This is a genomic window from Borrelia turcica IST7, assembly GCF_003606285.1.
In the GTDB taxonomy this organism is placed as follows: domain Bacteria; phylum Spirochaetota; class Spirochaetia; order Borreliales; family Borreliaceae; genus Borrelia; species Borrelia turcica.
This window is the reverse complement of the sequence record NZ_CP028884.1, coordinates 403,700-519,042: the sequence shown is the minus strand read 5'-3', so window position 1 is coordinate 519,042 and position 115,343 is coordinate 403,700. Positions and strand designations below refer to the sequence as shown.

106 protein-coding genes, 8 tRNA genes, 3 rRNA genes and 1 other RNA gene (2 of these 118 running past the window's edge) are annotated in these 115,343 nt (G+C 30.8%); 53 read left to right on the top strand and 65 right to left on the bottom strand.

Annotation, left to right across the window (positions count from 1 at the left end):
- The 7 genes in view from rpsS to tuf are tightly spaced (at most 47 nt apart) and all read right to left on the bottom strand, a layout consistent with a single transcriptional unit that may run on beyond the window.
- Nucleotides 1–278 carry the 5' portion of a 30S ribosomal protein S19 gene (gene rpsS / locus DB313_RS02530; RefSeq protein ID WP_120104273.1) on the bottom strand. The gene continues 1 nt to the left of window position 1, outside the view, so the window shows 278 of its 279 coding nt (coding positions 1–278); its start codon is at nucleotides 276–278; its stop codon straddles the left edge of the window (only 2 of its three bases are visible, at nucleotides 1–2).
- Nucleotides 279–287: 9 nt separating this feature from the next.
- Complete coding sequence (gene rplB, locus DB313_RS02525; RefSeq protein WP_120104272.1) at nucleotides 288–1,121, bottom strand: 50S ribosomal protein L2; 834 nt, start codon at nucleotides 1,119–1,121, stop codon at nucleotides 288–290.
- 21 nt (nucleotides 1,122–1,142) lie between these two features.
- Nucleotides 1,143–1,439: a 50S ribosomal protein L23 gene (gene rplW, locus DB313_RS02520; RefSeq protein WP_120104271.1), complete on the bottom strand. Its 297-nt coding sequence runs from the start codon at nucleotides 1,437–1,439 to the stop codon at nucleotides 1,143–1,145.
- Nucleotides 1,440–1,460: 21 nt separating this feature from the next.
- Nucleotides 1,461–2,090 (bottom strand): 50S ribosomal protein L4, encoded by a 630-nt coding sequence (gene rplD / locus DB313_RS02515; protein WP_120104270.1) that lies wholly within the window; start codon nucleotides 2,088–2,090, stop codon nucleotides 1,461–1,463.
- A 1-nt stretch (nucleotide 2,091) separates the two neighbouring features.
- On the bottom strand, nucleotides 2,092–2,721 hold the full coding sequence (rplC, locus tag DB313_RS02510) for a 50S ribosomal protein L3 (protein WP_120104269.1): 630 nt from the start codon (nucleotides 2,719–2,721) through the stop codon (nucleotides 2,092–2,094).
- A 38-nt stretch (nucleotides 2,722–2,759) separates the two neighbouring features.
- Entirely contained in the window at nucleotides 2,760–3,068 is a 309-nt protein-coding gene (gene rpsJ / locus DB313_RS02505; RefSeq protein WP_120104268.1) for a 30S ribosomal protein S10, read from the bottom strand.
- A gap of 47 nt (nucleotides 3,069–3,115) precedes the next feature.
- Nucleotides 3,116–4,300: an elongation factor Tu gene (gene tuf, locus DB313_RS02500; RefSeq protein WP_120104267.1), complete on the bottom strand. Its 1,185-nt coding sequence runs from the start codon at nucleotides 4,298–4,300 to the stop codon at nucleotides 3,116–3,118.
- Nucleotides 4,301–4,853: 553 nt separating this feature from the next.
- Here tuf and DB313_RS02495 point away from each other — a divergent pair.
- Entirely contained in the window at nucleotides 4,854–5,183 is a 330-nt protein-coding gene (locus tag DB313_RS02495; RefSeq protein WP_238614515.1) for a hypothetical protein, read from the top strand.
- An 86-nt stretch (nucleotides 5,184–5,269) separates the two neighbouring features.
- Here DB313_RS02495 and DB313_RS02490 read toward each other — a convergent pair whose 3' ends face one another.
- From DB313_RS02490 to DB313_RS02405, 17 genes are all read right to left on the bottom strand, one after another.
- A complete protein-coding gene (locus tag DB313_RS02490) occupies nucleotides 5,270–6,631 on the bottom strand; it encodes an MATE family efflux transporter (RefSeq protein ID WP_120104663.1) in 1,362 nt (453 codons plus the stop codon).
- A gap of 104 nt (nucleotides 6,632–6,735) precedes the next feature.
- Nucleotides 6,736–8,085, bottom strand: a complete 1,350-nt coding sequence (locus DB313_RS02485; protein WP_238614514.1) for an MATE family efflux transporter — start codon at nucleotides 8,083–8,085, stop codon at nucleotides 6,736–6,738.
- A gap of 24 nt (nucleotides 8,086–8,109) precedes the next feature.
- A complete protein-coding gene (gene murA / locus DB313_RS02480) occupies nucleotides 8,110–9,393 on the bottom strand; it encodes a UDP-N-acetylglucosamine 1-carboxyvinyltransferase (RefSeq protein WP_120104265.1) in 1,284 nt (427 codons plus the stop codon).
- Between the two features lie 35 nt (nucleotides 9,394–9,428).
- Nucleotides 9,429–10,250, bottom strand: a complete 822-nt coding sequence (locus DB313_RS02475; RefSeq protein ID WP_120104264.1) for a YmdB family metallophosphoesterase — start codon at nucleotides 10,248–10,250, stop codon at nucleotides 9,429–9,431.
- Nucleotides 10,251–10,496: 246 nt separating this feature from the next.
- The gene (gene lspA / locus DB313_RS02465; protein ID WP_120104262.1) at nucleotides 10,497–11,003 is read right to left on the bottom strand and encodes a signal peptidase II; all 507 of its coding nucleotides are present in this window, start codon (nucleotides 11,001–11,003) and stop codon (nucleotides 10,497–10,499) included.
- A 9-nt stretch (nucleotides 11,004–11,012) separates the two neighbouring features.
- Nucleotides 11,013–11,759: a Nif3-like dinuclear metal center hexameric protein gene (locus DB313_RS02460; protein ID WP_120104662.1), complete on the bottom strand. Its 747-nt coding sequence runs from the start codon at nucleotides 11,757–11,759 to the stop codon at nucleotides 11,013–11,015.
- A 1-nt stretch (nucleotide 11,760) separates the two neighbouring features.
- A complete protein-coding gene (gene pgeF, locus DB313_RS02455; protein ID WP_120104261.1) occupies nucleotides 11,761–12,450 on the bottom strand; it encodes a peptidoglycan editing factor PgeF in 690 nt (229 codons plus the stop codon).
- Nucleotides 12,447–13,238, bottom strand: coding sequence for an LPS export ABC transporter ATP-binding protein (gene lptB / locus DB313_RS02450; protein ID WP_120104260.1), 792 nt, complete (start codon nucleotides 13,236–13,238; stop codon nucleotides 12,447–12,449). Before lptB ends, pgeF begins: the two co-directional genes overlap by 4 nt.
- Nucleotides 13,216–13,905, bottom strand: a complete 690-nt coding sequence (locus DB313_RS02445; RefSeq protein ID WP_120104259.1) for a hypothetical protein — start codon at nucleotides 13,903–13,905, stop codon at nucleotides 13,216–13,218. The genes lptB and DB313_RS02445 overlap by 23 nt, the downstream gene beginning before the upstream one ends.
- Entirely contained in the window at nucleotides 13,902–14,438 is a 537-nt protein-coding gene (locus DB313_RS02440) for a hypothetical protein (protein WP_120104258.1), read from the bottom strand. Before DB313_RS02440 ends, DB313_RS02445 begins: the two co-directional genes overlap by 4 nt.
- Before the next feature lie 479 nt (nucleotides 14,439–14,917).
- Complete coding sequence (locus DB313_RS02435) at nucleotides 14,918–15,427, bottom strand: nucleoside-diphosphate kinase (RefSeq protein WP_120104257.1); 510 nt, start codon at nucleotides 15,425–15,427, stop codon at nucleotides 14,918–14,920.
- Between the two features lie 301 nt (nucleotides 15,428–15,728).
- A complete protein-coding gene (recR, locus tag DB313_RS02430; RefSeq protein WP_120104256.1) occupies nucleotides 15,729–16,313 on the bottom strand; it encodes a recombination mediator RecR in 585 nt (194 codons plus the stop codon).
- A 3-nt stretch (nucleotides 16,314–16,316) separates the two neighbouring features.
- Nucleotides 16,317–16,616: a YbaB/EbfC family nucleoid-associated protein gene (locus DB313_RS02425; protein WP_120104255.1), complete on the bottom strand. Its 300-nt coding sequence runs from the start codon at nucleotides 16,614–16,616 to the stop codon at nucleotides 16,317–16,319.
- Nucleotides 16,617–16,619: 3 nt separating this feature from the next.
- On the bottom strand, nucleotides 16,620–18,245 hold the full coding sequence (gene dnaX / locus DB313_RS02420) for a DNA polymerase III subunit gamma/tau (protein WP_120104254.1): 1,626 nt from the start codon (nucleotides 18,243–18,245) through the stop codon (nucleotides 16,620–16,622).
- A gap of 153 nt (nucleotides 18,246–18,398) precedes the next feature.
- Nucleotides 18,399–18,496, bottom strand: an RNA gene (gene ffs / locus DB313_RS02415) — signal recognition particle sRNA small type.
- A gap of 2 nt (nucleotides 18,497–18,498) precedes the next feature.
- Nucleotides 18,499–18,585: transfer RNA gene (locus DB313_RS02410), tRNA-Ser, on the bottom strand.
- 15 nt (nucleotides 18,586–18,600) lie between these two features.
- Nucleotides 18,601–18,674 (bottom strand) — tRNA-Arg (locus tag DB313_RS02405).
- Between the two features lie 133 nt (nucleotides 18,675–18,807).
- Here DB313_RS02405 and DB313_RS02400 point away from each other — a divergent pair.
- Nucleotides 18,808–19,494, top strand: coding sequence for a DUF3298 domain-containing protein (locus DB313_RS02400; RefSeq protein ID WP_120104253.1), 687 nt, complete (start codon nucleotides 18,808–18,810; stop codon nucleotides 19,492–19,494).
- 34 nt (nucleotides 19,495–19,528) lie between these two features.
- Here the strand turns inward: DB313_RS02400 and DB313_RS02395 are convergent.
- The 4 genes from DB313_RS02395 to DB313_RS02380 form a co-directional block, all read right to left on the bottom strand.
- Nucleotides 19,529–19,615 (bottom strand) — tRNA-Ser (locus DB313_RS02395).
- Between the two features lie 66 nt (nucleotides 19,616–19,681).
- Nucleotides 19,682–19,770 (bottom strand) — tRNA-Ser (locus DB313_RS02390).
- 66 nt (nucleotides 19,771–19,836) lie between these two features.
- Nucleotides 19,837–21,144, bottom strand: coding sequence for a tetratricopeptide repeat protein (locus DB313_RS02385; RefSeq protein ID WP_120104252.1), 1,308 nt, complete (start codon nucleotides 21,142–21,144; stop codon nucleotides 19,837–19,839).
- A complete protein-coding gene (locus DB313_RS02380) occupies nucleotides 21,137–22,654 on the bottom strand; it encodes a fibronectin type III domain-containing protein (protein ID WP_120104251.1) in 1,518 nt (505 codons plus the stop codon). Before DB313_RS02380 ends, DB313_RS02385 begins: the two co-directional genes overlap by 8 nt.
- Before the next feature lie 118 nt (nucleotides 22,655–22,772).
- On the opposite strand from DB313_RS02380, the gene uvrC reads away from it, so the two are divergent.
- A complete protein-coding gene (uvrC, locus tag DB313_RS02375) occupies nucleotides 22,773–24,572 on the top strand; it encodes an excinuclease ABC subunit UvrC (RefSeq protein ID WP_120104250.1) in 1,800 nt (599 codons plus the stop codon).
- A 60-nt stretch (nucleotides 24,573–24,632) separates the two neighbouring features.
- Here the strand turns inward: uvrC and DB313_RS02370 are convergent, their stop codons facing one another.
- Both DB313_RS02370 and holA read right to left on the bottom strand, forming a co-directional pair.
- The gene (locus tag DB313_RS02370; RefSeq protein WP_420808990.1) at nucleotides 24,633–25,253 is read right to left on the bottom strand and encodes a hypothetical protein; all 621 of its coding nucleotides are present in this window, start codon (nucleotides 25,251–25,253) and stop codon (nucleotides 24,633–24,635) included.
- Nucleotides 25,254–25,346: 93 nt separating this feature from the next.
- Nucleotides 25,347–26,324: a DNA polymerase III subunit delta gene (holA, locus tag DB313_RS02365; protein ID WP_120104249.1), complete on the bottom strand. Its 978-nt coding sequence runs from the start codon at nucleotides 26,322–26,324 to the stop codon at nucleotides 25,347–25,349.
- A gap of 61 nt (nucleotides 26,325–26,385) precedes the next feature.
- On the opposite strand from holA, the gene DB313_RS02360 reads away from it, so the two are divergent.
- Nucleotides 26,386–27,546 carry a glycosyltransferase gene (locus DB313_RS02360; protein WP_120104248.1) on the top strand — a complete coding sequence of 387 codons (1,161 nt, stop codon included), beginning with the start codon at nucleotides 26,386–26,388 and terminating at the stop codon, nucleotides 27,544–27,546.
- On the opposite strand, the gene DB313_RS02355 is transcribed toward DB313_RS02360, so the two are convergent.
- Nucleotides 27,533–28,399, bottom strand: a complete 867-nt coding sequence (locus tag DB313_RS02355; protein WP_120104247.1) for a mechanosensitive ion channel family protein — start codon at nucleotides 28,397–28,399, stop codon at nucleotides 27,533–27,535. The genes DB313_RS02360 and DB313_RS02355 overlap by 14 nt on opposite strands.
- Nucleotides 28,400–28,539: 140 nt before the next feature.
- On the opposite strand from DB313_RS02355, the gene DB313_RS02350 reads away from it, so the two are divergent.
- Genes DB313_RS02350 through aspS form a run of 7 tightly spaced genes read left to right on the top strand, consistent with a single transcriptional unit; the run spans nucleotide 28,540 to nucleotide 35,365 of the window.
- Entirely contained in the window at nucleotides 28,540–29,124 is a 585-nt protein-coding gene (locus DB313_RS02350) for a chromate transporter (RefSeq protein ID WP_120104246.1), read from the top strand.
- Nucleotides 29,121–29,654 carry a chromate transporter gene (locus tag DB313_RS02345; RefSeq protein ID WP_120104245.1) on the top strand — a complete coding sequence of 178 codons (534 nt, stop codon included), beginning with the start codon at nucleotides 29,121–29,123 and terminating at the stop codon, nucleotides 29,652–29,654. Before DB313_RS02350 ends, DB313_RS02345 begins: the two co-directional genes overlap by 4 nt.
- A 2-nt stretch (nucleotides 29,655–29,656) precedes the next feature.
- Nucleotides 29,657–30,913, top strand: coding sequence for an RNA polymerase factor sigma-54 (gene rpoN, locus DB313_RS02340; RefSeq protein WP_120104244.1), 1,257 nt, complete (start codon nucleotides 29,657–29,659; stop codon nucleotides 30,911–30,913).
- On the top strand, nucleotides 30,903–31,199 hold the full coding sequence (locus DB313_RS02335) for an HPF/RaiA family ribosome-associated protein (protein WP_174220844.1): 297 nt from the start codon (nucleotides 30,903–30,905) through the stop codon (nucleotides 31,197–31,199). Before rpoN ends, DB313_RS02335 begins: the two co-directional genes overlap by 11 nt.
- A 6-nt stretch (nucleotides 31,200–31,205) precedes the next feature.
- Nucleotides 31,206–31,484, top strand: a complete 279-nt coding sequence (locus DB313_RS02330) for an HPr family phosphocarrier protein (RefSeq protein WP_120104242.1) — start codon at nucleotides 31,206–31,208, stop codon at nucleotides 31,482–31,484.
- 44 nt (nucleotides 31,485–31,528) lie between these two features.
- Entirely contained in the window at nucleotides 31,529–33,604 is a 2,076-nt protein-coding gene (locus DB313_RS02325) for a cation:proton antiporter domain-containing protein (RefSeq protein WP_420808989.1), read from the top strand.
- 3 nt (nucleotides 33,605–33,607) lie between these two features.
- Complete coding sequence (gene aspS, locus DB313_RS02320) at nucleotides 33,608–35,365, top strand: aspartate--tRNA ligase (RefSeq protein WP_120104240.1); 1,758 nt, start codon at nucleotides 33,608–33,610, stop codon at nucleotides 35,363–35,365.
- 26 nt (nucleotides 35,366–35,391) lie between these two features.
- Here the strand turns inward: aspS and DB313_RS02315 are convergent, their stop codons facing one another.
- The 12 genes from DB313_RS02315 to DB313_RS06405 all read right to left on the bottom strand — a co-directional run bounded on the left by DB313_RS02315 (nucleotide 35,392) and on the right by DB313_RS06405 (nucleotide 45,723).
- The gene (locus DB313_RS02315) at nucleotides 35,392–35,802 is read right to left on the bottom strand and encodes an Hsp20/alpha crystallin family protein (protein WP_120104239.1); all 411 of its coding nucleotides are present in this window, start codon (nucleotides 35,800–35,802) and stop codon (nucleotides 35,392–35,394) included.
- Nucleotides 35,803–36,014: 212 nt separating this feature from the next.
- Nucleotides 36,015–37,094 carry a class II fructose-bisphosphate aldolase gene (gene fbaA / locus DB313_RS02310; RefSeq protein ID WP_120104238.1) on the bottom strand — a complete coding sequence of 360 codons (1,080 nt, stop codon included), beginning with the start codon at nucleotides 37,092–37,094 and terminating at the stop codon, nucleotides 36,015–36,017.
- Between the two features lie 129 nt (nucleotides 37,095–37,223).
- Entirely contained in the window at nucleotides 37,224–38,279 is a 1,056-nt protein-coding gene (locus DB313_RS02305; protein WP_120104237.1) for an NAD-dependent epimerase, read from the bottom strand.
- Between the two features lie 167 nt (nucleotides 38,280–38,446).
- Entirely contained in the window at nucleotides 38,447–39,157 is a 711-nt protein-coding gene (jag, locus tag DB313_RS02300) for an RNA-binding cell elongation regulator Jag/EloR (RefSeq protein ID WP_120104236.1), read from the bottom strand.
- 10 nt (nucleotides 39,158–39,167) lie between these two features.
- On the bottom strand, nucleotides 39,168–40,790 hold the full coding sequence (gene yidC / locus DB313_RS02295) for a membrane protein insertase YidC (protein WP_120104235.1): 1,623 nt from the start codon (nucleotides 40,788–40,790) through the stop codon (nucleotides 39,168–39,170).
- On the bottom strand, nucleotides 40,787–41,131 hold the full coding sequence (gene rnpA, locus DB313_RS02290; protein ID WP_120104234.1) for a ribonuclease P protein component: 345 nt from the start codon (nucleotides 41,129–41,131) through the stop codon (nucleotides 40,787–40,789). Before rnpA ends, yidC begins: the two co-directional genes overlap by 4 nt.
- A complete protein-coding gene (gene rpmH / locus DB313_RS02285) occupies nucleotides 41,112–41,267 on the bottom strand; it encodes a 50S ribosomal protein L34 (protein WP_120104233.1) in 156 nt (51 codons plus the stop codon). Before rpmH ends, rnpA begins: the two co-directional genes overlap by 20 nt.
- A gap of 90 nt (nucleotides 41,268–41,357) precedes the next feature.
- A complete protein-coding gene (locus tag DB313_RS02280) occupies nucleotides 41,358–41,657 on the bottom strand; it encodes a DciA family protein (protein WP_120104232.1) in 300 nt (99 codons plus the stop codon).
- Nucleotides 41,638–42,705, bottom strand: coding sequence for a DNA replication/repair protein RecF (recF, locus tag DB313_RS02275; protein WP_120104231.1), 1,068 nt, complete (start codon nucleotides 42,703–42,705; stop codon nucleotides 41,638–41,640). Before recF ends, DB313_RS02280 begins: the two co-directional genes overlap by 20 nt.
- 16 nt (nucleotides 42,706–42,721) lie before the next feature.
- The gene (gene dnaN, locus DB313_RS02270) at nucleotides 42,722–43,882 is read right to left on the bottom strand and encodes a DNA polymerase III subunit beta (RefSeq protein WP_120104230.1); all 1,161 of its coding nucleotides are present in this window, start codon (nucleotides 43,880–43,882) and stop codon (nucleotides 42,722–42,724) included.
- Between the two features lie 252 nt (nucleotides 43,883–44,134).
- Nucleotides 44,135–45,589 (bottom strand): chromosomal replication initiator protein DnaA, encoded by a 1,455-nt coding sequence (gene dnaA, locus DB313_RS02265; RefSeq protein WP_120104229.1) that lies wholly within the window; start codon nucleotides 45,587–45,589, stop codon nucleotides 44,135–44,137.
- Nucleotides 45,559–45,723 (bottom strand): hypothetical protein, encoded by a 165-nt coding sequence (locus DB313_RS06405; protein ID WP_161555012.1) that lies wholly within the window; start codon nucleotides 45,721–45,723, stop codon nucleotides 45,559–45,561. The genes dnaA and DB313_RS06405 overlap by 31 nt, the downstream gene beginning before the upstream one ends.
- A gap of 102 nt (nucleotides 45,724–45,825) precedes the next feature.
- On the opposite strand from DB313_RS06405, the gene gyrB reads away from it, so the two are divergent.
- A complete protein-coding gene (gene gyrB / locus DB313_RS02260; RefSeq protein WP_120104228.1) occupies nucleotides 45,826–47,730 on the top strand; it encodes a DNA topoisomerase (ATP-hydrolyzing) subunit B in 1,905 nt (634 codons plus the stop codon).
- 11 nt (nucleotides 47,731–47,741) lie between these two features.
- Nucleotides 47,742–50,174, top strand: a complete 2,433-nt coding sequence (gene gyrA / locus DB313_RS02255) for a DNA topoisomerase (ATP-hydrolyzing) subunit A (RefSeq protein ID WP_120104227.1) — start codon at nucleotides 47,742–47,744, stop codon at nucleotides 50,172–50,174.
- Between the two features lie 206 nt (nucleotides 50,175–50,380).
- Here the strand turns inward: gyrA and DB313_RS02250 are convergent, their stop codons facing one another.
- From DB313_RS02250 to DB313_RS02240, 3 genes are all read right to left on the bottom strand, one after another.
- Nucleotides 50,381–51,079 carry a hypothetical protein gene (locus tag DB313_RS02250; protein ID WP_120104226.1) on the bottom strand — a complete coding sequence of 233 codons (699 nt, stop codon included), beginning with the start codon at nucleotides 51,077–51,079 and terminating at the stop codon, nucleotides 50,381–50,383.
- Between the two features lie 2 nt (nucleotides 51,080–51,081).
- Nucleotides 51,082–51,840 carry a ParA family protein gene (locus tag DB313_RS02245; protein WP_120104225.1) on the bottom strand — a complete coding sequence of 253 codons (759 nt, stop codon included), beginning with the start codon at nucleotides 51,838–51,840 and terminating at the stop codon, nucleotides 51,082–51,084.
- 119 nt (nucleotides 51,841–51,959) lie between these two features.
- On the bottom strand, nucleotides 51,960–52,538 hold the full coding sequence (locus DB313_RS02240; protein ID WP_120104224.1) for a YigZ family protein: 579 nt from the start codon (nucleotides 52,536–52,538) through the stop codon (nucleotides 51,960–51,962).
- A gap of 111 nt (nucleotides 52,539–52,649) precedes the next feature.
- Between DB313_RS02240 and DB313_RS02235 the strand changes: the two genes are divergently transcribed.
- A complete protein-coding gene (locus DB313_RS02235) occupies nucleotides 52,650–53,039 on the top strand; it encodes a DUF1893 domain-containing protein (protein WP_120104223.1) in 390 nt (129 codons plus the stop codon).
- A gap of 7 nt (nucleotides 53,040–53,046) precedes the next feature.
- On the opposite strand, the gene DB313_RS02230 is transcribed toward DB313_RS02235, so the two are convergent.
- On the bottom strand, nucleotides 53,047–53,367 hold the full coding sequence (locus DB313_RS02230; protein WP_120104222.1) for a hypothetical protein: 321 nt from the start codon (nucleotides 53,365–53,367) through the stop codon (nucleotides 53,047–53,049).
- A 273-nt stretch (nucleotides 53,368–53,640) separates the two neighbouring features.
- Between DB313_RS02230 and rsmI the strand changes: the two genes are divergently transcribed.
- The 6 genes from rsmI (at nucleotide 53,641) to DB313_RS02200 (ending at nucleotide 60,785) form a co-directional block, all read left to right on the top strand.
- Nucleotides 53,641–54,315: a 16S rRNA (cytidine(1402)-2'-O)-methyltransferase gene (gene rsmI / locus DB313_RS02225; protein WP_120104221.1), complete on the top strand. Its 675-nt coding sequence runs from the start codon at nucleotides 53,641–53,643 to the stop codon at nucleotides 54,313–54,315.
- A 34-nt stretch (nucleotides 54,316–54,349) separates the two neighbouring features.
- Nucleotides 54,350–55,750 carry a DNA repair protein RadA gene (gene radA / locus DB313_RS02220; RefSeq protein ID WP_120104220.1) on the top strand — a complete coding sequence of 467 codons (1,401 nt, stop codon included), beginning with the start codon at nucleotides 54,350–54,352 and terminating at the stop codon, nucleotides 55,748–55,750.
- A gap of 145 nt (nucleotides 55,751–55,895) precedes the next feature.
- Nucleotides 55,896–57,432 (top strand): 16S ribosomal RNA (locus DB313_RS02215).
- Nucleotides 57,433–57,507: 75 nt separating this feature from the next.
- Nucleotides 57,508–57,581 (top strand) — tRNA-Ala (locus DB313_RS02210).
- Nucleotides 57,582–57,912: 331 nt separating this feature from the next.
- Nucleotides 57,913–59,454 carry an alpha-glucoside-specific PTS transporter subunit IIBC gene (locus DB313_RS02205; protein ID WP_120104219.1) on the top strand — a complete coding sequence of 514 codons (1,542 nt, stop codon included), beginning with the start codon at nucleotides 57,913–57,915 and terminating at the stop codon, nucleotides 59,452–59,454.
- Nucleotides 59,451–60,785 carry a 6-phospho-alpha-glucosidase gene (locus DB313_RS02200; RefSeq protein ID WP_120104218.1) on the top strand — a complete coding sequence of 445 codons (1,335 nt, stop codon included), beginning with the start codon at nucleotides 59,451–59,453 and terminating at the stop codon, nucleotides 60,783–60,785. The genes DB313_RS02205 and DB313_RS02200 overlap by 4 nt, the downstream gene beginning before the upstream one ends.
- A gap of 46 nt (nucleotides 60,786–60,831) precedes the next feature.
- On the opposite strand, the gene DB313_RS02195 is transcribed toward DB313_RS02200, so the two are convergent.
- Nucleotides 60,832–60,905, bottom strand: a tRNA-Ile gene (locus tag DB313_RS02195).
- A gap of 152 nt (nucleotides 60,906–61,057) precedes the next feature.
- Between DB313_RS02195 and DB313_RS02190 the strand changes: the two genes are divergently transcribed.
- A complete protein-coding gene (locus DB313_RS02190) occupies nucleotides 61,058–61,618 on the top strand; it encodes a DNA-3-methyladenine glycosylase (protein ID WP_120104660.1) in 561 nt (186 codons plus the stop codon).
- 6 nt (nucleotides 61,619–61,624) lie between these two features.
- Here DB313_RS02190 and purB read toward each other — a convergent pair whose 3' ends face one another.
- From purB to hpt, 3 genes are read right to left on the bottom strand one after another with little or no spacing between them, the layout of a single operon-like run.
- Nucleotides 61,625–63,019 carry an adenylosuccinate lyase gene (gene purB / locus DB313_RS02185; protein ID WP_120104659.1) on the bottom strand — a complete coding sequence of 465 codons (1,395 nt, stop codon included), beginning with the start codon at nucleotides 63,017–63,019 and terminating at the stop codon, nucleotides 61,625–61,627.
- Nucleotides 63,004–64,287 (bottom strand): adenylosuccinate synthase, encoded by a 1,284-nt coding sequence (locus DB313_RS02180; RefSeq protein ID WP_120104217.1) that lies wholly within the window; start codon nucleotides 64,285–64,287, stop codon nucleotides 63,004–63,006. The genes purB and DB313_RS02180 overlap by 16 nt, the downstream gene beginning before the upstream one ends.
- A 9-nt stretch (nucleotides 64,288–64,296) precedes the next feature.
- Nucleotides 64,297–64,821, bottom strand: a complete 525-nt coding sequence (hpt, locus tag DB313_RS02175; RefSeq protein WP_120104216.1) for a hypoxanthine phosphoribosyltransferase — start codon at nucleotides 64,819–64,821, stop codon at nucleotides 64,297–64,299.
- 134 nt (nucleotides 64,822–64,955) lie between these two features.
- Here hpt and DB313_RS02170 point away from each other — a divergent pair, with 134 nt between their 5' ends.
- Complete coding sequence (locus DB313_RS02170; RefSeq protein ID WP_120104215.1) at nucleotides 64,956–65,798, top strand: Cof-type HAD-IIB family hydrolase; 843 nt, start codon at nucleotides 64,956–64,958, stop codon at nucleotides 65,796–65,798.
- Between the two features lie 50 nt (nucleotides 65,799–65,848).
- On the opposite strand, the gene DB313_RS02165 is transcribed toward DB313_RS02170, so the two are convergent.
- A complete protein-coding gene (locus DB313_RS02165) occupies nucleotides 65,849–66,331 on the bottom strand; it encodes a hypothetical protein (RefSeq protein WP_120104214.1) in 483 nt (160 codons plus the stop codon).
- Between the two features lie 205 nt (nucleotides 66,332–66,536).
- On the opposite strand from DB313_RS02165, the gene DB313_RS02155 reads away from it, so the two are divergent.
- The 4 genes from DB313_RS02155 (at nucleotide 66,537) to DB313_RS02140 (ending at nucleotide 75,035) form a co-directional block, all read left to right on the top strand.
- A 23S ribosomal RNA gene (locus DB313_RS02155) occupies nucleotides 66,537–69,472 on the top strand.
- A gap of 23 nt (nucleotides 69,473–69,495) precedes the next feature.
- Nucleotides 69,496–69,606 (top strand): 5S ribosomal RNA (gene rrf / locus DB313_RS02150).
- Nucleotides 69,607–69,726: 120 nt separating this feature from the next.
- Complete coding sequence (locus DB313_RS02145) at nucleotides 69,727–74,106, top strand: response regulator (RefSeq protein ID WP_238614513.1); 4,380 nt, start codon at nucleotides 69,727–69,729, stop codon at nucleotides 74,104–74,106.
- A complete protein-coding gene (locus tag DB313_RS02140) occupies nucleotides 74,103–75,035 on the top strand; it encodes a GGDEF domain-containing response regulator (protein ID WP_120104211.1) in 933 nt (310 codons plus the stop codon). The genes DB313_RS02145 and DB313_RS02140 overlap by 4 nt, the downstream gene beginning before the upstream one ends.
- A 2-nt stretch (nucleotides 75,036–75,037) precedes the next feature.
- Here DB313_RS02140 and DB313_RS02135 read toward each other — a convergent pair whose 3' ends face one another.
- The 5 genes from DB313_RS02135 to DB313_RS02110 all read right to left on the bottom strand — a co-directional run bounded on the left by DB313_RS02135 (nucleotide 75,038) and on the right by DB313_RS02110 (nucleotide 80,136).
- A complete protein-coding gene (locus tag DB313_RS02135; protein ID WP_120104210.1) occupies nucleotides 75,038–76,078 on the bottom strand; it encodes a hypothetical protein in 1,041 nt (346 codons plus the stop codon).
- 109 nt (nucleotides 76,079–76,187) lie between these two features.
- Entirely contained in the window at nucleotides 76,188–76,814 is a 627-nt protein-coding gene (locus DB313_RS02125; RefSeq protein ID WP_120104209.1) for an adenylate kinase, read from the bottom strand.
- 33 nt (nucleotides 76,815–76,847) lie between these two features.
- The gene (locus DB313_RS02120) at nucleotides 76,848–78,056 is read right to left on the bottom strand and encodes a TraB/GumN family protein (RefSeq protein ID WP_120104208.1); all 1,209 of its coding nucleotides are present in this window, start codon (nucleotides 78,054–78,056) and stop codon (nucleotides 76,848–76,850) included.
- A 23-nt stretch (nucleotides 78,057–78,079) separates the two neighbouring features.
- On the bottom strand, nucleotides 78,080–79,240 hold the full coding sequence (locus DB313_RS02115) for a chemotaxis protein CheB (protein WP_120104207.1): 1,161 nt from the start codon (nucleotides 79,238–79,240) through the stop codon (nucleotides 78,080–78,082).
- Between the two features lie 35 nt (nucleotides 79,241–79,275).
- The gene (locus tag DB313_RS02110; RefSeq protein WP_120104206.1) at nucleotides 79,276–80,136 is read right to left on the bottom strand and encodes a CheR family methyltransferase; all 861 of its coding nucleotides are present in this window, start codon (nucleotides 80,134–80,136) and stop codon (nucleotides 79,276–79,278) included.
- Nucleotides 80,137–80,284: 148 nt separating this feature from the next.
- Between DB313_RS02110 and DB313_RS02105 the strand changes: the two genes are divergently transcribed.
- Nucleotides 80,285–81,304, top strand: a complete 1,020-nt coding sequence (locus DB313_RS02105) for a peptidylprolyl isomerase (protein ID WP_120104205.1) — start codon at nucleotides 80,285–80,287, stop codon at nucleotides 81,302–81,304.
- Complete coding sequence (locus tag DB313_RS02100; protein WP_120104204.1) at nucleotides 81,301–81,897, top strand: diacylglycerol/polyprenol kinase family protein; 597 nt, start codon at nucleotides 81,301–81,303, stop codon at nucleotides 81,895–81,897. The genes DB313_RS02105 and DB313_RS02100 overlap by 4 nt, the downstream gene beginning before the upstream one ends.
- A 9-nt stretch (nucleotides 81,898–81,906) precedes the next feature.
- On the opposite strand, the gene DB313_RS06590 is transcribed toward DB313_RS02100, so the two are convergent.
- From DB313_RS06590 to DB313_RS02085, 3 genes are read right to left on the bottom strand one after another with little or no spacing between them, the layout of a single operon-like run.
- Complete coding sequence (locus tag DB313_RS06590) at nucleotides 81,907–82,677, bottom strand: hypothetical protein (RefSeq protein ID WP_120104203.1); 771 nt, start codon at nucleotides 82,675–82,677, stop codon at nucleotides 81,907–81,909.
- Entirely contained in the window at nucleotides 82,674–83,555 is an 882-nt protein-coding gene (locus DB313_RS02090) for a DNA/RNA non-specific endonuclease (protein WP_120104202.1), read from the bottom strand. Before DB313_RS02090 ends, DB313_RS06590 begins: the two co-directional genes overlap by 4 nt.
- The gene (locus tag DB313_RS02085) at nucleotides 83,552–84,193 is read right to left on the bottom strand and encodes a hypothetical protein (protein ID WP_120104201.1); all 642 of its coding nucleotides are present in this window, start codon (nucleotides 84,191–84,193) and stop codon (nucleotides 83,552–83,554) included. The genes DB313_RS02090 and DB313_RS02085 overlap by 4 nt, the downstream gene beginning before the upstream one ends.
- Before the next feature lie 190 nt (nucleotides 84,194–84,383).
- Here DB313_RS02085 and DB313_RS02080 point away from each other — a divergent pair, with 190 nt between their 5' ends.
- Both DB313_RS02080 and manA read left to right on the top strand, forming a co-directional pair.
- Nucleotides 84,384–86,255, top strand: coding sequence for a fructose-specific PTS transporter subunit EIIC (locus tag DB313_RS02080; RefSeq protein WP_120104200.1), 1,872 nt, complete (start codon nucleotides 84,384–84,386; stop codon nucleotides 86,253–86,255).
- The gene (manA, locus tag DB313_RS02075; protein ID WP_120104199.1) at nucleotides 86,252–87,367 is read left to right on the top strand and encodes a mannose-6-phosphate isomerase, class I; all 1,116 of its coding nucleotides are present in this window, start codon (nucleotides 86,252–86,254) and stop codon (nucleotides 87,365–87,367) included. The genes DB313_RS02080 and manA overlap by 4 nt, the downstream gene beginning before the upstream one ends.
- A gap of 35 nt (nucleotides 87,368–87,402) precedes the next feature.
- On the opposite strand, the gene DB313_RS02070 is transcribed toward manA, so the two are convergent.
- Together DB313_RS02070 and DB313_RS02065 are read right to left on the bottom strand one after the other, a co-directional pair.
- Nucleotides 87,403–88,110, bottom strand: coding sequence for a DUF3996 domain-containing protein (locus DB313_RS02070; protein WP_120104658.1), 708 nt, complete (start codon nucleotides 88,108–88,110; stop codon nucleotides 87,403–87,405).
- A 10-nt stretch (nucleotides 88,111–88,120) separates the two neighbouring features.
- The gene (locus DB313_RS02065) at nucleotides 88,121–88,744 is read right to left on the bottom strand and encodes a DUF3996 domain-containing protein (protein ID WP_120104198.1); all 624 of its coding nucleotides are present in this window, start codon (nucleotides 88,742–88,744) and stop codon (nucleotides 88,121–88,123) included.
- Nucleotides 88,745–89,165: 421 nt separating this feature from the next.
- Between DB313_RS02065 and DB313_RS02060 the strand changes: the two genes are divergently transcribed.
- Together DB313_RS02060 and proS are read left to right on the top strand one after the other, a co-directional pair.
- Entirely contained in the window at nucleotides 89,166–89,843 is a 678-nt protein-coding gene (locus DB313_RS02060) for a DUF2259 domain-containing protein (RefSeq protein ID WP_174220843.1), read from the top strand.
- Between the two features lie 49 nt (nucleotides 89,844–89,892).
- The gene (gene proS / locus DB313_RS02055) at nucleotides 89,893–91,359 is read left to right on the top strand and encodes a proline--tRNA ligase (protein WP_120104197.1); all 1,467 of its coding nucleotides are present in this window, start codon (nucleotides 89,893–89,895) and stop codon (nucleotides 91,357–91,359) included.
- 24 nt (nucleotides 91,360–91,383) lie between these two features.
- Here proS and DB313_RS02050 read toward each other — a convergent pair whose 3' ends face one another.
- Nucleotides 91,384–92,574, bottom strand: coding sequence for a dicarboxylate/amino acid:cation symporter (locus tag DB313_RS02050; RefSeq protein ID WP_120104196.1), 1,191 nt, complete (start codon nucleotides 92,572–92,574; stop codon nucleotides 91,384–91,386).
- 137 nt (nucleotides 92,575–92,711) lie between these two features.
- On the opposite strand from DB313_RS02050, the gene DB313_RS02045 reads away from it, so the two are divergent.
- Complete coding sequence (locus DB313_RS02045; protein ID WP_120104195.1) at nucleotides 92,712–94,235, top strand: hypothetical protein; 1,524 nt, start codon at nucleotides 92,712–92,714, stop codon at nucleotides 94,233–94,235.
- 5 nt (nucleotides 94,236–94,240) lie between these two features.
- Here the strand turns inward: DB313_RS02045 and DB313_RS02040 are convergent, their stop codons facing one another.
- Both DB313_RS02040 and DB313_RS02035 read right to left on the bottom strand, forming a co-directional pair.
- Nucleotides 94,241–94,894 carry an ankyrin repeat domain-containing protein gene (locus DB313_RS02040; RefSeq protein ID WP_120104194.1) on the bottom strand — a complete coding sequence of 218 codons (654 nt, stop codon included), beginning with the start codon at nucleotides 94,892–94,894 and terminating at the stop codon, nucleotides 94,241–94,243.
- 44 nt (nucleotides 94,895–94,938) lie between these two features.
- Nucleotides 94,939–96,207 carry an SH3 domain-containing protein gene (locus DB313_RS02035; RefSeq protein WP_238614512.1) on the bottom strand — a complete coding sequence of 423 codons (1,269 nt, stop codon included), beginning with the start codon at nucleotides 96,205–96,207 and terminating at the stop codon, nucleotides 94,939–94,941.
- Between the two features lie 75 nt (nucleotides 96,208–96,282).
- Here DB313_RS02035 and DB313_RS02030 point away from each other — a divergent pair, with 75 nt between their 5' ends.
- The 20 genes from DB313_RS02030 to DB313_RS01935 all read left to right on the top strand — a co-directional run.
- Nucleotides 96,283–97,305 carry a tetratricopeptide repeat protein gene (locus tag DB313_RS02030; protein ID WP_120104656.1) on the top strand — a complete coding sequence of 341 codons (1,023 nt, stop codon included), beginning with the start codon at nucleotides 96,283–96,285 and terminating at the stop codon, nucleotides 97,303–97,305.
- Nucleotides 97,306–97,314: 9 nt separating this feature from the next.
- On the top strand, nucleotides 97,315–98,160 hold the full coding sequence (locus tag DB313_RS02025) for a hypothetical protein (protein ID WP_120104192.1): 846 nt from the start codon (nucleotides 97,315–97,317) through the stop codon (nucleotides 98,158–98,160).
- A gap of 85 nt (nucleotides 98,161–98,245) precedes the next feature.
- Nucleotides 98,246–98,318: transfer RNA gene (locus tag DB313_RS02020), tRNA-Thr, on the top strand.
- Nucleotides 98,319–98,339: 21 nt separating this feature from the next.
- On the top strand, nucleotides 98,340–98,519 hold the full coding sequence (gene rpmG / locus DB313_RS02015; RefSeq protein WP_120104191.1) for a 50S ribosomal protein L33: 180 nt from the start codon (nucleotides 98,340–98,342) through the stop codon (nucleotides 98,517–98,519).
- A gap of 11 nt (nucleotides 98,520–98,530) precedes the next feature.
- A tRNA-Trp gene (locus DB313_RS02010) sits at nucleotides 98,531–98,603 on the top strand.
- A 28-nt stretch (nucleotides 98,604–98,631) separates the two neighbouring features.
- Nucleotides 98,632–98,802 carry a preprotein translocase subunit SecE gene (gene secE / locus DB313_RS02005; protein ID WP_120104190.1) on the top strand — a complete coding sequence of 57 codons (171 nt, stop codon included), beginning with the start codon at nucleotides 98,632–98,634 and terminating at the stop codon, nucleotides 98,800–98,802.
- A gap of 9 nt (nucleotides 98,803–98,811) precedes the next feature.
- Nucleotides 98,812–99,366, top strand: a complete 555-nt coding sequence (gene nusG / locus DB313_RS02000; protein WP_120104189.1) for a transcription termination/antitermination protein NusG — start codon at nucleotides 98,812–98,814, stop codon at nucleotides 99,364–99,366.
- A 48-nt stretch (nucleotides 99,367–99,414) separates the two neighbouring features.
- Nucleotides 99,415–99,849: a 50S ribosomal protein L11 gene (gene rplK, locus DB313_RS01995; protein ID WP_120104188.1), complete on the top strand. Its 435-nt coding sequence runs from the start codon at nucleotides 99,415–99,417 to the stop codon at nucleotides 99,847–99,849.
- Entirely contained in the window at nucleotides 99,849–100,523 is a 675-nt protein-coding gene (rplA, locus tag DB313_RS01990; RefSeq protein WP_120104187.1) for a 50S ribosomal protein L1, read from the top strand. Before rplK ends, rplA begins: the two co-directional genes overlap by 1 nt.
- Before the next feature lie 10 nt (nucleotides 100,524–100,533).
- Entirely contained in the window at nucleotides 100,534–101,022 is a 489-nt protein-coding gene (gene rplJ, locus DB313_RS01985; RefSeq protein WP_120104186.1) for a 50S ribosomal protein L10, read from the top strand.
- A gap of 74 nt (nucleotides 101,023–101,096) precedes the next feature.
- Nucleotides 101,097–101,468, top strand: a complete 372-nt coding sequence (rplL, locus tag DB313_RS01980) for a 50S ribosomal protein L7/L12 (RefSeq protein WP_120104185.1) — start codon at nucleotides 101,097–101,099, stop codon at nucleotides 101,466–101,468.
- Nucleotides 101,469–101,552: 84 nt separating this feature from the next.
- Nucleotides 101,553–105,020, top strand: a complete 3,468-nt coding sequence (gene rpoB, locus DB313_RS01975) for a DNA-directed RNA polymerase subunit beta (RefSeq protein ID WP_120104184.1) — start codon at nucleotides 101,553–101,555, stop codon at nucleotides 105,018–105,020.
- Nucleotides 105,021–105,034: 14 nt separating this feature from the next.
- Nucleotides 105,035–109,168, top strand: coding sequence for a DNA-directed RNA polymerase subunit beta' (rpoC, locus tag DB313_RS01970; RefSeq protein WP_120104183.1), 4,134 nt, complete (start codon nucleotides 105,035–105,037; stop codon nucleotides 109,166–109,168).
- Between the two features lie 66 nt (nucleotides 109,169–109,234).
- Nucleotides 109,235–109,609, top strand: a complete 375-nt coding sequence (gene rpsL / locus DB313_RS01965) for a 30S ribosomal protein S12 (RefSeq protein WP_120104182.1) — start codon at nucleotides 109,235–109,237, stop codon at nucleotides 109,607–109,609.
- A gap of 12 nt (nucleotides 109,610–109,621) precedes the next feature.
- A complete protein-coding gene (gene rpsG / locus DB313_RS01960) occupies nucleotides 109,622–110,095 on the top strand; it encodes a 30S ribosomal protein S7 (protein WP_120104181.1) in 474 nt (157 codons plus the stop codon).
- A 63-nt stretch (nucleotides 110,096–110,158) separates the two neighbouring features.
- On the top strand, nucleotides 110,159–111,178 hold the full coding sequence (locus DB313_RS01955; RefSeq protein WP_120104180.1) for a BMP family lipoprotein: 1,020 nt from the start codon (nucleotides 110,159–110,161) through the stop codon (nucleotides 111,176–111,178).
- A gap of 53 nt (nucleotides 111,179–111,231) precedes the next feature.
- Nucleotides 111,232–112,260 (top strand): BMP family ABC transporter substrate-binding protein, encoded by a 1,029-nt coding sequence (locus tag DB313_RS01950; RefSeq protein WP_120104179.1) that lies wholly within the window; start codon nucleotides 111,232–111,234, stop codon nucleotides 112,258–112,260.
- A gap of 158 nt (nucleotides 112,261–112,418) precedes the next feature.
- Nucleotides 112,419–113,492, top strand: a complete 1,074-nt coding sequence (locus DB313_RS01945; protein WP_120104178.1) for a BMP family ABC transporter substrate-binding protein — start codon at nucleotides 112,419–112,421, stop codon at nucleotides 113,490–113,492.
- 35 nt (nucleotides 113,493–113,527) lie between these two features.
- Complete coding sequence (locus DB313_RS01940) at nucleotides 113,528–114,538, top strand: BMP family ABC transporter substrate-binding protein (protein ID WP_120104177.1); 1,011 nt, start codon at nucleotides 113,528–113,530, stop codon at nucleotides 114,536–114,538.
- Between the two features lie 256 nt (nucleotides 114,539–114,794).
- Nucleotides 114,795–115,343: the start of an MGH1-like glycoside hydrolase domain-containing protein gene (locus tag DB313_RS01935; RefSeq protein ID WP_120104176.1), read on the top strand. Its footprint extends 876 nt past the window's final position; the window shows 549 of its 1,425 coding nt (coding positions 1–549); it begins with the start codon at nucleotides 114,795–114,797; its stop codon lies beyond the right edge, outside the window.

Below are 115,343 nucleotides of genomic sequence, written 5' to 3'. Positions count from 1 at the left end.
TACTTCCTTCCCTTCTTATCTGATTTAGCATGTCCTCTAAAAATCCTTGTAGGAGAAAATTCACCAAGCTTATGTCCCACAAGATCTTCAGTAATATAAACAGGAATAAAAGATTTCCCATTGTAAACAGATATAGTAAGACTCACCATCTCAGGTATTATTGTTGAGGCCCTAGAATATGTCTTAATAACCACTCTTTTCTCTTTACCAGAAGCTGCCAAAACTTTTTGATAAAGACTTTTTTCTATAAAAGGTCCTTTTTTAATAGATCTTGCCACTACAATCTCCTACTTATTTCTTCTCTTAACTATAAATTTATCTGAGTATTTCTTTTTCTTTCGAGTCTTATACCCCTTAGTAGGCTGTCCCCAAGGAGATACAGGATGACGTCCTCCAGAAGTCTTACCCTCACCACCTCCATGTGGGTGATCAACAGGGTTCATCGCAACTCCTCTTACCTTAGGTCTCTTCCCAAGCCATCTACTCTTGCCAGCCTTACCCACAGAAACATTCATATAATCCTCATTCCCAACCTCTCCAAGAGTTGCCATACACTTCTTAAAAACCATGCGCATCTCCCCTGACGGAAGTTTAACAGTCACATAATCTTCATCAGAAGCAAGTATCATAGCATAACTTCCAGCACTTCTTACAAGTTGACCACCTCTTCCAGGATTAAGCTCAATATTATGTATCATCTTACCAACTGGAATATTTTCAAGGGGAAAGGAATTACCACTTTTTATCGGTGAATTTGGACCACTCTCTAAAATATCGCCAACCTTAATTCCCTTAGGCGCAATAATGTATCTCTTATCTCCATCTCTATAAGCAAGTAAAGCTATATTAGAACTCCTATTTGGATCATACTCAATAGAAACAACTCGAGCAGGCACACCAAACTTATCTCTTCTACCAAAATCAATCTCTCTATACCTTCTCTTATGGCCACCACCTCTTCTCCTAATGCTAATTCTTCCAGAAGAATCTCTTCCCGCTCTAGATACCTTCCCCTTAGTCAAAGACTTTAAAGGATCATTACCCTTGCTTAAATCATCAAAAGACAAAGTTGTCTTATACCGCAAAGAAGAAGTTTTTGGCTTATAAGTTTTAATACCCATATTTCTCTTTCTCCAAAACCACTAAAAAATATCTATTTTATCTTCTTTTTTAAGATAAACATATGCTTTTTTCCATGAAGAAGTTTTCCCCTTACCAATAGGATACCCCTTCCTTGACACCACTACCTTATTCTTGCTTTTAACATTAAGCACATTACATGATATTGGAACAACATTAAAAAGTTCTTTAATTGCAGCACCAACCTCTTTCTTATTTGCCTGTTTTTTAACTCTAAAAGCATAAACATTCATATTCTCTCGCTGAATATTAGTTTTCTCAGTAAGCATAGGTGAAATCATTATATCACAAGCCTTCATAATTCATCCTCAACATTTCTCTTATTTAACATAAAACTCATTAAGCCCCTCAATAGCAGATTCAAGAGCTATTAAATTCTTAGCATAAAATAAGTCAACAACTCTAAGTTTATTAAAAGATAAAACTTTTAAATCTCTAATATTTTTTCCTGCTCTCTTAAGCATCTGATCATCATTTCCCAATAGAACAACTGTTTTTCCATTAGTTTTTATAAAATTCTTTATTACCAAAGCAAGCTCTTTTGTTTTTCCTGACTCAATAGTAAAATTTTCAATAACCTTAAAATTATCTTCTACAGATGCACGCAGACTAAGGACAGACCTAAAAGCAAGTCGCTTTACCTTCTTTGGTAATTTATAACTATAATCTCTTGGTTTTGGTCCTAAAGCTATGCCTCCGCCAACCCAAATTGGGTTTCTCTTAGTACCAACCCTAGCACGCCCTGTCCCTTTTTGTTTCCAAGGCTTCTTAGAACTACCTCTAACCTCAGATCTAGTCTTAGTTGAAGCTGTTCCAACTCTAAGATTAGCTAACTCATTTTTAATAGCATTATATATAGAACCATAACTAACATCTACATTAAAAACTCTATCTTCTAATTCTATAGACCGAAGCTCTTGTCCATCTTGAGAAAAAACTTTCCTTTCCATATTAAACACCCACTTTTCTTGCCTTTTTAACAATAACAAAAGAACCCTTAAATCCTGGCACAGCTCCCTTTACTAAAATGGCTCTTTTCTCCTCATCAATCAAAATAACTTCAAGATTTTGAATAGTCTGTTGATCTCCACCCATTCTGCCAGCCATTTTAGTTCCCTTAAAAGTTCTAGCAGGTGTAGTAGCTTGACCTGTACCACCAAGATGTCTATGAAACTTAGATCCATGAGAAGAAGGACCTCCACTAAAGTTATGTCTCTTCATAGCTCCCTGGAAACCCTTACCCTTAGTAGTACCAGTAATATCCACATACTTAATTTCTTTAAAAACATCAAGTTTAATTTCATCGCCAGCATCATAACCCTTAAGACCTCTAAATTCTATAACATACTTCTTAGGTCCAATATTTTCCAACTTTTTATACTGACCTCTTACGGGCTTTAAAACCTTAAAATTTTTAAGATCAACAGAACCCATTATAAGAGCATCATACCCATCTCTCTCTACTGTTTTTTTCCCTATAACATAATTGGATTCAAATTCTATCACCGTAACAGGCACTACAACTCCATCTTCTTGAAATATTTGAGTCATACCCACCTTTTTTCCAATCAATCCCAACATTAAAACACCTCAAATTCATATACTTAAAATCTTGTCCTCTATTTAATATCCACTTCCACACCCGCAGGAAGCTCCAATTTCATCAAAGAATCCATCAAAGCAGAAGTAGGATCTAAAATATCAATAAGTCTCTTATGAGTTCTCATTTCAAATTGCTCTCTTGATTTTTTATTAACATGAGGAGAACGCAAAACAGTATATTTTTTTATCTTTGTAGGCAAAGGAATAGGACCCTTTATTTGAGCTTTAGATTTTTGAACAGCCCTAACAATAGACTCAGCGCTCTGGTCTAATATCTTAACATCAAAACTAAAAAGCCTTACCCGTATTTTATCTTTAGCAATCAATTTACTCTCCTAAACTTTAGGGATACAAAAGCATCCCTATTCCCACACTATTCCAATATCTCAAGAATACGCCCTGAAGCAACAGTTCTACCGCCTTCTCTAACAGCAAACTCAACATTCTTATCCATAGCTATTGAAGAGATAAGCTCAACAACAATATCAACATTATCTCCAGGCATAACCATTTCCTTCCCTTCCAAGGTTACCATACCTGTAACATCTGTTGTTCTAAAGAAAAATTGTGGCCTATATCCTGGGAAAAACGGTTTATGTCTTCCGCCTTCTTCCTTAGTTAAACAATATATAGAAGCCTTAAACTTCTTATGAGGAGTAATTGTTCCAATAGCAGCAATAACTTGTCCCCTCTCAATATCCTTCTTATCAACACCTCTAAGCAAAAGACCAACATTATCCCCTGCCTGACCTTGCTCAAGAATTTTTTGGAACATTTCAACACCAGTAACAGTTGTCTTTCTAGTTTCTCTAATTCCAACAATTTCAACTTCTTGCCCAACCTTAATAACTCCTCTTTCAATACGACCAGTAGCAACAGTACCACGCCCAGAGATGGAAAAAACATCCTCAACAGCAAGTAAAAATGGCTTGTCAATGTCTCTTTCAGGAAGATCAAAATAATTATCCATAGAATCAAGAAGTTCCTTTATACATTTCGTAGCCTCAGGATCATCAGGGTTTGACATAGCCCCAAAAGCTGACCCCTTTATTATTGGAGTATCACCAGCAAAGCCATACTTCTCAACAAGTTCCAAAACTTCAACTTCAACAAGTTCAACAAGTTCAGGATCTGCTAAATCTAACTTATTCAAAAATACTATTATTTTTTTGATTCCCATTCTCTGTGCAAGAAGCAAATGCTCCTTAGTCTGTGGCTCTGCTCCACTGTCAGCCGCAACCAATAATACAGCAGCATCCATTTGAGCTGCACCAGTAATCATATTTTTAATATAGTCAGCGTGTCCAGGACAATCAACATGAGCATAATGCCTGCTCGCAGTCTCATATTCAATATGTCTAGCATTAATTGTTATCCCTCTTGCTTTCTCTTCAGGTGCATTATCAATATCCTCATACTTAAGCGCCTTAGCATCTTTATTTACCTTTGAACAATAAATACTAATAGCAGCTGTTAGTGTTGTCTTTCCGTGGTCAACATGCCCTATTGTACCAACATTCATGTGCGGTTTTGTTCTCTGAAAAACTTCCTTAGCCATGAATAACCTCCTAAATTTATACTCCAAATCCTTACTTAATCTTTAAAAATCCTTATCTTAAGAATTCCATCTTATTTTTTAACAATATACAATAATTATAAGATAAATAGAACTACCATAGTATATATATTAAAAGAATACCTTTTCTTAGAAATTGACCCGTCTTTCGTGTTTTTCTAAAAGAATCCTTAACAACTCTGTTAGTTTACATATTATTTAACATATAGTCAATAACTTTATTGTTTTATTCCATATTCAATTCTCTTTGAAATTGACTAGATAAGATAAAAATAGCACTAGTTTTTTAAAAACAATACTCACTATTAGAGAATGACGTGCAAGTATTCTCAATTCATCCTATTTTCATATACTCACACTACATATTATTCTATAATCAGCATAAATGAAGTATAGAAGAAAACCTACTTTTAAGTACCATTACTTAAATTATATTCATTATTATGTAATAAATTTAACTTTTATTACTAAATGTATACAACAATTAAAATTGGAACAAAAATCATTTAAAATTATTATAGTATTTATTTTATGTATGAATATATCATGCATAAAAAACAATTCTGTAAAGTCAAAAAATATTGCCAGAGAAATTACTTATATTATTAGCATAAAGAAAAATACCCACAAGATTGAAATAGTCAAATTTGAAACTGATAATAAAGATAATTTAATAATTACCCTTAAAAACAATAAAAAAACAGACATAAAACAAAATTCATTAGCCATTTTCAAAAAAGGCAATAAAACAGGTCATATGATTAAAGAAGGGCTTAGGGCAGGAGAAGAGAAAAGATTTAAATTAAATATCAAAGTTAATAAAAGAAAGCAAAACATATTTCATATTTTCTTAAAACAAGACTAGTAACTAAACCTCACCTTTATATGAATTTTAATACTTACAAACTTACAATTTCAATACTGAAGCGTTTATATAAACTAGTAAAATAATCATACACTTGTACTATGCTGTGGCTTTAGCCAATATTTTGTAAGAGTAAATAACAATAAAATAATAAAGGTCACATAGTTTGAAATTATGAAAGCATAACCTAGAGAATCTTCTATGACTCCAAAATATTGAAAAATAAGTACAACCGGCAAACGAATAACCCAAAGACGAATACAAATAATAATCATAACAAGTTTTGTAAGGCCTGAACCAATTAATCCTCCGAAAAAAACTTGCTGTAACCCATATCCAACAGTTCCAATTGATGCTAATAACAAATATTCATTGGCATAATTTAAAACTTCCAAATCATCTGTAAAAAAACTTATAATACCTTCTCTAAAAAATATTATAAATGCATTAATTGTAAGTAACACCACCAAAGATACAAAAAAACCCTTCTTTAAAGCATCTCCTACTCTATCAACATTCTTTGCTCCAAGATTTTGCCCAACAATTGCAATAATTCCAGTACCAATACTCATCCCAGGAAGAAGTAAAAAAGCAATGATACTATTTGTAAGACCATAAGCAGCTAAAAATTTGGGACTAATTTGGATTACAAGATAATTGAAAACTAAAAAAGAAAGAGAAGTCATAATCTGCCCAAAAGCCGATGGAAGACCTAAATTAAAAATATTCTTCATTATGGCAATATCCGGCATAATATCCCCTACATTTATCTTAAATCCACGATTTAATCCATAAGTTAGAAACACATAAGAAAAAACTGTTACTAATTTTGAAAAAAAAGTAGCCCAAGCAGCACCGGCAATACCTAAATTAAGAGTAAACATTAAAATCGGGTCAAGAATAAAATTAATAATATTTGTAATTAGAATTATTATCATCGAAATAATAGTTTCCCCTTGGGAATTTAATATATATATGATAGAAATACTTAAAAACATTATAGGTATTGCATAAACTGTGACATAAAAATAAGACTTAGCAAGTTCCCTAAGATCGCCTTTAACAGACATTAAATCCAAAATAAGATCTATAGACAGTAAAATAAAGACTGTAACAAACAGAGACAGTATAAAATTCAGGAATAACAACTGTCCTGCATATTTTGAAAACTTAGAAAATGTCCCCTCCCCAATAGATTTAGACATTAATGATATACTTCCCATAGCCATTCCCATAGCAAGAACCATAATAAGAAAATTAATAGGACCCGTAAGAGATAGCGCTGCAAGAGGTACAGCGCCTAACTTTCCTACATAAAACATATCTGTAAGTTCATAAAAAGCTTGAAGAATATTAGTTATCAGAATAGGAAAACTAATAACCAAAAATACCTTATATAAATTCCCCTGTAATATTAACTTTCTAATTTTAGTTTGACTTTTTGCCATATAAATTTTGCCTTTCATCAATTATCTTTATTAAATAGCAAAGCTTTTTCAAACAAGTTACTTCATTTAATTTTAAACCACAAATAAAACAGACTACTGAACTATTAAAACTTTTTCTGTTTCCAAGAACCACTAAGTACAATAACAAGCATAATAAAGAATCCAATATAGTTTGGAATCACAGCAAAAACCCAAATATACTCAAAAAGTACACCAAAATATTTAATTATTAACATAATAGGCATTGCAACAAGCCATACTCTAGTAAAAGTCACAATCATCACTATATTAGTTAAACCAGAACCGATTAAAGCACTCTGAAGAGCAAGTTGAAAAGAAAATCCAATACTACCAATGGCAATAAAAAATAAATAATAATTTGCATATTCTAAAACTGTCTGATTACTGGTAAACAGAGATATTAAAAAATTTCTGTTAATAATTAAAATGAATGTTGTAGAAATAGAAATCAAACCTATAACAAAAAATCCTTTACGCAAAGCCTCAATGGCTCTTTTTATTTTATTTATTCCAAGATTTTGTCCAATTATCGATGCTAAAGCAGAACTAAAAGCCATTGCAGGCAAAAACAAAAACGTGTCTATCATATTGGAAATACCATAAGCAGCCAAAAAATCAGTCCCAATTGTTACAATAAACGAGTTAAAAATGATAAAAGAAAAAGACACCATAGCCTGACTTAAAGATGCAGGTATGCCACATTTAAGTATCTGAAGCAAATAATTAAAGTTAGGTATTAAATCTTTAATATAAATTTTTAAACATTTATTAAAACAAAAAGCCATAATAGGATAACTTACAACAGTCACTAATTTTGAAAAAAGAGTAGCCCAAGCAGCACCAGCAATACCTAAATTAAGAGTAAATATTAAAATCGGATCAAGAATAAAATTAATAATATTTGCAATTAAAATTATCATCATAGAAATAACTGTGGACCCTATTGCATTTAATACAAACATAATAGACATGCTTAAAAACATAACAGGAATCCCATAAATAGCTATAGAAAAATACTCTCTTGCGTAATTTTTAAGCTCACCAGTAGCACCAATATAATCTAAAATCGAATCAATAAAAATGAATGCTAATACGGACACTAATACAGAAAGAAGCAAGCTTAAGGTTAATAATTGGCCTGAATATCTAGCTGTTTTCTTGTAATTGCCCTCACCAAAACTTCTAGCTATTAAAGATATACTACCTATTCCCATACCCATACCTAAAGACACAATAAAAAAATTTATAGGCCAAATAAGAGAGAGAGCGCTTACATATAAAGTACCAAGTTTCCCTACATAAAACATATCTGTAAGTTCATAAAAAATCTGAATAATGTTAGTAATAACTAAGGGTAAGCCAATAACAAAAATTACTTTATATATATTCCCATTAACAACAAGTTCTCTTATCTTATCTTGCTTTGCTACCAAAAACATTCTCCTTTAATAAAAATTCTACTTCTCTACAACTCTCTTAATTTTTGCTCCTAAAGAGCTAAGTTTGCCAACAACTTCCTCATACCCTCTCTCAATCTGATAAACATTTTGAATTTGACTCTCCCCTTTAGCACAAAGAGCCGCAATAAGCAAGGACATACCCGCTCTAACATCCGGAGAAGATAGGACACTTCCCTTAAGAACTGTTTTACCTGTAACCACAACCCGATGAGGATCACAAAGAACAATTTGAGCACCCATTTTTATAAGTTTATCTACAAAAAACATTCTAGACTCAAACATTTTTTCAAAAATAAGAACCGTTCCTTGAACTTGAGTCGCAGTCACTATAACTATGCTCATAAGATCTGTAGGGAAGGCAGGCCATGGTCCATCATCAATCTTGGGAATATGTCCTCCAAAATCTAGTCTTACCTTTAAATCCTGCCTTTCCTTTACATATATATTTTCCTCATCATACTCAAAATCAATGCCAAGCTTTGAATATACATGTCTTATTAAAATAAAATGCTTAGGGTCAGCTCTATTAATCTCAAGTTCCCCTCCTGTTAATGCAGACAGGCTAATTAGGGAACCTACTTGCATAAAATCAGCACCTATTCGAAACCTAGTCCCTCTTAATTTTCTAACACCTTTTATTTTAATAACATTAGAACCAATGCCAGAAATGCTAGCTCCCATAGTATTTAACATCTTACATAAATCTTGCACATGCGGTTCACACGCAGCATTCATTATCACGGTTTCACCAAAAGCAAAAACAGCAGCCATAATAATATTCTCAGTGGCAGTAACTGATGCTTCATCTAAAAACATCTCAGCTCCAATCAATTTATCCACTTCTAAAATAATCCGCTTCTCATTATCTATTAATTTAGCACCAAGCTTGCCAAGTCCATAAAAATGAGTATCAAGCCGTCTCTTTCCAATAACATCTCCGCCAGGAGGAGCAATATTAATCCTTCCACATCTAGCAAGAATAGGTCCAACAAATAGAATAGAAGCCCTAATTAAATCTGTTAAGGAAGAATTCATCTCTGTCTTATTAATATTTAAAACCTTAATTCTAACAATATTACCATCTCTTACGACCTCAGCACCCACATCCTTTAAAATATCTAAAATAACTTCTACATCTTTAATGTTTGGAATATTTTCTAAAACAACCTCTTCATCTGTAAGTAGTGCAGCTACAATGCAAGGCAAAGCTGCATTCTTATTGCCACTAGCCGTTATTCTTCCACCTATTTTAAAACCACCCTCTACAAGATAGCTATACATTATTTCGCCTCCAGATTGACCTAAATATTAATAGTTCAAATATCATTTTCATTCTTTGGACCACCTTTAAAATTGATATACTCTCTTACAGTCTCTACTAAAACAGCCTTTCCATTATCATCGATTTCAACTATAGCACCATTAAATCCAAGTCCATCCCAAGATTCAGTAAATCGATTATGTAAGAACCCTTTTAAAAATTTATCTATCTCAAATTCAGGAACATAACCAATAACACTATTTAAACTCCCAACTCTACCAAGGTCAGTAATAACTGCAGTGTCATCTAGGATTCTAAGATCCGCTGTTAATATTCTTCTACCAACACCAAAACAAACACTAACTCTAGATTTTAAATAAAAAAACATAGAATTAGTCTCAGCCGTAGTATTTGAATCAAAAAGCACAATTATATTATTGGTATGTAACTTTATTTTCTCGTAAACATAATCAAAAGCAAAAAAAGGACTATTAAAGTTATATTTCGTAATACCCGTCTGTCCAACAAGTCTAACTACAGCAACTTTACTACCATTAACATTATAAATAAAATAAGAATAACCCTTTATCCTAGCAGGACAATTTAGAGGTTTTAAAATAAAATTGTATTTATCAAGTTCATCACTCAATACAGTTCTTGAAAATGCATTTTCTCCTAAAGTTAAAACATCAACACCATACTTTTTTAGCAAAAAAACATGTCGTTTACATAGACCCCTAAACCCTGTAGTAAAATTATTACCAGACACTACAAAATCAATTTCTTTATTCTTTTTAAAAGTAGACAAAAATTCTTTTATTACAACAATGCCAGGCTTGCCTACAATCTCCCCGGCAATTAAAACTCGCAAAGCCACTAAACCCCTCTCTTTTTATTTATCTATATTGAAAAATTTAGAAATAATACTTTTTGCAATAATATTTGATAAAAAATAGCTTATGAAAATTGAAATAATAATCATTAACAAAACCAAAACAAACTGAAAAAAAGGAGAAATAATAACATTAAGCTTAGCAATAAAAAAAAATTCTAGAAAAAAAACTAAAAGCATTAAAGACAAATTAGTCAATGAGCACAAAATAAAGTATAAAATTTTCATAGATTAATACTTTCTATTCTTTACAAACAAATCATAAATTGCAAATAAACCTATTCCTATAACAACATAACTGTCTGCAAAGTTAAAAGTTGGCCATCTTTGGAGTCCAAAAATGCCAAAAAATTTTACATCTAAGAAATCCACAACGCCTAAAGGTCTAAATAACCTATCAATAATATTCCCAATACCACCAGATAAAATCAATAAAAATGAAATTCTAATTATTCTATTTTTTTCATTTAAGGAAAAATAAAAAACAAAAACCAAAACAACAATAGGAAGCACAAGAAAAAATAAATTTTTTAAATTATCGTCAATATTAGAACCTATTGAAAATAAAACCCCAGTGTTCCTAACATGTATTATTTTAAAAAAATCTCCAAAAATAGATAAATATTCAGAACCAAGTTTGACATATTGAACAATTAAATACTTAGATAATTGATCAAAAAAAACTAGAATAGAAATAAATATACAATTATTAATCAATTTGATTCTATTTATATTCATATAAAATCCTTATAAATTAGTATCTCTACCAACAAACTTAATGTGTAATTCTTCATAATTCCTAAAATACTCCATTAATTTTACCAAACCAAATGTTTCAGTAAAATAATGACCCGCAAATATCAAATTTACACCACACTCTTCAGCTAAAGAATATATTTGATGAGAGGTATCCCCTGTTATGAATAAATCAATACCATACTGCAAAGCTTCTTCAAAAAAAGAATATCCAGAGCCACTAACAATAGCTACCTTGTAAACATATTCCTTAAATTCTTTATAATAAAGAATATGTTTATTTTGTTTCTTAATCTTGTTCAGGATTTCAGAAAAATTAAGACTAGAAATAGAAATAATACCTAAATTAGCTCCCCTATAATTTGCAAAAGGAATAGGATCCCTAAACCCAAGAAAGTCAGAAAAAGCTTTACTATGAGAATAAACAGGATGTACATCCATAGGTAAATGTAGAGAATAAAGAGCTATGTTGTTTTCCATAAGATACTTAATCTTTTCATACATTACAGAAACAATTCTTTCAGATTTTGACCAAAAAATGCCATGATGAGTTATTAAAAAATCATAATCCTTAGCCTCTTTTAAAGTCGTCATACTTGCATCAACAGCAAAAGCAACCTTTCTAACCTTAGCATCCAAATTACCCACTTGAAGGCCATTAAGTCCTTTATCAATATTTTCAAAATTCTTTATCTGAAACATTTCATCCAGCTTGGATGATAAATCTTTAACATTCAAACTAAACTCTCCAAATTGCAGCATAACTTCTCTTGTCTCTAAGTTTTCTATGAGAATAAAGATTGTGCTCGCAATGAGTACAAAGACCCGAATCCTTAATATCTAAATTAAAATTAGAAATTAAGCCTAAATTAAAACTACCATTATCAAAGTATATTTTATCATTTCTATCATAAAAAGATATATCCAACAACTTCTTACTAAATTTTGATTTTACCTCTTCTAAAAACTCCAAAGAAACCTCATAACAACATGCCCTATTGTAAGGCCCAAATACAATTTTCAAATCTCGGAAGTTTGACCCCATCTTCTCAAACATAAGTAACATTTTTAAAATAATAAGCTTGAAACTACCCTTATATCCACTGTGAATAAGTCCAATATATTTTTTAAAACTGTCAAAACAATATATTGGAAGACAATCTGCATAGTAAGCAAGAAGAGCAACATTATAAGAAGAAGAAACAAGCCCATCGCCTTCCTGAAAATTGACAAAATCATCAGAGACCTCATAAACAATATTTGTATGCAGTTGCTTTAAATATTTTATTTTCTTGCTCTTAGGAATAAAATCTAGGTTATCATTATTAATATCCTTAATACTCAAATCAAAAGGCTGCTTAGTATATATTAATTTAATGCTAGGGTCCAATTCAAATTCATAATAAAGCTCTCTCTCTATTACTCTCATAATCTAAACTCTTCACCAAGATAAAGTTTTTTAGCTTTTTCACTATTTATAATATAGGAAACATTACCCTCGTCAAGAACCTGTCCTTGATAAATAATATAAGCTCTATCTATTATATCAAAAGCATCTCTTACATTGTGATCCGTAATTAAAACACCAATATTTTTACTTTTCAAAATTTTTATTATATTTTTTATATCTCCAATAGCAATAGGATCAATACCTGCAAAAGGTTCATCAAGCAATAAAAAATACGGATTAACTGCCAAAGCTCTAGCTATCTCAGTTCTCCTTCTCTCACCACCAGAAAGAGTATATGCTTTTTGATGCTGTATTCTCTTTATTTCAAATTCTTTAAGAAGATTTACAAGTTCCATCTTACGTTCAGCTTGTGATAAATCTTCTCTCCTCTCAAGAGCAACTAGAATATTATCCTCAACTGTAAGCTCTCTGAAAATAGACGGATCTTGTGGCAAATATACAATACCTATTCTTGCTCGCTCATACATATTAAGACCAGAAACATCATAATCATTTATCAAAACACAACCACTATTAGATTTAATAAATCCTACAATAGTATAAAAGGTAGTAGTCTTTCCAGCGCCATTTGGCCCAAGAAGACCTACAACTTCACCTCTATGAACATCAATAGTAACCCCATTAACAGCTACTTTCTCTCCATATTTTTTAACTATATTATCTGCCTTAAGAACAATATCATTAACATAGCCAACATTAAGCCTTTCTTTTATTGATTTTATTCTATTGCTTTTCTTTAGAAACATCTTCTTCTGTCTGGGTAAATTTACCCTCAACACTCCCTTCAAGATTATATTTATTAGTCTCCGTATTAAAAATTATCCTTGCAGCAGAATAATAATTATCATCTTGATAAATAACTGGAACGCCCTCAAGTACAATTTCTTTTTCTTCTTTATTATAAATCCCATTCTCAGCTCTTGCAAAAGTCTCGCCTTTGTATATTTTAACAGAATACTGCATAACATAAATGTTTGATTTATGTCCACCCTCTATCCTTTCGGCCTTAACAACAAGCTCATTTTCTAAATCTTCAAGCTCAACACCTCTTTGAAGATAAAAATTATCCAATTTTCTATTAAAGAATAAAAATTGTGCCTTAACATTCATTTTATTTTTATAATCTTCATAATAAACATTTCCACGAGCCTCAATATAAGAACTACCCTCTCCATAAATTTCAATCTCATCAGCCCTAAGTTTAAAATCAGATGAGGTCACCTCAGGATTTCCCTTCAAAACAACTCTCCTATAAAGAGAAGACATAATTCCTTGAGAAAAATCTGCTTTAAAAGTAAAATCATTTTTCTTTTGTGCATTACTTTCTTTTTTAGTATCTTTAAGTTTTTTTTTATCTTGTGCATAAATATTAAATAAAGAAATAAAAATTAAGAAAATAATGACACTTTTCATCTTATAAGTCCTTCCATACCAGAATAAAAATAAAAATGATTTTGATTTAAATAGTATGAAAAACCTTTTCCCTTTATATTACTATCATCAAATCGAACTAAAACTATCTCATTTGGAGGTGAAAACAGCTTCTTCTCATTATCTCGCCATAAAAGTCTATTAGTATTAATCAAGTAATAATTATTAACATCTTCTATTTTCAACTCCACAGCATCTTTCATATCTAAGTTTTTGGTAACATGAGAACCTTCTAGCTTATTAAATTTACCTGAAATCTTATTATCCAAAGAATGATACAAAAATCGCCCATTCTCCACTTTATAAATCTTATAATCATGGAAATAATTAAAACTTAAAGATTCTAATACCGTTTGTTTCTTACCACCTACAATATTATGATAACTAATTCCCAATATCTGTATTGAAGGAGTCTCTTTAGCAGCTTCTGACCTACTAGAATACTCATTATAATCAAAAGTACAGCTTATAAAAAGCAAAAATATCAAAAAGATAAGGAGAGTAAATCTTTTCATATAAACATCTTGCATAAATTTACAAAGTTTTTTCTAGGCTTTTTAATGAAAAAACTAAATATTAAAATTTTGAAACAACCCTCATTAACCAATTTAAGTAATTACATTTTACATCATTAAATCTAAAAAAAATTCCATCAAATTTCAAATTATCAAAGCTTCTCTTCAATCTGCAATTCTTTAAAATGAGCCTTTAATCTCGCCATAGATTCAATCAATAACCACAAAATATTTCTAAAAGTCTTCATAAAGTTTATCTTACACTGCTCAACTTCTTAAATCGAATTAATATATCTTTTCCTATTAACAAATTTCATACTATGCAGATTAAAAGTTTGAAATCAAAAATCCAACTCTCTTATTTTTACAAATAATTCAACATGATTAAAAAGAGAAATAGTATCTTAAACAGATATAAATAAATTATCGTATCACTTATTTAGTTTAATATATTTCTTACCGAAAACTTCAAATTAAAATCAATTATAATAATGTTCAAGCTCATCGTCTCTTTTATAAGTTACAATTTCATTTTCCTTAAACCAAATTGGTATTTCACGAAGAGCATCCGTAACATTAGCAGAAGCATGTATGATATTATAAATTGAAAATTTTTTCTCATTTGCATAGTTAAAGCTATGATAAGAAAAATCACCTCTTATTGTTCCAGGGGAAGCTGTTTTTGGCTCTGTAGAGCCACATAGTTTTCTGACAACTTCAATAGATTCAACACCCTCAACCACAAACGCAAAAACGGGAGAACTCATTATAAAATCAATTAAAGACTGCCAAACAACTTCTCCGTGCCTTACAGCAATATCATCATACAAATAATGTGCCTCAGCCATCTTTCTATTAACTAAAACCATCTTAGTAGCCACAATTTTCAATCCTGCTCTCTCAAATCTAGCAATAACATTACCAATTAAACCTCTTCTAACACCATCGGGTTTAATAATGCATAAAGTTTTTTGTATTAAAGTAGACACAAAAACCTCCTTATTTTTAAAATACAAATTAAGTTAATTATAAGCTATATTTAATCTAATTAATAAATTCTATTTCAAAATGAATAAACTATAAAAATTAATAACATAGAAAAATAACATACCAAATGCCCTATTATATTTTAAATAATAAACCTTACAATAAAACAAATATAACTCATATATGAAACATACTCTTAAAATCTATAAATTAAAACAATTAAACTAAAATCAATGCCTTGCTAAGTATTAAACTAATAAAAGAACTCTTAGCAAATCTTTTTGAATAAGAAATTATCAAATTTTATATCTTAAGTCTCAAACGAAAAGCCCTAAGAGTAGTAATTTTATCTGCACTACTAATACTTCCTCCAACAGGAAGACCAGAGGCTATTCTTGTGACATTAACCTTTATATCCTTTAAAATACTATTAATATAGTTCGCCGTTACATCTCCCTCAATACTAAATTCTGTAGCAACAATTACTTCTCGAGCTCCAAGATCTTTAACATATCCTGCTAGCTTATCAAGATTTAATCTACTAGGTCCAATATCTTTTAAAGGATCAAGATGCCCATGTAGCACAAAATAAAATCCATCATACTCTTTAGTAGATTCAATAACTTCTAAATCTTGTGGTGTTTCCACGACACAAATTAAATCCTTATTTCTATTTAAATCTGTACAAATATCACAAAATTCCTTCTCGGTAAAATTGTAACAATTCTTACATTTTCTTATCTTAGAATGAAGATTAATTAAACTTTGACCAAGGTTTTTTGCATATTCCTCATTATTAGATAAAATATCATAAACCATTCGTACTGCCGTCTTTTTACCTATGCCGGGCAACTTAGAAATTAAAGTAATTAAATCTTTTATAATCAAATCTTAAATCCCAAATGGAATAGAGTCCATTGTTTTTGTTTTAATCTCTTCTTTAACCTTAGAAATAGCATCATTAAAAGCCGCTTTTATCATATGTTCAAGAGCTTCATTGTCTAGGTCACTAAAAAATTCTTCCTTAATTGTAACCTTTTTAACAATAAACTCTCCGTTCATCTCAACAATAACAACATCACTCCCTACCCTACCATAAACACTAATTTGAGATATCTCCTTTTTAATATTCTCAACATTGTCTTTAAGGTTTGACATATTTTTTAAAAAATCTAGAGGACCCACTGCCACATTTTACTCCTTTACCTCAATTGCTCCAAAAATGTTTTTAATTTTCATAACTTCACTTTCAAATTCATCATCACTATCCTTAAAATGGTTCTGAAATACAACCCCTAATTTAGGAAATTCCTTACCAAACTCAGTCTTTATGTCATTTTGATAAACCTTAAGCTGATTATACTCAAATACACTAAAAACCTTATAATAAAGTATGCCATTTTCAATCACAACCTCTCCAGAATATACCAAGGTTTGTACATACTTAGATACAAAATAAATAAACCTTTCTTTAATTTTATCACTCTCTTCTAACTTATTAAAGCCATCTTTTGTCTCTATAAAAATCTCATCAATCTCATCAGAATCTAAATTTTCAGAAGGCTCAACTTCAGTTTCCAAAGAAATAGGTTCACTTTTATCTAAATCAACTTCCATTGAAGCAATGTTTTCTACTTCTGGATTTAAGTCAATATCATCTACACTAAACCCAACCTCACTGTATACCCTATCTTCAATATTTTGTATCTGCTTAATTAAAATATGATTTGGAATATAATCTTTAAGTCTAAGTATTTTAATGAAATTAATTTCAAGTTCATATTTAGGATTTACTGAAAACTGTAAATCCCTATAAGTTTCAAGCAATATACTAATACTTCTCTCGACATGATTTAAATCAAAACTCAATAATTTTTCTCTTAGACTCTCAGATTTAACCCCAACAAAAGTAAGATTTTTAATATCTAATTTTAAAAATAATATTTCTCTAAAAAACTCAATCGCATCAAGAAGAAATTGTTCACATGAAATTCCTGTCAAAAAAGAAGCATCTAGAACATGAATTAATTCTTTTAAATCTTCATCAAGGATACTTAATGCCATTTTTTCTAAAAACTCGTCACTAGTCAATCCCATCTTAGTTTTTATTTGTTCAAGTTTGATGTCAGAATTACTAAAAGAAACAATTTGATCAAAAAGAGTATAAGAATCTCTTACACTTCCTCCACTCTTATAAGAAATCCATTTTAATGCTTCATCCTCATATTTAATATTATCTTCAAGGCAAATCTGCTTTAACATCTCATAAATCTTATTTAAAGGTAAAAGTCTAAAATTAAAATGTTGACATCTACTCTTTATTGTATCGGGAAGTTTATGTACTTCTGTAGTGGCAAAAATAAAAACAATATAACTAGGAGGTTCTTCAATTGTCTTTAAAAGCGCATTAAAGGCAGAATTTGAAAGCATATGTACTTCATCAATAATATAAATTCTATACCTTGAACTAGCAGGAGGAAACATTATTTCTTCCTTAATTTGTCTAACATCCTGCACAGAAGTATTGGAAGCACCATCTATTTCAATAATATCAAGACTATTATCATTATCAATAGATTTACAACTGGTACATACCCCACAAGGAGTAATCGTTGGGCCTGATTTACAATTTAAGCACCTAGCAAAAGCTCTTGCAGAAGAAGTCTTACCAACACCTCTTGGTCCTGAAAATATATAAGCATTCGCTATCTTATTTTTCTCTATTGAATGTTTTAAGGTTTCAACAACAAAATCTTGTCCCTCAAGAGAATTAAAATCTCTAGGACGTCTCTTAATGGCAGTACCTCTTGAAGATATCATCTCATTTCTCCATACACAAACAAAAATCTTAACTAAAACCTTAGATGTTACAACACAAAAGCCATTAAATACAAAAAGATTACTCTTCGCATATTATAATACACTGCCAACAATTCCCTAAATGTTAAAGAACACATACCTACATAGAATAACTAAACCTAAGACTTACGCACTCACTAAGTAATTACTTACCGCTGCTACCTTCCAGTCCTGACGGGATTAGGCAATCCTTAATAGTGCGGGTCCTAGGAACCGGAGAGAATGGGATTCGAACCCATGATACACTCTCATGTATACACGCTTTCCAAGCGTGCGCCTTCAGCCACTCGGCCATCTCTCCAAATTCAACAACTTCCGTGCCCAAGAGGATTTGAACCTCTGACCTTCAGAACCGCAATCTAACGCTCTATCCAGCTGAGCTATGGGCACAAATAATATTTAAGTTTATTGTAATAAAAAACATTATTTATTACAATAAACTTAACTTATAAAGCGCATAGTCAAAACATATTTTTCAATACCAAATAATTTAAAATAAAATCATTTACAAAAGGAGTAGTAAATGACAAAAAAATTTCCAATTATAATGGCAATACTTCTATTAATTATCTCTTGTTCAAAATCTGAGGAAAATACAGAAAAATCTGATATCAACATTGAAACAAAAATCATAAAAGAAACCGGTACTTATAAAAACAATAACATCTTTCACATAGATGCCAAAATTCCAATTGTATCGGGAATAGAATTTGGATTTGAAGATCTTATACAAAAATGGAAAATGCATAACGAAACCGAAAAATTAGAAAAAACAAAGCCAAAAGAATATAAGCATGAATATTTTTATTATTCTGGTTTTGAAATATTTACAAACGAAGACCTTAAAATCACATCTATTCTATACTCAGAATACACAACAGAAGGAGGTGCAAATGGGTTTACAACATATTATCCCATCAATCTTAAGGGAAACGAAATAATAAAAATTTCAGATATAATTTCAAAAGATCAATTAGATTCCTTAATACAAGTACTAAGAGAACAAGCGAAAAAAGAATTTAAAGAATTCATGACATTTGATATGAATCATGATTTATTTGAAAATAAATTTGAAGAGATTTTTAACAAACATAAATATTACTTTAAAAATAACAATGTAATATTCTTCTATGATCCACTTATGATAAGTAATCATGCAAATGGAAAAGTTGAATTTACATTCCCAGTTGCTAAAAACAGTGAGGACTAGTTAATTCATCCCTGTTCTTAAGAATAATTAATTACGGAGAGGGTGAGATTCGAACTCACGGTAGGCTTACACCTACGACGGTTTTCAAGACCGTAGCATTCAACCACTCTGCCACCTCTCCAAATCACTACAATTTTAATAAATTAAAGAAATTCTTGTCAATATAAATATTTAACGAGAATCCCTACGGAGAGAATGGGATTCGAACCCATGGTCCCCTTTTAAAAGGACAACTTCTTAGCAGGAAGCCCCATTCGGCCACTCTGGCATCTCTCCTTACAACATACTAGTAAATATTATATTAGACACATCACATTGTCAATAAATAACAAAACACCCTCATTAACAATTGATCCTAAAATCCCTATAAGCATCAATTAAATCCTTAATCTCCCTAACTGAAACATCCATTTTAATATTCCTAAGCTCATTTAACAAAATTTCTCTAGTAATAGAAATCTCATTATTGTTAATCCTAAGCTCAATATGCTCATCTTTAATTTTCCAAATATAAGGACAAAGTCTAATATCATAATCAAACAAAAATACAGGATCTTTTAAATTTAAAGAATTATCAATAAAAAACAAATATTCTAATATCCAATTTCCCTTTAACACTATTGCAAACTCTTCTAAAAGTTCTTCAATTAAAATATCTTCCCTAGCCTCAAGTAACTTTAAAAGTTCAGAATAAGTGTCTGACTTAAGTTCGCAAAGCTTTTTCATATAAAAATATGCGTCTTCAAGGTCACGATTCCTTAAAAAAAATAAAAAAGCATAAAAACAAATCAAATCCATATCGGGATAATCTAGAATCATTCTTTCAATAGCTTTTTTAGGAGAAAAATTTAAAAGTTCTACCGTAGCAATATGCATATTATATATTGTGTACACATTAGGAAAGCTTAAAATAGCACTTACATAAGATTTAGTAGCCTGCGTCATATTTCCTATTTTATGCAAAATAGTGGCTCTATTATGCCAAATATATTTAGAATAACTAGAATCTGTTAAAAACCTCTCGGAAAGCTTAACCGCATTACTTATCTCTCCCATAGAATAGAGATAATACATCAAATAATTAACAACAAGAGCAAGATTAGCCCCATAAAAACTCTCATCTATTTCCAAAGGCTTTACGTCATCAAATATACAATTATTTTTCAAAAACCAACTATTTAATTTAACAAGAGGATTATTTTTATCTATATCGCTAGCCTTAAGAATGATATGATTAGCTTCTTCTCTTCTGTTTAACATTTCAAGCAAAACAGCAGCATTATTAACAGCCTGAATAAAACTAGTATTTTGTTCGCTAGCCTTTAAAAAACAATTCAAAGAATTCTCATATTCTTTTAGTCCAAAATAAAAAATACCAAGATTATAATTTTCAAAATAACTTAATTCATTTATTCTGTCTTCAAATTTACCGTAATTTACAAGATTAATTAAAAATCTATACTCACTCAAAATAGGATAAGTATTTAGAATATATAAGAGTGCCTTATAATCTTTAAGCCTGAAGTAAATTAAAGCTTTAAGAGATAGAGAATCAAAATTATCATCAAAAACATCTAAATGAAGAAGAGCATTTTTAAAATCGCTTTTCTTATAAAGTTCTAATGCTTTTTCAAAACTGACATTATTCATATTTTTTAAATATCTCCATGGGTCTTACGGAAATTTCTTTTGAAAAAGAAGTTTCATTTACACTCTTATCTAAATTATAAGAAGCAATACTAATATAATAAAGTCTTCCATCCTCAAGACCTGTAATTTTAAAAGAAGTTTTATTACCTACATCAATAGGAGATGATAGAACGCCTCCAGATTTACCATGATAATTGCCAGGGCTAACTCCAATATAAATATAATATCCCATAATGTTACTGTTAATGACAGGGAACCATTCAACAAATATCTCTCCCGAACCCGGCACGGCTTTTGTTATAACAGGCGGAAAGGGAGCAGCCTCAGGAATATAAGCAATCACCATACTATAAAGAGCTGGGCTATCTACAGGATTACCATTTGGATAAAATTCAACCTTAAGTTGTATATATTTTGACACATTAGAATTAGGAAATCCGTCCTTAGGATCAAAATGAATCCAATCTCCCATCAAATTCTTTTTGATCTCTCCATTCTCATCTGTTCCATAAAACACTTTATTATCTAGCCTATAATAATAAACAATCTCTGTGTCTTTAGGCTTCGTATTATCAAAATCAATAGAGAGAATTTGAGAGTAATCTTTAGATAATTTTATTGGCTCGGTGATAATATATCCTTTATTTCTTGAGAAGAAGGCATTACTCACCTCCTCAAAACTTTTATGAATTTCAAAATTTTCAATAGCTCCCGTAAAGTACTGCCCTAAAGTAAAATCAATAAAATTACCAATATTTAATAAATAACCAGATCCCTCTTTTCTATCATTCGTAATATACTCTATAGCTTGTGGTCTAGAATCTATTAAATATTCAAGCAACCCTTCCTTCTGCTTATATCTTATAGTATGCAAATGCCACTCTTTAGGTACAAAATCATCATCACTTTTTATTTTAACCTTAATAGGCTCTCCTTTTTCATCCAAAAACACATTGTTAAAGCTCCAAACAAAAGTACCTTCCTCACTTTCCAATCGAATAGCCTGGTCTAACCAAGAACCTTTAATATTTTTATATCCATTCCAACTTACAATCATTTCTCCAGTAACAGAAGTCGTACGGTACAACCAAAATTGAATAGTAAAATCAGAAATTACATTACCTGAATAAAAAAAAGCCTTCTTCGTTAGAGGCTTAAGTTTAACAGTATTTCGACTTGAATAAAAAATTAAAGAATTGCCTGAAATATTATGAAAAGAATTTGAAATTTTCACATTATTTGAGTCAACAAAATAATTTAAAGAAGTATCTTTGAGAAGATTATCTTTCTCAATTTCCAATCTCAAATCAATATTATTAAAATCTAGAACACCCTTATGTCTATCCAAATAAATTCCAAGAATACCCCTACTATCCTTTTCAAAGCTAATATTATGAGATTCCTGAATAAACTTAAACCCATCTTTCGAATCAAGAATTAACTTAAGTTCCTGTGCAAGGACACCATAAATACATAAAAAAAACAGCAAAAATGTAAAAATCAATCTCATTACAAACCTTCAGCTTTTCAAACACAAAAAAACAAAGCACTTATAATTATTCAAACATGATATAATATTATATCATAAAAATAAAAATGATTATTTCAAAAGGCAACAATAGAACAACATGAGAGAACATTTGCAATACTTGTATCAAAAAGTACAAGATTTTCCAACTACTAGTGGATGCTATAAGATGTGCTCTAAGTCTAACAAAATATTGTACATTGGAAAAGCAAAAAATTTAAGAGCAAGAGTAAAAAGTTATTTTTTAGAAAGAATTGGACACAAAACAAAAATATTAATGAGAAATGTAGAAAATATAGAAATAATTACTACAAATAGTGAATATGAGGCTTTACTTTTAGAATGCAACTTAATAAAAGAACATAGACCAGATTATAACATTAAACTAAAAGATGACAAGGGATACCCTATGATAAGAATAACTCGTGAGAAGTATCCAAGAGTCTTTAAAACCAGAAAAATAATAAATGACAGAAGTGAATATTTTGGACCATATGTTAACGCAAAAAATTTAGATCTAGTATTAGATCTTATTAACAAAACATTTAAAACTAGAAAATGTAAAAATAGATCAAATACTCCATGTCTTTACTTTCACATGGGGCAATGCCTTGGGGTATGTTACAGAGACGACCTTGAAGAAGAGTACAAAAAGGAAATAGACAAAATAAGACTCATATTAAATGGAAACATATCTGAACTTTTAGATGAAATTGAAAGAAAGATGAAAGAAGTAATTAAAAAAGAAGACTTTGAGCAAGCAATAAAATTAAAAGAAACCAAAAAATCATTAATAGAGATAAATCAAACTCAAATAATTACAAAAATTAATAAGCTGAGTGCAGATTATGTATACATCTACAAATCCGATATGCTCAATGTTATCGTAATACTTAAATATAGGAACGGCAAATTAGTAGAAAAAGACATCAATTTTGATGAGAGCATATATGAAGAGGATGAACTAATAGCAGAGTTTTTAGTCCAATACTATACAGCCATTAATATGATAGTACCCGACAAAATATATATTTTTAAAGATATTGAAACTGAGAATATCACTAAACTAATAAATGAACTTAAAAACACAAGCCCTGAAATAATTTACGAAGAATCCCAAAACACCATAAAGATAATGGAAATGGCAATTTCTAATGCAGAAATCGCATTAAGAGAATATGATAATGAAAAACATAAAGCACTGGAAAGTTTAAGAATCACTCTTGAAATGACAAAACTTCCAAAAGTAATTGAAGGATTTGACATTGCTCATATTAATGGATATAAAACAGTAGCATCTTTGATTACCTTTAAAATGGGAAAACCTTTTAAAGGTGGATATAGAGTTTATAAAATAAACTCATTAAACAGTGGAGAAATTGATGACTTTAAGGCAATAAAAGAAGTTGTATCAAGGAGATATTCAAAACTAATCAATGAAAACTTAGAACTTCCCGATTTAATTTTAATCGATGGAGGCAAAGGGCAATTAAGCTCTGCTTATTCTATTTTAAAAGGACTAAAAATTGAAGATAAGATAGCTATTTGTGCACTAGCAAAAAGAGAAGAAACAATATTCTTACCAAATAAAAAGCAAGGTATTAATCTTCCAGAAGGGAACCCTGCTCTTAAGATATTACAAAATGTTAGAGACGAAGCCCATAGACGCGCAAATAGGTTTAATAGTAGGCTACACAGTAAGATAAAGCTAAATTACAGCGATATAGAAGGAATTGGTGATAAGCTTGCAAAAAATATTTTAAAAACACTTGGAACATATGAGAATATATTACCTTTAAGTGAAAATGAAATAGCTGAAAAAATGAACATTAACATTAATCTTGCAAAAAAAATAAAAAAATTTTCAGAAAAGAAGCATTTAGATAACATGAATTTATAAAGTAACTCACTTTTATATGCTTGCATATACTATCTTATTAAAGTAATTAATATTGGTCTATTACTCTTCTAAATTAGTTCCATTATGTCTATCTAAAGAATGTCTTATTCCAGGAGATAATTTTAATAAAAGTTCATCAAGCAATCTATTTCTCTCAGATATGATTGACACATCACCTAATAAATCTATTTTATACTCACCAGATTCTGTCTTTATGAGACTAAATGTATGTAAAATTGAAACATAATCTGACTCACTTAAACTATTTATAACTTCATTTATTATTTTATCAAATAAACTTTTACGCTCATGTTTTAAAAGATTTTTTATATTCTCTAATTCTGGCTCTAATTCTTTAAGTTTACTTAAAAATTTTTCCATACCACTTTTAAACTTGATATTTCTAATCTCAACTTCAAATTTAAACACATTTGCATCAATAACTTTATTTTTAATTACATATTGCATATTGTTAAAAAACAATGGATAAAGAATAAAATCATCTTCAGCCTCTCTCTTAAGGCCAGAAATTCTTGAAATCATGTCATTATCATTGGCAATATTGAGAAATCCATAAAATTTCTCAGGATTATTTTGCAAATCTTTAACAGAATCTAAAAATTCTACTAGTACAGCCCTAGCAACATCATTATTTGATACACAAGATATAATAAAACACATGAATAAAGTCAAAAATTTAAATTTACTTTGCACAAAAATCAAATCATACCCTTTGAATTAAAAAAATTCCTTAAACTTAAAACTAGAAATTCTTTAAAAATTATATTTAAATTTGGAAGAAAAATTATTAAGAATGGTTTCATCTTTTCTGAGTAGTATAAATACCATAAAATACGCTAAATTCAAATGTAAATTCTTACCATAAATTCTTGCATACAAATCAAACTTATGAAATATTTTTAAAATAAATTTAATATCAAAACCTGAATAATTTTTAAGTCCTATCTTATAAATTTTCTCTAGTGAGAAAAATATCTTATGTTTTTTAAAGACAGCGGAAATGTTACCAGAATTTTGGAAGTCTATTTTTATCTTTAAAAGCTTTTTAAATTGCCAACCAAGACTCATTAACACGCTAACAAAATCTTCTCCTTGATCTAAAATAGATTTAATCTTAACTAAAGAATTCTCCATATCTCTTTTTATAATTGATTCAAACAAAGAAAAAGAATTCTCAGGTCGTACATAACTAATCCAAGAACTTACATCATGTTCATCAATAGTTTTATTCTTAACAAGAAGAGAAAGAGAATTTATATAAAATTTCAAAATTTTAGTATCTGAATCTAGCATGAAAAGCATTAAATTTATGGCCTTATCTGTAATTTTTATACCTAGCTCGAAAAAACTTTTCTTCACAAATGAAAACTTATCAGGATTGGATAACTCATAAAAAGTTTTCTTAATTACTTTCAAAGAATCCTTAGGATCAAAGCTGATTGAATTCTCACTAGAAACAAGAATAACAATCTTATTTAAAGACTTTGCAATGGTACTATAAATTAATTCTAAATCCTTTTTATTTTTTAAACTCTCAGCTTCATAAATAATAAAAACTTCCCTCTTAGAAAAAAAAGAATTGGTTAAAAGTAACTCAGAAAGCTCTACCGATGACAAATCCGATAGAAAAATTTTATTCACCAACAAATCACCAAGCTTACTTAAAATGTCATTCAAATAAGCTTCCTTTAATCCCTGTTCTTTACCCAATAATAAGTAAACTTCTTGCATGTAAATAATATTATAATTCAAGTGCTAAATATATTATACTTTAACTGTTAGGGCAACAAATATGAGGATTGCAATATTTACAGATACATACCTTCCTGATAAAAATGGGGTAGCAACATCAATAAAGCAAATTAAAGAAGGTTTTGAAAAAAAGGGTCATGTTGTTTATATTTTTTGTCCAAGCTCCAGAAGATCACTTTTAAAAGAAAATAATGTTTACAGGTGTTTATCATTCAAACTGAATCATAAGGTAGATGCTAGAATAGCCTTTCCAAATAAATCACGAATAAAAAAGATAATAAGTGAATATCAACCTGAAATAATTCATACACACTCTGAATTCACTATGGGTAAGATTGGAAAAAGATTGGCTTTAGAACACAATATCCCAATAGTTCATACAAATCACACAATGTGGGATTTTTATCTACATTATTTAGGCATATTAAAATATTTAACCAATCCAGACAAAATAATGAAAAAATTTTACAATCAAATACATCATTTCATCTACCCATCAATCAAGGCAAGAGACAAATATTTTAAACTTGCAAAGAATTCCGATTACAAAATAATCCCAAATGGAGTTGACAGGGAACTTTTCATAAAAAAACTAGACATAGCAAAGCGAAAAGAAATTTTAAACAAGCATGGAATAAGCGAAAATGATAAAATCATAGTGTTTGTTGGTAGGTTAAATAAAGAGAAAAATATACACTTACTAATAGAACACTTAAAAAAATTTTTAGTTGAGAATAAAAATTGTAAACTAATGCTTATAGGGAAAGGACGAGAAGAAAATGAAATAAGACGCTTTAGAAAAAAGTTTGGACTTGAAAAACAAATAATACTTATTGGAACAATTCCATGGGAAGAAATGTATTACTATTATAGAATCTCCGATGTCTTTGCAAGCCTATCAAGAAGCGAAGTATATCCAATGACAGTCATTGAAGCTTTAACTGCTGGAATACCTGCAGTACTTATTAATGACACAATATATAAAAATGTAATTTTACAAGGGAAAAATGGCTTTTTAATAGAAAAATACGAGGACATACACAAATATATTAACGAAATAATAGGAAATGATGAAAAATTAAAGACTTTTAAAAAAAACACAGAAGATAACTCCCTGACTTTTTCAAGCTTATTTTTCATAGAAAAAATTGAAGAATATTATTCTGAAATAATTAACCAGAAATTCTCTAATACAATTTAGTGAAATCAACAATATGAATAGGATATTTTATTCCCATATCGTCTAGTACACCTTTAATATTCTCTGCTATGAAATATTGAAAATCCCAAAAAAATTCCGTATTTACAAAACATCTTACTTGCATAATTATGTAATAAGGAGTGTAGCTTTCTACAACAACACTAGGATTCTCAATGCCATACTGTTCCTTATTAAAGGAAAATGCTAATTTTTCTATTTTATCCTTAAGTAAACTAATATCTGTATCATAAGGCACCTGAAAGTCAAAAGCAACTCTTCTTTTAGGATTTGCAGAAAAATTAATAACTGCTATGTTTGTAAATTTACTATTTGGAAGCTTCACAACCTTACCATCCACAGTCTTAAGTGTAGTAAAGAATATCTGAACATCATCTACTTGTCCCTCAACATCATCACATTTAATGTAGTCACCGATTTTAAAGAAATTAGAGTTTAAAACAATTAAACCACTAACAAAATTAGATAAAATACCTTGAGCAGCAAGTCCAATAGCAATACTTAAAGACCCAAATATAGCAAAAATAGAAGTTGTAGAAACACCAAGATAAGGTAAAATTATCAAAATTAAAACCATATCTACCATTACTTTAAAAAACGACTTTAAAAAATTGAAAATAGTAGAATCTAGCTTAGTTTCTAACTTTGATTTTGCCAAAGTCTTCAAAAATAATTTACTCAATTTATTAATAAAAATCCTTAAACAATACCATATAAAAAACGCTATAAGGATTTTAAAACCATAACTTATTATCGTTTCAATCATTTTATTAAAATAATTTTGAAAGACAAATATCTCTTTAAATACATTTGAGGTCATTGGTTGTTCACTCATAAATTAATGAATTATAACATATAAAACAAAACAAAATTATACAACATCCATCATAAAACACTTAAATCAACAAACAATCCATATTCACCATGATATAATGATATTCATATTCTATCCATTAAATTTAAAATAAGGAATATATGAACAAACCAAAAGAAGAATCATATGAATTACTTAATTTATTCTATCTCGTACTTAAAATAACAACATTCACTATTGGTGGAGGATTGTTAATAATATCTGAACTTAGAAAAACAATCGTTGATAATAAAAAGTTAATATCTGAAAAAGATTTCAATGAAATCCTTGCCTCGTCCAATGTAGTTCCCGGTGTTACGGCCATCAATTTTGCATTCTTAATTGGTAAAAAACTTAAAGGATTTAAAGGGGCATTTTTATTAACTATTGCTGGTATCTTACCATCCATAGTTGTAATCACAATACTAGCACTTTATATAAATTTAGATTCAAATAATATTTATTTTAAAAAATTTCTTGAGGGTGCAAAAATATCATCAACTATGATAATGTCAATGGTTATACTTGAATTCTCAAAAAAAATGTTAAAGAAATCAATAGCAAAATGGCTCATATGTTTAGCAATAACATATGTAATATACAAGTTTCATGTAGACCTAACATATATACTACTAATATTTCTATTAATATATTTTGTAAAATATGCAATAAAAAAAAGATTTTATAAAAAAAAGGCACAAATTTGACTCTGCTAAATTTATTTATCACTTTCTTTAAAATAGGAATTCTAAATTTCGGTGGAGGTAATGGGATTACAGCAGTAATCAATAAAGAAATAATTGCTAATAAACAATGGATAACTAAACAAGAATTTATTAATATTATTACAATATCTAGAATTACTCCTGGTCCTATTGCTACCAATATAGCAACTTATGTTGGTGCAAAAATTGCTGGCGTTAGTGGTGCCATCATTGCTACAATAGCCTTAATCACCGCCCCTCTATTAATTATTACTCTTATAGTACTAGTACTACATAAGATAAATTTCCTAAAGTATTATCTTGAAAACCTAAGGCCTGTGATTATAGCATTATGGCTAATTACTATAATTATTTTAGTTGAAAGTATATTCCTAAAAATAAGCGCTAGTAGCACAGAACTTTTAAAGAGCTTTTCACTTGCAGCATTAAACCTAATTATTTTATTAATTTACAAAAAAATTAGCCCTGCAATATTAATAATATCCAGTGGAATACTGTATATTTTCATGTAAAGATGATTAAACAAACCTTAAAGCTAACACAAAAACTACATATGACTCAAATAAATACAATCAAAATGCTAAGCCTTGATACAAAAGACCTAATAAATATTATATTAAATGAAATTGAAAATAATGAATATCTTCAAGTAGACTCAAATCAAATATTCTTTGAAACACTAAAAACCTATAAATTTAGGAAACTTTTCTATAAAGAAGATAATAATACTAAAACCCAATATGAAATTGCGCTAGAAAAAACATCAATCAAACCTTCTTTTAAAGACCATCTTTTATTCCAGCTAAGAATTCAAAAATTGAGTAAAGATGAAATTAAAATAGGAGAAACCATAATAAATAATCTAAATAACAAGGGATTTCACATAATAAACCCTTATGAATTATTCAAAAAAGAAGACTGTCCTAAAGTCACTCAAATGATTGAACTAATTCAAAAATTTGATCCAATAGGAATTTGTGTTTTTAACATAATAGAATCATTAATACTGCAAGCAAAACACCATAAATTAGACAATAATGTAATTAAAATTCTTGAGAGAGCAGATTTACTTGATAATACTCAAGAGAAAATAAAGGAAGAACTTAAAATCAATACTCAAGTTTTCAATCAAGCCCTTGAAACAATTAGACTTACCCTTAATCCTAACCCAACATTTGAGTTTAAAGATATGAAAGACACAAATCATTACATTGAACCTGATATCATCATCGTAAATAAAGACAATCAACTTAAGATAAAAATTAAAGAAGTCAACATTTTTAAAAAAGAATTAAAAAAACACGAAGTTAAAGATTTAAAAAAATATAAACAGGCAAAATGGTTAATTGAATCCTTAAGATACAGAGACGAAGTACTAGCCAAAATAGCAATAGCCATATATACACTTCAAAAAGAATTTTTAAGAAGAGGTTTTAAGAGTTTAAGGCCAATGAAGTTGGCTGACATATCTGAAAAAATTAACCTATCAAAATCAACGATATCAAGAACAATAAAAAATAAATATCTAAAGTTTGATTGGGGCATAATCTCTGTTAGAAAATTATTTAATTCAATAGGAGGTTCAAAAACAAATGAATTTTCTAAATTAAGTATTAAATTAGTAATAAAAGGAATCTTAGACAAAGATAAAAAGATGTCCGATAATAAAATTTCTGATATACTGAAATCTAAGGGAATCTCTATTTCAAGAAGGACTGTAAATAAATACAGAAATGAATTAAAACTTGAGGGGGAAGGTTATGGAACCTAAAATACAAGCTATTAACTATCACTTAAGTACTGCTACAGAGGATTTTATTTTAAAAAAATTAGGCAAAATTGGAGCACATATCAAGCAAAACTCGGAAAGTCTAAAAATCACAATAAAAAAAGAAAACGATATTTTTGATATAGATGCTCATCTTCATTTTAACTGGGGTAAGATAATACATATTAAAGAAAAGGGCAAAGAGTTATATCAACTAATAGAAAGTTTAATAGACAGGCTTCAAAATACAGCAAATAAAGAGAAAGGTAAAAAAGAAAATAATAAGTAAAATTACATGCAAACAGTAGAAATCGAGATAACCAACAAAGAAGGTATTCATTCAAGGCCATCTAGCATGATTTCGTTACTTGCAAGTAAATATCCTTCTTGCAATGTAAAACTGGTTACAGAAGACGGCAGACAGGCCGATGCTAAATCTACAATTGAAATCATAATACTCGGAGTAATATATAGGGAAAAAATAACCATTGTAGCAAATGGAAAAGAAGAAAACGAAGTCATTGACAAACTATCAAAACTATTAAAATCAAATTTTAAAGAAGAGATTAAATAATGAACAAAAAAATATTGTACAAAATATTGCTCATTCTAAATCCCATGGTTGCATTTGGAATGCTAGACTATGTGCAAGATGCAAGCCATCATGTTGAAGCTAAAATGTCTTCTTTTATAATGAGTCTGGCTGTTATTGTAATTTCGGCTAGCTTCCTTGGCAACTTAGTAGGAAGATTAGGAATTCCAAAAGTAATAGGCCAAATAACAGCCGGAATTATCTTAAGTCCAACATTTCTTGGAAAAGTTAAAATACCTTTATTATTTCCATTAGGAATTACTCGAATTGGAGACAATTACCTAATAAACGAAGAAATATTTGCAATCTCAACAATAGCTTCAATCATCCTACTCTTTACAGCAGGTCTTGAAACTGACCTAAAATTATTCCTTAAATTCTTACCTCGTGGAGGATTAATAGGGATAACTGAAGTAATTGGTACTTTTGCAAGCTTCGTACTAATATCTACTGTCCTTTTTGATGTACCACTCATTAGCCCCACATCTCTTTTTATAGGCATCATTGGCACCCCCACTTCTGCAGGTATTGCTGCAAGCATACTCTCAGCCAAGAAAAAAATGAGTACCTCGGAAGGAGTTACAATAATATCCACTTCAATAATCGATGATGTCCTCTCTATGATAATGTTAACAAGTGTAATAACAATAGCAAGGTCAATATCAGAGCTTGATATTACGAGCTCTATTATAGCCACAATTCAGAATATATTAATTTGGCTCTGTCTAACATTTACATTGATTTTATTATCAGAGCCAATATCAAAACTACTTAAAAGATTAAATAGCGTTACTCTAGCTACTGTAATAACTATTGCCTTAACTTTTATTGTCTCAAGCTTTTTTCAAAATTTAGGAATGTCATTTGTAATTGGAGCTTATGTATTCGGTCTTGCCATGTCCAAAACAGATATTGTATATGTAATTCAAGATAAATTAACAATATTTGAAAGGTTTTTTATACCAGTATTTTTTACATCAATAGGTCTTATGGCTGATATTAATGAAATACTATCAAAAGAAGTATTAATACTAGGAGCCCTGCTTAGTTGCGTAGCAATAGCAACTAAGCTTTTTTATTGCTTTATTCCAGCATGCTTCCTAGGGTTTAATAAGCTAGGGGCCTTAAGAATAGCTTTTGGGATGATTCCAAGAGGCGAAATATCATTAATTATTGCAAACGTAGCGCTTTCTTCCGAATTTATAAGTCAAAAAATATTTGGAATAGTTATAATAATGGTTTTCTTGCCTACAATAATTTCAACACCAATAATCAACTTGCTGTTTAAAATAAATAAAAATGGCTTAAGAAAAATATTTAGAACAGAACATAACACTCAAATCACAGTATCATTTGCATATGACAATTTAGCAAAAATACTTACATGGGATTTAAAAAATGAACTAAGAAAAGAAGGTTTTTTTACTCAACAAGTAAAAAATGATTTCTCACAATACATCAATGCAAGACGAGATGACATTTCTCTCTCAATTAAAAGAGAGGGAAGCAAAATCACATTTGAATGCCCAAACAAACATTTAATGATAATACAAGACTTATTTAGAGAAACTATTCTACATTTAGAAACAATAACTGAAGAAGTTAAAACCGTCTCTTTGAATGCAAAAAAGTTAGATTACTCAATAAATTATGACAAAATACTTAGAAACATTAAACTTAATAAAAGAATCAAAAAGGAAAACATTATTCTAGAATTAAAAGCAACAAACAAAATTGAAGTGTTAAGAGAACTTTTAAGTGTAATAAAAGTTGATATTGACAAAGAGATGATTTTACAGGACTTAATGGCAAGAGAAAAGGTCATTACTACAGCCCTTAAAGAAGGATTTGCAATCCCCCACTTAAAGACAAATTTAATCAAAAAAATGCATATAGCTATTGGAATAAGTCATAATGGAATCGATTTTAATGCTATTGATAATAACTTAAGTCACATATTTATATTAATACTATATCCAGCAAAAGATTATGTTAATTACCCTCCGATTTTAGCATCTATTGTGGGCAAAGTTGACCTAAATAAACAAGAAATGCTTAATGCTAAAACTGATAAAGAAATTTATAATATAATAGTAGGATAAATTATGTTTAAAATTATTAGATGCAATCAACTAAACAATAAGCTTGTAAATGCAAAAATAGAAATAAATGCTTGGGTCAAAAAAATTAGGCATCATGGAAAAGTTACTTTTATTAACATTAGAGATAGATACGATGAAGCACAAGTGCTTGTAAACGATTACAACCTATTAAAGATAGCATCTCAGATAAAGATGGAATACTGTATTAAGGTTCAAGGAAAATTAGAGCTAAGGCCTGTAGAGCTTTTGAATAAAGAAATGAGAACAGGAGCATTTGAAATACTCGCAGAAAACATAAAGATAATCTCAAGGTGCAATGAACTGCCCTTTATGATTGAAGATAACAACAATGCAAGTGACAATGCGAAACTTGAATATAGATATTTAGACTTAAGACGAGAAGAACAAAAACAAAAAATAATACTAAGAAGTAAAGTAATACAAATAATTAGGTCTTATTTAACAAAAAAAGATTTTTTGGAATTAGAAACTCCAACATTTGTAAAATCAACGCCAGAAGGTGCAAGAGACTTTTTAGTTCCATCAAGAATACATAAAGGCCAATTCTATGCATTACCACAATCACCACAAATTTACAAACAACTTACAATGATAGCTGGTTTTGATAAATATTTCCAAATAGCTAGATGTTATAGAGATGAAGATTCAAGGGGTGATCGACAACCAGAATTCACACAACTTGACTTGGAAATGAGTTTTATAAAGAAAGAAAATATCTTTAAGCTAATGGAAGGCCTTATGTCTAGCGTTTTCAAACAAGCACTCAATATTAAGCTTCCCAAAAAATTTAAAAGAATTTCATATAAAGATGCAATGAACAACTATGGAAGTGATAAGCCAGATATAAGGTATGAATTGACTATACAAGATATGGGTCATTACCTTAAAAAATCTTCATTCAATGTATTTAAAGAAGCATTCAAAAATAAGAATACAATAAAAGCACTCATAGTCAAAAATGAAGCTCATAATTTCTCAAGAGCCAAGATTAATAATTTAGAAGAACATGCAAAACTTTACAAGGCTCGTAATCTTTATTTTACAAAAATAGAAAACAACGAATTTACAGGTGGAATTGCCAAATTCTTATCTGAGATAAAGCAGACTTTATTCGAAGCTTATTCTCTGCAAAATAACGATATCATATTCTTTATATCTGATTCATGGGAAAATGCTTGCAAAGCTATGGGACAAGTTAGAATAAAGATTGCAACTGAACTCAATCTAGCAAACAAAAATGCATTTGAGTTCTTATGGGTTGATAATTTTCCTATGTTTGAATACGATGAGGATACCAAAAGCTATAAAGCAGCGCATCATATGTTCTCTCTTCCTCAACAAAAATATATTAATACTCTAGAAAAAGATCCAAGTAAAGTCTTAGGCGAAGTTTATGACCTTGTATTAAACGGCATGGAACTTGGATCCGGTTCCATCAGAATACACACGAAGGAACTTCAACAAAGAATTTTTAATATAGTAGGGTTTAACGAGACAATAGCAGAAGAGAGGTTTGGATTCTTTTTAAAAGCACTAGAATATGGAGCTCCCATTCACGGTGGGATTGCAATTGGAATCGATCGACTATTAATGCTGATGACAAATTCAAGTTCAATAAAAGATGTAATACTTTTCCCAAAAAACTCATTTGCCGCCAGTCCTCTTGACAACTCTCCTTCTAAAATTTCAAATGAACAACTAATAGAATTAAATTTAAAAGTGGAAGACTATAAAAAGTAAGGATGCAAAGCATCCTTACTTAAGATTTATTCAATTGCAATCTTTTTCTCTTGAGCTTTCTCAACTACTTCTGGTTTTTTAGGAAGATTAATAGTTAATACACCATCTTTAAGTTCTGACTTGATTTTATTTTGATCAATATTAGTAGACAGTCTAAAACTTCTTGAAAAAGAAATATCTCTTCTTTCTACTCTTAGGTACTTATCACCTTTCTCTTCCGTCTCATCCTTACTCTCATAACTTATTGTCAAATAATCATTTTTAAGCGAAATTGATACATCTTCCTTTTTTATTCCTGGCAAGTAAGCTTCAAGAGTGAATGAATTGCCTTCATCCTTAATGTTAACTGGAACATCTTGAACTCCTTTAGGGCTCATAAAATCAAAATCATCATTCAAAAAATCCAGAAAACTTTTTTTGTAATTTGTTAACCACATACATACCTCCTCTTTTACTACCGTATGCATAAACCCATGCAAAAATCATACCAAACATCTACTTCACATATTAAAACATAAAAGACAAAAAATACAACAACTTGAGAATAGATTACGCATTGATTATAATCAAAAGGCTATTTATGTGTATTTCTTATACACAAAAAAAAGTCGCCTCATAGGCGACAAAACTCTATTTTATTACTCTTATTTTAATTTCTATTGATATTATTAAGATTCTTGCAAGCAAGTTTTACACGCTCTTTCATGCTAACTTCAGATTCTCTAAGCCACACTCTCGGGTCATAAAATTTTTTATTTGGTACATCAAGGTCCTTACCATCTCCAAGCTGGCCCTGTAATCTATTTTCATTTTTTCTGTAATAATTCAAGATACCTTCCCAAGCAGCCCATTGAGTATCTGTGTCAATATTCATCTTAACAACACCATAAGAGAGAGCCTCATTAATCTCCTCTATAGTAGAGCCAGAACCTCCATGAAACACATATGAAACAGGCTTAGGATTACTTGATCCTATTTTAGATATAACATAAGCTTGACCATCTCTTAACACCTTAGGAGTAAGTTGAACATTTCCAGGCTTATAAACTCCATGCACATTTCCAAAAGCAGCTGCAATTTGAAAATTAGGACTAACCTTCATAAGCTCAGAATATCCATAATAAATATCCTCAGGAGTTGAAAATAATTCTTGAGGAGCCCTATCCGAATTATCAACACCATCTTCCTCACCACCAGTAATACCAAGTTCAATCTCTAAAAACATTTCAATCTTATCCATTCGTTCTAAGAACTTCTTAGATATTTCAATATTTTCCTTAATTGTCTCTTCTGACAAATCTAACATATGTGAAGAAAATAAAGGCTTCTTGTGCTCCTTATAATATTTCTCTCCATATTCCAAAAGTCCTTCAACCCAAGGAATTAATTTTTTTGCACAGTGATCTGTATGAAGAACAACAGGAACCCCATAGTATTCAGCCATCAAATGAACATGCATAGCCCCAGAAATAGCTCCAAGCACAGAAGTTCCTTGAGGCTTTTCAACCTTCAATCCCTTACCAGCAACAAAAGCAGAACCGCTATTCGAAAACTGTATCATAATAGGAGAATTTATTTCCCTAGCAGCTTCTAAAACGGCATTAATTGAATTTGTACCTATGCAATTAATTGCAGGAATAGCAAACCCCTCTTTCTTGCATATTTCATATAAAGTATGCAAATCCTTACCATAAACTACACCAGGCTTAATTTTGTCTAATACACCCAACTAGACCCTCCTTATAACATATATTTACATTATACACCTAAACCCTAAAAGTGACTCTAGTTTAAAACAAAATCTCTAAAGAATATAAAATACTAGCAGTTCATTCCAATCTAAAATTCAAAAATAGCATTAAGTTATTTTAGATTTATACCAATTTGCAAACTTTTTTATTCCCTCTTTAATAGAAGTTAAAGGTTTATAAGCAAAATCTTTTTTAAGCTTTGAAATATCACAACAACTCTCCACAACATCTGCTTTTTGCATAGGCAAAAAGTTTTTTAAAGCCTTATTCCCAAGATTTATTTCAAGTTCATTAATAAAATCCATCAATCTAGTAGCATGTCCTGTTCCTATATTGTATATTTTATACGGAGCAAGTGAGCTTGAAGAATTAGGATTTTTTTTATCAAAATTACTATCATTCTCAGCAGGTTTACTAAGGACATTATAAATACCATCTACAACATCATCCACATATGTAAAATCTCTAGCCATATTCCCATTATTAAAAACATCAATAGTAGTTCTCTTTACAATTCCATCTGCAAACAGATATAAAGCCATATCGGGTCTTCCATAAGGACCATAAACCGTAAAAAAACGTAGACCTGTTGTTGGAATATTAAAAGATGAACTATAAGCATGTGCTATTACTTCATTGGACTTTTTACTAGCTGCATATAAATTTAAAGGATGATCCGTAATATTATCCTCATTTGAGGGCATACTTTCATTTATCCCATACACTGAAGAGGTTGAGGCATAAACAAAATGTTTAATATTCTCTTTATATATTCTACATGCATCCAAAACATTAAAAAAACCAACAATATTAATTGAAACATAACTATCGGGATTTTCAATACTATCTCTAATACCTGCTTGTGCTGCTAAATGACAAACATGCGTAAAGTTATACTGAGAAAAAAGATTCAATATTTGTTCCTTATCCAGAATATCAATATAAATAAAACTTAAATTATCATACCTATTACTCCTAATAATTTTCTTACTCTTCACATCTTTACAGTTCAATCCTAAAACTTCTAATCTCTCATACTTCAAGTCAGGTTCATAATAGTCATTTAATATATCTACACCTAAAACTTCATGCCCGTTATCTGCAAGTTTTTTAGCTACATGAAATCCAATAAATCCTGCAATACCTGTTAAAAATACCTTCATATAAAGACCCCTTAATATCATGTATATCCTGTTAAAAATAAATATATTTTTTAAAATACCTAACGCATAACATTAATTTCACTAGATGCACTTCTTATAGCTAATAAAAATCAACTAACTAAAAATTTCAATTCAAAAAAAGAGGAAGTAAAACTTACTTCCTCTTTCTAATATCCTCTTCTTTGATAACTACGAACATTACTATTATACTTACTATTCCTTACATAAGAAATTCTTACTCTTTTTAAGTTTCCATCTCCCTCACTTTCTGTCCTAACATCATTATAACGATTTAAAGTAGTATGAATAATTCTTCTCTCAAAAGGATTCATTGTTGGTAAAAGAATGGAACGTCTGCTTCTTTTGACCTTATGTAAAGAATTTATCGCTAAATTAATAAACCTTGATTTAAATCTTTCTCTATAATCCTCAATATCCAGTATAACCTTATTAAAATTACCATTTTTCCCAATAAGCTTAGATGCATAAATATTTGCCAAAAGCTGTAAAGCATCCAAATTTCTCCCCTCTCTTCCAATTAATATACTTGGACTGTCTGTTTCAATAGAAATTTTAATATACTCTCCTTCACTGGATTCAATCTTTAAATCAACACAATAACCCATCTTAGTTATTATGTCCCTAACAAAATCCAAAACCTTATTATAAACATCTTCACTGTATTTAACTTCAGAGTCTCTATTTTCCTCTTTTACATGAGGAGATACTCTTATTTTAATCATTTCTTTTTTAAATAAAAATCCAACTTTTTCCTTATCTAAAATCTCTACATCAAATTCCCCTTCTCTTAAATCAAGATCCCTCATTGCCTTTTTAATCGCTTCTTGTTCTGTTTTTCCATAAAATTCATAACTCATTTATTCCTCCTTAAGACACATGCTTCTTTATATAGTATTGTTGTAAAATAGTGAAAATATTTGTTGTAACCCAATAGATTAAAAGCCCTGACGGCATATCATAAAGTATGAAAAAAAACATAATAGGCATCCCAAAATATAAAAATTTTTGCTGCCCACCAAGATTTTTAAGATCAACATTAGAACTAACAATTGTAGAAAATAACTGAGTAAACATCATAACAAAAGGCAAAATCCTAATATCTGTCCAGAAAAAAACTTTATACCCAAAATAATATACGCTATCACCAATTGATAAATCATCAACCCATCCTGGTATAAAACTAGCTCCTCTTAGCAAAAAGAAATTATTTACAAGTCCGTAAAGAGCAAAAAATACAGGAAGTTGCAAAAGAATAGGAAAACATCCACCAAGAGGATTAACTCCTTCTTCTTTATAAAGTTTACCCATTTCTTCATTTAATCTCTTAGGATCATTTTTAAATTTAGCCTGTATTTCTTTCATCCTTGGTTGCAATTTAGAAAGTTCTGCCGTAGCTCTGAACCCCTTAAAAGTCAAGGGGAATATAAGTATCCTTACAACAATTGTCAAAAACATTATTGAAAGTCCCCAATTAGGAATAACATTATAAAAAATTTGCATTATCAATTGCATAGGGACTTGAATAAAGTACAACAAGCTTTTCTCAACAGACATGCCAAATTCCATGTTAGCTAAATTAAAACTATTTTCATATTTTCTATCAAAAATATCTAAGTATTTATTATCCCTAGGGCCTGCATAAATATAGAAGCTATCATTAATATTTTCATTATCTACCCTATTTAAAATAAAAGCCTTTAAACTTCCATTTTCATTTTTAAACTCAACATTCATATCTTTTTTTGAAACCAATATTTCAAAATATTTAGTACTAGATCCCACCCATTTAGGTTCAATAACATTTAACCCATCTTTGCCATACCTAAGCTTAGTATCATAATAAATAGCCTGAGATAAATAGTTGCTGTATTGAAGTTTACCTCTATCACTCAATTTTTCAACATCAGAACTTAATACAAATTTATAAGAATCAATATCAAGTTTATTACTAGAGTCAATACTATTTAACAAGATCTCAAGCTTTATCAAATACTCATTTTTTTTTGAAAACTTATACCTCTTCACATATTCATAATTTTTACCATTATATTCAAAATTAGTTTTAAAATCATGAGTATATTCATCTATTTTTTCATAAGAAAACAAATTTTTAGCCAATCCATCAAAACTAACATAGAAAAAACTTTCTCTGTCCACACTAGCATTAATCAACTCAGTAGGTTCTTTTTCTAAATTTAAATGGTTTTTAAGTCTTAAGGAAGTCAAATTTCCTCTAAATGTTGAAAAAGTAGCATAATATACACCAGTCTCAATGCTAATATCCTCAGAATTAACACTTAAACTCAAAATATCATCTTCATTAGTTAAAGAGTTATCAACATCAAAATTCCTATTTAAGTTAAACCCAATCTTCTTGTCCACTACAGAAGGAGATTTTTGAGGAAAAAAGACATCATTAATAAGCATAAAAATACCAATAAAAACCAAAGATAAATAAACAGCTCTTAAAATTCTTTTGTTCTGACTCACACTTCCCTCTTAGCGATATCTAAAACTAAATTTTTCATTATCGTTTCCACTTCATGATAATTAACATTTGATTTTTTGGGAGAAATTAAGAAAATAAAATCAATATTATTGTCTTTAAATAAATAAGACTGATTTCTAAAACATTCCTTAAAGATTCGCCTGACACGGTTTCTATTAACAGCACCTTTGAAAACCCTAGGAAATGTAACAAGTATTCTAGAAATCGCTAAGCTTGTATGCTTATAAAATATACTAAAACCATCCATTCGAATTATTTTACCTTTTTTAAAAAGGTTTTGAATTTCCGCCCTTGTTTTTATGCTAATACTTCTTTTTTTCATCAGAAACAGTTAATTTTGTTCTTCCCTTAGCCCTTCGCCTTGCAAGAACAAGTCTTCCGTTTTTAGTTTTCATTCTAGACCTAAATCCAAACTTTCTGTTCCTCTTAACCCGACTCGGCTGATAAGTCCTCTTCAAAAAAGCCCTCCCATTAAAAACATTCCTTATTACTAAGACACAAATTAAACACTGTAATATTATATTATACAAACACAATTGTCAATAAATTCATTTTATTAAAACCTTTACATCTACTATCTCAATGCCTGTAGAATCCTTTATTAACTTTATTATTTGTGATTTTCGCAAAGAAATACTATATAAAATGCTTGAATTCTTAACCCCAATATATAATATTTTATTATCCTTCAGATTTAATAATTTTACACTCTCTGAAAAATCGCCAAATATCATTCTCCAATTTTGAGATAATACTAAACTAGCATTTAGATTTTTATTAGAAATAATATCTGAGTTTAAATATTTCTTAAGTACATCGCCTGCTTTTTTAAAGTTCAAATCTTCCATTTTTAACCCTATATACTACAAAACTATTGTCTCTTTTAAGATCATAACAGTCATCTAAAAATGTGAAAAAGCACTGAGAACTCTTTGGCAAAATCTCAAAAACTCTATCTCTTCTTCTTTTATCTAATTCCAAGAACACATCATCAAAAAGCAAGATGGGCGCTATTCCATTTCTCTTATAAAACATAAGAACCTGAACAAGTCTATAAATCAAAGAAAGTGTCCTGTTCTGCCCCGTTGAAGAATGATTTGTAAAAACTCTCTCACCATTAAACACCTCATATAAATCTCTATGCGGGCCTATTAAAGTATTCCTTTCAAGAAATTCATTTTTCTCATTTAAAAGCAAAGTTTTTAAAAATTCCCCTCTTTCACTACATTTAATGGAAGGCATATACCTAATTTCTAAACTATAAGAAACATCAAAAATTAAGGAATAATAGTGTTGAAAAATTTCATAAAAGTGCTTGATAAAATTTTCTCTCATTTTTGTTATTTCAAGAGCATAATCAATAAAAGTTTCATTATAAACATTAAGTAAATTTTTATTTCCTTGCCTTAAGATTAAATTTCTCTGCTTTACAATTTTTCGATATTTCCTAAGAGAATCTACATAACTTAAAGAAACAAGACTTATTGCTTGATCGAAAAACCATCTCTTCTTGGCAGGATTGCCAACAATAAAATCAATGTCATAGTTTGAAAAAACAATTGCTGGTATATTTAATATCAACTCTTTTCTGTCCTTTATAATGCTATTATTAACTTTTATTTCTTTTTTCCCATTTCTAAGTGATATATTAATTTCTCCATCATTTCCTTTAGTGCTATAAAAACATTTTAAATAACATTCTTTCTCACCATATTTGATAAGCTCTTTATCGGTATTAACCAAAAATGAAGACGCAAAAGCAAGATAATAAATAGCGTCAAGAATATTCGTTTTACCCGACCCGTTCTCTCCACAAAAATAAACATTGTCAAAATTAAAATTGATAACCTGATTCTCTATATTTTTAAAATTACAAAGCTCAATTCTACTTATCATCTTGTAATAAAAAATATCAATTTAGAATCATAGGCATTATTAAATGCATAAAGTCATCATTGCCAGGTTCACTTAATTTTAATACATCTCCTTGGCTGAACTTTATTTCTAACTTCGAAGTATCAAATGCACTAATTGCTTCTGCAAGATAAGCACTATTAATAGCTATTACTTCCTTATCTCCTTCATATTCATAATTAGGAACTTGTACAAAAAATTCTCCCCTTCTTCCTGTAATCAAATCTTCTGCCATAAGCCTTAATTGATCAACTAAAAAGTTTAAAATGACCTTTTTAGACCTTTTGTCTGTGTAGGAACTCACCCTTGAAAGCCTATCTTTCAAAATGCTAATTTCAGCTAAACATTTATCTTTTTGTTCTTTTGGTACAATGCTTTCATAATCAGGATAATTTCCACTTATAAGACTGCATGCTATTTTGTAGTTATTAAACTCAACATAAAATTTCTTATCCGAAACTTTAACTTTTACCATGCCTTCTCCTGTCATCATTTGTCTTAACAGATTAAACATCTTAACAGGGACAATGAAGTTAATATCTTTTTCAGTTACTAATTCTGTCTTGTATATAGACATCCTATGTCCATTGGTTGCAACAAATATTAATCTAGATTCTTTATCCTTTGTAAAATAAACTCCGTTTAAAACGTTCTTAGACTCATCTGATGATGCTGCAAATGAAACTTTATTTATAATCTTTTTGAATTCGTTTTGACTTAGCTCAACCGTAAAGTTGTAAATTTCTCCATTTATTTCACAATTGTAGCTCTCAATTTCATCATTAGAAAAAGTCGGCTCGCTTAAATGATCATTTATCTCGTTATTGTTCTCGTTGCCAGATTCTCCAATGATACTTAGTTTACTTTCATTTTCATGAAAATTTATTTTTAGTTCATTGTATAAATTTAGTGCCTTCACTGCATCTGAAAAATTTGAAGCATTGATTAGTACCTTGAAATTTTCTACTGAGACAATCGGGATTGTGCTTTCAAAAAATATGTTTCTGTCTGTTGATTTTATTGTAAGATTAGAGTTTTTTATCTCAAGTAATATGGCACTCCAAATGTCATTTATGTTTCTGTTTATAATTATGCTTTTGGCTTTGTCAATTTCATTAGAAATTTGTTCTGTATCGCATATTATAAATTTTTCATCCAAGCTTTCACCCTCCTTGGTTATTATAGTATTATTTTTCGATTTTTATAAGTTTAATTTTTGACAGAATTTTTGTTTGATTTTTCTATATTTGTTAGTAGTTGTATTAGTAGGGAATTGTCGAATTGTCTAATTCCTCTTATTTATATTTATTAAAAGGAATAATGCCTGTCGAATTATCTGTCTAATTGTATGTCTTTTTGTCTAATTGTTTGTTTAATTTGTTCAAAAGTATTTTAATTTTTATAGATTGTATTAGCTTTTGTTGATTTTGTTCATAAGTTCTATGATTAAATTGTTAATTTCTAGGTCATTGTTTCTTTCTTTATCAATCTTATTTATTGAATAAAGCACTGTTGAGTGGGTTTTTCCTCCAATAATTTTCCCTATTTCAATTGTCGAAAGCTCTGTAAAATTCCTCAGAAGATATGCATAAATGTGTCTTGCTTTTGTAATTTCTGGTTTTTTGCTTTTTCCTTCAATATCTTTATTTGTGAGTTTTAATTCTCTTAATATAACTTTTTTTATGTTTTCAGTGTTTATTTTTTTATGTACATTTGTATCATTTCCTTCGCAAGCTATTATCTCTTGTATTATTTTGTCTACTATATTAGTGTCAATTTCTATATTTTCAAGGTCTATATGGGCTTTTAATTTTGTTACAGCTGCTTCCAAATCTCTTATATTTGTTGTGACTTTTCTTGCGACTAAATTTAGAATATCTTTTGGAACTTTAATGCCGCCCTCTTTTGCTTTTTTTTCTATAATAGCTACTCTTAGTTCAAAATTGGGTTTTGATATATCTACATTTAATCCTCTTGTAAATCTACTTTTTAATCTATCTGTAAAGTTTGTGAGTTCTGAGGGTTGTCTGTCGCATGTAAATACCATTTGCTTGTTTTCTTCGTAAAGAGCATTAAATGTGTGGAAAAGTTCTTCCTGTATTCCTTCTTTTTTTTGTAAGTCATGAATATCGTCTATTAAAAGCATGTCTAAATATCGATACTTCTTTTTAAACTTTTTTGTTTCGTTTGTTTTTATGCTTTCTACGAATTCGTTTAAAAAATTCTCAGCAGTTACATACAGTATTTTAAGTTCTTTATATAATTCTTCTGTTTTGTTTCCTATACTTTGAAGTAGATGTGTTTTTCCAAGGCCAACTCCACCATAAATTAAGCATGGATTGTATTTTTTCCCAGGATTTTTTGCAATTGATAAGCTTGCATTATATGCAAGCTTATTATTTGGTCCTATGATGAAATTTTCAAATATATATTTCTTTTTGAGAAATGGATTTCTGTATTTTGTATGAATTCCTTCTTGTATGATATATTTGTTTGTATTTTCTGTTATGTTTTTGATGTAGCTTTTAGAGATTTCTCTTTTTGTATGTAAATCTTGTTGTGTTGAAATCTCTTTTAGTGCAAGATTTTTAGATTCTATATTGTTAGTATTAGATTTATTTTTTTGATTTGTAAATTCGATGTTAATCTTTTTGTAGCCTTTCTCAACTAGTATTTCTTTTATTCTTTTAGAGAATCTTTTTTCTACTTGGTTTTTATGGAAAGAATTTGGAGTAGATATTTGTATATTTTCGTTGGTTGCATTTATAAAATATAAGTTTTCAAACCATATATAAAATTCTTCTTCAGATGTTTCTTTTTTTATTTCTGCTAAAATTAAACTCCATATATTTTTTCCTTCTTGCATTCCTTGTCCTCATTGATTTTGGTGATTATAAACACATCCTTGTTGATTTTGGTGATGTATATATAGTATATAGTATAATGGCTAACTAAAACATTATCTGAATGATTTGTAGGTTTTGAAATTTTATTAATCATAGGACAATCCAAATATGTTTTATGTTTTTTAATAGATATTATCTTGTTTTTAATGTAAAATTTGTTTATATCATAAGTTATGATTAATTGTATGGAAGGTTTATGAGTTATGTTGCTAGTAATATTCAAGTTTTAAAGGGACTTGAAGCTGTTAGAAAAAGACCTGGTATGTATATTGGATCTGTTTCAATTAATGGACTACATCACTTGGTCTATGAGGTAGTTGATAATAGTATTGACGAGGCTTTGGCTGGATTTTGTGATAAAATAGAGATTGTTATCAATTCAGATAATTCCATAACAGTAAGCGATAATGGACGAGGAATTCCTACAGATATTCATGAGGAAGAGGGAATTAGTGCGCTTGAACTTGTTTTAACTAAGTTACACTCTGGGGGAAAATTTAATAAAGGTACTTATAAGGTTTCTGGGGGACTTCATGGTGTTGGAATTTCGGTTGTTAATGCTTTGTCGTCTTTTTTAGAGGTTTTTGTACGCAGAGACGGGAAAGTTTTTAGACAAACTTTTTCAAGAGGTATTCCGACATCTGAGGTTGAGGTTGTTGGAGAAAGTTGTTCTAGGGGCACTAAGGTTACTTTTTTAGCGGATTATGAAATTTTTGAGACTTTAAACTATAGTTTTGAAACTCTTTCAAAGAGGCTTAAGGAACTTGCATTTTTAAATGATAAAATAAGAATTTCAATTGAAGATAGAAGATTAGGAGAAGAAAAATTTAAAGAATTTTATTTTGAAGGTGGAATAAAAGCTTTTGTAGATTATTTAACAAACAATAGCAGGAATATTCAAAGTGAACCTTATTTTATTGAAGGATCTTTTGATGAGGTTATTGTTGATGTTGGACTTAAGTGGACAGAGGGGTATTCTGAGAATATTTTATCTTTTGTCAACAATATTAATACTAGAGAGGGGGGAACTCATGTTGCTGGGTTTAGGAGTGGTCTTTTTAAGGCAATGAATGAGGCTTTTAAAATGACAAAAATAAGCAAAAAAGATGTTCCAATCCTTACATTAGATGATTTTAAAGAGGGGTTAACGGCAGTAATTTCTATTAAGGTACCTGAACCTCAATTTGAAGGACAGACTAAAGGAAAGTTGGGCAATTCTTATGTGAAAAAGATTGTTGAAACTGTTGTACATGATGGGCTTTTGAGTATTATTAATGATAATCCTTTAGAAATAGAAGTTATTTTTGATAAAGCAATAAGAGCCGCTCGTGCTCGTGAAGCAGCAAGAAAAGCAAGAGAATCTGAGAGAAAGAAAAGTACATTTGAAAGTTTGGCATTGCCTGGGAAATTAGCAGATTGTTCTTCTAAAAATCCTGTTGAGAGAGAAATTTATATTGTAGAAGGAGATTCTGCTGGGGGAAGTGCAAAAATGGGAAGAGACAGGTTTTTTCAAGCTATTTTGCCATTATGGGGGAAAATGCTTAATGTTGAGAAAACAAGAGAAGATAAGGTTATTACAAATGATAAACTTATTCCGATAATTGCGTCTCTTGGAGCTGGCGTTGGGAAGACTTTTTGCATTGAAAGACTTCGTTATCATAAGGTTATTATTATGGCTGATGCTGATGTTGATGGGTCTCATATTAGGACTCTACTGCTTACTTTTTTCTTTCGTTACATGAGAACTTTAGTTGAAAATAAACATGTTTATATAGCTATGCCACCTCTTTATAAGATTAAGTCTGAAAACAGGGTACATTATTTTTATGATGACTTGGAAAAAGAATCTTTTTTAGGGTCTATTGAGAGTGATAAGAGAGATAAGATTAATCTTCAAAGATATAAGGGACTTGGAGAAATGAATCCTACTCAACTTTGGGAAACTACTATGAATCCTGCAACTAGAAAGATGAAATTAATAGGGATCGATGACGCTATGCAGGCTGATAGAATTTTTGTTACTCTTATGGGAGATGATGTTGAACCTAGAAGAGAATTTATTGAGCAAAATGCACTTGATGTAGTAAATCTGGATGTGTAATTGGAGTAGGGATGCCAACTGAAGAGAATGTTGAACAAATATTAAATATTAAAATAGAGGATGAAGTTAGGACTTCTTATTTAAATTATGCAATGTCTGTAATTGTTTCAAGAGCTCTTCCTGATGTGAGGGATGGTCTTAAACCTGTGCACAGAAGAATCCTTTATTCGATGCATGAAATGGGACTTAGGTCAGATAAGCCATTTAAAAAGGCAGGAAGGATAGTTGGTGATGTTCTTGGAAAATATCATCCTCATGGGGATCAATCGATTTATGAGGCACTTGTAAGACTTGCGCAGGTTTTTTCTCTAAGATATCCTGTAATAAGTGGACAGGGAAATTTTGGTTCTGTTGATGGTGATCCTCCTGCTGCTATGCGATATACTGAAGCACGGATGGCAAAAATAGCGGAAGAGCTTGTTAGGGATATAGATAAGCAAACTGTTGATTTTAAGCCTAACTATGATGATTCTTTAGATGAGCCTGAAGTTTTGCCGGCTGCTTTTCCATTTTTATTGGTAAACGGGTCTAGTGGTATTGCTGTTGGAATGGCAACAAATATGGCTCCACATAATTTAGGTGAAATTTGTGCTGCTTTAGTTTATATGCTAGATCACGATAATATATCCATTTATGATTTAATTGAAATAGTTAAAGGCCCAGATTTTCCAACTTCTGCTGAAATTATTTATAGTGATAGCTTAGTTAAAGCTTATACAACAGGTAAGGGAAGCGTTGTTATTCGAGCTAAATATCATATTGAGAAAAAAACAGAGGACCTTTCTTTTATTATAGTGACAGAGATACCTTATGCTGTTAATAAATCTTCTTTGCTTATGAAAATTGCATTTTTGGTAAAAGAAGAAAAGTTGGAGGGTATTTCTGATATACGAGATGAATCAGATCGTGATGGGATTAGAATTGTTCTTGAAATTAAGAAAGGATTTGACCCTTGCGTTGTTATGAATTTGCTTTATGAATATACTGAACTTAAGAAAAATTTTAGTATAAATAATTTGGCTCTTGTTAATGGAATTCCAAAACAATTAAATTTAGAAGAACTTTTGTCTGAATTTATTAAGCATAGAAAGGAAATTGTTAGAAGACGGGTAGAGTTTGATTTAAGGAAGGCAAAAGAAAAGGCTCATATCCTTGAAGGATTAAATGTAGCCTTGAAAAATATTGATAAGATAATAGAAATAATAAAGTTTTCTAGAGTTGTAAAGGAGGCTAGGGAGCGTATTATTAATGAGTTTAATTTATCGGAGATTCAATCTAATGCTATTCTTGACATGAAGTTACAAAAGCTAACATCTCTTGAAATAGAAAAAATTGAGGAAGAGTTTAAACTTATCTTAGCTTTAATAAATGATTATGAAGATATTCTTTTAAATCCGACAAGAATTGTTGATATTATAAGAGAAGAAGTTCTTAATTTAAGTTTAAAATTTGGCGATGAGCGCCGAACAAAAATAATATATGATGAGGAGGTTTTAAAAACAAGTATGGCAGATTTAATGCAGAAAGAAAATGTTATTGTTATTCTTACAAAGAAAGGTTTTATTAAGAGAATCTTACAGGATGAATATAAACTTCAAGGTATAGGTGGTAAAGGTCTTAGCTCTTTTGATTTGCAAGATGAAGACCAAGTTAATATTTCTTTGTGTGTAAGTACTCATGACTTTTTATTTATGATTTCAAACGAAGGAAAACTTTATGTGATTAATGCGTATGAAATTAAGGATACTTCTAGGTCTTCAAAGGGACAAGATATACGTGAGCTTGTTAATTTGGGAGAAACAGAAGAAATATTAACTATTAAAAATTGCAATGAGTTAACAGAGAATAATTATTTATTAATAACAACCGCTAGCGGAAAAGTAGCTCGTATTGAAATGGAAGGGCTTAAAACAGTTAAGACAAGAGGAGTTATTGTTATTAGGCTTGTTGATAAAGATTTTGTTACAAGTGCTGAAGTTGTTTCTAAGGATGAAAAAATTATTTGTATTTCTAAGAAAGGGAATTCTTTTATATTTAATTCAAGTGATATTAGGCTTACGCATAGAGGAACCCAGGGTGTATCTGGTATGAAGGTTAAAGAGGGCGATACTTGTATTAAGGCTTTAGTTCATAGAAAAGGCTCTTATCTTTTAATTGTTTCTGAAAATGGATATGGAAAGAGATTAGATGTATCTAAATTGACTGAGCTTAAGAGAGGAGCTACCGGTTATACTAGCTATAAGAAATCAGATGAGAAAGCAGGTGAAGTTGTTGATGCTATTACAGTTACGCAGGAAGATGAAATATTCCTTATAAGTAAGAGTGCAAAGATTTTAAGAACATCAGCAGATAAAGTATCTGAACAAGGTAAGGATGCTAGAGGAATTCAAGTGTTGTCTCTTGATGAGGATAAGTTAGTATCTGTTTCAAAATTTATTAAATGATAAATTAATATTAACTGTATTTAAAGAATGTTCTGGTGAACATTCTTTTTTTTGCTTAACTGAGTTTTGTATATAATAATTTTATAAAGTTTTGTGGTGATTTTAAGAAAATTTTAGTGTAGATACAACTTAAAAAATAATAAAGCAAAAAAAACAAAAGGGTGTTATTTCTTATAGTTCTACGGGGAAATATTTTTTTAAAAAAACTAGATAATAAATTTTTTCATGTAATTTATACTTTGTTGTATTTCTTTTAGAATTAAACATAATTTTTCTTTATGTTTAATCTTATCTAATTTAATATTTTTAATATCTTCTAATTCTTGCAGTAGCAATTCTATTATTTTTGCAATTTCTTCAGATTTGACTAGGGGTTTGTTAATTTCGATTTTACTATTTTTTTTGTAATTTATATCTTTTTTATAGAGTGATTTAAATTCTTTTAAAGATTTTATTTTTCCATTGAGGACTTCTGTTTTTAAATTAATAGGACAGGATTTTTTTGCAATTTCATATGAGAGAGATAGGGGTAAGTTTTTTATTACGAATTGCTTATCGGAATATTCGACAAGCAATTCGTATCTTGATATTAATGAGTAAACCTTGTCCTTTTTAAATCCCATACTAGTAAACCATTTATAAAAAAGCCCGTCATATTGATTGCTTCCACGTAGTTTTTCTTGTGCTTCTTTTAATATTCTTCCGATTTCTGAGTATGTGTTGTTAAATATGTTAAAAATCTCATATTGCTTCATCTTTAAAAATTCGGCTGTTTCTTTGTCTAATTTATCATACTCAAAATTTTTACTTTCAATAATAATTAATTCTTGCTTTGCTAAAACACTTTCATTTTTTTCTAGCTTTTGACCCATTAGAGCCATTAATGTGTCTAGATTATCTGACATTTTTATCCTTCAATTTTGCAAATTATTTCTTTTGTAAGATCTAAAAAGTCTCGAGCTGCATTGCTTTCTTTATTGTACATATGTACTGGTATTTTTTCTTCTTGTGATTTAGAGATACTTATATTTTTTCTTATTTTGGTGTTTAAAAAACTTTTTTTAAATATCCTTTTAAGATAATCAATGTATTTTTCTTTACTTTTATTTCTAATATCATATTTATTTATAAAGACACCAGTAATCTTTAACTCTTTATTGATTTGCTTTACAGCATTTATTGTATCTAATAGTTGATTAATTCCTTCAAAAGCAAAAAATTCTGTTTCTATTGGTATTAAAACATATTTACTTGCAACAAGAGCATTTATTGTGAGTATTGAGAGAGTAGGAGGACAATCAATAAGTATGAAATCATAGTTATCTTTTCTATATTTCAGGAGAGAATTTTTTAAAAAGCTTTCCCTTGCAATTTCATTTGTTAATTCCTTTTCAAGTAATGCTAATTTAAGACTTGAGGGAATTATATTTAAATTAAAACTTTGAGTAGGTTCAATTTTTTGTTTTTTATAAATAAGTTCATAACTTGAATTTGATTTTTTACTTTCTTTTTTTAAAACATTTGTTCCACTACTAGTGTTTCCTTGCGGATCAATATCTATTAGAAGAGTTTTTTTATTAAGAAGTGTCATTGAGTAAGCAATGTTTATGGCACTAGTTGTTTTGCCAACTCCGCCTTTTTGATTAATAATAGATATTATTTTCATAAAAATTTTCTCTTGTTGTACATATTAATAATATTCTATTGTAGAACATAAATAGTAAAAATGAAAAATAATATATAAGATTGTATTAGAGTAATGAGATGAACTTTACATAAAGGTAATTAAATTAAGGAATTTTCTTGTAAAAATAGCAAAATATCTACCTTGTTTTTTATGTTAAATGTTATTGTGGTATTTATTTTTTCTAAAAAACTTGCATCTGTAATTTTAATTCCTACCTTGTTTTTTATTCTTATAAGTAAATTATATTGATTATAGTCTAAATTTAAACCTAATGTTTCCATTTCTTCTTTTTCTATTAAGTTTGATTTATTGATTACTTCTACTGCTGACTTAGAATATGCTTTTATTAATCCTCCTTTTCCAAGTAGAGTTCCTCCAAAGTAGCGTATTGTAATTATTAGAGTGTCTGTTAGATTGTTATTTAATATGGCATCTAGTGTGGGTTTTCCTGCTGTTAAGTGTGGTTCTTTGTCATCACTCATTCCATTTATAAATGAAATTGAATTGCCTATTCTAAACCCATGTACAACATGTGATGCATTTTTAAATTTTAATTTATATTCTCTTAGTATTTTATTTATTTCTTCTTTTTTCTCTACATGAAAAATGTAAGATAAGAAAATGGATTTCTTTATTTCAATTTTTGATTGGATACTTTCTTTAGGAATTAGCATCATGTAATTTAATAATATATCATTTTTTTTATGTTGAAGTATTTTTAATTTATGTATATCATTAATAGTGATTATTTTTAGTAAGTACTGAAAACAAGTGTTTGAGGGGTGGAAATGATATCAGGATTGAATCCTACATTAAGGTTGTTTAAGGATCATAGGATACTTTATTCTAATATGGAAAGAGGTTTAAAACCCCTTTTAGAGGTTGATAATTTTATTAATAAGTATATTCAAAATAAAGAAGGTTTAGAGATTTATGATAAGGTTGTGGGCAAGGCTGCTGCTATTATAATATACAATATTGGACTTCAAAATGTTCAAGCCGGCGTTATTTCACAACCAGCAAAGGACTTTTTGGAAAGTAGAGGAATAAAGGTAACTTTTAAAAAGCTAGTAGAGCGAATAAATGATAAAGCTGAAAATTTGATTGAGAGCTTAGAAAACCCAGAAGAAGTATATAAATATATGATAAAGAGTGGCATTATTATGAATAATTCTTAATTTAAATTTATTTATTGGTTGATTTAGAATATACAAAAAGGATTAGACCTATATTATATATTAATATTATTAAGCTGCCCCAGCTTAAATAAAAGTTATTTTTTTCATAATCAAAAATCCATATGCCGGCATAAACTCCCAAAAAACCTCCAATTGAAGAGGTAAATAGAAGTAGGTTCGGGTCGATTTTATGTTTAATAATTTGGCTTTTGCCATTTTGAACACTTTCTTTTTCTGAAAATTTACTGTCAAAAAAAACCATAACAAGTCCAGCAAGGGTAATGCATAAAAAATAGACTATAAATATTTTTCTAATGAGCTTAAACATAAAATTTACCGCCTTTTAACTTTCAGTTGCCAATATTACCCAATAACATAAGTATAAATATAACATAAAATAAATATTTTCTCATGTGAGTATATAATATTTGAATATTGGATAAATATTAAGTATTTTAAGATAATGGTTTTATGCATAATGTTTCTTTAACTTTAAAGTATAATTTACAAAAATTAATATATTAAATATCGTTTTTATGTAATATTAAGCTTAATATAATTGGGTTAGCTATGTTTTCAATTTTAATGTAAAGGAGATTTTGTGTTATATGTTGTTGGAACACCCATAGGTAATTTAGGAGATATTACATATCGTGCGATTGATATTTTAAAATTGGTGGATGTTATATTTGCTGAGGACACAAGAATTACTAAAAGACTTTTATCTCGTTATGGAATTGTTAAAAAATTGATTTCTTGTAATGCAGTAACAGAAAATAAGAGAATAGAATTATTATTAGAGTATTTATCTAGTGAAAAAAGTGTAGCTTTTCTTAGCGATGCGGGTACACCTTGTTTGAGTGATCCTGGTGGATTACTTGTTGATGCAGCACTTAAAAATGGATATAAAGTTTGTCCTATTCCAGGTGTGAGTTCTTTTAATACTATTATTAGCGTAAATCCTTTTAAAGATAAGGTGATAGTGTTTGAAGGATTTTTGGCAAATAAAGGTATTAAGAGGATTAAAAGGATTGAAGAACTTTATAGTAGAGGTGATGCATTTGTGATCCTTGAATCCAGTCATAGAATTTTGAAATTATTATCTGAAATTTCTTTAGTAAATTTAGATGCCAATGTTCTTGTTGGACGTGAGATGACGAAAGTATATGAGGAATATAGGGTGGGTAAACCTTTGGAATTGAAGAAATATTTTGAAGAGAATAAAAAAGAAAAAGGAGAGTTCACAGTTTTGGTAAGTAGGAAGATTAAGGGTTGAATTATTTTAATCCTTCTGTTTAATAATTGATATTATGGCAAAAAATAAAGAAAGGGAAATTTATAAGTGTTTAAATTGTGGATATAAGTCTTTAAAATGGCTAGGTAAATGCCCTGAGTGTTTTAGTTGGGAAAGTTTAGAATCTTATACTGAAGTAAAGGCTGGCTACGTAAAAAATTTAAGTAGTGTGAAAAATGAAATTTATTCTTTGAAAGATTTTAAGCAAGTTGATAATGTTAGGCAACTAACAGGTATTGAAGAGTTTGATAGAGTTCTTGGCTCTGGAATTGTGCTTGGTAGTGTAATTCTAATAGCAGGAGATCCTGGGATTGGAAAATCAACTTTTTTGCTTCAAATTTCTAATATTGTCTCGCTTGCTGGTAAAAATGTACTTTATCTTGCGGGTGAAGAATCAATCCCACAGATTAAATTAAGGTCAAATAGACTTAAACTTTCTACTGATATTTTGATAACTAATGAGGTCAATGTTGATTCTTTAATTGATATGGTTGAAAGTATTAAGCTTGATTTTATTGTTGTTGATTCTATTCAGACTTTACACTCAAAGGAGGTTCAAGGTGGGCTTGGAGGAGTATCTCAATTAAAGCATTGTGTTTATAAGCTTGTAGAATGGGCAAAAAGGAAGGATATAACTTTATTTTTGGTGGGGCATATTACAAAGGATGGTATTTTGGCAGGACCAAAAATAATAGAGCATATGGTAGATGCTGTTTTTTATTTTGAAGAGGCAGAGAAATCTTTGCGTATGCTTAGGGCAACTAAAAATAGATTTGGTTCTGTTAATGAAATAGGCATTTTTGAAATGACAAATTTAGGTCTCTCTGAAATAAAAGACCCTTCTTCTATTTTTTTGGAAAAAAAGGAAAAGGTATCTTCAGGAATTGCTATTGGAATTATTAATAAAGGGAGTAGAGTTTTGTTTGTTGAGATACAGGCTCTAATCACAAAGACGGGTATGAATATTCCTAGGATTTTTTCAGAAAAGATAGATTCTAAAAAAATATCAAGAATCTTAGCAGTCCTTAGTAAGTATTTGAATCTTAATTTTAATAACGATGATGTATATGTTAATGTGTCTGGCGGTCTTAGAATTGATGATATAGAAATTGAGCTTGCTATTTTAGTTGCATTGTTTTCAGCTAAGACAGATATTATTGTAAGTCAGGAGTTGATTTTTACAGGTGAAATTTCACTTTCAGGAGAAATTAAAATATCTTCTAATGTTGAGAGCAAGGTACTAGCTTCTCGTAAGGCAGGATTTAAAAGTGTTTTGGGAGCAAATCTAAGAGGAAGTTGTTATGATGGATATGAGGGTATAAGTAGAGTATTGGATATTGTTAAAAGATTGATAAGAGATAGTAAAAGAGAAAGAGGTGAAAACAATATATTTAAAAATGTTGGTATAAAAAAATAAATTTAAAGTATTGACAAAGATTAATGTATGTTATAAAGTAATAAGAGTTGAAAATAAGAATTGGAAAAGAAGAGAAGGGAAGAGTTAAGTAAGGTTTTAAGAACCAAATATGATAACCTGTTAATTTTAAAATAAGAAAATAAAAATAACGAAGAGTTTGATCCTGGCTTAGAACTAACGCTGGCAGTGCGTCTTAAGCATGCAAGTCAAACGGGATGTAGCAATACATTCAGTGGCGAACGGGTGAGTAACGCGTGGATAATCTACCTATGAGATGGGGATAACTATTAGAAATAGTAGCTAATACCGAATAAGGTCAATTGAGATGTTAATTGATGAAAGGAAGCCTTTAAAGCTTCGCTTGTAGATGAGTCTGCGTCTTATTAGCTAGTTGGTAGGGTAAAGGCCTACCAAGGCTATGATAAGTAACCGGCCTGAGAGGGTGAACGGTCACACTGGAACTGAGATACGGTCCAGACTCCTACGGGAGGCAGCAGCTAAGAATCTTCCGCAATGGGCGAAAGCCTGACGGAGCGACACTGCGTGAATGATGAAGGTCGAAAGATTGTAAAGTTCTTTTATAAATGAGGAATAAGCTTTGTAGGAAATGACAGAGTGATGACGTTAATTTAGGAATAAGCCCCGGCTAATTACGTGCCAGCAGCCGCGGTAATACGTAAGGGGCGAGCGTTGTTCGGGATTATTGGGCGTAAAGGGTGAGTAGGCGGATATGCAAGTCTATGCGTAAAATACCACAGCTCAACTGTGGAGCTATGCTGGAAACTGCATGTCTAGAGTCTGATAGGGGAAGTTAGAATTCCTGGTGTAAGGGTGGAATCTGTTGATATCAGGAAGAATACCAGAGGCGAAGGCGAACTTCTGGGTCAAGACTGACGCTGAGTCACGAAAGCGTAGGGAGCAAACAGGATTAGATACCCTGGTAGTCTACGCTGTAAACGATGCACACTTGGTGTTAACTGAAAGGTTGGTACCGAAGCTAACGTGTTAAGTGTGCCGCCTGGGGAGTATGCTCGCAAGAGTGAAACTCAAAGGAATTGACGGGGGCCCGCACAAGCGGTGGAGCATGTGGTTTAATTCGATGATACGCGAGGAACCTTACCAGGGCTTGACATATATAGGATATGGTTAGAGATAACTATTCCCCGTTTGGGGTCTATATACAGGTGCTGCATGGTTGTCGTCAGCTCGTGCTGTGAGGTGTTGGGTTAAGTCCCGCAACGAGCGCAACCCTTATTGTCTGTTACCAGCATGTAAAGATGGGGACTCAGACGAGACTGCCGGTGATAAGCCGGAGGAAGGTGAGGATGACGTCAAATCATCATGGCCCTTATGTCCTGGGCTACACACGTGCTACAATGGCCTGTACAAAGCGATGCGAAGCAGTGATGTGAAGCAAAACGCATAAAGCAGGTCTCAGTCCAGATTGAAGTCTGCAACTCGACTTCATGAAGTTGGAATCGCTAGTAATCGTATATCAGAATGATACGGTGAATACGTTCTCGGGCCTTGTACACACCGCCCGTCACACCACCCGAGTTGAGGATACCCGAAGCTATTATTCTAACCCGCAAGGGAGGAAGGTATCTAAGGTATGTTTAGTGAGGGGGGTGAAGTCGTAACAAGGTAGCCGTACTGGAAAGTGCGGCTGGATCACCTCCTTTCTAAGAGAAAGAATTTAATTAAATTGAATAAGTATTGATTTAACTCTTCCCTTGTCTTTTTTGAGACTTTTTTTTGGGGGTTTAGCTCAGTTGGCTAGAGCATCGGCTTTGCAAGCCGAGGGTCAAGGGTTCGAGTCCCTTAACCTCCATTTTTTATATTGAGGTGGAGGTTAAATCTTTTTTAGATAGTGCACAAATTTACATTAATGCTATCTGTTTAAGAGTAATTGAAATAATAAATAGGTTTAAATGCAAATAAGGATAGAATTTCATTTAAAATTCTATCCTTATTTGCATTTAAACCTATTTATTATTTCAATTACAAAATTTAAACTTATTTATTATTGACAAAAATGAAGAATACTTTTATTCTAATATAAGTTATTTAATAAAGTTAAATAACTTATATTAGAATAAAAGTATTAACTTTATTATAAATTTTTATGACTATTGTTTTTATACAATAATAGGAGTTTTTTTATGGTACAAACAATGCAAAAGTTCGGAAGTGCAATGGTTATTCCTGCTTTGTTTTTTGCTTTATTTGGTTTGGTCGTAGGGGTATCATCTGTATTTTTGGTAGGTGCAAGTCCTGGAGTTTGGAGAGATTTTTGGTGGATGATGGGGGAAGGTGGTTGGACAATTTTTAGACAAATGCCTTTGCTTTTCGCGGCTTCTTTGCCAATAAGCTTAGTAAAAAAAGCTTCTGCTAGAGCTTGTATTGAATCTTTCCTTGCATTTTTACTTTTTAATTATTTTATTGCAGCTATTTTAAGTCTTTATGGTCAAACTTTTGGTGTTGATTATTCTATGGAACCAGGAGGAACCAGTGGACTTACTATGTTAGCTAATATTAAAACGCTTGATACTAGCATATTTGGGGCAATTATAGTTTCCTGTATTATTATTTATTTGCATAATAGGTATTTTGATGTCAAATTTTCTCCTTATTTGCAAATTTTTTCAGGTAGTAATTACATAGTGGCTCTAAGCTTTTTGACCATGTTACCTTTAGCGGTGATTTTTTGTATTGTTTGGCCAAAGATACAAATGGGAATTGCTGGTTTACAGGGAGTGATGGCGTATTCAGGGGCCTTTGGAGTATGGCTTTATACATTCTTAGAGAGAGTTTTAATTCCCTTTGGATTTCATCACTTCATTTATCAACCATTTATATTTGGACCAGCTGTTGTTGATGATGGAATTTTAAAGTATTGGGCTGAGCATATTCAAGAATTTTCTCAAAGTACTACTCCTCTTAAGGATTTGTTTCCAGGAGGTGGATTTGCCCTTCATGGAAATTCTAAGGTGTTTGGTGTTCTTGGTCTGTCTTTAGCTATGTATTATACCGCCAAAGAAGATAAGAGAAAGGCTTTAAAGGGTTTATTAATTCCAGCAGCTTTAACTTCAATGATTAATGGAATAACAGAACCTATTGAATTTACATTCCTATTTGCTGCTCCTGTACTTTTTGTCCTACATTCTGTTCTTGCAGGTTGCATGTCTGCCATTATGTATTCGTTTGGGCTTGTAGGAAACATGGGTACTGGGATAATTGATTTTGCGTTGTTGAATTGGATTCCTATGTGGAAGAACCACCCCGAGCCTTATATAGCGCAGATTATTATTGGTAGCATTTTTACAGCTATTTATTTCTTTTCATTTAAATATTTAATATTGAAATTTAATTTTAAGACTCCTGGTAGATGGGAAGATGATACTCCTGTTAAATTACATACTAAGAAGGATTACATTGGAGATCAACGTAGACATCAAGCCTTAAGCATAATTCATATGTTGGGAGGAAAAGCTAATATCACAGACCTTAGTAATTGTGCTACAAGACTTAGAGTTACTGTTAAAGATGTAAATAAGGTACATCCCGATGAGAGTTTTAAAAAACAAGGTGTTAAGGGAATATTTAAAACGAACAATTATTTTCAAATTGTTATTGGACTTGATGTTCCAGTAATAAGAGAAGAGATAGAATCTATTCTTGAGAGTAAAGAGGAGGAAATATGAATAAAAAATTTAATATTGTGATTGCTGGTGGGGGGAGTACCTTTACTCCAGGCATAGTTTTAATGTTACTTGATCATCTTGATGAGTTTCCCATTGAGCATATTAAGCTTTATGATATTGATAGCGAGCGTCAAGATATTGTTGGTAAAGCTTGCAAGATATTAATTGGAGAGAGATATCCTGATGTAAAGTTTTCTTATACTACAGACCCAAAGGAAGCTTTTAGTAATGTTGATTTTGTAATGGCTCATATTCGAGTTGGTAAATATGAAATGAGAGAACTTGATGAGACCATACCTCTTAAACATGGAGTTGTGGGACAAGAAACGTGCGGACCTGGTGGAATTGCTTATGGTATGCGTTCAATTGGAGGTGTTATTGAACTTGTTGACTATATGGAAAAATATTCACCCAATGCTTGGATGTTAAATTATTCTAATCCTGCTGCTATTGTTGCTGAGGCTACAAGATGTCTCCGTCCTAAATCTAAGATATTAAATATTTGTGATATGCCAGTTGGAATAGAAAATAGGTTTATTGATATTTTAAGATTAAAATCTAGAAAAGAATTGATTGTAAGATACTATGGTCTTAATCATTTTGGATGGTGGACTGAGGTTAGACATGTAAACGGTGATGATTTGATGCCAAAATTAATAGAACATGTAAAAGAACATGGGTATCTTTCAGGAAGAGAGGCTGAGACAGGCCAGCATATTGATGTAAGTTGGACTTCAACATTTGGTAAAGCAAAAGATGTTGCTGCTCTTGATCCAAGTACTCTGCCGAATACTTATTTGAAATATTATTTGTATAGTGACTATGAGCTTGCACATACTGATCCTACTAAAACAAGAGTTAAAGAAGTCAAGGAAGGAAGAGAAGCTAAGGTATTTGGGGAATGTAGGAAAATAGCTGAGAAAAATACTGCTGTTGGTACTACTATTGAGATTGATGAGCATGCATCTTATATTGTTGACCTTGCTAGAGCAATAGCTTTTAATACAGGTGAAAGGATGCTTTTGATTGTTGAAAATAATGGAGCTGTTGAAAACTTTGACCCTACTGCTATGGTGGAAGTTCCTTGTATTGTTGGTTCTAATGGACCTGAGCGTATATGTATGGGCAGAATTCCGCAGTTTCAGAAGGGACTTATGGAACAACAAGTTTCTGTTGAAAAACTTACAGTTGAAGCTTGGATAGAAAAATCATATTTAAAGTTGTGGCAAGCTTTGACTATGTCTAAAATGGTGCCAAGTGCAAGTGTTGCTAAGGCAATTCTTGATGACCTTATTGAGGCTAATAAGGGCTATTGGCCAGAATTGAAATAAAAAAAAGGCAAGCGAAAAAGCTTGCTTTTTTTTAGGATTAATAAAGTGGGACCAGGATGAGTTGAACATCCGACCTCAGGTTTATCAGACCTGCGCTCTAACCACCTGAGCTATGATCCCTAAGATGTACTTACCTTTTAAGATTTTATTGAACTTTATTTTGTTTGTCAATATGAGTTTTGTTTTTCTATGTATGTAGTTATGAGTTGTTTTGTAGTGTTTATCTTAATTTTAATAATTTTCAAATTTAGTTTTGATTTAAAATTATGTCAATGGATAGAGAGTTTTTTACGCATGATGCTATTATTGTAGCTAAGTCTTTACTTGGTCACTTTTTGATAAGAAAAATAGATGGAGAAGAAATTGTTACAAAGATTGTTGAAACAGAGGCATATATGGGAACAATAGACAGAGCTTGTCATGCATATGGTGGGAGAAAAACTAATCGTACAAGTGCTATGTATAATGTCGGAGGATATGCTTATATTTATATAATTTATGGTATGTACTACATGTTAAATGTTGTAGCATCTAATGAGAACAATCCTCATGCTGTTTTAATAAGAGCTGTTGAGCCCATTTATCCTTTACTTAAAGGGAATTCCATGGTTACTAATGGGCCTGGTAAACTTACTAAGTACTTAAATATAGATTTAAGATTTAATAAAGTAGATCTTATTAGTAATACTGAGCTTTTTTTAAAAAATGGATTGTCTTTTGATTTTGAAGTAGTGAACTCAAAGAGAATAAATATTGATTATGCAGGTGAAGAGTATGCTACTAAACTTTGGAGATTTTATATAAAGGGAAATAAATTTGTGTCTAAATATTAATATTATTTATGTTTCTTTAAGAATAGGAATTACTATTTCTTGAATAAAATCTTCGACCTGAGAAGAGGCAAATCCTATGTTTTCATTTGGATTTAAAATTTCACTTATATCCTTAGGTGTTAACCTAAAGCTTTCATCATTAAGAATTAGCTTAATTAAATCGTTCTCATGTTTTCCTAAATAAATATTTTCCCTTACTTGCATAGAATAAGTTCTCATCTTTTCATGCAATATTTGCCTGTCACCGCCATTTTTGGTTGCTTTCATTAATATATCTTCTGTTAGGATAAATGGCATTTCTATCTTTACATGTTGTTCAATGATTTTTTCATTTACTCTAATATTACTAAATATTTTATTGAGTAATATTAAAATGGCGTCAGCTGCTAGGAATGCTTGAGGAATATTTAATCTCTTACAAGCCGAATCGTCTAAAGTACGCTCAAGCCATTGGGTTGCGGCTATAAATCCGCCACTTGTTTGTAGACTCATTATAAACTTGGCAAGAGAGGCTACTCTTTCGCTGTGAATAGGGTTTCTTTTATAAGGCATTGCTGATGAACCTATTTGTTTCTCTTCAAAATGCTCTTCAATTTCTTTAAGGTGTTGCATGAATCTAATATCATTAGTGATTTTATGTGCACTTTGGGATAGATTACTTAGAAAATTTAGTACCGATGAATCAAGTTTACGATCGTAAGTTTGACTAGTGATTTTGTAAACTTTACTAAAACCCATTTTTTTAGCCACACTTATATCAAGATTTTTTACTCTTTCAAAATTAGATGATAGTAATTCTTTAAAACTACTTTGATTACCAACAGTACCCTTTACTCCTCTGAAACACAGGTTTGATAAAATGAAATTAAGTTCTTTAAAATCAAAAATTAAACTTTGAAGCCACAAACTACTTCTTTTTCCAAGTGTTGTTAATTGAGCCTCTTGTAGATGGGTATATGCAAGTATTGCTAAATTTTTATGCTTTATTGAAAAATTATTTAAAGTTTTAATGATGATTTTTAATTTATTTTTAATAAGTAATAATGCTTCTTTTATTTGAATTAAATCTGTATTGTCCATTAAGAATGCACTTGTAACACCAAGATGTAAAATTTTTCGAGCGTCATCTCCAACTAAATCAGCATATGCGTAAAGATGTGCCATGACTTCATGTTTAAATTTTTCTTCATATTTTTCTACGACTTCAAAATCAATATTTTCAATATGTTTATATAGTTTATCTAGTTGTTCTTGTTTAATATCCACTCCTAGTTCTCTTTGGGTTAAGGCTAGGTTATACCAAAGTTTTCTCCATGTTGTGTACTTAAATTTTGGTGAAAAAATGTAAAGCATTTCTTTGCTTGAATATCTTGATTCTAATGGGTTTATATATTTATCCATTCTTTATTCCTAAAAATGGTTTTTTCTCGTGCTTCTCCAAGGGAAATAATTGAAATTTGAACTCCAACTTCTCTTTCAATGAATTCGATGTATTCTCTAGCTTCAGTTGGTAAGTCTTCATACCTACTTATGTTGCTAATATCTTGTTTAAATCCTTTGAAAGTTTTGTATATAGGTTTAGCTTTTTCTAATATTTCACAAGAAGTGGGTATATATTCATATATTTTTCCTTGATATTCATAGGCCACACAAATCTTGAGTTCTTCCATGTCATTTAAAATGTCTAGTTTGGTTAAAGCTAAATGGTTTAATTCATTAAGACCTACTGATTTTTTGATAGTTAAAATATCAAGCCAACCAATTCGTCTAGGTCTTCCTGTAGTTGCCCCATATTCTTTTCCCTTTTCTCTAATCTTATCACCAATAGAGTCTTTGATTTCACTTGCAAAAGGACCTGCCCCAACTCTTGAAGAGAATGCCTTTATTATCCCAATTTTTTGTTTTATTTTTGAGGAAGGAATGCCACACCCCACTGCTGCTGTGATTAATGTGCTACTTGATGTTACGAATGGGAATGTTCCATGTTCAATATCAAGCATCGTACCCTGAGCTCCTTCTATTAATATGGTTTTTTCTGAAATAATGGCATCTTTTAATATTTCTTCTGTGTTTGTGATTACAGGTTTAAGTATTTCTGTATATTCTTTGTATTTATTTAAGATATCAACATAATTGAAGGGTTTTTCATTGTATATCTTTTCTATAATTTTATTTTTTTCATCTAAATTTATTTTTAATTTTTTTGCAAAAATTTCCATATTAAGTAGGTCAACAGCTCTTATGCCTGTTCTATTTATTTTGTCGGCATAACAAGGCCCAATTCCTTTCTTGGTAGTTCCAATTTTATCATTTCCCTTTTTTTGTTCGCTAAGCTCGTCAATTTTTATGTGGTAAGGCATTATTATGTGTGCTTTATCGCTGATTAGTATATTTATTTCAATATTGTTTTGTTTGAGTATCTCAAGTTCTTCAAGTAAAACTTGCAGATCAATTACGACTCCAGGTCCAATTATACAATTTGATCCTTGTAGAACTCCAGAAGGTAACAGGTGAAAAATAAATTTTTTATTATTAGCAACAATTGTATGTCCAGCATTATTTCCTCCGTTAAATCTTACAACATAATCTGCCTTTGCTGAGAGAAAATCTATAATTTTCCCCTTGCCTTCGTCTCCCCATTGGGTACCAATAACCGCATAAATTGACATCTCTGTCTCCTATTTGTTTATTTTTGCTACATCCTTTAAGGTTCTGTGTTTTTCATTAAAATCAATACCATACCCAACTATAAAATGATTATCGATTTCAAAGCCCACATAGTCTATGTGTAGTTCTGTTAATCTTCTGGATGGTTTATTGAAAAGAACACAGGTTTTAATCTCTTTGGGATTCTTCGTTTTTAAATGTTCAATAATTTTTTTATATGTTAATCCAGTATCTATAATATCGTCAAAGAGTATTACATAGCAGTTTTCTATATTAATATCAATGTCTTTTTTTATGATTACTTTTAGTGAAGAATGTGCCTTATTACCATAACTTGAAGCTTGCAGGAAATCTATTTTTACATTGAGTCCAATCTCTCTTATAATGTCTGCAAAAAATATAAATGAGCCTTTAAGAAGAGATATAAAAACTACGTTATTCTTGTCCTTGTAATAATCTTTAATCTCTTGAGCCAACTCTTTAATTTTATTTTTAATTTTTTCTTCTGAGAATAAAGTTGAAATTTGATCATTCATTAAGCTTATGTTTGACTCTCTATTTGTAATCTTTAACATTATAATTGTATTTTTTTTATAAGTTTAATTCAAGTTAAATTGTAGTTCGTAGCCAATAGAAGTATGATATTATTTATCTAAAAGAGAGATTATATATGAATTCTAATTATGAAAAATATAAGATGCTCGTTTTTGATCTTGATGGTACTTTACTTAATAATGAGCATAAAATTACACCATTAACTCTTAAAGTTCTTTTAAAGTTAAGGAAAGATTTTCGTATCATTATTGCTACTGGTAGGAGATTAGGTGAAATTAAGGATGTTCTGAATCAACTTAAAGAGATTGATATTGAAAAGGGTTATATGATAACAGCCAATGGATCTGAAGTGTTTTTGCAGAATAATCTAATCTTGAGGTATAAGATAGAATATGGCCTAGTAAGAGAAATTCTTAAGCTTGAGAGAGGAGAAATCGATATTAATCTTTATACTTTAAGCGATTGGTATTCTGATAGAGAGGTTAGGAGCCCAATTATGAATCATTTTATTAGTCACTTAGGAATAAAACCTGTTATTACTGATTTGTTTTCTCTTCAAGTAGACTCTTTATCTAAAATAGTTTATTTTTCTCAAAATTTTATTACTCTTGAAAAATTTGGAAATACAATAAGAGAGAAGAATTTCAAGGATATAAGTGTATTTTACTCTGCTCAAGATCTATTAGAAATTACAAATATTAATGCTAATAAGTATAATGCTGTTAAAAATGTTGCTTTATTTGAATGTGTTGATATTGGAGATATCTTGGCATTTGGAGATAATGGTAATGATTATGAAATGCTAAAAAATGTTGGAAAGGGTATTGTAATGAAGAATGCAAATGAATTTGTGAGGACTAGTTTACCAAATAATGAGGTTACAAAGTTTAGTAACGATGAAGATGGAGTTGCAAAGTTTTTAATTGATTTTTTTAATCTTGATATTGATTTTAACTAGTCTCTCTAAATTAATTGTATTTTAGCTTTTAAAATTTGAATAAATAATACTTATTTAATGTCTTTATTTTGTTGCATATATTTTTCATAAGCATTTTTTATACTTTCTGCTCTACTATATAAAATAGAGGTTTCATTGATTAATGGTATGAAATGCAACTTTTTTTCATCTAATGTATATTTATTAAAAGTATCATCTTTAATAAATAGATTTTCATTATAATTTTCTAGTTTATTTTTTAATTCATTTTCTATGAATTGTTTATCTTCTGTGGTCATTTTGTTTGCAAATTCAATATTATTTTTTTCAATTATTTTTTTTGTAATAACGAACCAATTTAGTAGTTCTTTGATATAACTTTCAGCATATTTTTTTAAATTGGTAATTTCTTGTTCGTTGGTATTTGTTTCTAGAGAAATTATTTTAATAATCTTATCTTCATCAACTTTTGGTATTTCGGGAATATCTTTTGGTGTTGAGGTACAGTTTAGGATAAATAAATATAATATTAGACTGATTATTTTTTTGTACATGTCTACTCCTTGTGAGTTAATTATAGCATTTGATAGGTTATTATTAGAATTTTTGTTTTATAACTTTAGATTGGTCAACTATTTTAAAAGAATTATTGATAAAAAATATTTTAAAGCTATTGACATAGAAAAAGTAAAAGTATATATTAGTTTATGTTGTATAAATGATTGAGATTGGCAAGTTAGAGACGGAAGATAAAAATATGGTCAAAGTAATAAAGAGTCTATGGTGAATGCCTAGGAGCTTTAAGGCGAAGAAGGTCGTGGTAAGCTGCGAAAAGCTTGGGGGAGAAGCAAACATTTTATGATCCCGAGATTACCGAATGGAGTAATCCAATTAGCTAGATGCTAATTATCTACTGCGTAGGCAGTAGAGGCTATACCAGGGGAAGTGAACCATCTAAGTACCCTGAGGAAAAGAAATCAAAGAGATTCCCTAAGTAGTGGCGAGCGAAAGGGGAGTAGCCCAAACTTTGGATGTGCCAAGCTGCAGAGCGTTGCATTCGGAGGGTTGTAGGACACTTGAAGTTTAGTCTGTAATAAACTGAGAAGTTACAAAATATTTATATAGAAGAATAATCTGGAAAGGTTAGCCAGAGAAGGTGATAGCCCTGTAATTTAAATATAAATATCTTCTTAAAGATGTTCCTGAGTAGGACGAGACACGAGAAACCTTGTCTGAAGCTGGGGAGACCACTCTCCAAGGCTAAATACTAGAAAGCTACCGATAGTGAAGAGTACCGTGAGGGAAAGGTGAAAAGAACCCCGGGAGGGGAGTGAAATAGAACTGAAACCGTAGACTTACAAGCAGTCAGAGCCATGATTTATTCATGGTGATGGCGTGCCTTTTGCATAATGAACCTGCGAGTTATCATGTCTAGCAAGGTTAAGGCATTGAAGTGCTGGAGCCTGAGCGAAAGCGAGTCTTAAAAGGGCGATTTAGTTAGATGTGGTAGACCCGAAGCCGAGTGATCTATTTATGGCCAGGCTGAAGCTTGGGTAAAACCAAGTGGAGGGCCGAACCCTAGTCTGTTTAAAAAGGCAGGGATGAGCTGTGAATAGGAGTGAAAGGCTAAACAAACTCGGAGATAGCTGGTTCTCCCCGAAATGGATTTAAGTTCAGCCTTATTTTAGTGCAATAGAGGTAGAGCACTAATTGAGCTAGGGCCTGTCAAAGGGTACCAAACTCAGTTAAACTCCGAATGCTATTGTATGATGAATAGGAGTGAGACTATGGGCGATAAGGTTCATGGTCGAGAGGGAAACAACCCAGATCAACAGCTAAGGTCTCAAAAATGTGTTAAGTGGAAAAGGAGGTTTAGGTACGTAAACAGCCAGGAGGTTGGCTTAGAAGCAGCCATACCTTTAAAGAGTGCGTAATAGCTCACTGGTCGAGTACTTAAGCGCCGATAATGTAACGGGGCTAAACACATTACCGAAGCTTTGGACTCTAATTTAGGTTAGAGTGGTAGGGGAGCGTTCTGTAAGCCTGAGAAGTTAAACTGGGAAGTTTGATGGAGGTATCAGAAGTGAGAATGCAGGTATGAGTAACGAAAAAATGGGTGAGATCCCCATTCGCCGAAAACCTAAGGTTTCCTGGGTGAAGGTCGTCTTCCCAGGGTTAGTCGGCCCCTAAGGCAAAGCTGAAAAGTGAAGTCGATGGGAAACGGGTTAATATTCCCGTACCTCTTATAGTTTCGATTGGAGTGACGCATGAGGTTAACTACTGCTAGGCGATGGTTGTCCTAGTTTAAGCATTAAGGTGTTGATTTTAGTAGGAAAATCCGCTAAAAGAGCTGAGATGTGATGATGAGTGTTGTTTAGGCAACATGAAATGTAGGTAGTCAAGGTGCCAAGAAATAACTTCTAAGGTTAGGCTATGAGGGACCGTACCGTAAACCGACACAGGTAGGTGGGATGAAAATTCTAAGGCGCGCGAGAGAATCCACGTTAAGGAACTCTGCAAAATACGTACGTAACTTCGGGATAAGTACGACCTAAGAGATTAGGTAGCATAAAAATGGTCCAAACGACTGTTTACCAAAAACACAGGTCTCTGCAAATCTGTAAAGAGAAGTATAGGGACTGACACCTGCCCGGTGCTGGAAGGTTAAGAGGAGATGTTAGTGTAAAAGCGAGGCATTGAATTCAAGCCCCAGTAAACGGCGGCCGTAACTATAACGGTCCTAAGGTAGCGAAATTCCTTGTCGGGTAAGTTCCGACCCGCACGAATGGTGTAACGATTTGGACGCTGTCTCAACGTGGAGCTCGGTGAAATTGAAGTATCGGTGAAGATGCCGATTACTTGTGGTTAGACGGAAAGACCCCGTGAACCTTTACTATAGCTTGGTATTGAAATTTGGTTAAGTATGTGTAGGATAGGTGGGAGACTTTGAAGCTATCTCGTTAGGGATAGTGGAGTCGCACTTGAAATACCACCCTTGTTTAATTAAGTTTCTAACTCATAGTGATATGAGGAGAGTGCCAGGTGGGTAGTTTGACTGGGGCGGTCGCCTCCTAAAGAGTAACGGAGGTGCGCAAAGGTTACCTTAGAGTGGTTGGAAATCACTCTGTAAGTGTAAAGGCATAAGGTAGCTTAACTGTGAGACTGACAAGTCGAACAGATACGAAAGTAGGTCTTAGTGATCTGGCGGTAGCGAGTGGAAGCGCCGTCACTTAACGAATAAAAGGTACTCCGGGGATAACAGGCTTATCCTCCCCAAGAGTTCACATCGACGGGAGGGTTTGGCACCTCGATGTCGGCTCATCGCATCCTAGGGCTGAAGCAGGTCCTAAGGGTATGGCTGTTCGCCATTTAAAGCGGTACGCGAGCTGGGTTCAGAACGTCGTGAGACAGTTTGGTCCCTATCTGCCACAAGCGTTGGATATTTGAGAGGAACTATCTTTAGTACGAGAGGACCGAGATGGACGAACCTCTAGTGTACCAGTTATCCTGCCAAGGGTAAGTGCTGGGTAGCTACGTTCGGAAGGGATAACCGCTGAAAGCATCTAAGTGGGAAGCCTTCCTCAAGATGAGATATCCTATGAGGGTCCTGGAAGAATACCAGGTTGATAGGTTAGAAGTGTAAGTATAGTAATATATTAAGCTGACTAATACTAATTACCCGAATCTTTGACCATATTTTTGTCTTCCTTATAAATACCCTGGTGGTTAAAGAAGAGAGGAAACACCTGTTATCATTCCGAACACAGAAGTTAAGCTCTTATTCGCTGATGGTACTGCGAGTTCGCGGGAGAGTAGGTTATTGCCAGGGTTTTTTTTATTTTTAGATACTATTAAAGTACATGGTAAAGATGCGTAGCTTTATTATTATTTTTTTGTTTTTTTTTTAACTATTAATTTATTTGCTAATCAGACTATAAAATTTAAACTTGTGGATCAGTACTACCCTCTTTATTATAAAAATAAAGAGGGTAGTACTGTTGGTATGATTTTCCCTATTCTTTCTAAGTGGGCACAAGATCATAATTATGATATCAGTATAGAGACTATTGATTATCTTGATAGAGATAAAATTGAAGACGATGTAATTTATTTAGGATTGACATATAGTTCAAATTTAAATGAATATCTTTATTTTAAAAATGAAATTGGCAAATGTGTTACTGCTTTACTTTATGATAAAAAAGAAGGTAAAAATAAATCTAGTTCCTATCCTCTAAAGGATTTACGAATAGGTGTTGTAGAAAACACAATATATGAGGATATTTTAAGACTTCATAGACGTGTTGATAATGTACTTTTATTTAAAGATACTGAAGAATTACTTTTAGCGTTAAGAGATCATAAGATTGATTTAGTATATGGAAGTTGTAAGTCATTGCCTTGTGTGTGGTATAGAACTTTTTATCCATATTTTATTAGTATTTTTAATACTGACTATTTTCATAGTGTTAGTATAAGAGTTGCTGTTAGTAAAAATGCTAATAATGATTTAAAATTTCTAAATGTTGATCTTTTGAGCTACATGAAGTCACTTTCTGTAGAAGAATATAAATCTTTTAAGGAATTTGATATTTTGTATGCTCTTGATATTGGAATATATAATGATTACCCTCCTTTAAGTTTTATTGATTCTAAGGGTCGACCTTCAGGTATTTTAGTTGATTTGTGGCATACTCTTTCTAGGGAATACGGGTTTGCAGTAAACTTTATAGGATTTCCAAAAGAAAGCATTAAAAAAAGCTTGGATGATAAAAATGTCTCTATTTGGGGTGGCATTATTAAGGAAAGTAGGGATAGCTTAGACTCTAAAAATTATAAAGAGACTATTCCTATATACTCACTTAATTTTAAACTTTATTTTACGAATGCTAAAAATAGTAAAAAGGTAATAAATTCACAAATTATTGATTTTGATTTCGATAATTTTAGTCTAGATAAAAATACAGACATAGTAAATAATTTTGCAGGTATAGTAAATAAATCATATGGATTTGTAGAAAATTCAATAACCACAAGATATTTATCAAAAATGCATGGGTACAATAATATATTAAAATCTGAAGATTCAAAGTTCAATCAAAGTAGATCTTTGGTATTTGCAACCAACAATAAAAGATTTAAATTGTTTGCATATGTTCTTAATGCATTAATAGAAAACTTTTTCTTTGATACTTTATTACAAATAGATAATAATTGGCTTGGTCAAGATGAAATTAAAGATTATCAAAATAATGGATATGGCTATGTAGGTAAGAATGACTTTAATATTGAGGAAAAAATTTGGTTACTGAATAATAAAGAATTAAATCTTGCTGTAAAAGATTGGTATCCTATTGATTATTTTGATTCTAATGGTTATAGAGGAGTAAATGAAGGGTTAATTGATAAGGTACAAAGATTGACAAATTTAAAGTTCAATATAGTCAAGGTAAATAAAGAAGATGATATTGAGAATTTAATTAATATAGGAAAAGTAGATGTATTAGCCACTAATTTAGAAGATGAGAATCTAGACTATTTGTTCAATATTAATGCAAGTTCGGGAATTCCACTTTATGTTTTTTCGAATAAGATTAAAGTATTCCCTTTTAATTTTTCTGATAAATGTGCAATACTTAAATTTTTATATACAAAGGAAATATCAGCTAAGTCAAGAGTACAGTTAGTACAGGTGGAGAATTTTAAGGAAGCTTTAGATCTTCTTTATAGTGGTAAAGTAAGCGGGATTATTAGTGATGAGTATACTGCTGCTGTTAATTTTGAGGATTTAAATGTCAGAGATGTTAAAAAACTTCCTGCTGATATAGATTTAAAATTTGATTTAAATGTTGCAGTAAATAAACAAGATTATATTTTAAGGGGAATTATACAAAAAAGTTTATTCCGTGCGAATGTTAGGAATAGACTATATTTTGATGATTGGGTGTCTAATGTTTATGAGAGGTCTATTGCTATAGGATTTAGAAGATCTTTTGTGACAGCATTAATCATTGGTATTCTTGTTTTTACCATTCTTGTAGTTTCATTGTTTAATTTAGTTCAGGAATTATATTTTAGAAAAAAGATGTATTTTTCTGCAATAAGTGAAAAAAAAGTTATTGAAAATGCTATTAATGATAAAACTATTTTTGTTGCAAGCATGAGCCATGATATTCGTACTCCTATTAATGGGATAGTAGCAGCTACTGAACTCTTGGATCGTACGGATCTTGTAAGTAATCAAAGAGAATATGTTCAAATTATAAATTATTCTTCTAAATCATTGCTTTCTTTAATTGATGATATATTGTACATCTCTAAAATAGATATGAATGGAATATATATTGAAAATAATGATATAGATTTGGAGCGTGAAATTGAAAGTGTTGTAAAGAGTTTTCAGCCTCAGAGTGCAAAGCAGAACCTTGATTTAATTTTTTATTCAAAATCGAATTTAGAAAATTACTTAATAGGCGATATTTCTAGATTGAAGCAGGTGCTTATTAATTTAATAGGAAATGCTTTTAAATTTACTAATGATGGGATGATAGTTTTAAATTATGAAAATATATATAGTACAAAGGATAATAGAGGAAATGAAATAGTTACTATTGAATTTAAGGTAATTGATACTGGGAGAGGGATTAAACAACAGAGTATACCTGAAATATTTGAGTTATTTAAACAAGAGGATAACTCTGATGCAAGAATACATGGAGGTATTGGGCTTGGGCTTGCTATCTCAAAAAAACTTGTCAGTTTAATGGGTGGTCCTGGTATTGCAGTTGAGAGTGAAATAGGTATGGGAACAACTTTTTCATTTATGTTGCCTTTTGTTTTAGGTAACAAGATTGAGGACAGGGATAAAGAGTTAAATAAATTTGAACTGGTAAGAGATAAAAAGATTTTAAGTTTGGTTTTAAGTAAAAGGGCTGTTAAGGTTTTAAATGAAATAAGTGAGATATTTGATTACAAAGATAACATAAATTACTCTTATTCTTATGATGATGCTTATGGGATATTTTATAAAAATCCTGACTATGATTTTGTTTTTATAAATGTAAATAGTACTGGTGTGCAAGAAGGGATTGATTTTGCTAACAGAATAAAAAAATTGAATTCAAGTACAAGAATAATTTTCGTACTACCTTATTTACCAAATAATGAGATGATTAATCTTGAGTATGAGTATATTCAAAAACCTTTTAGAAGATGGGATTTTTATTCTAATTGGATTAGCAATGGTACGACTGTAGATGAACCGTTACTAAATGATTTTAGTGTTCTTAAAATAAGAGATAATGTTCGCATTTTAATAGCTGAGGATAATGAAATTAATCAGAAAGTTTTAAAAAATATTTTAGTTGCTATAGGAGTCAGAGAAAATTCTATTGATATTGTGGAAGATGGGGTGAATGCTATTGAGTCTTTAAAAAATAGTAGATATGACATAGCCTTTATTGATATAAGAATGCCAATTTGTGATGGCTTTTCGGTAGCTAAAGAGATACGTGAATATGAGAGTCAGAATAACTTAAGTCCATGTGTTTTAATAGCTGTAACAGCACATGCGTTAAGGGAATATAAAGATAGATGTTTTGAGCATGGAATGAATGATTATATTGTAAAACCAATACAAATTAGGGTAATAAAGAATGTATTGTCAAAATATTTACAAATTGAGTTTGAAGAAACTAAGAGTAGTGAAGATATTAATTTAGGTAAATATCCGGATTTACCTCATTTGGATATTAAGAAAGCTTTAAGGGAGCTTGATATCTCATATGATGTATATTGTGAGTTATGCAAGGGACTTGTTGATGTCATTTATACTTTTATTCATGAATTAGATGAAGCTTTTAATGTAGGCGATTTAGAATTAGTAAAGAGCATGGCACATTCAATTGCGGGGGCTCTTGGAAATATGCGCATTAGCTTATTTGAGAAGTTTAGAGAGATTGAGATAAGTAAAAGAACACTGCATGAATTGGAGATGTTTTACTATGAAGCACGTAAAGATTTGATTGTACTTATTGGAAATATAAAAACATACATTTTAAATACTGTTGATAATGTAGGTCAGGAAAAATTAAACTTTAAAAGTAATGATGAGTTTTTGAATCTTATGCGAAAGCTTTTACATGGAATAGAGAATAGAAATCCAAAAGAATATAAGGAAATACTTGAGATTCTTAAAAAATATAATTTAGACGAAAATAAAAAGATATTGTTTGATTCTCTTCTTAAAAATTTAAGATTATATAAGTTTGAAGATAGTTCTAAAATTGTTCAAGATATGATGGGTTTTGGTAATATAGAGAAGACATGATGGAAGGGAAAGTACTGGATGATTTGGAAGAAAGTAGAGATGAAGTTCAAAAATTACTTCTTGTAGATGATACTCCTACAAATTTAGATTTACTAATAGATATACTACAAGATGAATATGAAATCCGAGTTGCAATAAATGGGCTTGATGCTTTAAAGCAGGTGAAGATTGATAGTCCTGACCTTATCCTTCTTGATGTATTGCTTCCAGACATTAGTGGTTATGAGGTTTGTAAAAGGCTTAAGGGTGATCCTGAAACAAGAGATATTCCTATAATTTTTATTAGTTCAAGAGATTCTACCGATGCTCAACTTGAAGGATTTAATGTTGGTGGAGTAGATTATATCTTAAAACCCTTTAATGCAAGGATTATTGATGCAAGAATTAAAACGCATCTTGAGCTTAAAAGGCTTAGAGATTATTTTAAAAATCTTGCAAGAATTGATGGACTTACTCAAATTCCTAATAGAAGATTCTTTACAGATAAATTTGCTAAATCTTGGATGAAAGCCTTGGAATATAAAGAACGCGTCATTGTGGGAATGTTAGATATTGATTATTTTAAAAAATATAATGATAATTACGGACATACCAATGGCGATGAATGTCTTAAGTTGATTGCAAAGAGCTTGAATAAGATTGCTTTGAAATATAAGATAGATGTTGCGCGTTACGGTGGAGAAGAATTTATTTTATTTTCTGTTAATAAGAGTTTAGAGGAAATGATTAATATTGTTAGTTTAATAATAGAAGAAATTAGAAATTTGGAAATAGTTCATGAATACAACAGTGTTTCTAAATTTGTGACAGTTTCAATTGGACTTGCTGAGCAAATTCCTCATGATACTAATTTTACTAATATTATTAAACTTGCTGATGATAAGTTGTATGAGGCTAAGGTATCTGGCCGAAATCAGTTTAAATATTAAAGTTAAATTTTATAAGTTAAAGAAAACCCAATAGAATCGTAGTGCATGTATGAATTATTTGTAATAATTCTTTTTAAAATATCAGACATGCCTATTGTATCTTCCGTGTACATAGGTTTTGTTGAGAATTTGAGTTGCATATCTAGACTTAAATGTGATGTGATTTCAAATTTTGTAATAAAGGAAATATTGTGATAAAAGAAGTCACTTCCCCATCCTTTATTTGATATTGTGCTTACATATCTAGCATTACCAATGTATGTTTTTCCTTCATATAAAAGCCCTATTACATTAAGGTATAATGGCATTTTATAGGCTAATAGTGCATAAGGATTTATTGTAAATCCATTTACGTTTTTGCCTTCATCGGATTTATATATCCAAAGTTGGCCAGAAATAGCATGTGCATTATTTATGTGCAAAATATTGCTGCCAAGTACGGTAATAATATGAGTCCATTCCCCACCAAGTACAGCATTAAAGTCAAATTGTAGGCGACCTCCCATTGTTATTTCGGAATAAAATTCAGTATTTTTTGAATATTCTCCATTTCCAATATGCACTCCAATACCCTTAAATCCAAATCCTTTCCAGCCTACTCCAACTTCAACTGCTGTATATAAATTCATAAAGGCAATGGGAGTGAGACCGATGCTACCTTTAAGTAAGGCAAGAACGGGCGAGAGTCCAATGTTTAAGTCTAAATCTATTCCATTGCTTTGGAATAAAAGTGAGTCGGGATTATCTAAGACTTTAATAAATTTATAGTAGCCTAAATATGAAATTAGTTTAACACTTCCCCATGAACTGGGTGAGATTTGATTGTTTGGTGCTACGGGTTTGATCTGAGGAGTTATGAAACTTGGAGAGAAAAAACTACCTGTTGTTCCAAGTGCGTGTGGAGGATAATAAGCAGTTTGAAGGTTGATATAAAAATATTCTTTGTTTATGGTATCTTGATTTTCATTTGAATGAACCAAAAAGGACTGTAAGAATAGCAAATATATAAACAAAATTTTTAGTATATAAATCTTTGTTTTCATAATTTCCACTCCATCAACATTTTAAGATGCATTTATATTGTGAAGTCTATTGCTAATTGAGTAAAAATCTATTAATGGCTTTGTTTGTAAGAATATTTTCTATTTAAGTTTATGCTATTATTTCCATCAAATTTTTTTCCACTCCATCAATATTTTGAGATGCATTTATATTGTGAAGTCTATTGCTAATTGAGTAGAAATCTATTAATGGCTTTGTTTGTAAGTGATATTCTTGAAGTCTTATTTTTAAAGACTCTTCTGTATCGTCTTTTCGTTGATAAAGAGTGCCTTTGCAAATGTCACAAATACCATTTTCTTTTGTAGGAAGTGTATATATATTAAATATTCCACCGCAAGTCTTGCATATTCTTCTTCCGGAAAGTCTTTTAATGAGGATCTCTTCATCAATTAAAAAATTTATTATTTTAAGATTTTGCAAGAATTTATCTAAAGCCTGAGCTTGACAGATATTTCTTGGAAAACCATCAAGAATAAAATTATCCGGATTATCAAGCGTATTAATTTTATCTTCAACGATTTTAATTGTGATTGAATCAGGAACTAATTTCCCGCTTTCAACTATTTGTTTTATTTCTTTACCAAGGATTGTAGAATTTAATATATTTTCCCTAAAGAGATCTCCTGTTGAAATGTGATAATAGTTTAGTTTTTTTAAAATAATCTTAGCAATTGTACCTTTTCCAGAACCTGGAGGTCCTAAAAAAACAAGTTTCATAATTCAACTCCTGTATGTCTTTATTTTTAGTTTTTAGCTGAAAATATTTAACAAAAATTTAAGACCAACAATTGTTCCAATAGAAGATCCAATGTTTACAAAGAATACTATCAGTAAAATTTTTGTAACTTTATTCTTAAAATATCCTTTTATATTAGTTAAATCTTCTTGTAAGCTTTCAAAGTCTTTTATTTTTGGTTTATTTATGTAAGCTTCAACAAGTCCTGCAACCATACCTGTTCCAATGAATGGAATTAGAGAAAATATTGGAGCACCAATTGAAGCTGTGAATATTGTTATAATATTGGCTCTTAATAAAAGAGCAGCAATACCTGCAAACGAAGCGTTAAGTATTATCCAAAGTTCTAAGTTTTTAAAGGCAAAATCAAATCCCTTAAAGTAAAATGAACTTACTATTAGTACAATAACTAAGATAGGTATTAAATAAGATACTAGTTTACCAAGTGAGAAGGTTTTCTTAGGTATATTGCTTAAAGCATCAATGTTTATTACTTTCTTGTTTTCTTTAATGTTTTTCAAATTTGTTATTATGCCCTTTACATGACCAGCACCGACAACAGCAAAGGTTGTACCTGAACCTTCAAGTATTTTGCTTGCTATAAATTCGTCTCTTTCATCGATTAAAACTTTTTTAACAGTAGGAATTTCTTTTGCAAGCTCTTCCATCATGCTTGAGAGGACATCTTGTTCTTTTAATTTTTCAATTTCATCTGTTGTTACTTTTGTATCTGAGAATGAGAACAGACTTGATATTATTTTAACTTTTTCTGTAAATGGAACGCAATTCCAAGCCCTCTTTAGTGTTATCTCAACTTTTCTGTCTGCAAGTATTATTGGAATATTGTGTTCCCTAGCTTTCAAAATAGCTGTTTTCATCTCTTCGCCAGGACTAATTCCTTGTTCTTTTGCTAACTTTTTTTGGAAATTGCTTAATATTATTTGAACTATTAATAAAAATGCTTTTCCTTGTTTTATTGCCTTATATATATCTAAGTCTTGCCATTTCTTATGCTCATCCGTGTCTAGAATTGCATTGTAGCGTGCCTTATCAAGTTCAACAGCAATGAAGGATGGTTTTAGCTTTTCAATTAAAGTAGCTGTGTCTTGTGAACTTTTCTTTGATACATGTGCTGTACCTAATATGTATATTTTATTATTATCTACATCAAGAGTACTAACATGCGAAAAACAATCCTCAGTGTTCTCTTCTTTAAAGTTCAAATAATATCCTTATCTTTAAAACTTCAACCATCAAGCAGAATGGCCTTTAATAATTTTACCACATGGTTTATCGAAACTATATAGTCTACATTATTTTCTTCTATTGCTATTTTGGGCATGCCAAAAACCACTGAACTTTCCTTGTCTTGAGCGATCGTGAGTCCGCCGGCTTTTTTAATCTCTCCAATTTCTCTAGATCCATCACTTCCCATTCCTGTCATTATGAAGGCTATTGCTTTTTCTTTCACATTTTCTGATATGGATTTAAATAAAACTCCAATAGATGGTTTATGACCGTTTACATTTTCATCGTCAAATACTTCTATTTGATAGTTGTCATTAATCTTATTAATTCTTGTGTGGTATCCGCTTGAACTTATGTATATGAATCCTCTTTGTAGTATTTCTTTGTTGATTGTTTCCTTTACAACTAAGTTACAAATATTATTAAGACTTCTTGCAAATTCTGATGTAAATCCCTTTGGCATATGTTGAACAATGATTATTGGTATAGGAAAATTCTCAGGGATTTCTGGTAGTATAGCCTTTAATGCTACAGGACCTCCTGTAGATATTCCAATGACAACTATATCAAATTTTCTATTTTTAAGTTTTTTTAAATCTTCTTCATCTATTATTGTTTCTTGGTCAAAATCCTTATTTTCAATTGTATCTTTTTTGATTGTTAAATTTTCATCTATCGTGTTTATTGTATTTAAAATTTCTTCTTTTACTGTATTATTTGTTTCAATCTCATTTGTTTTTAATTTTAAATTAATATTATGGATAATTTTACTTTTTATGGCCTTTGTTCCGTAAGCATAGAGTAAGTCAATAATTTGATCTTTTATACATTCTATTTTAGCATCAGATTTGATGATAAAATCATCTGCTCCTTTTAAGAGTGTTTTTTTTGCTATGTCTTCGCTTGATGATAGAACGATAGTAGGAATTTTGTTATTCATGTTCCTTTTTGCTTGTAAAAAGTTAATTTCTTTTATTGTTTCTGTTTCTAAACTGAATAGTATGACATCGGGTTGTTTGTTAAGTTTTTTAAGAGCAAATTCTCCGTTAGATGCAGTAGCAATAACTTCAAGTTTTAGAGAAGAATTAATTATATCTGAGATGACTTTCCTATTAGTAGCAGAATCTTCAATAACAAGCACATAAATTTTTGTTCTCACTTGTGATTTGCTCCTATGAATTTGTGTTTATCAAATTATAACCTATATTTGGGTTGGAATTGAAATTTTCCTTTTGGAATACTTTGATCATCCTTTTCGTATATTATGGACCAGGGTGTTTTTAAAAATTTAAAAGGAAGATCAAGCCCAAATAGCGATTCTGAATGACCAATAAATAAGTAACTTTTCGCAGACATAGAGGAATAAAATTTTTTTAAAACTTGTATTTTAGATTTTTCATCGAAATAGATGAGCACATTTCTGCAAAAAATAACATCAATATTTGAAAATCCACTTTCAAAATTTAAGTTATGATAATCAAATCGTATGTGTTTCTTAATGTCATTTATCACCTTATATCCATCCATATAGGGTGTTATGTATTTTTTATACTTTGTTGGAATGTGTTCACATTTTTGAACAGAATAGTAACCTTCTCTTGCTATCATTAGAGATTTTAAACTTAAATCAGAAGCGATAACAACGAAGTCAAAGTTTTCTGGAAGATTGGATTTAAGAACAAATGCCAGTGAATACGGTTCTTCTCCACTTGAACAACCAGCAGACCACATAACAACTCTATTTTTATCTTCCTTATTTTTAATTTTTACTAAATTTGGAACTATAAATTTTTCAAATGTTTGAAAATGCGCTTCATTTCTAAAAAATCGAGTTAGATTTGTTGTGACAAGATCTAGGAAATAATCTTTTTTAAGTTTATCCGAAATGATTAAATCATATAGTTGTTTTGGAGTATTAATGTTTTCAAGTTCATGTATAGCATCATTAATTCGACCCTTTAGCACGATTTTATTTTTTTCATCAAAACAAATACCGCTATTTTCATATATAAAACTACAAAACTTCAAAAGAAGTTCATTGCTAATTTCTAACATTTAATAAAATCCAAATTTTATAACTTCCATTATTAATTAAGTATTACTTAATTATGATAAATTTCTAGTTAATTTTACAAATTTTACAAAATAATTGTAAAATTAAAGCTGATTGAGTTTGTTTAATATCAATATAAGGAAAATGTCTGTGAGAAAATATTCATTTTATTTTTTATTTATTTTAATATTAATAGGTTGTGTTAACAAAAAGGAAAATGCAGTGGAAGGTAATGGTATATTTGCGTCGATTTATACAAATAAAGGTAATATAAAGATAGAGCTTTACTATAAGGTTGCTCCTTTGACAGTTATGAATTTTATTGGTCTTAGTGAAGGACTTCTTAAAAATTCTGTTACAGATCGGCCTTATTTTGAAAATATTGTTTTTCATAGAGTTATTGATGGGTTTGTTGTACAGACGGGAGATCCTACAGGAACGGGTACTGGAGGACCGGGTTATTCTTTCCCTGATGAACTGGGGAGGGGTTTAAGTCATAATGTAGCAGGAATTGTTTCTATGGCTAATGCGGGCTCTGACACTAATGGAAGTCAATTTTTTATAACTCTATCGGATAATCTTACTTACCTTGATTCTAAGCATTCAATTTTTGGTAAAGTGGTTGCAGGGATGGACACGGTTTACAACATACGGCAAGGAGATAAAATAGAGAGAGTTGAAATCATTCGTGTTGGAGATGATGCTGAAGCCTTTAAGGTTAACAATGAAGAATTTATAAAATTAAAAGAAAGTTATGAGTCAAAAAAGAAAGAAGAAGCGGAAAAATATATATCTTCTCAGCTTGAAATGATTTATGAAAATTACAAAGATTATCAAAAGGATAATAATGATATTTTTTATAAGATCAATAAGCAAGGAAAGGGTAGAGGTGTTAAGAAGGGGGATGTTTTAAGAGTAGACTATGAAGGATTTTTACTAAGTGGAGTAAAATTTGACAGTTCAATTGACAGAGGAGAGTCAATTGAGGTTATGGTTGGTAGTGGGCAAGTAATTGAGGGTTGGGACATAATGTTGTCAGATATGTATGAAGGGGAAGAAAGGATGGTAATAATACCACCAAGACTTGCGTATGGGGATAGAGAGATTGGTGAGGTCATAAAACCAAATTCCTTTTTAAAATTTAATATTATTTTAAGGAAGATTAAGTGAAGCTTGATCGAATTTTTTTTGAAGAAAATATTAAATATGAGATTTATAGAAAATTCTTTCATATTTCTACTTTAATATTTTTGTTATTTTATAAAATGAATTTTTGGCTAGGGCTTGCATTTAGCCTATTTTTTATGATGATGTACTTAATTTCGGAAATGTTTAGACTTATGAGAATAAGTTTATTTTTTCTACAAGATATATCAGAAATCATGATAAAAACGAGAGAAATATCTTCTTGTAAGATAGCTCTATCTCCAATATTTTTAGTAGTGAGTATATTTTTCACTTATTATCTTGTACCGGAGCCTTTTAATTACATTGGAATATTTTCAGCCTGCCTTGGAGATGGACTAGCAAGCCTTTTTGGAAAGATAATTCCTTCTTTTAAACTTGTCAATAATAAAACATTTTCTGGTAGTGTTGCTATTTTTTTAGTTTCTTTTATTTCCTGTTATTACTTTTTTCCAAACTTAATAATAGCATCAGTTGTTGGCATGGGAGCTGTTATTGTTGAACTTTTTGATTTTAAAAAATACGATAATTTGTTTTTACCTGTAGGCGTGTCAATGATATCTTTTGTTGTGTGTTGACTCTAAGGTTTATAACCAATAGAAAAAAAGTTTTCCGGCTTCTCTTAAGTATATTGATACTCCTATTGATATTGGAATGAAAGCGTAGGGTGTTTCAATAAGGTTTAAGTATATACCTACTAATATCAGAAATATTGATACAAATAAAAGAAGATAGCTAAGGGTTTGTTTCCTTAAAAATGCTACTAAAAAGTTTATTAAGATGAGTAATAAGAACAAATTAACATGAAATTTGTGATTTCCTATTGCAAAGAAGAAGTTATTCATATTAGTGTACTCATATGCGTTAATGGGTACTAAAGAGATATAGATAATTGAAAAGGTGAAAATTAAATAAATAGTGTAAGTGATTGATTTTATTTGGAAATCACATATATGTAGGCTTAGAAAAAATAAATTGAGTAGAGAAAATACGGTTATTAAATGATAAATTTTCATGTAGTAGTAAAATTCTAGACTTAATTCATGATTTAAAAAGTAATACTTAAAAATTGACAGAGACTCGAATATGTATGAACAGATAAAGCAATAGAAAAATATAAATTGCATATTGTTTGTTCTCTTATAATGAATGTATGTCCAAATAGAGCCTATTATTCCGATGCTAAAAATAAAGAAATTATTGATTAAAATTAATAAATTTCTGTTATAAATCTTTATAAGATAGTTATAAAAGTCTATTCTAAAGTTTATATAGTACATAAATGTTGATATTACAGTTATTCCTAATGCAAAAATTGTGAATAAAAAGATGTTAAGTTTAATAAAGGTTATTTTCATCTAAACTTCCAAGAATATGGATCTTTTTTCATTTTAATTATTTTTTTTAACCCAGCATCAAGCTTTTCGAAAAAATCTATACTAGTTTTCTCTTCAATTGAGTAAACATTCACGACATAATTTCTTAAGTTTAAATCTTTGGCCTTTTCATTTGGAATAATGAAAGAAATTATATCATAAGAATTATCGTCATTTAATGATAGCATTATTTTATAAAAACTTTTTGGTACCAGTATTTTACTTTTTCCAATAAATCCCTTATTTTCTGTTAAAATTCCTGCACTAATAATATAAATCTTCCCTTTTAAAATAGTCCATTCTCTGACCAATTTTTCAAGTTTTAACCAAATACCAGAATTAAAGTCTCTTTGTTGGGGAGATATGTTTGATAAAAAATAGGTATCTCTCATTGCATCCTCAGAAAAAGACATATCGGCAGAACTGACAATATGACCTCTGTCGTATCCGCTCTTAAGGTAATCATTTAATTTTGGAGCAATTCCTTTAATATCTTTATCTTCAAAAAATTTACTACTTCTCTTTATTTTTTTCTCCTTGAGTAATGTCAAAGCTAGTTCAACCATTTCTCTTTTCAAGAGATAAGCTACCCATTCTGCTTGTCTTGCGCTCTCAGCGTATCCTAAAGAATAGTATTTTTTATGTAGTACTTGAGTAGTAAGAGGCCCCCTTGGCAAGAGATGCTTTTCTTTTACCTTAATTGAGATTTGAGGACTGTGAATCTTATCTTTAAATGCTTCTATATAAGTGGAAGCTATTTCTTTAAAATTTTTGAAAGTTTTGGGGTTTTGATGAAGAAATAAAAAGCCCAGTAAAATTAATATGTAGCAACATAATAGAAACCTTGATTTCTGTTTCATGATTTTACCTCGGTATCTTCAAAATTATATCTAATACCAAAATCGAAAGAAATATTGAATGTATCAAGAAATAAAAAATCAATTCTTGAATATAGACTCAAATAGGGTATAGATTTTTTTGTAGAGAACTCAAAAAATATGTATGGTTCTATTATGTATGGAAGTTTTTTATAGAATTTAAAGTCGCCTATAAAGTTTGTTGAAAGGTAAAATCGTCCTCCAATGCCAAAAGTCAATGAGAAATATTTTGTTTTGCTTGCTAAATTTGCAATATGCCAATTAACACCTGTTCCAATATAAGAGCTTGAATATTTAAATTTTTTTGATATGTCGTAGTCTTCATGAATTAAAATCATGACCACAGCTAGGAAATCAAAATTATTAATTGCAAACATGTAATAAGGTCTAAATATTAAATGATTTATTTTAGAATTTATAAAAAATCCAGTTCCAAGTCCGAGTCCCGTTGAGTAAGTAATTCCTCTCTCCACGGAGAAAAAATTATATTCATTTTTATTTGATGATTCTTCTAAGGGTAAGCTTTTTTTGTTATTTATCTCATCTTTTTGTTGTTCTGCATTTAAGAAAGGCAACATTACAAATAGTAAAAAGAAATGAAGCTTAACTATTTTTTTCATAATTAAATTAGATTCAATAATATAAAATAAATTGTAAATAAAAAAGTAAATTCAAATAGGGCAAATTAATAGATTTAATTTTAAAATAGTGATAACATACTTTTTTATTAAAAAGATTAATAAAAAAGTATCCAAGTTTAATTTTTATGCTGTGATACAATTATTTTAAGTGTTTAGGAGGTTTGAGGACATGTTTTTAGATTTTTTGAAAAAAGAACTTATTTTTATATCGACAGAAATAAGATCTAAAGAAGATGCCATTAATTTTTTAGTAAATAAAGTGAGTGAAAGGGGTTATACAGACAATAGAGATGAATTCCTTCAGGGTATTTTTGATAGAGAAAATATTGGAGGCACATCTTGGGAGAATGGTGTTGCTATACCTCATTTTATAGGAGATTCTGTTAAGACGAGTTTTGTTTCATTACTTTACATAAAAGGAGATGGTATAAAGTGGTCCGATGATAATCCTCCTGTTAATTTAATATTTTTAATTTGCATGTCCAAAAGTCAACAAGGAAATGACCATATCAAGTCAATAGCTTTCATAGCTCAATTATTTGAGACCGATGAGTTTAAAAATATTTTGAAAAATGTAAATAATTCTGATGAGATTTATTCTTATATAGAGAATATTGAAAAGTCTTCTACAGATGATGTTGTGACTTATTCTGGATCAAAAAAAATAGTAGCTGTATCTGCTTGTCCTGTGGGAATTGCACATACATATATTGCTGCCAAGAAGATTGAGACTGAGGCAATGAAGCAAGGTTATGGAGTTAAAGTTGAGACTCAGGGTTCTATTGGTATTGAGAATGCTTTAACGGAAGAAGATATTAGGGATGCTGATGTTGTAATACTCGCTGTTGATAAGGATGTTAATGAAGAGAGATTTGATGGAAAGAGGGTTTATAAGATTTCAACTGCAAAGGCTATAAATAATATAGAAGATGTTATTAGGGAATCATTTAATGCTTCAATATTTAATTATAAGAATATGAATCCTTCTTTAAAAGATACAACTAAAAAACCCAAATCTAGTTTTTATAAGTACTTAATGAGCGGAGTTTCTCCTATGATTCCAATTGTAGCAAGCGGTGGTATTTTGATTGCTCTTGGAATATCATTGGCCGGAATTGGCTCTGACGGTCCAAATTTTGCTGAGTATCCTTTTTATAAGACGATTACAGATATTGGTGCTGTTGCCTTTGGGATGATGTTGCCAATACTTGCAGGGTTTATTGCTATGGCAATTGCCGATAAACCAGGACTTGCACCAGGACTTGTAGGAGGTGTACTTGCTAGAGATATTGGGTCAGGGTTTTTAGGGGCAATACTTGCCGGATTTATTGCAGGTTTTGTTGCTAGATGGATAGCGCAGAGAAAGGTCCCTGAATGGATAAGGCCTGTTATGCCTATTTTTGTTATTCCTTTAATAAGCACTGTTATTATTGGGTTTTTCATGCTTTATGTAGGGGGTTATATTGCTCAATTTATGACATTACTTGAGAATGGACTTAAATCATTACAGAGTAATTCAGAAACTTATGGTATTTTGGGCAAAGTTCTTCTTGGGTTAATACTTGGTTCTATGGTGTCTATTGATATGGGAGGACCTTTTAATAAGGTTGCATTCCTTTTTGGTGTTGGTATGATTCCTCAAGTTCCACAAATAATGGGTATGGTAGCATCAGCTATCCCTGTTCCTCCTATGGCTATGGGACTTGCTACTTTGATTATGCCTAAATTATTTGAGGAGGAGGAAAGGGAATCTGGTAAAATATCATTCTTGATTTCTTTTATTGGAATTAGTGAGGGTGCTATTCCGTTCGCTGCTAGTGACCCTGCGAGAGTTTTACCATCAATAGTAGCTGGTGGAGCTGTTGCAAGTATTGTTGCAGCATTTTTGGGGGTAGCAGACCATGCACCTCATGGAGGACCCATAGTACTTCCTGTGGTTGATAATAAGTTAGGATTTATTATTGCAATGGCTGCTGGTGTTGCTGTTGCAACAATTTTAGTGATTTTTCTAAAATCTTTAAAATCTAAGGAATCTAAATGAGAATTGACAATATATTTTTGATGAAGAATGAGATTAAAGAATATGATTGGGGTGGAATTAGTTTCATCCCTTCTCTTTTAGGACAAAAACAAGATGGTTTACCTAAAGCTGAGATGTGGCTTGGTGCACATAAGACATTTTCTAGTAAAGTATTGATTGAGGGGCAATATGTCCCTCTTTGTGATTTTTTAGAGCAAAATAGGGAACTTTTGGGAAATGGAAATGAGTTGTCTTTTTTGTTTAAGGTTCTCTCAGCTTCAAAACCTTTATCAATTCAAATACATCCTTCAAAAGATATTGCTTTAAAGGGCTTTAAACTTGAAAATGATAGAGGAATAAACATTAATGATCCAGAGAGAGTTTATAAGGATGAAAATCCAAAAATAGAACTTGTTTATGCTTTAAGTGATTTTTATGCTCTTAAAGGATTTTTACCTCTTATTGAAATTAAAAATATATGTAAAAAATTAAAATTAGATTTTAGCTTTGTAAATCATAAAGAATTTATAAGTAATATATTTAACTTGCAAAAGTGTGATATTGAAGATGCTATTGGAAAAGTACAGGAAAATTTAGGTTTTCTAGAAAGGGATAGAGCTTATTGGTTTAGTGAGATATATAAGATTTATGGAGTAGATGTTGGCCTTTTAGTATTTTTAGGAATGCATATTTTTAAATTAAAACCAGGTGAGGTACTCTATACAGAGAGCCAAGAAGTACATGCTTATCTTAAAGGAGAGTGTCTTGAGCTTATGACTAATTCTGATAATGTAATCAGAGCAGGTCTTACTACTAAATATATTGATAAGAATGAGATGCTTAGGGTAGGTAGGTTTGAAGAAGGAAAATTTTCATTATTGAAAAGTGAGGATATTGATAAATGTAATGTCTTTAAGCTTCCAGGTACTAATTTGATGTTGCTTCACAGAAAAGTTGATGAAGAAATTTGTTTAAAAAGAGATAGTGTTATGATCTTGTTAGTTATGGATGGGCAAATTCAGATAAATAATCATTTTTTCCTTAAGAAGGGAGAGAGTATTTTTGTAGGTATATGTGATGAAGAGCTATTAATCCGTGGAAATGGGGAAATTTTTGTTGCGCTCTCTGTTTGAAAAGCTTTATAGTTTACTTTAATGAAAATATATTTTTATATAGTGAACTTAATAAACCCGATTGCAAATAATTTGAACCTAATCCCTTCAAACACTATTTTTGGTTTTGTGAGTAATATGGCTGGACCGAATGAAGGATAAACTTTAAGACCTAGTGATAAATTTTTTGCGAATTTGTATTCCATTGTTATGGGCAGTCTAGTTACTGTTGCTATTCTTTCATAAGTAACAAGTTCTTTACCACCGGGCGGAACGAGGTCTACTTTAGACCAGTCTGCACCAATACCAAAACCTCCTCCTACAACTACGGTAGGGCCTATTTCTTTTTTAAAGATTAAATCAAGGCCAAACAAAATGTAATGTTGAAAATTTTTAGGGTTAAAATCAATGAAACCCCCATAACCAAGATCTATATCTACATATGGCATTGAGAATAAAAGATTTCCTACGGGACTTCCAGTCCCTGCACCTAATGCAAATGAGTCATATACAGTTTTTTCTTTTTTTTCTTTAAATACAAGAGGTCTTTTAGGTTTTTTTGGGGGAATAGGCCTGGGTTTTGGAGGAGGGGTAGGTTTAGGTTTGGGAAGTACATTTTTATTATCATTTGTAATACAAGTGGTTCCGTCTTCTTCTGTATTGCATTTAATTTTGTAGGCAATATCATTAGACTTAGAGAACGCAAAGTAATGTAAGTTAAATGTTAGCAATAAGATGAGTATTTTTTGAGTAGTTTTTCCCATTAGCTTTCCTTCATATGTATATTTTAAGGTACCCAACACCAAAAAATCCGAACCTCATTCCTTCTATTGACATAGAGTCTAATAGCATTACCCCACCAAGCGTCGCAACAGCCTTAAATCCTATTACAAGATTTTTTAAAAAACTGTATTCTAATGAAATAGGAAGCCTTAGTACAATACCTATTCTATTTTGAGATGTGGGTTGTGAGGGGGTGGGTTCTGCCTCCTCATTTTCGTCATCATCATCATCATCTTCTTGTTCTGTTTTTTCTGTGGGAACTGTATTATTTGGCTTTTCTTGAGACCAGTCTACACCTATTCCAAAACCGCCGCCCATTATTGTGTTTTGATAGAGTTCTTCTTTAAACATAATATCAATTCCACTAATAATATAAGGCATGAAATTATTAGGATGCAGACCATTAAACCCTCCATATCCAAACTCTATGTCTACATATGGAAAAGAAAGTGTAATATTTGTAATAGGGTTTCCAAGACCAAAACCTATTCCAAATAGGTTATTTAAATTTTCCTTTTCTCTTAGTACCTTATCAAGATCTAATGAATCGACTTGTTGAGCAACAGAAGGAAGAGCTAATACCAAAAGCATAACTAATGTTAATAATGTTTTCATAAATTCTCCTTTAACTTATATCTAACCAAATATTTACAATTGCTAGAATTGTATTCTATAAAGTATAAGATATAAAGCAGATTCCTGATAGATAATGTGGCTAATAGTGTTTCTATTGTGTAATCCTTTAGCATTAAAGTATTGTTAATACTAAAAAATTTGTGACAGTTTTTAGCCATAAAAACCAGGGTGATCCTTTTGGAATTTGTGAATTATTATTAAGTGCTTTAAAATAGTAACTAATTCAAGAAAAAGTCTTCTATATATTTTTTTTAGTTTATTGCAAAATGTAAACATAATTTCCAACTTATAAAAAGAAGTATTAGATCAAAGATTGATATTAAAAATATATTTGACATATTTTTAATATAAAGATAAATTTTAAGTAAGGATTTTTACTTACGGGTTTATTAGAGGATTTATGTTGGTACGATTTTTTACTTTGTGTTTTGTTTTTTGCTCTTCTTTATGTTTTGCCGAAGATATTTTTTTTGAGAACTTAGGATTTTCTGATAATGGATCTTATTTTATGTTTGGTGAGTATAGCCTTGAGGATAAGGGATATTATTCTCGAGTTTATTTTGTAGATGTTAATAAAAATAATTTTATAAAACCTGGGATATATACTAGAGTTTTTAATGAATATATCGATTATGTTGACACTTATGAGAAGAGTCTTTACGAGCTCTTGAAAATAGTTGATTACAGGGTCAAAGAACTTAACATAAATCATTTAAACAAGGGTAGAAATATTTATCTTTATATTGATGATGGGGAATCTAAAGATAATTCTTTAGATTTTATTGATTTTTTAACAGGGAATAGGTATCAGGTTTCGATTAATAAGGTATTTAAAGATGTTTTAAAATCCTCTACTTTTACTATTTCCTTATCTGTTGAGGATGACGGTGTTCTTGTACGAGACATAAAGGGAATTGGGAGAGGAAATTATTATAGAAAAGATGTGCTTGACTATAAGATAAGAGAGATTTTTTTGTTTCCTAAAGAAGATGGCATTGTTTTTGTTGTAGAGAAGATTATGGTAGATTCTTTTGGAAATGAATATAGTCGTTTTATGGTTGAGGTTCATAAATATTGATGATTGAGTTTGTGTAATAAGGTTTTAAAATTTTTATCAAGGGTAGGTTATGGGTAGTTTTATTGCTTCAAAAGAAGAAGATTATTCCAAGTGGTATTTAGATATAGTACAAGAGGCAAAGCTTGTTGATTATAGTCCTGTTAAGGGGTGCATGATTATTATGCCTTATGGATATGCTATTTGGGAACGAATTAGAAGCATACTTGATAATAAGTTTAAAGAAACGGGACATGAGAATGCATATTTTCCATTGCTTATTCCTTATGAATTTTTGGAGAGGGAGCAGGAGCATGTTGAAGGATTTTCTCCGGAACTTGCTGTTGTAACAACTGCTGGTGGAGAGAAATTGAGTGAACCTTTGGTTATAAGACCAACTTCTGAGACAATTATTTGGAATATGTACAGTAAGTGGATAAAGTCTTACAGAGATTTGCCTATTAAGATTAATCAGTGGGCAAATATTGTTCGTTGGGAAAAGAGAACAAGACCATTTTTACGCACAACCGAGTTTTTGTGGCAAGAGGGGCATACTGCTCATGAAACTGTAGAAGAAGCTGAGAGTGAAACTTTATTTATTTTAAATCTTTATAAGAAATTTGTTGAGGATTATTTGGCTATTCCCGTATTTCATGGGAAAAAGTCAGAAAAGGAAAAATTTGCTGGTGCTGTTTGTACGTATACAATTGAAGCGTTAATGCAGGATAAGAAAGCTTTGCAAGCAGGAACATCTCATTATTTGGGATTAAATTTTGCAAAGGCGTTTGATGTTAAATTCCAAAATAAAAAAGGAGAGATGGAGTATGTTTCAGCTACTAGTTGGGGAGTTTCAACTAGGTTAATTGGGGCATTGATTATGGTTCATTCCGATAATAAGGGTTTGATATTGCCACCCAAAATAGCACCCATCGAGCTTATTGTTGTTCCTATTTTTAAGAGAGATGATGAAGTGAATAAAAGAATTCTTGAATATGCTACTACTATTTTAAATAGATTAAAAAAAGAAAAATTTAGAGTTGAGATTGATAAAGATACCAAGAATTCTCCAGGATTTAGATTTTCTTCTGCGGAACTTAAAGGAATACCAATACGCATTGAAATAGGCTCTAATGATATTCTTATGGATTGTGTCACCATTGCAAGGAGAGATAAAGATAAAAATTCTAAGTATCAAGTAGCAGTGAGAGAGTTGTCATCTAGAGTTAGAAATGAGCTTGAAAGTATGCAGAGTGATTTGTTTAATAAGGCTTTGGAGTTTAGAAATTTAAATACCAAAGAAATTTTTGGAGCAGAAAAAGATAGCTACAATACTTTTAAGACTTATATTAATGAGCATTTAGGATTTGTGCTCTCTTCTTGGTGTGGTAGTGAAGTATGCGAAGAGAGTATTAAAAATGATACAAAGGCTACAATAAGGTGTATACCTGAAGATTTTAAAAATAAACCTTTAGATAATCTAACTTGCATTTATTGCAATACAGAGGCCAAACATCTTGTTTTATTTGCAAAATCTTACTAATGCTTGAATCTTGTTATCTAGTATTTAAGTTTCTCTTAATTCATTGAAATTTACTATGTGTATTATTGCAACATTGAATGTGAAGTCAATCATTAAGGCTAGGGATGTTAATATTGGAAGTATTGGGGTTATATTAGAGTAACTAAGTTCAATCCCTTTTGTATAAGTTGAACATAGCATTGTAATTATGTAAATCAAACTATTTGGTATGTGTGGAAATGCAAAAATAAAAAGAAATGCCAATGCGCTCATGTAACTTATTTCATAAATTGATATGGGTAGGCTAGAATAAGATTTTAAAATAATAAAGAATGAAATTGTTGAAATGAAAATTGTTCCGAATTTAGAAATAAAGTTGATTAATGGTATGTTTGTAATGATTGATTTTTTTATGTTTATTCTTTCATTTTTGATATCTTCTATTAACACAGAATAAGGGGAATAAGCATCCATTGTCAGACCTGCAAATATTATGTTTTGAAATGAGATTATTATACTCTTATATGCCAATTTAAAGTTTTTAGTTAATTGATAACTGATCATTGGAATTATTATTAAAATAATAATAAGCGTCCATGAGGAGAAAAATAGTATGCTATTTATGTAATATTGATAATCTTTAAAATTTCTTAAGTTGTTAGTATATGCTGCTGTGATGAAAATGATTCCAAAATTTAATATATTAACTACTATTCCGTTTGCATTATAAAAAAGGTTTGAAGTGCTTAAAATAAGCTCTCTAGCAATTCTTCCCTTTTGTTTTGCATAGTAAAAACTAGTACCAATAATTATTGAGATAATATAAATACTTAAGAGATTTGGATTGCTACTTGTGAGTATTGTAAAAATGTTTTTTGGGAAAAATGTTTCAAGAAATTCTGATTTATCAAATATGTATAAATTTTTAATATTTTTGTCTAAGATTGGAATTCTTTGTGGGATATATATTGTTGCGACTGCGATTGAAGTAATGACTCCCATAGCATTGATTAAAATTCCATAATAAATTGTTTTTCCAAATAGTTTTTTAAATTGTTTGTTTTCAATAATATTTTCTATTCCGAGTGGTATTGAGAATATTAAAAAAGGAATTAAGGAGAAGTAGGCAAGTCTTATAAAAATGTGCGATAGTGTGTTGTAAATATCAGAGGGGAAAAAGAGTCCAATAAGTATTCCAATAGGTATTGTTAGAAAAAATTTTACTTTTGTGGTCATAATTTATTCCTTTGAGATTTTTTAAAAAAAGAATTTCTATAGTATATCAATCTTACTAAATTTTTTGGTAAATATAAACTTTGGCATTACTATTTATTAGTAGATGGCATTTACAGGCCGATTTTTGGGAGAAAATCTTGTATAGGTATCCAGATTTAGTTAATACAGATTTGAATTTAAGGTTGCCCGAAATTAATGCTTTAGAAGAACATGATAAGGATTTTTTTACTGATGATTATTATAAGAATCTTATCTTAAGCGATAAAGAGATTGGCTCTAGGCTTCATAGGTTATTACTAGATTATTTAAATCCTTCTTCAACAGAAGAAGGTGACAAGATTGCCAAATATAGGCAGATGATTAGTGTTTATTGGGAATTTTTGAAATCAATTGCTCAAAATGTTTCAAATTTGACTCAAGAGCAGAAAATTTTATTTAGATTTGCAGCTCTTCTGCCAAATGCTCTTGGTAGTGAACTTAAGTCTTTAATTTCAAAAACCATTTGGGATAATAATTATAATGAACCGTTTATTTATTTTGATGAATGGATATATGGCGTTAATGAGTTAAAGCTCAGAAAGCTTGCTGTAGATGAGCCAATGGATAGCATTAAAGATGAGGATATAAAAAAGATATTACTTAATAAGCAAGAAAAGCTGCTAGCCAATATTGATTTTGCAAAGAGTAGCCTTAAGAAGAGTGATGTCACAAGAGTTGAGGCCATTGATAAATTAAAAAGTATGTTTGAATTTTTATTTGTTGATAGTCCACCACATGAGAATTTTATGTCTGAGTTTGGAATAAACGAGTTTTATTCTGATGATATTTTAAAACCTTTAAATTATGCTTCTGATTATATTGATAATCTTATTAAATGTAGCAGAGAAGTTGTGTCTTTGGTTTCTAAAATTGAAGAGTCAAATAAAGAACTTGTTGAGATTAAAAATAAAATTCGAGATATTGATGTTCCTGGTTCATCTACCATTGCAGTAGAGGAGGTGGGATCTTTAATGGAAGCTAATAAGCTTACTATTGGACCTAGAGGGAATCATTTCCCGATATTGCTTAAGAGTAATGTAGTTGCAAATCCTAATTTTTTTGGCAGTAGAGAGAGAGTTATTCAACTTGTTAGAGAGATTGAAGATATTCAACCTAAAATTTTTCATAAAAATTATAGAGGAGATTTTTTAAGAATAGTTCCTTATTTTATCTTAATTCCATCTTACGGTGAGAGGGGAGTTTGTTGGGAGCCTATTGATGTTAAAAATCGAGCTAAGGGACGAGGTAAAATATTGATTCCTATGTATTCTAAGGATTTAAGAAAGGCTATTATTTTAGGTATTGGAGATTTTTTGTGGGAACTTGCTAAGGAACAAGCATCGTTTAGATGGATGGAAACAGGGATAACGGGTCAGTATTATGAATACTATTCTAAATTTATTAAGAAAGGTAATATTAAAAATGTCTTTCTAGATGATTATTTTCTCTGGATAGATAAGGAAAGTAAGGGTATACAAAAGGTTGAGAAAATGGTTCGTGGTGTAATGTGGAGAAATGCACCTTTTTCGAAAGATTTGAAAGAACAGCTTAGTAGGAAATCTTTTGTATATAAAGATCTTCTTGATAGAGATAAAAATATTGAGATGTCGGATGGATACTAATTAATCTAAATTGTTTTATATTTCTTGAAAATATTTCTTATATTTTTGTTTTTGATGTTCTTAATTTCTTTTTTATAATTGTCTGTAATATAAGTATTTTTTTTAAGTAATAGTTCGATTAGGTTGGTGTTTTCAATCTCTATTGCAGCTTGCAAAGGCGTTTTACCATTTTTAAGAGTAAAGCTTAAATCAGCTCCTTTTTCTGCTAAAAGATTGAATATTCCTTCGTTGTTTAAGTATATTGCCCAAAATATTGATGGATGTTCTGTTTCATCTATTTTATTAATGTTTATTCCGTAGTCTATTAATGTTTTTGTAGTTTCTAAATCGTTGTTGATGATTGAAATTGATAATGGAGATAGTTTATATTGATAATTTATTTCTGCTCCGATACTTAGAGCGATAATAGTGCCTTCTATATTTTTGAAATATACGGATGTGATTAAAAAATCATTTTTTATTGTTTGCAAATATTTTAGAGTATCATTATTATTTAAGTTTATTGATGATACGAAATTATCTAATTTTTCTTTGTTAACTGTATGTTCTTGGTTAGTAGTATTGTAAAGTGTTTTTGATAATGTTTGTATTATTGTAGTATTCTCATTTGCATGAAGAGGTACAATAAATTGTGTTAATAACATAAATATTGTTAACATTGATTATAACCTTTAACGAATTTAAGACTGTTTGTAAATTTAGTTTAAGCAGAGCGACTCTTACTGAACAATATTACTGCAATTTTATCCTTGTCGTCAATTATTATGTCATCTTCAACATTTTCAGGATTTATAAATATGAGTTGTAGAGCATTATTGGTATAGTCTAGTAGACAAAAATATTCTTTGTTATCATTAGTAATAAACTTTATAGCATTTTTATATGAGATTTGTAAATTTGGAGTAAATCCTATTATTTTAAACTTTCCAGAACTAGGTAAATTTTTTAATTTTGAGTCTTTTACCCAAATAAAAGTTCCATCTTCTTTAAATTCGATATTTCCATATGTTTCATTTTCTAATGTTCCATAAGATATTAAACTGTGTATTAAGTTTTTATTTTGTTTGTCTACTTCAAGTATAATTTTTTCAATGATTTGTTCAATAATAACAAATTTTGCTTCAAAATCATGTTCTTTAACCTTTATGTATGAATTATAGTAATTTGAAGATTCCTTTTCTAGAAGAATAAAATCTTTATCTGAATTGTTAGATCTGAACAAAAATCCATTTGGTTTAACGGCGTCAACAATATCAAATTTAAAAGTTAAGCTTAATTCAGGCATATTTATCTTTATTTCATTTTGTGGGGTAAAAAATAAACCATAGTCTTTCTTAAATAGGTTAGTGTCGTAAGTACGGTTGGCAATCATTTTTTCATAGTAAAGTGGTCTTAAATATTTAATATTTTTAAATGTATTTATGATATTGTCCTGTGAGGATTGATCTAGTGGATTTGTGATTATTTTACCCGTAATATTATCAAAAATTTCGAGTGCATAGTCAAAAACATATCCCTTGTATCCATCTTTTGTTAAAAGATATATCCATCTACCTTTAAGAGAGCCAGCTTGTGTTTCTTGTCCAATGCTTATTATCTTTAAGATAGAGTCCTTTGGGATTCTGTATATTATGTTGTCCTTATAGTTATCAGGAGATTCTCTTAAAGGTAGGATGTCTTTTTTACTTATGGCATATTTGTTTATGTATGGCATAAAGCTTAATCTAAAATTTGCTGCATCTTCTTTTGTGTGAAATTCTTGTATTGTGAATTTATGTACTATAAATTTAGTCTCATTATGCTTTATTGTTATTGTTTTTTTATTTTGACTAGCATTCTCTATTGTAACAAGAGAACCGTTTGGAAGCTTTTCTCTGTTTGTTGAATCTAGGACAATGCCATACTTATTGGTTTTATTAAAACAACATAGGAAAAATACAAGAAATACAATGTAAATTGATTTTTGATTCATGTTAAAATGCTTGATGAGTTTATTGAGTTTGGGATATGTTTTGTTATACATAACTTCCATTATATAATAAAGGCAATGAGGTTATTAATTCAATTATTTGGACTAATTTTGGTTTTAAGTGCTTGTAAAGTTAAGCAGAGAGAAATTCAAAATCTCATATATCTTTTAGAAGAGTCAAGTAAAAATGGATTAGATAGATTTCTTATTGTTGATAGGATAGTGAATATTTATATTCGGAATAAAAATTATGAAAAAGCTTTAATGATTGTAAATCAAGGAATTGCTAATGACGAGAGCAGAGAATATTATCCTTTATATTTGTATTTGATGGGAAATATATATGCTGCTATGAAGGAAGATTTGGTGGCTTTTACTTATTATAGGTATGTTGTCAATAATTTTGATGATTATGTTTATGAAAATAGTTCTGTAAAAGTAGAAATTGCTAAAAAGGTAGTCAGTTTAAATATTGAAGCTGGTAATAAGATTCAGTATTATAAATTATTGCTTAGCAGTAATGCCGATAGTATTAAAGAAGAAGATAGAGGTAGTTATTATTACCATCTTGCTCTAGACTTAGAGAGTATACAAGAATATGATGAGGCATATTTTTATTATAAAAAGTTGCTTTCAGTTCCAAGGTCAAGCTTGAAAATGGATTTGCGAGATTATTCTAATGTTAGTACTAAGGTTAATTATTATGATAATCCGGAATTTGTAGTTTATAGAAATTTGAGTGATTTAATTCAAGATGTTAAGAAGTATGTTTATTCTGGGAATACGGCAAAGTTGCTGAGTATAAGAGATAAGCATAACTTTTTTATTCAGAGTTGGGACCAGAGAGGAGGTAGGGGTAATTCAATTAATACGAATAGTTTTTTGACAACAATGATTAAACTTGGAAGTAGACGAAAAAATGGGATACAGTTTGCAAATAGCTTTGAGGCTGATTCTAGTGATGATATCTCTTATCTTGAATCTACCGGCTGGGAGCACATATGGGAATGGTATTTTGTCTTTAAAAAAATTTCTTATCCAAAAGATCCGGAAATTAATAATGGTTGGGCTTGGATAGGAGTTTATTTGGGGAAAAAATAGGGACTTAATGTGAATTTACTTAATATCCTTTTTAAATTTTTTCTTTTATTTTATTCTAATGCTTCTGTAATAAAGGATTCTAGTTCTGGGGCGAGCATAGAGAGAACAATTGATTGGAATAAAAAGGTTGTTTATTTCGATATTAGTAAAACAGTTGACGAAAATAAATTTGGTAGAGTTGGCCTTAATTCTACTTCTAGATTGATGTTAAGTATTAATGATTTCAAGGACTCTTTAATAAGGCAGTCTCTTTTTGAAATGGTGATTGATTCTGATAATACTTTTAAGGATTATTTTAATTCGGATCCTCATTTAATACTTTATTTTTCAGGACTTGATAACATTTTAAAGAGGGGTTACATAAAATATTCAGAGGACTTGAGAAATATAACTGTTAGATATGAGCTTTATCTTTTCCCTGATTTTATTAACTTATTTTTGTCTCATGATAAACCTTATAGGGCTTTTTATCCATTGATGAATACAAGTGCTGATCAATTTTATACTGGTATTGTTATTTATGCAGGGGATGACTATGAATCTTCTTCGGGTCTTGTTAGGTTGAAAGATTCTTTCTTTATTAAAATTTATGATGAAAATATTAAACTTTATTTTGATAAGAGAATGGTTGAGCCAGATGCATTAAGGAGATGGGGCATGCTTGAGTATACAGATGATATTTCTTATAGGAATAAAGATAGAATTGGAGATTATCCTTTAAAGTTGGTTGCTAAGGGAGTTTATGGTAAGAATGGGTCAGATATAATACTTGATGAATGTTCTATTAATAAATTATTTTCAAATAAAAATAATATTAATCTTTTAAGAGAGGGTAAGCTCGTTATTATAAGGTAAGAAATTAAAAATATAATATGGATACTTGTCTTTTTTGAGATAATCAATTAACATGATACAAGAGTTTATTGTAAAGGGAAGTAATGCCCTTATAGCTCAGCTGGTAGAGCACCACCATGGTAAGGTGGGGGTCGTCGGTTCAAGTCCGATTGGGGGCTTTTGTATAGAGGGGTGTTATTATGAGTAAGAAGAAAGGTAAGGGTGCTGTTGAACTTATAGCTTTGGTGTGTGAAGAAACAGGTATTAGAAATTATACAACTACTAAAAATAGGCGTAATAGACAAGAAAAATTAGAGTTAATGAAATATTGTCCGATTCTTAGAAAGCATACTCTTCATAAAGAAGGGAAAATAAAATAACTGTAAGTCATAGGTCAGTAGTTCTAATGGTAGAACGGCGGTCTCCAAAACCGCATGTTGGGGGTTCGAATCCCTCCTGACCTGTTGTCTTGAATTAATAAAGGGGCTTTTAGTGTTTAAATTTATTAAGGAAAGTGTGTTAGAGCTTAAAAAAATAACATGGCCTAAGTATAGTGAAGTAATAGGTAATGGAAAACAAGTTTTTTGGTTAGTTTTTTTTATTTCAATTTTTTTGGGTGTAGTAGATTATGTTATGTATCTTGCTATAGCTTATGTTTTTTAAGGTAAAGTTATGTCTAGGGCTTGGTATGTATTGCAGACTTTTTCCCAGTATGAGAAAAAGATAGAACAAGAGATAAAACTTTTAATAAATGAGGGCGTTTTAGGTAGTGAAGTTTTGGATGTTAGAGCTCCTATTGAAAGAGTAGAGGAAATTAGAAATGGGAAAAAGAGAGTAAGAGAGAGAAAGATTTGGCCGGGATATATTTTAGTTGAATTAGATCTTCCTGAGGTGGGGTGGAAAGATACTGTGGCTAATCTTATTAAAATACCGGGTGTTGTAAGTTTTGTGGGTACTGGTAAGGAACAGAAACCTCTTCCTATTAGTGATGAGGAAGTTAAGAGTGTATTTATGCTTACTGGAGAGATTAAGGCAGATAAGTCTATTTTTATACTTTATGATTTTGAAGAGGGTGAGAGAGTTAGAATTAAGGGAGGACCTTTTGATTCTTTTGAAGGTGCTATTGGGTCTATCGATTATGAGAAAAAGAAATTAAAGGTGGCAGTTCAAATTTTTGGAAGATCAACCCCTGTTGAGGTTGATTTTCAACACATAGAGAAAATTTAATATTATTAATGGGAGCTTTAAGAGCGTTATTACCATAAGGAGTTATTTGTGTCTAAGAAGAAAAAAGAAATTGCTTGGGTTAAATTGCAAGTTCCAGCTGCGCAGGCAGTTCCGGGAGCTAAAATAGGTCAGGCTCTTGGGCCTCATGGGGTAAGTGGTCCTCAGTTTGTTAAGGAATTTAATGAAAGAACAGCTAAAATGGAGCCAGGGATTGTTGTTCCTGTTATTATTACTGTTTATAGTGATAAGAGTTTTTCATTTATTGTTAAAACTCCTCCTGCTTCTGTTTTGATTAAGAAGGCTATTGGAATTGAGACAGGCTCTAAGAAGTCTAATACGGACAAAGTTGGGACTATATCAAAAGAAAAGGTAGCAGAAATTGCAAAAGTTAAAATGCCTGATTTAAATGCAAAAACAGAGTTGGCAGCATTTAAAATTATTGCGGGAAGTGCTCGTTCAATGGGTGTTGAGGTGGAAAAATAATGGCTAAAGTTGGAAAAAAATATATACAAGCTTTGTCTAGGGTAGATAAGCTTAAAGCTTACAGTATAGATGATGCTATATCTTTGTTGAAGGAAATTAAATTTGTTAAGTTCGATGAAACTATAGATGTTTCTATTAATCTTAACTTAAAGAAGAGTCATACGGTTAGAGACACAGTCGTTTTGCCAAATCAGTTTATGAAAGAGAAAAGAATACTTGTATTTGCAAAAGGAGATAGAGCGGAAGAGGCTAGAGAAGCTGGTGCTACTTATGTTGGCGATGACGATTTTATTAATAAGATTAAGGGTGGATTTGATGAGTTTGATGTTGTTGTGGCAACACCTGATATGATGAAGGATGTAGGAAAACTTGGTCCTATTTTAGGTAAAAGGGGATTGATGCCAAACCCTAAGACGCAAACTGTTACAAATGATGTAAGGGGTGCTATTAGTAGTCTTAAGAAAGGTCGTACAGAATATAGGGCAAATAAGAATGGTGTAATAAATTTCTCTATTGGTAAATCTTCTATGGATAATAAGAAAGTAAGGGAAAATTATGATGAGTTTATTAGGGAATTACTTAAGAAACGACCTAGTGATTTAAAGGGTACTTTTGTGGATAGTGTTTATATTTCATCTACTATGGGACCTTCTATGAAGATTGATTTTGTTTAGGAGTTGGTTTATGAATGCAAAGATAAATCCTAAAAAGGTAGAAATGTTTAATTTATTTAAGGGTTTTCTAGATGGTAAGGATAATATTTTTTTCCTAGATTACAGGGGATTAACAGTAGCAGAACTTACTAAGCTTAGGAATAGGGTAGAGAGCGAAAAGGGTGCTTTAAGGGTTGTTAAAAATAATATAATGAAGCGAGTTTTGAAAGACAGAGAAATAAAGGGTCTTGATTCTTATCTTTTAGGACCAACAGCTGTTGTGACTGCTGTTGATGAGGCTAATATAATTGTAAAGATTTTTTATGAATTTGTTAAAGAGACTACTTTGAAAGTTAAGGGAGGTTTTGTTTTAGGTGAAGTTTATGATGAGGCTAGGCTTAATGAGTATGGGAAGCTTCCTACTAAGAAAGAGGCTATTTCTTTGTTTGCAAGTGTACTTAAAGCTCCAATTTCAAAACTCGCAAGAACATTAAAGGCTTTGTCTGATATTAAAGTTTAATGAAAAGCAGTGTTAGTCTTAATTGAGTGCATGCTATCACTGGTTAGAATAAATGTAAAAGGAGTTAAGTTAATATGTCACTAAGTAAAGAAGATATTTTAGCATGGCTTGAGGGAGCCAAAACAGCTGAGGTTGTTGACCTTATAACAGCTATTGAGGAAAAATTTGGAGTTACTGCTGCGGCTGTTGCTGTTGCTGCTGGGCCTGGCAATTCGGGTAGTGGTGCTGAGGAACAAACAGAGTTTGATGTAATGCTTGTATCTTTTGGGGATAGTAAGATTAATGTTATTAAGGAAGTAAGAGCTATTACTGGACTTGGACTTGGAGAGGCTAAGGCTTTAGTTGAGGCTGCGCCTAAGGCAGTTAAGGAAGGTGTTTCAAAGGCAGATGCTGAGGAGATAAAGAAGAAATTAGAATCAGTTGGTGCAAAAGTTGAAGTTAAATAAAACATTGAAAATGTTTCAGATTTATTATTCCACATGCTGGTTGAGTAGTATGTGGTTTATCGTGTCTTAAAAAGGAGTCTTTTAATGATAAAAAGGGTTCATCTAGGGCAAGGCAAGGCAGAAGAAATTTTAGACTTACCTAACCTAATTGAAATACAATTGAATTCTTATGAGAAATTTTTGCAGCTTGAGAGATTAAAAAATAAAGAACCTTTGCTTAATGAGGGACTTGAATCTGTTTTTAGAAATGTTTTTCCTATAAAAAGTAGCAATGGTGAAGTTGCTCTTGAGTATGAAAAATACTACATTGAGGATGATTCTCTTAGTTTTACAGAGAAAGAATGCAAGAGGAAGGGACAAAGTTATGAGGCTATTTTAAAGATAAGGTTAAATTTACAGTTTTTAACAACAGGGGAAATAAGACAGAAGGATGTCTATATGGGTACTATTCCTTTAATGACTAATAGGGGAACTTTTATTGTGAATGGTGCTGAGAGGGTGATTGTATCTCAGATTCATAGGTCTCCTGGAGTTGTTTTTTATAAGGAAAAGGACTTGTATTTTGCTCGCATTATACCTTATCGTGGTTCTTGGTTAGAATTTGAGATTGACTCAAAAAAAGATTACCTTTATGTTAAGATAGACAGAAAGAAGAGAATACTTGTTACTCTTTTCTTAAGAGCATTGGGACTTGATACTAGAGAGAAGATAATAGATACTTTTTATAACATTAGAAAAATTGAGGTAAATGAAGATACCAAAAGAGAAATTGCAGGTCAGTATTTAGCCGTAAATATTAATATAAAAGAAAATATGACTTATCGTGCGGGTGATAAGATAACTTTACAGGATATTGAGGATTTTTTACAAAATGGAATAAAAGAAATAAGGCTTATTGATTTTGATGGTTATGATAGTGTTCCTGGAAAATATTTTATTAGTTCTGATATTATTTTAAATTGTTTTGAAAAAGAAGATGCTTATTTTTCCTTAAAAGATGGATTTAAGGAGCTTTCAAGAGAATCAGTGATGCTTGCTGTTTATAATGTGCTTTTGCCGGGAGAACCAATTTCTATTGATAGTGCTGAAAATGATTTACGAACAGTGTTTTTCTCAGAGAAGAGGTATGATCTTGGACATGTGGGGCGATATAAGCTTTCTAAAAAATTTGGACTTGATGATTTGACAACTTCAGTTCTTACTATGACAGATATTGTAAATACTATATCTCATCTTTTAAGGATATATGATGGGCATGATACTCTTGATGATATTGATCATCTTGGGAATAGAAGAGTTCGTTCTGTTGGCGAGTTACTTACGAATATATATAAGGGAGCGATGGCAAGGGTAGAAAAAATTGCAAAGGATAGAATGTCTAATAAGGAGGTATTTAATCTTAAGCCTCAGGAATTGATAAGTGTTAAACCTATTGTTTCTGCTGTTAAGGAATTTTTTGCAACTAGTCAACTTTCACAATTTATGGATCAGGTTAATCCTTTGGCTGAATTAACACATAAAAGGCGGCTTAATGCTTTGGGTCCTGGAGGACTTTCAAGGGATCGTGCAGGATTTGAGGTAAGAGATGTTCATTATACCCATTATGGTAGGATGTGTCCTATTGAGACTCCTGAGGGCCCTAATATTGGCCTTATTGTTTCTTTAGCTACTTATTCCAGAGTAAATGATTATGGATTCTTGGAAACTCCTTATAGAAAAGTAGTTGACGGTAAGGTTACTCGTGAAATAGAGTATTTATCTGCAATTGATGAGGAAAAGAAAAGTATTGCACAGGCGAATGCTGATGTTGATGTTGATGGTAATTATATTGAAGATTTAATTTCTGTTAGGGTTTCTGGCGATTATACTACTATGGTGCCTAGAAGTATAGATTATATGGATGTTTCTCCTAGGCAGTTGATTTCTGTTTCTTCCGCGTTAATACCTTTCCTTGAGCATAATGATGCGAATCGTGCTCTTATGGGTTCAAATATGCAACGCCAAGCAGTTCCTTTATTGTTTCCACAGCCACCTATTGTTGGTACTGGTATGGAGAGGGTAGTTGCTAAGTATTCTGGTGTTGTTATTAAGGCAAAAAGAGCAGGTACAGTTATATTGTCAACAAACAAAAAAATAGTTGTAAAACCTAGTGAGGCTAGTGATTCTTCTGATTTAGATGAATATTATCTTTCTAAATATGAGAGAACGAATCAGGATACTTCTTTTAATCAGTCAGTTTTAGTTAAGGAAGGACAGGAAGTTAGTGAGGGCGAGATAATTGCAGATGGACCTGCTACTAGATACGGTGAACTTGCTCTTGGAAATAATTTGTTGGTTGGCTTTATTCCTTGGAATGGATTTAATTATGAGGATGCTATATTAATATCTGAGAGAATTGTAAAAGAAGATCTTTATACTTCAATTCACATTAAAGAGTTTGGTATTGAGGTAAGAGAAACTAAACTTGGTCCTGAAAAGGTTACGGCAGATATTCCTAATGTAAGCTCAAAGATATTAAGTAAATTAGATGAGAATGGAATTATAGTAATAGGAACTTATGTAAAACCGGGTGATATTTTGGTTGGTAAAGTTACGCCAAAGTCAGAAGGAGATATTACTCCTGAATTTAAACTTTTAACATCGATTTTTGGAGAGAAAGCAAAAGATGTTAAGAATAATTCACTAAAAGTTCCACATGGTACTGAGGGTACTGTAATTGATGTGCAAAGAATCACGAAGGATGATGTTGGAAATCTTCCTCCGGGTGTTGATGAAATATTGAAGGTTTATATTGCTAAGAAAAGAAAACTTAAGGAAGGTGATAAAATGGCCGGAAGGCATGGAAATAAGGGAGTAGTTGCAAAAATTCTTCCTGTTGAAGATATGCCATATCTTTCCGATGGAACACCTCTTGATATATGTTTAAACCCTTTGGGGGTACCTTCTCGTATGAATATTGGTCAATTAATGGAATCTCAACTTGGCCTTGCTGGTAAATATCTTGGTGAGTATTATGATATTCCTGTTTTTGAATCTGCTACAAATGAACAAATACAGGAAAATCTAAGGAAAGCTGGGTTTAATGAAACCTCAAAAGAGATTTTATATGATGGGTATACAGGAGAACAATTTGAAAATGAGGTTATGGTTGGGGTTATATATATGCTTAAACTTCACCACCTTGTTGATGATAAGATGCATGCAAGGTCTACAGGTCCTTATTCACTTGTATCACAGCAACCTCTTGGAGGAAAGGCACAATTTGGTGGTCAGAGACTTGGGGAGATGGAAGTTTGGGCGCTTGAAGCTTATGGGGCTGCGCATACTCTTCAAGAGCTATTGACAGTAAAATCGGATGACATGTCAGGACGAGTTAAGATTTATGAGAATATTGTTAAGGGTATTCCTACTAATGTATCTGGCATTCCTGAATCTTTTAATGTTTTGATGCAGGAGTTAAGAGGTCTTGGGTTTGATTTGTCAATTTATGATGATAAAGGAGATCAAGTTCCTTTAACGGAGAAGGAAGAGGAATTGATTAATAAAACTTAGGTTTTGAGGTTTCTATGAAAGAGATAAAAGATTTTGAAAAAATAAAAATAAAAATAGCGTCTCCTGATCAAATTAGAAATTGGTCTTATGGTGAAGTTAAGAAGTCTGAAACTATTAACTATAGAACTTTAAGACCTGAAAAAGATGGGCTTTTTTGTGAGAGGATTTTTGGAACAACAAAAGAATGGGAATGTTATTGTGGTAAATTTAAATCAGTAAGGTATAAGGGCATTATTTGTGATCGTTGTAATGTTGAGGTAACGCATTTTAAAGTTAGGCGTGAAAGAATGGGGCATATTGAACTTTCGGCTCCTATTGCTCATATTTGGTACTATAAGTATATCCCTTCTAGAATTGGTCTTTTGCTTGATATTACGGCTTCTAATTTAAATTCTATTCTTTATTATGAAAAATATATCGTAATTGAACCAGGAGATACTGACCTTAAGAAGATGCAGCTTTTAAATGAAGATGAGTATTCTGAAGCAAGAGAAAGATATGGGATGTCTTTTAATGCTTCAATGGGAGCTGAGGCAATTAAAACTTTACTTGAAAATCTTGATCTTGATGAACTTTCATCTAAGCTTAGGGTTCAAATGATTGATAAAGATGACAAGACAGATAAAAAGCTTTTAAGACGACTTGAAATTATTGAGAACTTTAAAATTTCTGGAAATAAACCGGAATGGATGATTATGGATGTTCTTCCTGTGATTCCGCCGGAAATTAGGCCTATGGTTCAGCTTGATGGAGGTAGATTTGCTACTTCTGATTTAAATGATCTTTATAGGAGAGTTATAAATAGAAATAATCGTTTAAGAAAACTTTTACTTTTGAATGCACCTGAGATTATTGTTAGAAATGAAAAAAGAATGCTGCAAGAATCGGTTGATTCTCTTTTTGATAATTCTCATAAGAGAAAAGTTGTTAAAGGTTCATCGAATAGACCGCTTAAGTCTTTGTCTGATGCATTAAAGGGTAAGCAGGGTAGGTTTAGGCAAAATCTTCTTGGGAAGAGGGTTGATTATTCTGGTCGTTCTGTAATTGTTGTTGGCCCTGAACTTAAGCTTCACCAGTGTGGTATTCCTTCAAAGATGGCGCTTGAGCTTTTTAAACCGTTTGTAATTAGAAGGTTAATTGAGAGTGAATCTGTATTTAATATAAAGAGGGCAAAAAGTTTAATTGAGCAAGAAGTGGATGAAGTATGGCAGATTTTAGATGAAGTTATTAAGGAACATCCTGTGCTTTTGAATAGAGCTCCAACGCTCCATAGATTAGGAATTCAAGCTTTTGAACCGGTTTTAGTTGAAGGGAAGGCAATAAAGTTGCATCCTCTTGTTTGTCATGCTTATAATGCTGATTTTGATGGCGATCAGATGGCTGTTCATGTTCCTTTGACTCCTGCGGCACAATCTGAGAGTTGGGCCTTGATGCTATCTACTAATAATTTGTTAAATCCTGCAAATGGGCATCCTATTGTATTTCCATCTCAGGATATTGTTTTGGGTCTTTATTATTTAACCATGCAGAAAAAGAATGTAGTTGGAGAGGGGCGTAAGTTCTTAAACTTTAGTCAAGTTCTTCTTGCGGTTAATAATAAGAGTTTAGATTATAATGCACAGATTTATGTAAAGGTTAATGGTGAATATATCGAGACTACGTCGGGTCGTGTTGTGTTTAATGAAGCTTTGCCAGATAAGGTTGGATTTGTAAATAAAACACTTAGCGATTATGAGTTACAAGTTTTAATTTCTGAGGTTTATGTTGTTCATGGTTCTTCTATTGTAATTGAGATGTTAGATATCATTAAAGAACTTGGGTTTAAATATGCTACTAAATTTGGATGTACAATAAGTATGAGCGATATTATTGTACCTAAAGAGAAGAAAGTGTATGTGGAGAAAGCTAATAGAGAAATTGCTAAGATACAGAATGATTATACTAAGGGTGTTATTACTGGAGAAGAAAGATATAATAATGTTATTTCTGTTTGGTCAAAAACAAATGAAGAGCTTACTACTAAGATGATGGAGATACTTAAGAGTGATAGGAATGGATTTAATGTTATTTATATGATGGCTGATTCTGGTGCTCGTGGAAGTAGAAATCAGATAAGACAACTTGCAGGAATGAGAGGCTTGATGGCTAAGACCTCTGGTGATATTATTGAGCTTCCAATTATTTCTAATTTTAAGGAAGGATTGTCTGTAATAGAGTTCTTTATATCTACAAATGGTGCAAGAAAGGGACTTGCGGATACTGCTTTAAAGACTGCAGATGCTGGATATTTAACTAGAAGATTGGTAGATATTGCTCAAGATGTTGTTGTTAGAATAGAGGATTGTGGAACTATTAATGGTATAAAAGTTGAGGCCTTAAAAAATGGAGAAGAGGTAGTTGAGTCTTTAAGAGAAAAAGCTGTAGGAAGTTATTCAATTGAGAGAATAAAACACCCTATTACGGGTGAGATTATTTTAGATGTAAATGAAGAGATTACGGAGTCTAGGATAAAATTATTGGAAACTATTGGTATTGATAAGCTTGTAATTAGGTCTGTTTTAACTTGTGAGGCTGAACATGGAGTTTGTCAGAAGTGTTATGGACGAGATTTTTCAAAGAATAAGCCTGTTAATATTGGAGAGGCTGTTGGGATAATTGCTGCTCAGTCAATAGGTCAACCAGGGACACAGCTTACTATGAGAACTTTTCACATTGGGGGAGTTGCACAGGCGGGTAGTGAGGATGATAAAATTTCACTTAAAAACACTTTCATTCTTAATGGAATAGAAGGTTTTAATGTTGAGGTTGATGGTGGGTTGCTTTTTACAAGAAAAGGAACTTTAAGAGTAATTAATGTTATTTATGAGGAAGATATTAAGCTTATTGAAGAAATTAAGGTCTTAGATTCTCAGAAGGTGATTAAGGGTATGCCTTTGTTTGTAAATAAAGAAGGCATGGAAGTGTTATCATCTTATATTGGTTTTATTAAGATTATGGATGATAAATTTATGATTGTTTCTGAAGAGCAAGAGGTGCCTTTAAAGGCTGGTACAAGACTTGAAATTAATGTTGGTGATTATGTTGAAGCCGGAAGTGTTATTGGAACATTTGATCCATTTGCAGAACCTATTATTGCTGAAGTTAAAGGGAAAATTAAATTTAAGGATATTATTTTAGGCACAACTCTTAAAGAGGAAATAAATCTTGAAACAGGGAATATTGAAAAGAGAATTACAGATCAAGTTTTTGAGTCTCTTGATCCTAGAATTTTAATTATTAATGACAGAGGTGTTGAAATATCATCTTATGTACTTCCGGGAGATGCTTATCTGCAGGTTGAGGATGGACAAGATATTAATATTGGAGATGTTATTGCTAAGCTTTCTAAGGGTTCTGAGAAAACTCAAGATATAACGGGAGGTCTTCCTAGGGTTAATGATTTATTTGAGACACGAATACCAAAGAACTTGACGGAGATGGCTAAGGTAAGTGGAGTTGTTCAGTTTAAGGCAATTCAGAAGGGGAAGAGACTTATTAATGTGTTGGATGAGTATGGGGTTGAACATAAGCATTATATTCCTGCTGGAAAACATCTTTTGGTTAGAGATGGAGACATTGTAAGGGCTGGAGATATGCTTTGCGATGGAAGAATTAATCCTCATGATGTTCTTGAAATTCTTGGTGGAATTAGTTTACAGGAGTTTTTGTTAGCAGAGATTCAAGATGTTTATCGGAAGCAAGGTGTAAGTATTAATGATAAACATATTGGGGTCATTATTAAACAAATGATGAAGAAAGTTAAGATTATATCTGTAGGTGATACCAATTTTGTTTATAATCAAAAAGTAGATAAACATACTTTTTATGAGCAAAACAAGAGAGTGATTGAGCAGGGTGGTGAACCTGCCATTGCTAGTCCAATTCTTATTGGAATAACGAAAGCTTCTCTTAATATAGATTCATTCATATCAGCTGCTTCTTTCCAGGAGACTACTAAGGTTTTAACAGATGCTTCAATTGCAGGTAGAGTTGATGATCTTAAGGGTTTGAAAGAGAATGTTGTTATTGGTCATTTGATTCCTACTGGAACGGGTATGAATTTGTACAAGAGAATTAAAATAAGAGAAAATACAAACAATGAGGTTTAAATTGACAATAAATCATATATTTGTTAATATTTTATTGGTAAAATTAAGAAAAGGGAGCATTAGTAGATGCCTACAATTAATCAACTAATAAGGAAGCCAAGAAAGAGTCAGAAAGAAAAGACAGCATCTCCTGCGCTTCAGAATTGTCCACAGAGAAGAGGGATTTGTACTCGTGTAATGACAGTTACGCCTAAGAAACCTAATTCAGCTTTAAGAAAGGTAGCTCGTGTTAGACTTTCTAATGGGTTTGAGGTAACGGCTTATATTCCGGGTATTGGACATAATTTACAGGAGCACTCAGTTGTGCTTATTAGGGGTGGGAGAGTTAAGGATTTGCCTGGTGTTAGGTATCATATTATTAGGGGCGCTAAGGACACTTTGGGTGTTAATAATCGTAAGAAAGGGCGTTCTAAGTATGGAACTAAGAGACCTAAGGCTTAAGAGGTATTGGTTATGTCAAGAAAGAGTCGAAAAATAAAGAAAAAAGTTTCCATAGATGCTAAGTATAGCTCTAGGGTTATTGCTAAATTTGTTAATAGAATGATGTACGATGGTAAGAAGTCAATAAGCGAAGCTATAATTTATAATTCAATTGATATGCTTGCAGAAAAGCTTGAGGAGAATGATAAGGTTGCTGTTTTTAGTAAGGCTTTGGATAATATTAAGCCTTTGGTAGAAGTTAGAAGTAGGAGAGTTGGTGGTGCTACTTATCAGGTACCTGTTGAGGTGAGGGAAGAGAGACGTGAAGCTTTGGCAATGAAGTGGATAATTTCTGCTGCTAGGAAATCTAGTGGGAAGTCGATGCAAGAAAAGTTAGCTAATGAGCTTGTAAATTCTTACAATTCTACAGGAGTTGCTTTTAAAAAGAAGGAAGATACTCATAGGATGGCAGAAGCAAATAGAGCTTTTACACATTATAGATGGTAAAAAAGACACCTTTTTCAAGGTGTTTTTTTTTGTATTTATTTTGAATTAGGTGGAGGTTAATTTATGTTAAAAATAGTTATTTTGCTTTTTTTGTGTTTAGGATGTTCAAATCCGCAAAATGAAACTGTATTGCCTAGTACTGTTTCTGTGATAGTTGATGGTACTTTTGATGATAAAGGCTTTAATGAGAGTTCTTCTAAGGCAATGAAGCAACTTGAGAAAGAGTTTGGTGTGAATATTATTGAGAAAGAATCTAAGGCTTCTGATTATTTGGGAGATATCGGAGGTTTGGAAGATGGTGGTTCTAGCTTGATATGGGGACTTGGTTTTAAGTTTACGGATGTTTTTTTACAAAAAGCGAGAGAAAATGCTAATGTTAATTATGCAATCATTGAGGGGTCTTATTCGGCAGATGTAGAGTTACCTAAAAATTTGGTGAATGTGAATTTTAGATCAGAGGAGGGAGCCTTTTTGGTAGGGTATATTGCAGCTAAAACGACAAAGACAGGGAATATAGGATTTTTAGGTGGAATTGAGGGGGAAGTAATTAATGCATTTAGATATGGATATGAGGCCGGAGCTAGATATGCTAATAAAGATATTAAGGTAAATGCACAATATGTAGGGACATTTACCGATCTATCATTAGGACGGTCAATGGCAAGTAAGATGTATAGCGATGGGATTGATATAATATTTGCAGCAGCAGGACTATCAGGACTAGGAGCAATTGAGGTAGCAAAGGAAATGGGAGAGGGATATTATGTAATTGGAGTTGACCAGGATCAATCATACCTTGCACCTAGTAACATACTTGTGTCATATGTTAAGAGAGTTGATGTAGTAATATTTGATTTGACAAGATCTTATTTGGATATTGGAGAATGGAATGGTGGAAATAGTTTAGAGTTTGGACTTAAAGATGGAGCTCTTGATTTAATTTTTAATAAGTTGATAAACTTAGATCTAAAAGAAGGATATGAGAGTTTAGTAGAAGTTAAGAACAGAATAGTTAATAATGAGATTAAGGTTCCCAGAAATGAGGCGTCTTATAATGCTTTTATTTCAAAATTTATTTCGTAAGAGATACTATAACTTAGGTTATAGTATCTTAAGTTGTATGAAAGTTTTGGTTCATGAATAAATTCATATTTTTTATTTCATTTTTGTTAGTTTTTTGGGGATGTAGTAAAAAAGCATCTACTTTTAAGCCTTTGGACAGGCCTTTAGTTGGTGTGCTTGTTGATGGAGGGTTTGATGATAAATCTTTTAATGAGAGTGCTTGGATGGGTGCTAAGAAGCTGGGGGAAGATTTTTCGGTTGATATTCTTGGCAAAGATTCAACAAGTGCTAATTATTCTAGTGACCTAGAGGGACTTAAGGATAAAGGTTCTAGTGTGATTTGGGGAGTGGGTTATAGATTACAAGAAGTTATTAAACAAGCAGCTTTGGTTAATACAGATGTTAATTATGGAATTATTGACATTGCTTATTCGACAGGTGTAGGCATACCTCGAAATTTAATAGGCCTTACATTTAAAGTGGAGGAGGGAGCCTTTTTGGTAGGGTATATTGCAGCTAAAACGACAAAGACAGGGAATATAGGATTTTTAGGTGGAATTGAGGGGGAAGTAATTAATGCATTTAGATATGGATATGAGGCCGGAGCTAGATATGCTAATAAAGATATTAAGGTAAATGCACAATATGTAGGGACATTTACCGATCTATCATTAGGACGGTCAATGGCAAGTAAGATGTATAGCGATGGGATTGATATAATATTTGCAGCAGCAGGACTATCAGGACTAGGAGCAATTGAGGTAGCAAAGGAAATGGGAGAGGGATATTATGTAATTGGAGTTGATCAGGATCAATCATACCTTGCACCTAGTAACATTTTAACATCAGTTGTTAAAAATGTTGGAGATTCTCTTTATGGCGTGACTGCTAATTACTTAAAGACAAAGAATTTTGATGGTGGCAAGATAGTAGAGGTAGGTCTTAGAGAAGGTGGCATTAGTATTGTTAAAGATTATTCTAAAATTAAATATGATATTAGTGTCGAGATTGAAAGTTTAGAAAATAAAATAATTAGTGGTTCTATTTTAATTCCAAGTAATTTTGATGAATATAGTGAGTTTTTAAGTATTTATAGTTTATAATTTATTGAATTGGATTACATTAATTTTTATTTAAGGAGAGGAGTTTTTCTTTTTAATATTCATATATCTAAAATGTTATTTTATTGATGGTTTGCTAAGGTATTTTTGTATTGAAATTTAAAAATGTTTTAAATTTGTTTTATTAGGAGAGGACAAGATTGTTTAAAAATTTATGTTTTGTTATTTTGTTTTTCTTATTTATATCTTGCGCTAAGTCAGAAGTATCTTCTTATTTATCTTCTGGTGAGAAGGTTATTATGGGAATTGTGGCTGAGACGGATTTTAATGATAAAGGATATTTTCAAAGTGCTCTTGATGGTGCCATGAAAGTAAGGGATGAGTTTGGAATAAAGCTTATAACAAAAGTTTTAACACCTTATCCTATTAAAGGCAAAGAAATTATGACGGAAGATGAAGTAGTAACGGAAGATGTGTATGACCTACAAAAGGAAGGAGCCAATTTTGTTTGGTTGATTGGGACTCGTTATTCAGAACTTTCATTAAAATTTTCTTATGAAAATCCTAGTATTTGCTATGGGATTATAGATTCTTTTGATTATAATGAACATGACATTAGAGTCCCTAAAAATTCTTTAGGTGTTAGGTTTAAAGCACAAGAAGGATCGTTTTTAGCTGGTTATGTTGCTGCTAAGATGAGTAGGCGCAATAAAATTGGATTTTTAAGTGGTCCTAGGGTTGAGCATATTGAGAATTTTTTAGTTGGATTTCAAGCAGGAGCTTTTTATGCAAATCCTAGGATACGAGTAGTTACAAAGAGGCTTTTCAATCTTTCTGACAAAAATGCTAGTAAGTTTGTTGCTAAACATATGTATGTTAATGATGGTGTTGATGTTATTTTTCCTGTAGCGGGGCTTGCTTCTCTTGGCGTTTTTGATGCAGCAAAGGAACTTGGATCTGGACGTTATGTCATTGGGATTAATCAAGATCAATCATATCTTGCTACTCAAAATGTTATTACTTCCGTAATTAAGGATGTAGGAAAGGCAATATATAATCTTTCAGCAGATGCTATGAAAAATAAAAGATTTGAGGGAGGGCATATTGTTGAGCAAGGCCTCAAGGAAGGCGTCATAGATATTATTAAAGATCCTGATATAATTGGTGATGAGTTGGTAGATGAACTAGTTAAGCTTCAGAATAATATAATGGAAAAGGAACTTATTGTACCTGCTACAAAATATGAATTTGATTTATTTAAATCAAAATTATAAACTTTTAATTAGTTTTATTTTAGGGGGAATATAATATGGGGGGATTATTTTTAATTTTACTCACTCTTTGCTTGTCATGCTCTGGTTCTAAAGATGTAGGAGGGGCTTCTAAAATTTCTATGTTAATTGATGGTCATTTTGATGATAAATCTTTTAATGAGAGTGCTTGGATGGGTGCTAAGAAGTTGGGGGAAGATTTTGGTGTGGAAGTGATACCTAAAGAATCTACTTCAAGTTCTTATTTAGCTGATATTGAAGCATTAAGGGATAATGGTTCAAATTTTATTTGGTTAATTGGATATAAGCTTAGCAATGTTTCTATTAGTGTCGCTTTAGAAAATCCAGATGTAAGGTATGCAATCATTGATCCTGTTTATGAGGATAATGTAGTGGTACCCAAGAATTTAGCAGCCATAACTTTTAGAACAGAGGAGGCAGCTTTTTTGGTAGGATATATTGCAGCTAAAACATCGAAGACAGGAAAGATTGGATTTTTAGGTGGAATTGAGGGTTCAATAGTTGACTCATTTAGATTTGGATATGAGGCTGGTGCTAAGTATGCAAACAGAGATATTAGTGTTCGCAGTGGATATATTGGAAGTTTTGCTGATACAGAGACTGGACGATCAATGGCAAGCAAGATGTATGGTGATGGGATTGATGTTATTTATCATGCTGCAGGTTTAGGTGGACTAGGTGCAATTGAGGTGGCAAAAGAAATGGGAGAGGGATATTATGTAATTGGAGTTGACCAAGATCAGTCATACCTTGCACCTGATAATATTATTACATCTTCAATCAAGGATATTGGACAAGTTGTGTACATTTTGACTTCTAATTATTTAAAGACAAATGCTTTTGAGGGGGGCAGAATATTAAGTTATGGCCTTAAGGAAGGGTTTGTAGGTTTTGTTAAAAATCCTAAGATGATTCCTTTTAAATTAGAAAAAGAATTAGATGATGTTTCTGATAAAATAATTAATGGAGAGATTACTGTTCCAAGTAATGAAAAGGAATATAAGGTTTTCCTTAATGAATTTCTTTAGTAAATAAATATATTAATTTGTTGTTTAACAATATATTTGCATTGTTTAATATTAGTTAAGGCTTAGGTACTGTTCTTAAGCTTTTTGTTTTTTGCGTTAGCAACCTGTTGAATTTTAGCCTATTTTGTTAAAGGATTTGTATTTATAGAAAGAAGAGCTTGGCGCTAAAATTTTTAGATTTAAGTCCTATTTTGTGAATATAATAATGATATAATAAGTAGAAGTTTATTTATATTTGTTTTCAGAGGTTTGAGTATTGAATAAGAGAATATTTCCAAAAATATACTATTATGATCAAGATTTTATTGATATTTATAATAAGAGTCTGTCTTGGATACAAGATAAAATTGTTTTTCCTCAAACTTTAGAGAAGGGTAAGAGAGAGAAAAACTATTATTCTGAGAGTCTTGAATTTATAGATCAAATTCAGGCTTGTCTTTCAAGCTTTTTTCTTGTCTACAGTAATGGAGAATATTCTCCTACATCTACTATTGATAAATTTTATCAACTGCAAGAAGCATCAGGTGCGATTAGATCTCGTTACGACAAGAGTAATAATGCTATTTATATGGAAGGAAATGATGAGGGGATTGGATTACCAATTTTTGCTTGGGCTGAATATAATTTATATCATAAAACAGGTAATAAGAGGCGCATTTCTGATGTTTTGCCAATTCTTGACAAATATTATCGATGGATAGAAAAAAATTTTTTAAAGGGTAATGGACTTTATTCAATTAATGTAAATAAAATTTTTTATAAGAATTCTCCCAGGAAGGATGCATATTATCCGATTGATTTTAAT

Bases quoted from the DNA above. Each gene is read 5' to 3' on its own strand.
- DB313_RS02445 (WP_120104259.1), bottom strand. From the start codon at position 13,905: ATGAAAAGTGTCATTATTTTCTTAATTTTTATTTCTTTATTTAATATT.
- dnaA (WP_120104229.1), bottom strand. From the start codon at position 45,589: ATGCAAGAAGGAAAAAATATATGGAGTTTAATTTTAGCAGAAATAAAA.
- jag (WP_120104236.1), bottom strand. From the start codon at position 39,157: ATGAGTTATGAATTTTATGGAAAAACAGAACAAGAAGCGATTAAAAAG.
- DB313_RS02250 (WP_120104226.1), bottom strand. From the start codon at position 51,079: ATGTCAGATAATCTAGACACATTAATGGCTCTAATGGGTCAAAAGCTA.
- DB313_RS06590 (WP_120104203.1), bottom strand. From the start codon at position 82,677: ATGAAAATAACCTTTATTAAACTTAACATCTTTTTATTCACAATTTTT.
- pgeF (WP_120104261.1), bottom strand. From the start codon at position 12,450: ATGAGAGTAATAGAGAGAGAGCTTTATTATGAATTTGAATTGGACCCT.
- DB313_RS02490 (WP_120104663.1), bottom strand. From the start codon at position 6,631: ATGGCAAAAAGTCAAACTAAAATTAGAAAGTTAATATTACAGGGGAAT.
- DB313_RS01950 (WP_120104179.1), top strand. From the start codon at position 111,232: ATGAATAAATTCATATTTTTTATTTCATTTTTGTTAGTTTTTTGGGGA.
- DB313_RS02385 (WP_120104252.1), bottom strand. From the start codon at position 21,144: ATGAATAATGTCAGTTTTGAAAAAGCATTAGAACTTTATAAGAAAAGC.
- DB313_RS02330 (WP_120104242.1), top strand. From the start codon at position 31,206: ATGCAAACAGTAGAAATCGAGATAACCAACAAAGAAGGTATTCATTCA.
- DB313_RS02200 (WP_120104218.1), top strand. From the start codon at position 59,451: ATGAATAAAAAATTTAATATTGTGATTGCTGGTGGGGGGAGTACCTTT.
- gyrB (WP_120104228.1), top strand. From the start codon at position 45,826: ATGAGTTATGTTGCTAGTAATATTCAAGTTTTAAAGGGACTTGAAGCT.
- rplC (WP_120104269.1), bottom strand. From the start codon at position 2,721: ATGTTGGGATTGATTGGAAAAAAGGTGGGTATGACTCAAATATTTCAA.
- uvrC (WP_120104250.1), top strand. From the start codon at position 22,773: ATGAGAGAACATTTGCAATACTTGTATCAAAAAGTACAAGATTTTCCA.
- hpt (WP_120104216.1), bottom strand. From the start codon at position 64,821: ATGAATGATCAAATTTCAACTTTATTCTCAGAAGAAAAAATTAAAAAT.
- rplW (WP_120104271.1), bottom strand. From the start codon at position 1,439: ATGAAGGCTTGTGATATAATGATTTCACCTATGCTTACTGAGAAAACT.
- DB313_RS02060 (WP_174220843.1), top strand. From the start codon at position 89,166: ATGTTGGTACGATTTTTTACTTTGTGTTTTGTTTTTTGCTCTTCTTTA.
- DB313_RS02180 (WP_120104217.1), bottom strand. From the start codon at position 64,287: ATGTCAATTTATGCGGTTATTGGTACCCAATGGGGAGACGAAGGCAAG.
- DB313_RS02165 (WP_120104214.1), bottom strand. From the start codon at position 66,331: ATGTACAAAAAAATAATCAGTCTAATATTATATTTATTTATCCTAAAC.
- DB313_RS02080 (WP_120104200.1), top strand. From the start codon at position 84,384: ATGTTTTTAGATTTTTTGAAAAAAGAACTTATTTTTATATCGACAGAA.
- rplB (WP_120104272.1), bottom strand. From the start codon at position 1,121: ATGGGTATTAAAACTTATAAGCCAAAAACTTCTTCTTTGCGGTATAAG.
- rnpA (WP_120104234.1), bottom strand. From the start codon at position 41,131: ATGAAAAAAAGAAGTATTAGCATAAAAACAAGGGCGGAAATTCAAAAC.
- radA (WP_120104220.1), top strand. From the start codon at position 54,350: ATGGCAAAAAATAAAGAAAGGGAAATTTATAAGTGTTTAAATTGTGGA.
- DB313_RS02135 (WP_120104210.1), bottom strand. From the start codon at position 76,078: ATGAAAACAAAGATTTATATACTAAAAATTTTGTTTATATATTTGCTA.
- manA (WP_120104199.1), top strand. From the start codon at position 86,252: ATGAGAATTGACAATATATTTTTGATGAAGAATGAGATTAAAGAATAT.
- DB313_RS02030 (WP_120104656.1), top strand. From the start codon at position 96,283: ATGAGGTTATTAATTCAATTATTTGGACTAATTTTGGTTTTAAGTGCT.
- tuf (WP_120104267.1), bottom strand. From the start codon at position 4,300: ATGGCTAAGGAAGTTTTTCAGAGAACAAAACCGCACATGAATGTTGGT.
- rpoC (WP_120104183.1), top strand. From the start codon at position 105,035: ATGAAAGAGATAAAAGATTTTGAAAAAATAAAAATAAAAATAGCGTCT.
- DB313_RS02235 (WP_120104223.1), top strand. From the start codon at position 52,650: ATGATATCAGGATTGAATCCTACATTAAGGTTGTTTAAGGATCATAGG.
- DB313_RS02035 (WP_238614512.1), bottom strand. From the start codon at position 96,207: ATGAATCAAAAATCAATTTACATTGTATTTCTTGTATTTTTCCTATGT.
- rpoB (WP_120104184.1), top strand. From the start codon at position 101,553: ATGATAAAAAGGGTTCATCTAGGGCAAGGCAAGGCAGAAGAAATTTTA.
- DB313_RS06405 (WP_161555012.1), bottom strand. From the start codon at position 45,723: ATGATTAATAAAATTTCAAAACCTACAAATCATTCAGATAATGTTTTA.
- rpmG (WP_120104191.1), top strand. From the start codon at position 98,340: ATGAGTAAGAAGAAAGGTAAGGGTGCTGTTGAACTTATAGCTTTGGTG.
- DB313_RS02040 (WP_120104194.1), bottom strand. From the start codon at position 94,894: ATGTTAACAATATTTATGTTATTAACACAATTTATTGTACCTCTTCAT.
- DB313_RS02325 (WP_420808989.1), top strand. From the start codon at position 31,529: ATGGTTGCATTTGGAATGCTAGACTATGTGCAAGATGCAAGCCATCAT.
- DB313_RS02190 (WP_120104660.1), top strand. From the start codon at position 61,058: ATGGATAGAGAGTTTTTTACGCATGATGCTATTATTGTAGCTAAGTCT.
- DB313_RS02205 (WP_120104219.1), top strand. From the start codon at position 57,913: ATGGTACAAACAATGCAAAAGTTCGGAAGTGCAATGGTTATTCCTGCT.
- holA (WP_120104249.1), bottom strand. From the start codon at position 26,324: ATGCAAGAAGTTTACTTATTATTGGGTAAAGAACAGGGATTAAAGGAA.
- gyrA (WP_120104227.1), top strand. From the start codon at position 47,742: ATGCCAACTGAAGAGAATGTTGAACAAATATTAAATATTAAAATAGAG.
- DB313_RS01955 (WP_120104180.1), top strand. From the start codon at position 110,159: ATGTTAAAAATAGTTATTTTGCTTTTTTTGTGTTTAGGATGTTCAAAT.
- DB313_RS02370 (WP_420808990.1), bottom strand. From the start codon at position 25,253: ATGTGTTTTATTATATCTTGTGTATCAAATAATGATGTTGCTAGGGCT.
- DB313_RS02350 (WP_120104246.1), top strand. From the start codon at position 28,540: ATGAACAAACCAAAAGAAGAATCATATGAATTACTTAATTTATTCTAT.
- DB313_RS02360 (WP_120104248.1), top strand. From the start codon at position 26,386: ATGAGGATTGCAATATTTACAGATACATACCTTCCTGATAAAAATGGG.
- DB313_RS02380 (WP_120104251.1), bottom strand. From the start codon at position 22,654: ATGAGATTGATTTTTACATTTTTGCTGTTTTTTTTATGTATTTATGGT.
- rplA (WP_120104187.1), top strand. From the start codon at position 99,849: ATGGCTAAAGTTGGAAAAAAATATATACAAGCTTTGTCTAGGGTAGAT.
- DB313_RS02065 (WP_120104198.1), bottom strand. From the start codon at position 88,744: ATGAAAACATTATTAACATTAGTTATGCTTTTGGTATTAGCTCTTCCT.
- recF (WP_120104231.1), bottom strand. From the start codon at position 42,705: ATGATAAGTAGAATTGAGCTTTGTAATTTTAAAAATATAGAGAATCAG.
- DB313_RS02170 (WP_120104215.1), top strand. From the start codon at position 64,956: ATGAATTCTAATTATGAAAAATATAAGATGCTCGTTTTTGATCTTGAT.
- rpsL (WP_120104182.1), top strand. From the start codon at position 109,235: ATGCCTACAATTAATCAACTAATAAGGAAGCCAAGAAAGAGTCAGAAA.
- rpsG (WP_120104181.1), top strand. From the start codon at position 109,622: ATGTCAAGAAAGAGTCGAAAAATAAAGAAAAAAGTTTCCATAGATGCT.
- DB313_RS02305 (WP_120104237.1), bottom strand. From the start codon at position 38,279: ATGAAGGTATTTTTAACAGGTATTGCAGGATTTATTGGATTTCATGTA.
- rplJ (WP_120104186.1), top strand. From the start codon at position 100,534: ATGAATGCAAAGATAAATCCTAAAAAGGTAGAAATGTTTAATTTATTT.
- rplL (WP_120104185.1), top strand. From the start codon at position 101,097: ATGTCACTAAGTAAAGAAGATATTTTAGCATGGCTTGAGGGAGCCAAA.
- DB313_RS02070 (WP_120104658.1), bottom strand. From the start codon at position 88,110: ATGGGAAAAACTACTCAAAAAATACTCATCTTATTGCTAACATTTAAC.
- lptB (WP_120104260.1), bottom strand. From the start codon at position 13,238: ATGTTTCTAAAGAAAAGCAATAGAATAAAATCAATAAAAGAAAGGCTT.
- DB313_RS02140 (WP_120104211.1), top strand. From the start codon at position 74,103: ATGATGGAAGGGAAAGTACTGGATGATTTGGAAGAAAGTAGAGATGAA.
- DB313_RS02110 (WP_120104206.1), bottom strand. From the start codon at position 80,136: ATGTTAGAAATTAGCAATGAACTTCTTTTGAAGTTTTGTAGTTTTATA.
- nusG (WP_120104189.1), top strand. From the start codon at position 98,812: ATGTCTAGGGCTTGGTATGTATTGCAGACTTTTTCCCAGTATGAGAAA.
- DB313_RS01940 (WP_120104177.1), top strand. From the start codon at position 113,528: ATGGGGGGATTATTTTTAATTTTACTCACTCTTTGCTTGTCATGCTCT.
- rpoN (WP_120104244.1), top strand. From the start codon at position 29,657: ATGATTAAACAAACCTTAAAGCTAACACAAAAACTACATATGACTCAA.
- murA (WP_120104265.1), bottom strand. From the start codon at position 9,393: ATGTATAGCTATCTTGTAGAGGGTGGTTTTAAAATAGGTGGAAGAATA.
- purB (WP_120104659.1), bottom strand. From the start codon at position 63,019: ATGGATAAATATATAAACCCATTAGAATCAAGATATTCAAGCAAAGAA.
- DB313_RS02315 (WP_120104239.1), bottom strand. From the start codon at position 35,802: ATGTGGTTAACAAATTACAAAAAAAGTTTTCTGGATTTTTTGAATGAT.
- aspS (WP_120104240.1), top strand. From the start codon at position 33,608: ATGTTTAAAATTATTAGATGCAATCAACTAAACAATAAGCTTGTAAAT.
- DB313_RS02125 (WP_120104209.1), bottom strand. From the start codon at position 76,814: ATGAAACTTGTTTTTTTAGGACCTCCAGGTTCTGGAAAAGGTACAATT.
- DB313_RS02245 (WP_120104225.1), bottom strand. From the start codon at position 51,840: ATGAAAATAATATCTATTATTAATCAAAAAGGCGGAGTTGGCAAAACA.
- DB313_RS02280 (WP_120104232.1), bottom strand. From the start codon at position 41,657: ATGGAAGATTTGAACTTTAAAAAAGCAGGCGATGTACTTAAGAAATAT.
- DB313_RS02230 (WP_120104222.1), bottom strand. From the start codon at position 53,367: ATGTTTAAGCTCATTAGAAAAATATTTATAGTCTATTTTTTATGCATT.
- DB313_RS02335 (WP_174220844.1), top strand. From the start codon at position 30,903: ATGGAACCTAAAATACAAGCTATTAACTATCACTTAAGTACTGCTACA.
- lspA (WP_120104262.1), bottom strand. From the start codon at position 11,003: ATGAATATAAATAGAATCAAATTGATTAATAATTGTATATTTATTTCT.
- DB313_RS02495 (WP_238614515.1), top strand. From the start codon at position 4,854: ATGAATATATCATGCATAAAAAACAATTCTGTAAAGTCAAAAAATATT.
- DB313_RS02355 (WP_120104247.1), bottom strand. From the start codon at position 28,399: ATGAGTGAACAACCAATGACCTCAAATGTATTTAAAGAGATATTTGTC.
- DB313_RS02090 (WP_120104202.1), bottom strand. From the start codon at position 83,555: ATGAAACAGAAATCAAGGTTTCTATTATGTTGCTACATATTAATTTTA.
- DB313_RS02440 (WP_120104258.1), bottom strand. From the start codon at position 14,438: ATGAAAAGATTTACTCTCCTTATCTTTTTGATATTTTTGCTTTTTATA.
- DB313_RS02050 (WP_120104196.1), bottom strand. From the start codon at position 92,574: ATGACCACAAAAGTAAAATTTTTTCTAACAATACCTATTGGAATACTT.
- rplD (WP_120104270.1), bottom strand. From the start codon at position 2,090: ATGGAAAGGAAAGTTTTTTCTCAAGATGGACAAGAGCTTCGGTCTATA.
- DB313_RS02240 (WP_120104224.1), bottom strand. From the start codon at position 52,538: ATGATGCTAATTCCTAAAGAAAGTATCCAATCAAAAATTGAAATAAAG.
- DB313_RS02400 (WP_120104253.1), top strand. From the start codon at position 18,808: ATGACAAAAAAATTTCCAATTATAATGGCAATACTTCTATTAATTATC.
- proS (WP_120104197.1), top strand. From the start codon at position 89,893: ATGGGTAGTTTTATTGCTTCAAAAGAAGAAGATTATTCCAAGTGGTAT.
- DB313_RS02085 (WP_120104201.1), bottom strand. From the start codon at position 84,193: ATGAAAAAAATAGTTAAGCTTCATTTCTTTTTACTATTTGTAATGTTG.
- dnaX (WP_120104254.1), bottom strand. From the start codon at position 18,245: ATGATATCTTCAAGAGGTACTGCCATTAAGAGACGTCCTAGAGATTTT.